Here is a 115,343-nt window from a genome sequence, read left to right as displayed (position 1 = left end):
CAATCGCGACAGCAGCAACCCAGCCTCCAAATGCGCTGGTGAAATTCCAGAATGATTGATCAGTCGCTATAGAATATTGACGATCAGCAACTTTCTGAAAACCAAGGTCCAGCATAATCTTCTCCATCTAATTTTGCCGCTAGCAAATTTTATGTTTACGTTGTATACAATGTTTACGGTATATACACGGAGATTCTTGGTTGGCTAGAAAATCTTATCATCACGGTGACTTGAGAAGCACGATACTGTCGGAAGCACGCAATATTCTCGAGACACAGGGCGAGGCTGCCATGACGATGCGCATGATTGCCGAGCGCATTGGCGTAACCGCTATGGCAGCTTACAAGCACTTTGCTAACAAGGACGCTATCTTGCAGGCATTAGCAGTCGAAGGCTTTAATCGACTGACCCAGGTAACCTCGACCGCTCGAAAGAAAGACGAGTTATCACCCGATGAACAGCTAACAGCCATTGGCGTGGCCTATATTATGCATGGCATCAGTCATCCCAAATTGTATCGCGTTATGTTTGGTCAATTAACCTTGGGGGTTCCTTACGCAGATACCAAATCGGCTGCAGACGAAGCCTATAATGTCCTGCGCGATTGTCTAAGGGACAACGCAAAATTTTTTGGTTTTGAAGAACAAAAAGTTGACGGACATGCCTTTTCCGTATGGTCGATGGCACATGGCATGACATCACTTTTTGTAGAGGGCCATGCTCGAACCCGGGATATCAAAACCAGGGCACAGCAGCGTGCGGTAGCAACCAGGGGAGCGGAGCTAGTTACCCGCGGGATATCGTTCAAGAATAACAGCGAGACCTCAGATGATCGCTAGGCCTCTTCCAATAAATAGGAAGTGGCTATTTGCTGGCATTCTTTTGGTAATTCTCGCTGGTGCACTTTGGTACTTTTTGGGTGCTAATAGAAATACCACCACGAGTCTCAAGCCCGCAATGCCGGTGGCGATTGACGTCGTAGAGGAAATGCCAGAATATCTGGTAACCAGAACATTTGCAGGGCGACTTCGTGCATCAAATGTTGCAGATTTAGGGTTTGAGCTTCCCGGCAGGATAAGCAGGGTCTATGTTGATGCTGGGGATGCGGTTAGACGCGGCGCGCCTCTCGCCCGGATTGATACCGACGAACTCGACAGTCAAAAGTCTGAACTTTTGGCGGTGTTGAACGAAGCTAACGCACAATTTATTCAAACATCGGGAAGATATCAGCGACTGGAGAGCCTTGCTCCCGACTTTGCCTCTGTTCAGCAACTGGATGATGCGCGCGCTGCCCGGGACTCTGCAAAAGCACGGGTCGATCAGGCAGCTGGAACGCTGAAAAGACTTCAAACAAATCAACGAAATTCACTATTGGTTGCTCCATTCTCTGGCGAAATTGTGAGCCGTAGCGCTGATAAGGGAGCCGTTGTCGGGGCAGGCCAAGCGGTTTTCCGCCTGAACGGCGGCGGAGCAATGGAAGCAGAAGTTGGCATACCGGCCAGTTTTCGAGACCAGATTATCGTGGGTTCGGAATACACCATCACCAATGGTCAGCAAGAAGGCATTGCAGTCGCAAACCGGATAATTGATGATATTAACCCGCTCACCAGCACTGTTACGGTCCGGTTTATTGTAGCCAATAGTTCCGGTTTCGTAGCATCTGAAACTGTACGAGTTACATTGAAAGAAACCATTCAAGGCAAAGGTCTGTGGGTCAGAAACTCCGCTTTAGTTGAGAGCCTGCGCGGCCTTTGGGCCGTTTATGTAGTTACGCCGGAATCACCGGCTGGTCGCAGTGATGGTAAAAATGTGACGGGCATCGTCAAACGCCAAGATGTCGAAGTTCTGCATAGTGAAGCGGATCGCAGTTTTGTGCGCGGAACTCTATCCAGCGGTAGCTGGGTTATCCACAACAGCCCCTTTCGTTTTGTTCCTGGGCAACGCGTTTCCGTTGAAAAATCGACTGTGCTTGCGCGCCAAACAGAGAGAGCTTTGGTCACCAACGAAATTGAAATCCAATGACGACGCTTTTCTATGATGTTCGTCGGTTGTTGGTGCTTCTTATTCTGCTTATCGTGGTCGGAGGTATGGGGGCGCTCAGTTCCATGCCGAATGAGGAAGACCCTCGCATCACGAATCGAGTAGCTACCGTGTTAACGCCATTTCCAGGTGCTAGCGCGGCTAGGGTCGAACAGCTGGTAACAGAGAAAATTGAAGCACGGTTAAAGCAACTTGATGAAGTTGATGAGCTACGATCTGTTTCAACCAACGGGCTTTCTTCCGTAACAGTTATTCTAAAAGATAGCATAACGGATCCAGATACGCCGTTTGGCCTTGTTCGAGACGCCCTAACGGATGTGACGCCGGAACTTCCAAAAGGAACGAGCGTTCCGATATTCGATGATACGCGCTCCGGTGCCTATACTGTGCTCGTTGCACTAACCTGGGAAGCTGAAAGCGACCTCAATCTAGTCGTGCTAAGGCGGTCCGCTCTTGAGTTACAGGATCGATTGAGGGCTTTCCCGGGGACCGAACTGGTCAGTTTATATGGCGCGTCGAAAGAAGAAATCAGCGTTTCTCTCGATCGGTCTGCTTCGGCAGCGTTAGGGCTCTCTAAGACACAAATTGCTACGGCGATACAAACAGCCGATGCAAAAGTTTCGGCAGGCCAGTTCAAGGGGGTTCAAAGTGAATATAATCTCGAAGTAAGAGGCGAAATCGACGGACTTAGCCGGTTGAGAGAGACGATTATTGGGCAATCGCCGCAGGGATCTTCCATTCGCCTTGGCGATGTCGCCACTCTGTCGCGCGGCATTGCTTCTCCCGCTACCGATTTGGCGTTTCACAATGGCAAACCGGCTATAGTTATTGCAACCCGAATGCAGGCGGACTTGCGGGTTGCCGACTGGACAAAGGAGGTCGGGGAGCTAGTACAAGAATTTGATCTAGCTGTTTCAGACGGTGTTAAAGTTAGTATTGCTTTTGATCAGGGCAGCTACGCCAGCGAACGGTTTCAGACGCTCGTGGGGAACTTACTAATCGGGGCAGCATTGGTCGTCCTCGTTTTGTTTGTCACTCTTGGCTGGCGCTCCGCGCTGATAGTTTCAGCCGCTATCCCATTGACTGGGCTAGCATCATTGATCATTCTCAACCTACTCGGGAAACCCATTAATCAGATTTCCATTACCGGTTTAATAGTGGCGCTGGGGCTGCTGGTTGATGCTGCAATCGTTATGACCGATTCCGTCCGGCGGCAATTAATGGATGGTACGTCACCAAGAGAGTCGGTGCGTTTATCTGTTAAGCGCTTGTGGGTTCCTCTCTTGAGTTCAACGCTGACCACTGTGTTGGCATTTCTGCCTTTGGTAATCCTTCCTGGTGGGGCTGGTGAATTTGTAGGTGGGATCGGAAGCAGTGTAATTGTAGCTTTGATCGCGTCATTGGCGCTCTCCATGACTGCTATTGCTGCTCTAGCGGGCATATTCATCCGTCCGCTATCAAATGACCAAATAGAAAAGAGCCGTTTTGGGTTTTTGCAGTCAGGTATTAAAGCGACGTGGCTTGGCCAGCAATTTGAAGCACTATTCCTAAAAAGCTTGGCAATGCCGAAAAGATCAATTGCACTGGCCAGTATATTACCGCTCGCAGGGTTTTTTGGCGTCACCACTTTGCCAACTTCTTTCTTTCCTGAAGCGGACCGCAATCAGTTTTACGTGGAACTAAGATTGCCAACGCAAAGTTCGATTGCCCTAACGACGCAGGCCGTAAAAGATGCTCAGCAATATCTGGAGAAGAATACGGAAGTTGTTCAGGTGTCTTGGTTTGTTGGACGGTCAGCTCCAAGTTTCTATTATAATCTAGCCAATAATCAGGATGGCAACGCAAACTATGCGCAAGCAATGATTACGACCAAATCCGTCGGCCGCGTAAAAACCACGATAAACGAAGTGGGTGAAGCATTGGCAAAAAAATTGCCCAATGTTCAAGTGATAAGTCGCCAGCTTCTGCAAGGACCACCTACATTCTCGCCAATTGAGCTTCGGATTTACGGCAATGATATGACAACATTGCAAGATCTGGGGGAGAAATCACGGTTGATATTCGCAGGCATTGATGAGGTGACAGCTACAAATCCGTCATTCGCTGGGGGTGAACCCAAACTTTGGTTGTCAGTGGACCCAGACCGTGCTGGTCAGTTTGGGCTTAGTATCGGGCAAGCGACAGATCAGATTAGGACCGAACTAGACGGTGTTGTTGGCGGTTCGATCGTTGAAGGGACCGAAGAGCTAGATATTCGAATCTGGACATCACAGCAAGATCGCAACCAGTTGGATGATTTGGCGTCACTAGAGTTTGTGACCGATGATTTCTCCGGAAGTTCCGTACCTGTACTTGCGCTTGGCGACATTGAGCTATTGCCTGCTCCAGCAACCTTGCGGCGTTTTCAAGGAAAACGTGTCAATATTATTTCGGGCTATGTAGCAGCTGGCGAAATCCCTTCGACAGCGATAGAAAAATTTAAGCTAGCTTGGGAGAAGGCAGGCTACGAAATGCCTCCAGGTTATAGCTTTCAGTTTGGCGGGGACGAAGAAGCAAGATCGGATAATTTTAATGCTCTTATCAGTATATTCGGTATCATTTCGATCATAATGCTCGCAACTGTAGTGCTCACGTTCAATTCATTTCGGTTGGCAGCTATCGTGTTTATCGTGGCTATCCTATCAATCGGACTTGGCATGCTTTCGCTTACCATCTTCAGGTTTCCATTTGGTTTTCAGCCGATAGTAGCGTTGATAGGATTGATCGGGGTGGCAATAAATGCCGCGATCATAATTTTGTCAGGCCTCAAAACAAACGCATTAGCAATGCGAGGTGACCATAACGCAATTACGAGGGAGGTAATGTCCACATCGCGGCATATTTGGTCGACCACCATCACAACTTTTGGAGGATTTTTGCCCCTAATCTTGTCAGAGGGAGGCTTTTGGCCGCCCTTCGCCACTGCCATCGCAGGCGGTGTATTGCTATCTACTATTGTTTCGTTTTTCCTGGTTCCGCAGATGTTTTTGATTTTAACAAGAACCAAGAGGAACCCTATTCATATTATTGGTAGAACTGAAATTTCGAGACCTTGATTCGTAGGGACGAGTTAGTTGAACTCCATTCAGATACTTCCGGTTGGCATAGTTTTATGGGGATATCTCGAAATGTTGAATCTTTTGACATCTCATCTTAGCGTCGCCTTTGCGCGCAAAGCAGCCATTTAGTAAAGTGACAGCGAACGACCGATATTGGGGCGTTAGATGAAGGTCCGCTTACCTCTGCAAAAGCGGGGCAATGCGTCTTGCCTAACTGAAGGCTATTCAGGGGGCGGATCAGTTCCAAACAATTTACAAATCGGGCAGTCGTCGGATGACTGCTGAAGATTAAATTATGGCCGTGTCGGTCGATGAGATTGCGAAGGCAAATGTTCGTTTTTTTGCCTGTATCCAATATCTATAGGTATTCACTACGTCTTGATTTGAATATCTGGGAGTGTTGGCATCTGTAGGAGATAGCATATGTCAAATAGGAAGAGAGTTGGAATGGTCTCGGCATGTCGAGCCGCAGGTGCAAGTAGATTGCGAATTGCCCGCAGCAATCCGCTAATGCAAGCCCCTGCCCTGCGGTTACCTTATCAGAACCTACTAATTAATTATTACAGGCGGTGAAAATCGAACTTACATTTCTTGCGGAACGGGATGTTGAAACTCGCACGTTTCCTAATATCTCTATGTCTACAAATCATAAAGCGACCACACTAGGCACTCTCAAATCTGACTTACACATAGTTGGGCGCGTCTAAATTAGATTGAAAACAACTCGCCTGGAAAAAATATTTTATTTTAAATATCAATGTCTTAAAAATGGTGCCCCTGGCCCGACTCGAACGGGCACTCCTTACGGAACTGCATTTTGAGTGGGACGAGACAACCGTAAATATTTGATAACAAATTATAAATTTCTCGTCAAACTAAAAATGTGTAAGGTTTTGTGTAAGTATACCGCCCAAAATAGCGCCACCGGCTAGCCAGAAAACCCTGGATTCTGGAATCAACGAACTGCCCCCCGCCCCTCCTCTGTTGTTTCGCTTAGAATGCAGAAAGCTACTTTCCGATGGCCGATTCGCGCACAATTATCGTCATTACCACCATCGAAAATTGCGTTTGAAAGCGGACGCGCAGTGCGTGCTATTTAGTCCCGTTTAATGCCAATAACTGCCAGATAACTTCGCGCGAACGCGGGTTTTTAACCGAGCATAGTCATCCGGCAAGGCATAAGCAGCAGGCACGACCAACAATGTCAAAAAGGTAGATGTCGCTAATCCGCCCATAATGATGAAGCCCATGGCATTGCGCCATTCAGCTCCATCGGATTGAGCAAAAGCAACGGGCATCATGCCAAAAATTGCTGCCAACGCCGTCATTAGCACCGGCCTGAGCCGTTCTGGCGCGGCTTTTTGCATCGCATCTGCCGCGTTCATTCCATTTCGTCGATAATCATTTGCAAGGTCCACCAGAAGAATACCGTTTTTCATCACAATGCCCATCAAAGCGATTAAGCCAATCTGTGCAAACATGCTCAATTCCTGATTGGAAAGCCAAAGCGCGATAAACGCCCCGGAAAAGGAAAGAGGAGCGGTAAGCATGATCAGGACCGGTTGACCGAAGCTGTCAAATTGGCTGGCAAGGACAATGTATAGCGCTACAAACGCAAGCGCGAATGCGAGCAATATAGCAGAAGTTGTGTCTGCCAATCTCCGCGCCATACCTTCCATTTTGGTCGACATTCCTTCAGGTGGGGGATGATTAGCCAAGATTTTGTCAACCTGAGCAACAGCGACACTTAATGCTACTCCGGGCGGTGTGTTTGCCATGATTGTAATTTGTCTGGCGCGGTCCACGCGATCAATCTGAGATGGACTGTCCGCAACCTCAATATCTGCAACTGCAGCCAAGTCGACTAAACTCCCGCTCCCTGATCGAACCGGGAGCCGGGCAACGTCATTCAAGGTTTGCCGTTTATCTTCATCGACTCGAACCCTTACATCATAGCGCCTACCTTCTGCTTCAAATGTTCCCGCATCTCTCCCGCCGATTAAAGTCTGCGATGCTGCAGCGACGTTCCGCGCCGTTACCCCTAAATCTGCTGCCCGATTTCGATCTAACCTAATCTGCAATTCCGGTCTGCCGCCTTCATAAGTAGAGGCAACATCCACCAATTCTGGAACAGCGCGCATTTTCCCCGCCAAGATGTCCGCATATTCATTAATGGTTGTAAGATCAGAACCTGAAATAATCAGCTCTATCTGAGCCGATCCCACACCGGCACCGGAAACCCAAGGGACTTCTACAGCGGATATATCCTTGGCTTCTGGTAGTGTCTTTGCAAGGACTTCGCGGGCTTGGTCCATGATCGCGCCCTGCTTGACAAATCGACCTTGTTTGGGGGTGAGATCGACATAAAAATCGAGCAGATTGGTTTTCTGATTTGTTCCTGCTCCAGCGGTAACAAACACATATTCTACATCTTCAATTTTGCGCAACGCCTGGTCGGCGCGCAACGAAGCCTCTTTAGCGGTTTCAATGCCAGTTCCCAAAGGTAATTCAATACTTGCGAGGAACTCTGACCTGTCCGTAAGTGGCATGAACGTGGCAGGAACCATCCCTGCAAAAAGACCGCCTATAAAAAGGCTTATAGCCGCTCCTAGAAAAACGAGATATCGTCTTCTGATCGACCAGCCTACAAGCTTTTCATAACGCTTCCGCATATTCTCGTGGAAGCTTTCAATTTGTCCTAACCAGCCTGTTTTTTCTTTTTCCGATTTGAGGAAGCGCGAGGCAAGCATCGGCGACAAGGTCAGCGCAACCAGTAATGACACGCTAACCGAAAATACAATCGCCAAACCATATTGAAGAAAGAAGCGTCCTACTAATCCGTCCATAAAGGCGATAGGCACAAAAACAGCCAATGTGGCAAATGTCCCGGCAAGCACAGCCAAGGCGACCCGCTTTGTTGCTTTTGGTGCTGCCTCCATTGGATCAGCGCCTTCATCGACATCACTTTGCACAGCTTCAACAACCACGATAGCATCATCAACCAGCAATCCAATCGCAACCGTTAACGCCAATAATGTCATGAAATTCAGTGTAAAATCGAAGGCAGCAAAGGCAGCGAACGTAGCAATGACCGATGTTGGGATAGCTAGCATAACGATAAAGGTTGCCCGCCAGCTAAGCAGAAAAAAGAATGTGACAATAACAACCAATATTACCGCGATCATCAAATCAAAGAGAACATCACCAATAGCAGATTCGATGAATCTTGCGGTTTCTCTCGTGACAACAATTTCAACGCCGCTCGGCAATCGATCTTTGATCTGCTCGATTTCCGCCTTAATTGCCTTGCTCATTTCTACGGTATTGCTTCCAGATTGCTTGCGAACCTCCAGCACAACTCCGGGGCGACCATTTAACTGAGCATAGCTGGTTTCATCCTCTACAGAATCTTCGACGCGGCCAATATCGCGGATGCGGGTGACCTGTCCGTTGGGTCTATATTCCACCGCGAGATCGCCAAATTCCGAGGCTGTATTGGCTTCCGCCAATGTTCTGGTTCCATATTGTTTGCTGCGGCCGTCAATCTCAAGACGACCGCCCGGCAATTCGGAATTTTCGCTTCTCAATGCGGTGATAACATTGTCCGTGCTGACATTGCTTGCTCGCATCTTTGCGGGATCAAGCCAGACCCGCATTTCTCTCTCGCGCCCACCTACAATTGAAATGGAGCCTACACCGCGAATGCGTTGCAGCCTTTCTTTGACTACCTCATCGGCAAAGACTGTGAGTTCTCGAACGGGCGCATCTCCTGCTATCAGCAGCGACAATATTGGTGCCGCATCGGGATCAAGCTTTTCGACAACCGGAGCGTCAGAATCTTCTGGCAGATTACTCAATATGCTGGCCACCCGATCCCGCACATCCTGAGCCTTAACGTCGGCATCTTCCGATAGCTCAAACTCCAGAACGACCTGACTGACGCCTTCCGCGCTGACTGAACGCATTTGCCGAATTCCAGAAACGCTATTTACCTCCTCCTCGATAATGTCGGTTATTTCAGTTTCGACCGTATCTGGCGAAGCTCCGGGCAAAGTCGTGGTCACCGACACATATGGAAATTCAATTTTGGGAAAAAGATCAACACCAAGCCTGCCAAAACTCAAAAGACCCAGAACGACTAGCGACGCAATTACCATTGTCGCGAAAACTGGACGCCGGATCGAGACATCGGAAATCCACATTGGCTTAGCTTGCAGGCTTTCGTTGCTTGCGTTCTACTTTTTGTCCGTCCCGCAAAGTCGATGGTGGGTTTTTGATAATTTTTTCACCGCTCTTGACACCTTGGGTTATCTTGACCCGTTCAAAATCTATGCTTTCAGTCTTTACATCCCGTCGACGTGCAATGCCTTTCTCAGACAGGAATATATATGCGGCAGCACTGTCGCCTTTCACTGCTGATCTAGGCAGAATGATTGCGTTTTCTGGAGGCGTTTCGATTAGTGCCCGCGCTCCAAGTCCGCTGCTGATCCGATAGTCAGGATTTCTTATTGGCAACCGCAATTCGACTGTCCGGGATTCTGGATTAACTCGATCATTTATGATGAAAACATAGCTTTCGAAGGGCTCATCAAAGCCATCAATGTAAACCTTTGCACTTTGATTGAGCTTAAGATCATCAACGCGGGCCTGCGGAGCACTGACGATTGCCGCAACTATTCCCAACTCCTGTAATTGCAATGCTGAGGATTGTTCGCCCATTGAAAAACGGTTGTTGAGATAGGACCCCTCGTCGACCATTCTAGCAGTCACAACGCCGTTATATGGAGCGCGTGCAATAGTGTCGCGAAGGGCTTGTTTAGCGGTGGCCAGTACGGATTGGGATTGAGATACCTGTGCTCTGGCGACGGCCAAGTCTGTTTCGACCTGTTCGACTTGCGCTTTCGACACGAAGCCCCTCGGGGCAAGCGCAATTACGCGGTCATATTGGCGCTCGGCCTGTATAGCCTGTGCTTCCGTCAAGCGCAGCGCTGCCGAAGCTTCCGCAACACGTCTTTTATAATCTGCTTGCCTGATTTGAAAAAGTGCCTGTCCCTTCTTCACCCTGTCACCGACCGTCACAAACATGGTCTCAAGCGGTCCTTCGACAAGAGCTCCAATTGCGCTGCTTTGCTTGGCCGCAATTGTGCCAAAAACCTCAACAGGATCGGTTAAAGGTTCGGCTTCCGCTGTTATAATTTCGACTTGGAGTATAGCATTTTGCTGGATGGCATCGTTGTTTACATCGCCGCTATCGTCATTCGAGCAGCCGGATACAAAGGCGAATATGGCTATAGAAAACAGCAATATGATATTTTTAATAGCCATTTACGCGCTCAAATATGCCCCGCGTCCGCTAGCTACTAAACGATCATCGTCGTCCAAAATGCGAGTATCAGCGGTACTTATCGTCTTGCCCAGCTTGATAACTTGACCAATTGCACGAAGCGGGCCTTTGGTAGCCGGGCGATGATAATCTACCCTCAGATCGGCGGTTGCCTTTGCCACACCACCGGCAGCAATAATCGTATAAAGCCCGGTTAGATCAATTAAGGATGCCAATATGCCGCCGTGCACAGCTCCAATCACGGGATTAGAAACGAGCTCATCCCGCCACGGCATTTCCAGTTCCAAATGATCGTTGCTTTGTTGAACAATTTTCAGACCTAACCAGCGATGAAAAGGCGCAATCTGCAATAAATCAGCAAGATTTTCCGGATCATGTTTCATGTTGCGTCACCGCGATTGTGGGTTGAATTCAAGAAAGAGATAATGGCCGAGCAAAACGCATCATTGCGGTCACCGACAACCATATGGCCAGCATCTGCAATGTCGGTAAAGACCGCCCGAGGAACCAAAGTTTGGAAATGTGCTACAGCCTCTTCGGAGACCATGTCGCTCGATCCTCCGCGTATAAGATGAACGGGTTGTTTTAACTTCCCAGCTGCCTCACTTAGTCTAGAAAATCCATCGTCCTGTGCATCGGAGGCATTGTCGCGTGTACGCGTCACATGGTGAATAAAGTTGGGGTCCCAATGCCAATAATACCGGCCATCGTCTCGCTTGCGTAAATATCGATCAAGCTTACCAGTGCCTTGCCGTTTCTCTCGTTGCGGCATGTACTCAGCGATGATTCTGGCAGCTTCATCCGGGGATGAAAATCCATCTTTCATATGGGCTTGCATAAACCCGACAACTCTTGAAACTCCAGCGGCTTCCATCTTCGGTGCGATGTCAACCAACGTTAGCGACGAGATACTGGAAGGTGCCAACAGCCCAGCAGCAATCATTCCTGCGATTCCACCCAGTGATGCTCCGACTAATGCCGGAGGACTATCAAGCTGTTTAGAAACGGCGACTAGATCACGAGCAAAATCGCGCATATCATAGGCGCCGTCGGATGCCCATTCGCTGGCACCATGGCCACGCATATCGATGGCTGTGGCACGATAACCCGCATTTCCCAGTTCATCTAGCACCTTCGTCCAAGCATGACGGGTTTGTCCGCCGCCATGTGCGAGCAACACCGGAAATCCAGTTTTTGGTCCAATAGTGCTTGCCGTGATCTTCAAGCCGTTATGGCCAGTGAAGATGCCCTCTTCATGATTCATTTCGGTCCCATAAGCTCCAATATAACAGATAGTAAAGAGCTTTATAAAAAATATTCTTTATGATAAGGGGATAAATATGACGGATGAAACAGCTACAATAAATTCCAAACTGCGCGACGGATTTATCAATGAGACCGACGAATTTGCTTTTTTGCTGGAGGAAGTGCCGCGAATTTTGCGCAAGGTATTCGATGAGGCGATTGCCCGTTTTGGTCTATCTCGCACGCAGTGGCGAACACTGGCTTATCTGATCAAAGCTGAGGGGATGACGCAAACCGAGTTAGCAAATTGCCTGGAATTGGAGCGAGCGACGGTCGGATTGACGATTGACCATCTCGAAAAACTGGAATTCGTCGAACGCCGACATGCTGCAGGCGACCGACGTGTCTGGCGGATATTCCTGCTTCCAAAAGCAATCGATATTATTCCGCAACTTCGGAAAGAAGCAAACGCCGTTTATGAGATTATGTTTAAGGGGGTTTCCAATGCAGATATTGGAACGATGCGATCTACGATGGAGAAAATGACCCATAATTTGAAAAAATGCTGACTATTTTTCCTAGAAGTTTACTGCTTCTGATTTTTCTCTCTCGTTGAATCAGTTGTAGTGAGCAGGCGAGCGGTGGGGACTGCTCGCCTGCATTTACACCCTACCAAACGCGAAAATTAACTAACAAAAAAGTCACACTTTGCAGAAAACCCGCACAATATCATGCGATTTAATTTTCAAATGCGAAGGTTCACGCTACTATAACGGCAAGAAAAAATATGTTTTATCAGGAGAGTATATTATGAAATTAGGTTTAAAACTGTCTGCTTGCGGCTTCGCGCTTGCAGCAGTTACCACTGCCCCCGTCTACGCACAGTCCCAACCCAATGAAGACGAGCAAACGCAAGAGAGCGGCTTTGACGATAACGTGATTGTAGTGACGGCACAGGGCCGGACGCAGGCTTTGGCTGATGTTCCTATTGCGGTTTCAGCCATTGGTGCAGAACAATTGCAACAGAGCGGGACAAGCGACATTCGTGAACTGTCCCAGCTTGCGCCATCATTGTTGGTATCCTCCACTGGCACCGAAGCCAATGGTTCCGCCCGTATTCGCGGTATTGGTACCGTTGGTGACAATCCTGGGTTAGAAAGCTCGGTAGCGGTTTTCATCGATGGAGTTTATCGCTCTCGTAGCGGTAATGCGCTTAGTGAGCTTGGCCCGATTGATCGAATTGAAGTCTTACGTGGTCCGCAGGGTACGCTTGGTGGTCGAAACTCTTCTGCAGGCCTGATAAGTATTTCCACTGCGGCGCCGGAATTCACTTTTTCGGGATATGGCGCGGCCACTTATGGTAATTACGATCAAATTCGTTTGGAAGGCGGTATTAACGCACCGCTGACTGATAATATTGCGGGGCGTATCGATGGCGTTTATTTGAAGCGCGATGGTTTCTATAATGATGTCGTCAACGATACCGACGTCAATAATAAGGATCGCTATCTTGTGCGCGCTCAGCTGTTATTTGAACCTAGCGATACGCTTAACGTCCGTCTGATCGGAGATTATTCGAAGAAGGACGAGTCCTGCTGCGCAGCCACTTTTGTGCAACCTGAATTCGCACAGCTCGCACGTGTGGGCCCAGCGCTCGACCCGTTCTCCCGTCCGCAACCAGGTGCACCGGCTTTAACTGACCCGGCCAACCCAATTATTCCTGTACTTTTGGGTCTGGGTCAAAACCCCAACGCACTGAATCAGAGCACGTTTAACAGGGATATCTATGTTACTCCGGGTCGCTCCTATGCCGGAGAGACAGAGGATTATGGCGCTTCGATCGAAGTCAATGCGGAACTCGGTTCGGTCAATCTGACCTCCATTACTGGATATCGTGAATATTCAAACTTTCAGGGTTCTGATACGGATTATACCCAAGTGGACATTCTTTATCGTGCACCGAATGAAAATGCCGGCGCTCGGGAGTTTAGAACATTTACACAAGAATTACGGCTACAGGGTTCTGCTTTCGACGACAAGTTGGACTGGCTGATTGGCGGCTTCTACGCTAACGAAAAGCTGGAGGTACGTGACAATCTGCGCTTTGGTTCGCAATATGGAGCTTTCGCTCCATGCCGTATCGTCAATGCGGTTAATCCTGCGCTTGCGTCACCAGGCAGCACGGGTTGCTTGAGTGCTGGCGGTAGGGCTGCATTGCAGGCAGCAAATGGCGGCGCAGGTGCATTTGGTGCCGCTACACCGTTGATTTTTGCTGGTCTGGATAATCTGGCACAGATTAATGATCGGGGCAGTATTGTTGATACTTATAATCAGACAAGTGAGAATTTCGCTTTTTTCACCCACAATATCTTCCATATCACTGATAAGCTCGATCTTACCTTGGGTCTGCGTTACACCAATGAAACCAAGGATTTCAGAGCTGCTTTCACTAATGACAATACGATTTGTCCAACCCAGCGCGCATTGCTTACGCCGTTGCTTGCAAATGCTGGTCTTGCCCCATTGGCAGGCGGACTGATCGGCCTTTCCTGTCAGGGCAATTCCACTTCGGAACTGGATGGCGTTACCTTGACTGATAGCCGAAGCGAGAATGAATTTACTGGCACGGCCATCCTGTCTTACAAACCAATCGATGACCTGCTTCTCTATGCTAGCTATTCGCGCGGTTACAAGGCCGGCGGCTTCAACCTTGATCGGTCTGCGTTGACCAGTTCGACACTGGTTAACCCGGCAGCGGTAGGCGACACCGCCAACCTGCAATTTGATCAGGAAACAGTGGACGCATTTGAAATCGGAGCAAAATACTCGACCCGGGAATTTTCGCTGAGCGTATCCGCCTTCCGCCAGCAATTTGACAGTTTTCAGCTCAATACATTCAACGGATCGGTTTTTCTGGTCCAAAATATCAACGCCTGTAGTGATGACTTGGGCGGTGCGGATCTTGACGCTGATGTCACGACGGGTGCTTGTAATCCCGACAATGTCAAATATGGCGTTGTGGCACAGGGTGTCGAACTGGAAGCGTCGCTCAATCCTATCAGTGATGTTAACATCACAATGGGCCTGACATATACGGATACCAGCTATGAAAATGATCTGGTGGGCCGTGATACTGGTGCTCCGCTCGATCCGGCGCTGCGTCTGCTTCCTGGCGACAATCTGTCCAACGCTCCTGAATTGACCGCTACGGCATCACTTTCATATACGCCAGAACTTGGCAACAGCGGACTTACCGGCTTGTTTTACCTGAACGCACGTACAACCAGTGATTATAACACCGGTTCGGATCTGCTATTTGGTAAAGAGCAGGACGGGTTCACGCTGGTGAACGCCCGTATTGGTGTCCGTGGTCCGGACGACATGTGGGCCATCGAAGGCTGGGCACAAAACCTGTTTGACGTTAATTACACGCAAGTTGCGTTCAACACGCCGTTTGTCGCATCGCAGCAGACCTACTCGGCCTTCCTTGCTGAGCCTAGGACCTATGGCATCACATTGCGCGGCCGCTTCTAAAGCACGTCACCAATCATAATGCGAATAAAGCGCGCGGTTCTATCAAATGGATCGCGCGCTTTTTTATTTATTGGTGCATCCAGAACAGCTTGCTACCAGCGCCTTTCTACATTGATTATGAGTTGGTGCCACTTTACCTATAAGGTGTTTTTATTGCACGTGTGGGCTCATTGAAAAAGAGCACGGGCCGTAGTTCTATGCCGTGGTAGAAAGGTAGATAACAAAGATTATATTAAATTATTCACATATTTAGGTTTTGATTATTATCAGTATTGCGCTGGTTAGTTGATCAGTTTGCTTGTCGAAACTGGCAATCATAGCATCATTAAATTGCTCCGGCCCCAGCATATTTTCATCCATCTCATATTCGTTTACTTCAATAAGAATATTTAAAAGCGTGGGCTGGCAACGGCCATTACCTTCACGGAAGGGATGGATAGCATTAATTTCCGCAATATGGTAGCTCGCACGGTCAGCGAAGGCTTCAAATATCTGCAATTGTCGATAGATGCTCTTCAGCGGCCAGCTCCGCCAAGATTTTTACCATCTAGCTGTCGATATATTCCGGGTACCAGCACCAATTACCGCCTTTAGCCGTTCTTATCTTGCGAGATTGCCCGGCCCATTCATACACATCCTGAAAAAATGATGATGGATGGTTTTAGGAGTCGATCGCTAGCAACGTCAATAACTGGTTTATACAAAAAAAGGAAGCGAGTGGCCCAAGCCACTCGCTCCAGCTGATCCTATGGGAGAAAAGGATCAGAAACAGTTAGATTTGGGATTGTGATGTGTTCAACATACCCGTGCATTCCCAACCATTTTTTCCAGCGCGATTCGTATGGTAGCCAGATCTGCCTTGGAAATGCCTTGTAACATTTTCTGGTAAACGACTTCGGCTTCTTTCCGAAGTTCCGCGATAATCTCGATCGCCTTTGGACGCAGAAATATCCGCCAGACACGTTGGCCTCCTTCTGCTGACCGACGTTCGACAATTTCCAGTTTTTCGAGATGATTAATCGTCAATACGATAGTAGCGCGTGCTTGTTCAAGGCAATTTGCCAGCTCAGTTTGGGCCATTCCCTCGGTCTTGATCAAATATGCCAATGTTCTACGCAGAACGCGCGGCACTTCCTCCAGCAAAAACCCAAATTCATCGGTATCATTTAAGAAGCCGTCTTGCGCGTTGGCACTCATTGTAACTGTTCCGGGTGGCATGATAGCAACCATATCGTAAATTTAATATAATATAAAGTTCTTTACCAAAAGCATAAAAGGCTCTACGAACGTTCGTAAAGGATACTCTGTCAAGAAAAATTAATTAAGGGAGAGGCGAGAGTGCGAAAGAAAGCATATTGGCTGACGGGTGCAGCGTTGATGGTGTCGCCGCAGGTTTCGAACGCTCAGAAAGCGGAAACCGAAGAGCGAGGCGCCAGTGGCAATGTCATAATCGTGACAGCACAGCGTCAGGCGCAAAGCTTGCAGGAAGTGCCAATCGCGGTCAGCGCTTTCGACGCCAAGGCGCTCGAAAGCCAGCAGATCGAAAACGCAGCCGATCTGCAGCTGACTTTGCCCAATGTATCCTTCGCCAAAGGCAACTTCACCGCGTCGACGTTTACCATCCGCGGTATCGGCGACCTTTGCGTGGGGGTTACCTGTGATTCGGCGACAGCCATCCACGTCAATGGATCGCCATTATTCGGAACCAGGCTGTTCGAAACCGAATTTTTCGATCTGGAACGGGTCGAGGTTCTGCGTGGTCCTCAAGGTACGCTATTCGGAAGAAACGCAACATCCGGCGTTGTAAACATAGTGACCGCCAAACCGGACCTTTCCGATTTTGGTGCATCTGCGGAATTTGAATACGGAAATTTCAATAGTATCGAGACCAGGGGAATGATCAATGTCCCGATTGGCGATACGATCGGTGCCAGAGTGTCGGGCATCTATATCAAACGGGATGGCTACACGACTAACCTTTTCGATGATTCCGACGTTGATGACCGCGATCTTTATGCGGTGCGCGGTTCGCTGCGTTTCGAGCCAGGGTCCGATACGACTATCGATCTCATGGGGTATTACTTCCACGAAAAGGATACCCGCCTGCGAAATCAGAAGCAGGCTTGCCAACGCGATCCATTGGGCGTCCTCGGCTGCCTGAACAATCGGCGGGATTTCGACATCACCAACGCCAATTCCACCCTTGGCGGTGTACTTGCGTCATCAGAATTTCTCGCGATCCAAGGTATTCCGGCTGAACTTGGTCTTGGTAGCCTGTATGGCCCGGACGCCTTTTCCGGTTTCGATAAACCAGACGATGTCAGAACGGTAAACACGGCTTATACACCATTGTATTTTGCTGATGAGCTACAGCTTCAGGCGCGTATCGAACAGCGCTTCGGTGCGATGAAGCTGACGGCAACTGGACTGTATCAGGATACCGAAGTGGATTCGCGGCAGGATTACTTTCTTGGAATCCAGAACCGAACCGATTTTGCTACGGCGCTCAATACGCTTGCATTTTTCGGTGCGAACGGATTACCTACGGGTCTGGCACCGCCTGCGCCTGCGTTCATCCCCGGTTCGTCTGCCTATTTTTCTCCAATCGTCGACGCTCTTATCCCCAATGGGCCACAGGGTGTGCTGTGCACCTCTGATAATGACGAGGGCAATAGGGGCGCTTTCGAGGGGAATTCGGTTTGCGGCGACACACCCCTGTCATTCGACAGATCCTCTGAGACGCGCGAATCCTGGAGCGGTGAGCTTCTCCTCGCAAGCGATTTCGACGGACCGTTCAACTTCCTGCTCGGTGGTATCTATGCGAAGTCGAAGACAACAGATAACAGCTATTATGTGAACTCCTTCGCGCTGGATTACGCCAGCGCGATACTGGGCTCCTTCGGGTCGTTATCGGGTGGCTTGCCACCTTCCTATCTGGCCACTTCCATGTACCGGAACAATTCCATCGAATCGAACCTGGAAAGCTTCGGAATTTTCGGTGAGGTCTATTTCGACATTTCCGACCGGCTGACTTTCACAGGGGGATTACGCTACAATGATGACAAGAAAGATGTGAGAGCGCGGACCACTTTTGCCAGCTTCCTCAACCCGTATTCTAACGATGGCGATCCATTCGACTCACCATTTGTGGGGACATACGATGCCGATCCGGGAGTGGATGGCAATCAGCTTACTCAGTTCCGGGGAGTGGGTTTTGATGAAATAACCGGCCGCGCAGTCTTGGACTTTGCAATTACTCCGGACAATACGGTTTATGCATCGTATTCGAGGGGGTACAAGTCAGGGGGAATAAACCCTCCTCTGACCCCGATCTTCAACGTGGCTGAGAGCTTCGGTTCGGAAACGGTCGATGCTTTCGAGATCGGATCGAAGAACGTCTTTGCGAATGGTAAACTGCAGCTGAACGCTACCGCATTTTATTACAAATACAGCGGGTTGCAGCTCAGCCGGATCGTCGCCCGGACATCTGTAAACGATACGGTCGATGCCAATATCTGGGGTGTGGAACTGGAATCCGTCATTCGCCCGGACCCGGACTGGCTGATAAACTTGACGTTTAGTTATCTGAACGCTGAAGTTGCCGGCGACCAGTTTTTTTCCAACCCACGCGACCCTGGCGGAGGTGATCCTGATGCTGTCATCATTAAAGACATTAGCAATGGCTCGAACTGTGCAGTTACCGGGCCTGTCCCCGGAGCCGCTGATGCGTTTGTCGCAGTGGTTAATGGAGGGCTTGGTCTTCGGGCGCCCGAGGAATTTCCCGCAGATGGAAATATTCCGTCGAGTGGAGCTTTCAGCATTTGCGATGTACTCACAGGTGCCGTTCCCGCAAACAGCGGGATCACGGTCCTAAGTCCCGGTGTAGAAATTAATATCAATGGCAATAAACTTCCGCAGGCACCTGAACTAAAGGCCTCAGTGGGCGTTCAATATACCGCTCAGTTTGATAGTGGTATGACACTCGTTCCACGACTCGATGTTGCTTTAACAGGGGTGCAATATGGCAATATATTCAACGGCCGGATCAACCGAATAGAACCATTTGTTCAAGCCAATGCGGTCTTGCAGCTCAACAGTTCGGACGAGCGATGGTTCGTTAGGGGATTTGTACAAAATATCTTCGATAGCAATTCGGTGACCGGACTTTATGTAACGGATGCATCCTCAGGCAATTTCACCAACATCTACACCCTTGACCCACGTAGATACGGGGTTGCAGTGGGCGCGAGCTTCTAGCTATTTTGTTGCAAAGTAAAGTGCGGTCTCGCAAAAGTTCAAAATCTTGTATCCTTTGCTTTATCAGCGCCTAAAGCACAAATTTCGGGCTCAGATTTGAGGAGTGTTTGTTTTACGTCCTAGTGAAGAAAAAACGAAGATGTGAAACAAACGTTCAAACCCCAAGTCAAGCGCCCAACGGGTAATAGAAAACGTTCGCCTCTAGATGCAGCGATACTTTCGAACAGACTAAAATACTTGGATTGTGACTAAAGGCGAGTGCGGTGATGAAAGCACCACTAATTTTTGATATAAGGAATTCATTGCCAAAAACCGGACTAACGGCGCCGCGAGGTTATATAACAGGCTTCTTCTGTCTCGCCGCATGGGGGCCATTGTTTGTTATATTGCACATGATTTTGATGTTAAAAGGAGCGTCTGATGTTGGCGGAACAGCCGGTGGGACCGGCCTTAGTCTGGCAAATTTCTTGGGTATGCTTGACGTGAATAATGATATCGGTGTTGTGGCCGGTTATCTTGTTGCCTCTATTTCCTTTCTTACTAGCGGTACTGCAAGAGGCTCGCTTGCGATTTCCGGGTAAGCCACTTCTTACCTCAATTCATCATAAAATGCCGCAGAAGAGGCCGCACGTGAAGTCAGCACCGGCGATGTGTCGCTGGGTAACAGCATTATCGAACATTAGACTGTTTTCTCAAAATATTTTGCACAAGGCTCGATCGCGCCGAATAGGGTATAATTACATCCCAGATTGATGCTCAACTATTTTGGCGATGTGTGAATTGCTGAAACAATATTACCAGGCTTTGTAGGCACAATATAAGGCTTGCGCTTGGTCGTGGATTTGATTGTAGGATTGTCAAATATCACAACCTGCCATTTTCGCGGCTGATCCGTCCAATCCTTGATATTGGATAATTTGCGAAACGCAGTATTTTTACTTTAAAAAAAAGACCGGAACAACTCCCCAGTTGCCCCGGTCCATATTGATCAACGGGAGAGCGCTGATCAGAACTTGAACGCAGCTTCGACAAACACTTGACGACCTCGATTTTGAGTTATGTTTCGGTCATCACCACCGGCAGGCAGAAATGGCCGATCACCGGCGGTATTGGCCCAGATCTCATCGGTTAGATTGACACCGATAAGCGACAATTTCCACTTTCCATCTGGAGCGCCGATCGACACAGCAGCATCAAAAGTCACATAGCTGTCCTGAACAAAATCGGTGAAATTGTTATTGCCAGCAAAATAGGAGGAGCTGTAGGCAGCATTTCCGTTCAGCCCAAACTCGATGGAATCTCCCACCGGGACGGTCCAATCAAATGCGACGTTACCCGACCATTTTGGTGCGCGCGCCGCGGCGCGACCATCCAGATCAACATCATCAGCATTACCGGGAATACCATCGGGATCCTGAGATATGAACGTGTCTGTGAATTTGGCATCCGTATACCCCAATGCACCTGAGAAATTCAGGCCTTCGACGGGAGTGCGCCACGACCAATCAACATCAAAACCTTGGGTCGTTAATTCGCCAGCATTGATGGTCAGAAAGCGAACGGCCGCGCCGTCGAAATTTTGGACCTGCAGATCATCAAAGACAAAGTAAAATGCGGCTGTATTGAGTCGGAACGCGCCGTTGGCAAATATCGCCTTCACTCCGATTTCGCCACCTTTGGCCGTTTCCGAGTTATAGACTATCGAGTCCAAAGCCGCCTGACGTTCCGCATCCGTCCCAAAACCAGGGCTAACAAATTGCAAAGATGCCGTTGGCAAAATGCTGTTGTCAACGCCCCCGGATTTAAAACCGGTTTTGTAAGAAGCATATAAATTAAGATCGGGAGTCGCCTGATATTTTAACGTGACCTCTGGCGAAATATTGCTGTCAGAAAATTTGATCGGACCGGTTTGGAATCCTTCCGGGACCACAAATCCAATGCCGCCAACAACACCATTTAGAAATGATAGGGCATTATGGAGAACGGGGAATGATGTTCTGTGGGTCTTTTGTTCATCCGTCCAGCGCACGCCGCCTGACAGCTCTAGCTGATCGGTAAGATCTAAACTCACACTCCCAAAAAATGACAGAGCTTCACTTTTTGTCGAACGATCTGCAACCCAATCATAGGTAATCCCGCGAGAATCCGGGAATATGAAAGAACCAATAAATGCGTTTTGGGATGTCTGCAAAGGCTGGTTTCTACTTTCCCAAAAGCCGCCGATCATGAAATTGAACATACCATCAAAGTCGCTGGTTAGACGAATTTCTTGTGTATATTGCTGCAGCGCGTCAGAAAATGGCGCCGGCAAACCGCCCGGGTCACCATTGGGTAAAATGCCGACATAATTAAAATGGTCGAGATGTTCATTTTCAAGGTCGAGATAACCGCTGACGGACGACAAGGTCAGGGTGTCACTGAGTTCAAGGTCCATCGCCAGACGAACAAAGATCGTATCTGTTTCGTTATAGGATTGCCCCCTGTAGCGATCCGCACCGGTTGTACCCGGAGCAATGACTTGTAAATCCGGATGGCCATCTGGATGGGGATATAGCCCATCCTGGATGTCGCACGTTGCATTTGAGGCAATTGAAACACCCGGTAGAGCCAAGAAAACATCATCTGCAACACCGTTGGCGCCGCAATCAATGTCGGAGTGCCCTAGCAGGCTATCACCTTCATTGTGGTTGTAATTGAGCTTCAGGTTTGCCGAAAATCTATCTGTCGGATCCCATTGCAAAGTAACCCGGCCAACAAAATTCTTCAGACCTTTACCTGAATCGGCAAAAACAGAAGGCGTCCCTGCCTCTAGCTCAACATATTTATCGATATCTTGATATTGTGCGGCAACCCGGATGCCCAAGGTGTCGGTGACGGGGCCGGAAATATAGCCACCTACGGTATAGCCTTCTTCTTCAAACTCATAAGACGCTTTACCGCCAACTTCCCAGTCCGCCGTCGGATTGGCAGACCGCACAGAGAAAACGCCGGCCGAAGCGCTTTTACCGAAGAATAAAGATTGCGGACCTTTAAGGACGTCAATTTGTTCAACATCAAAAAAAGATGCCTGCACCAGACGCATCGTGCTAATCGATACACCATCAAAATCAAACGCAACTGCAGAGTCGAATGCCGCAGAAATATTAGTTGTACCTACGCCGCGCAAACTGATCTGACCACCGGCGCCGGAACCGCCAACCTGGACGTTTAAGGCCGGAATGCGGCTTACGACATCCGCAACTTCATTGACCTGAAATTTATCAAGCGTTGCCCCGCCAATAGACGTCACCGTAACCGGCGTTTCCTGAAGCGTTTCATTTTGCTTACGCGCCGTTACGATGATTACGTTGGCATCGCCTTCTTCCACCTCGTCCTGAGCGAATGCTGGTGCGGAGAAGCCTCCCAAAGTCAACGTGACGGTTGTCCCCAACAACAGGCCCCTAATCGATTTTGTCGCGAAGGCACTTTGATTGTGTAGCGAATGGTAGTTCATATCTCTCTCCCCAATGATGCCGGCAAAAAATACACCGAGCACTTTTTCTTTTTGGATTGCGATTTTTCGCTATCCGAAAGACATAATTTTATGTTCAATAGGAATGTGTTCAACTATCCAAATCAACTGACCAATTGGTCAGAAATATAGAAAAAAATGGTGGCCTGTGATCACAAAGGCACAAACATCGCTTAGTTATGGCAGAATGAAATGTGGAGCATAGTTGTATCAACAGTTTAACCATCACTAATCGTGTATCCGCCGTTCGCGCCGAGATAGCCCAGTTGAGCTGCTATTACGGCGGTTTGGGTGCGGTTGCCGGTTCCTAATTTTGCTGCCGCATTTCTAATGTGAAATCGGATAGTCGAGCGGCAAAGCAAAAGCGTGGCCCCGATTTCGGTATCTGTTTTACCCACGGCTACAAGTATTAAACACTCTACTTCGCGATTTGAAAGAGTGCATTCAGGTGAAATCCGATCTGAATTAGATTTGACCGATACATAGTTAGAGATAAAGCGCCTCGTTAGAGTCCCCAAAAGTAAACCGTATTGCTCAAAATTTTCGGTTAGATTGTCCAATGTTGCATCGACAAGGGGAAATACATTTGCCGAAACCTGGCCAAATGGCAAGTGAACTGGCACTATGATCAAAGTGCGCATATTGCATTCTTCAGCAGAAAAACAAGCAGTGGCATCTATGCGGTCCAGATTCTTGTTTTTCTGATAACCATAAATTCCCTGTGCATTGCACCAGAAAGGTTCGTTGGTGCAGAGGCATGCACGCATAATTGGAGAGAATGACCCAAAACGCGGGTGATCCCACCACTGTCCAGAAGTCGCCCATTTAAAAACTTGGCCATTCAAAGAATTTCCGTTGGCGTCGGTCATCGGTTTTTGGGAGGCAATGTCATCATGAAGTGCAACGCGCATACCTCGTACAGTAGCAATCCTATTTAAATTTTCTGCTGCAGTACGAATATCCTCAACCCGACTAATTGTGACTTGTTCCAATAATTCGTCGAGACTTAAGGCTCCTTCTAATCTACTATTTTCTGGCATCTGACTGTTCATGTTCCGGCCCCTGATAAGTTAAACTCTGCGAATTCACATGCGCCATATTTCTTCAGATTATTGGCCATTTTCTCCATCACACTGTCTGTGAGCGCTGAATTTGCATTGGAAATACGGTTAAACATAATCTCATAAATGGCTTTGGGCTTCCCTCCGAAGTTGCGGAATAATATCCATTGCTTTTGGACGCAGAAGTATCTGCGAGACACGTCGGTCTCATTGATAAATCCGTCGCGCAATTTGGAACTCATTGTGGCTGCTTCATCCATCATGGTGATTTCCATACCATAAAAAATGCATACCATAAAGATATTTACTATCTATCGCTTTACAGCTAATGAAGCCGGCATAAATTATGATAAAAACATCATCACCGGTCACAACGGCTTGACGATCACAGCAAGCAACACTGGACCAAAAACCGGATTTTCAGTGTTGGTCGCATATCGCGGTGGGCAAACCCGCTAAGCTTGGACGAAGGTGCTCGATGAGTTCATATCCCATCCCGTAACTGGAGCGGTGCGCCGCGGCATGACGTGACCATCTTAGCTGCGCCCAACTTCGATTTACACATTGTTGGGCGCGTATATGTCAAATCGCCCTGCATATTTCATGAAGTTATTGTTTTTAAATGCAATCCGAAAATATTTTAGTCCCGTTTCTCCTTAAATACTCAGCCTTTCAAGTGGGACAATCCAGCCATAACCATATGATAATATGTTGTAAATTTCTAGCCAAGCCAATTTTGTGTAAGGTTCTGTATAAGTATTTCGCCCAAAAGTAGCGCCGTCAGCTGGGTAGTAAATCGTTGATTCTGGCATCGCCGACACTGCATAATCTGCCCTCATCCAGTGTTTCGCTTGGTATGCAAAAAACTGATTTTATATGGCTGCATTGCGTCCCAATATCCGACGTTCGAGCGGCTAAGCGCCGACCTCAGGGGCGGCCGAGCCCGGTGATCTCGACCATCAATTCCATGCATATCTACTATTGAGAATACAACTTGATCCAGACCTCCATCGTGCCGCCTAAGGTCGAGAGGATGTGTTGGCCGCGGGTCAAATTTTCGCGCTATGGGGAAGAGGCATGCTCGAGCTTTGGCTCTGCGCAAACTGCCGCAAGGTCCGCCAGTGGATCGGCGGTTTCGCCTTCGCCGTTGCATCCTACCAGATCGTGCAGCTCTCCCACACGCCGCATTCGACGAGGTCGTCCATCTTGTCCTGGCTTCACCACACGCGCCAGCCGGAAGGGTCGGGCATCACAGGGTCGAGCCCCCGTCGATGACGAGTTCAAGGCCTGTCACCCAGATAGACATATCGGAAGCGAGATAAACAACCCCATTCGCGATATCGATTGGCTGGCCCACCCGACCGAGCGGGTTCGCCGCATTCATCTGGGCTAGGGCCGCATCGGCATCGCCAGTCAGTGCGGCGAAATCGTTGAGCATCCGGGTTTGAACCCCGCCAGGGTGGACCGAATTGCAACGTATCTGATCGCCTGCGGCATGCAGCGCTACTGATTTGGTCAGAGCTCGCACGGCCGCCTTGGACGCCGAGTAGGCAGCCAGCGGCGCCGCAGGGCGCAGGCCCTGGATAGAGCTGAGGTTCACAATCGAACCACCATCACCCGATTGGCGCATCAGCGGCAGCGCGGTCCGGCATCCGAGAAAGACGCTCTCGACATTGATCGTCTGGACGCGTCGCCACAGATCGAGATCAGTCTGCTCGATATTCGCTGCCGGACTGATGCCTGCGTTATTGACAAGAACATCGAGGCGACCATGTTTGTCGCGCAGCGCCTGGATCGCCTTTTCCCACTGATCCTGACTGGTAACGTCGAGATCGCGATAGGTGGCACCTTCCATCGCGGCGGCGGCTTCCTTGCCAAGCTCGGGCTCGACATCGGTCAGGACCACGCGCGCACCATGCTGCGCCAGCCGGTTTGCGATTTCGCGCCCGATCCCCCGGGCCGCTCCGGTTACGAGCGCTACTTTGCCTTCAAGCGATAGGCCGTCTGTCATCATGCTGGCTTCCTGTTTGCTGTTGCTCCTGCCTCGCGCGCCGCCTGCTCGCCCGCCACGCGACCGAAGACGATCGCGTTGGCGATGGAATTGCCACCACCGATGTACCGGTCGCCCAGAACGCCGCCCGATACCTCGCCAGCGGAATACAGGCCGCTGATCGGCTGGTCGGCGCTGTCGAGAACATGCATGGCCTCATCCACACGCAGACCAGTGGACGTGAGACAAACAATGGCGGGACGGATTTCCGCAGCATAGAAAGGCGGTTGCAAGACAGGCTTCATCAAGCTGGCATCTTTGCGGAACTTGCTGTCCTCTCCCTTCTCGTAATCCGAATTATAGCGGGAGATCGTGGTCTCGAGCGTATTGCGTTCGACGCCTGCCATGTCAGCCAGTTCAGCGAGCGTATCGGCCTTCATAACCTTACCCTTCGCGATCTGTTCATCGATCTTGTCGGTTACCCAGTTGAGCGTGATAATGCCTGCCTTGTGCGCATCTGCATAGCGAGGTTCAGGCACAGCAGTGGCGCGCGCGGTTTCATCAAATACCGCAAAAACAGAACCGCCGAGCTGATCTTTCACCACGCCAGACATAACTGCATATTCGGTGGTTTCATCAATGAACCGGCGGCCTTCCCGGTTGACGTAAACCAGCCAACCGGGGACGAAAACTTCAAGATCGCGGTAGAAGCCAGGTGTCGTCAGCAGCAGACCGCGATTATGGCCAGCGATATCGGCACCGGCTTCCTGCCCCATCAGCAAGCCATCGCCGGTGCAGGTCTTTGCGGTTATCGCCCAAGTCCAGTCTCCGTGCTGGGCAGCTTCGGGATAGTGACGGTTCAGTAGCAACTTATTGTGGCCAAAACCGCCCGTAGCGATGATCACGTTACGCGCGGTCACGGTGTCGCCATCCAGCTTCACACCTCTCACGGCACCGTCTTCGTCCGTATGCAGCGCGGTGACACGACAGCCGCGCGACACGTCGATTTCGCGGCAGCTGACCTCGCGGTCCAGAACCTCTGTGATACCGGCGCCGTTGCCCGTCGCCTTGTGGCCGCGCGCGACGCTTTCGACACCTGAGGCGTAGAGTTCAGCCGGATCGAATTCCACGCCCAGACGGATCAGCCATTCGATCGCTGGTCCTGACAATTCGCATAGCCGCCGCACGATCGCTGGTTCTACCTTATATTGGTTAAGCGTCATGTAATATTCGTACATCGCATCGACGCTATCGTCTTCAATACCGGCTGCGCGCTGAACGCTGGTCGGCGCTCCATAGACAACGCCACCTGAAAGTGCCGTCGATCCGCCTAGCTGCTCCGCCGCTTCCAGTAGCGCTACGCGCGCGCCTGAATCATGCGCCGTGATGGCAGCCGCCATTCCAGCGCCCCCTCCGCCGATCACTATGACATCATAATCAAAGGTCATGCCGTCTTTCATCTCCGCTCTCATCGTTCCGAAAATTCGATCTCGAATTCATTCAGGCCCCTCAGGATCACACTCGGCGTGTGTGAAAGCTTTTCCGGTTCAACCAGGCGGATGTCCTTCAGCCGGGCTGTCATTTCGCGAACCGCAATCGCAATCTCCCGCCGAGCCAGTTGCGCACCGATGCAATGGTGGATTCCCGCCCCGAAAGCGAGATGGGAAGACGCATTTTTGCGGTCGACATTGAAATCTGCCGGGCATTCATATTTGCTTTCATCCCGGTTGGCCGATCCGTAACGCAGATTGACCAGACTGCCTTTAGGAATGGTGGTTCCCCCGACCTCAACATCCTCTGTCGTCATCCGGAACAGACCTTGAACCGGGGATTCGTATCGCAGGATTTCTTCTGCAAAATTTTTACATTTTTCTGGTTCACGAGCAAGTCGCTCGGCCAGGTCGGGATCTTGTGCAAGCCGCACGACCGAAGCCCCGATCGCACTCGTGGTGGTCTCGTTACCGGCTACGAGCAACTGGTTCAGGACTGACAGCAGTTCGGGTATATCCAGTGGCGTCCCGTCCACTTCCTTTGTCACCAGATCGGAAATGATATCGTCACGGGGGTTTTCCCGGTGATCGTCAAAGACCTTGACGAAATAGTGCTGCATCTCGACCGCGAGCTTGGCGCATTCGATCTTGCGCTCATCGGAAATCAGCATACCGAGCGGAGCGACGGCAGCGTCAGACCATTCCTTAAACTTGTCGCGGTCGCTGCGCGGCACGCCGAGCTGGTCAGCGATCACAAACATGGGGACGGGAATGGCGAAGTCGTTCATTACCTTAAGGCGCCCATCGGCGATAAAGCCGTCAATCAACTCGCTGACGACCTCAACCATATAATCTTCCATCTGGCGAACGCGACCGGCGGTAAAAGTGCGGTCAACCAGCTTGCGATAACGCGTGTGCGAAGGCGGATCATTGCTGACCAGCGTATCGGGCAGGTCGCCGAACCCTTCCTCATTATAAATCCGAATGACTTCACCTGGGACGGCACCAGGCCGGAAGCCCATCTTGCTAGAGAAAACCGTCGGGTCTCTAATGGCTGCCAGACAGTCGTCATAGCGACTGATTATCCAGAAACCGGCTGCCTCCACAAAATAGGCTGGCGCCTTTTCTCGTAACGTATCGTAGAGAGGGTAAGGGCATTCCATCACCTTAGGGTCTGCGAAGTTCAACTCGACTGAATCCGCGCTTTGGGTATCTGAAGTCATTTCAATCCTCTTTCCATCTGTTCAATTTCAATCTTTCTTGGCGCTAGTCCTTGCATCGCCTCACACTTGGCATCCCGCCGCGTTTCCTTCAGCGATGGCGCGCAAGAGAAAGCGCGGACTGTTCGCATCCCCGACAACTAATGTGTCGGAATCTGATTTCCGCAGGTCCGTGAAGGGTTCAACAGCTGCGCGGTTATGGCTCACCATTATGGCCCATTCCGCAGGCACGCGACATTCTCCGCCGCCGTGCAGGTCGTGCAGCACCGCTTCTGATCCATCGAAGGCATCGACGTGTGAACGCAGATGCAACCGGAACTTGCCGCGGTTCAGGCGTTGCAACGCCGGTTCGGGCTGAAGGGCAGAATCCAGCAGATGGGCAAAGGACTTGTGGCGCGTCACAAAAGTCACAGCCGCCCCTTTTTCGATCAACGCCTCGGCTACCGCGATCCCTTCATAATGCCCGACATCGTCTATCACGATCGCATGCGCCGGGCTGGTATTGCGGCGGCCGGTGAAAAAATCGATCGACGACATTGCATCAGAGTGGTCGATCCCCTTCATGGGACGGGCGGGAATGGCTAACTGAATCCCGTCCATTCGCGGATAGGAGCCGGTGGCGATGATCACGCGATCGGCATCGAACCCGGCAATATCGTCCGCGTCAACATAGGTGCTGAGCCGCACATCGACGCCCAGGCGATAGATTTCCGATTCCTGCCACAGCGTGTAATCCGCAATGGCCTGATGCCGCGGTGCAAGCGCTGCGATCCGGATTTGCCCGCCCAGTTCGGGCGCAGCTTCGGCAAGAATGACGCTATGACCACGCAACCCCGCGACCCTTGCCGCCTCCATACCCGCAGGGCCACCGCCAACCACCAAAACCGAACGTTTTTCATCCGGCTGCGGGAGCTTCTCGTCATTAACCTCGCCCTCGCGCCCGATATAGGGATTGACCGTGCAGCCCATTCGCCGCTCCGGCCCGAGAAGCATTCCCACACAACCTTGATTGCAGGCGATGCAGGGTCGGATTTCTGCCTCTCTGCCTTCGCGCGTTTTGCGCACGATCGCAGCATCGGCGATGTGCGCGCGGGTCATGCCGACAAGATCGGCCGTCCCCTCTGAAATGACCTGACTGACTTCTTCCAGCGTGCGAAAACGGCCCGTCACGATGCGCGGAACCTTGACCGCCGAAGTCACCGGGGCGCTGGTAGGCAATTCGTAACCCGCAGGCTCGAACATCCCTCCGATCATCTTGGGAAAAGCGAAATACCCCCCCATCGACACGTCGAGAAAATCGATGAGCTCTTTCTCTTCGAGATAACTCGCCGCCTTTGCGGTTTCTTCGGGTGTCATTCCCCCATCGACGATTTCCGGGCTGAGCCGGACGCCAACCGGATAATCAGCACCGACCCGTTCGCGGATAGCAGACAGCACTTCAACGGTGAAACGCATCCGGTTCTCGAAGCTGCCACCATATTCGTCATCTCGGTGGTTTAGCATCGCGGACATGAACTGTTGCGGCAGATAGCCGTGCGAAGCATGCAGCTCGACCCCGTCAATACCACCCTTCTTGCAACGCTCGGCCGCCGCAGCGAAGGCCGCGACCACCTCGTCAATTTGAGCTTTGTTCATGCCGATCGGCACCATTCCGAGAACCGGACTCGGCAAATCACAGGAGGACCATGGTGGCCCACCGTCCAGCGGGAGGCCATTGTGCCCGGCATGCCACAGTTGCTGGAACACCCGCATGCCATGCGGACGCACAGCCTCCATCAGCCGCGCATAACCTTCGATGATTGAATCGTCGAAATTGCAGATCGACGACGGGCAGGTCGGGTGAACGCCGGCGATTTCAAGAATCGTGAGCCCTACGCCGCCGCGGGCACGCTCGACATGGTAATCTATCAGGGTCGGCGAGAACCCGCCGTCGCCGAAGTGGGTTCCGTGAGCGGTACGAACTACCCTGTTGGGTATTTCTACGCTTGCTATCGAGATCGGCTCTAGCGCTTTCATTTTTTCAATTATCCTTCACTATTCTATTGTTCGCTCTACTCTCGGTATTTATTTCTAAGACAGCAGGTTACTTCATTAAGGGACCGCCCTAACCTCTGCCTCTGCAAAAAAAGATTGTCCGGCAGCATGACGGCCCGCCACGAAGCCGAAGACCATGCCCGGCGCGATTGTCCCGCCCGGCCCGCCATATGTCATACCCATAGCCGAAGCCATGACGTTACCTGCAGCATACAGACCAGGGATGGCCAAGCCGTCGACGTCGAGAACGCGGGCATTGCGATCAGTCTGCGGGCCGCCTTTGGTGCCAAGCGCGCCACTTTTGACTTCAACCGCGAAGAACGGACCGGCGGTTAGAGGGCCAAGCGTCGCTGCCGGGCTTTCACGGTGCTCGGGGTCTCCCCACCAGATATCATGCGCTGCCTCGCCGCGCCGGAAATCCGCGTCTTTGCCTTCTGCAACCATGGCGTTCCAGTGGTTTACAGTGGCTTCCAGTGCGCCTTCCGGCAACTCTAGCCGGTTCGCGAGGCCCGCCAGGCTGTCGGCGCGCATTACCCATTGCGGCGGGTCATCCCCAGGCCTGCCGCCCATCATTCCAAAACCATATTTCTCAACATAACCTTGGTCAAATATCAGCCAGCATGGCAGATTGGCATAATCGAAGGCGGAAACATCCTGTTCGTGAAACGCCGCCCCGAAAGCATTGTAATTGGCGGCTTCATTTACAAAGCGCCGCCCCTTTTTATTGATCATGATCGAGCGAGGCAGTGCGCGGGCGCCGCCCAATAAAACCACTCCGATTGAAACCTCTTCGCGGGGGGCCTCGTGCACCGGCATCCACCAGGCTTCACGCATATTGCCAAGCTTGGCCCCAATCCGCATCGCCATTTTCAGGCCGTCACCGGTATTGGTCGGGATCGAGACGGGATGGGTAAGCGGACCGCGGATAAAAGCGCGCTTCATCTCCTCGTCCCATTCGAACCCTCCGGTGGCAAGAATTACCGCGTCGGCATTAACCGTGAAAACCTCCTCACCACGTACGATCTCGACCCCGCACACCGCGCCGTCCTTCTGGATAAGCCGCATCGCACGACAACCGGTCTGCGGCTCGATCCCACGTTCAAGACAGGCTTTGAGCAACCGCCCGATCAGCGCCTGTCCGCTACCACGCTCATCTCGCTGGCCGCGTCGTTCAAGCTCATCGGGCAAGACCGGCTTTGGCACAGCCTGCCCGATTGTTGAATCAAAGATCGAATAACGCGGGTCGGGATAGTAGGGAGATTTTGTTACCCGGTCGCGCCATTCGCCGAGTTCATCGAAAGAATAGAGCGGGCAATCAAGCGAACGCCCGCCGCCCGGCATTCCGCCTGGATGTTCGGCGTGATAATCGGGAAACTCCGGGATTGGCCGGAATATAACCGGGCCATCGGCGTCCTCAAGATATTCGACCATCGCCGGTCCGGCATCGAGGAACGCCTCGGCCATCGCCTGGTCAATCAGGCCGTGCGAGAGCGACATGAGGTAAGTCAGCGCCTTTTCCCGGCTGTCCGCAACCCCGAGTTGCACTTCATGGCGGTTGTTGGGCACCCAAATCATACCGCCCGACCATGCGGTTGTGCCGCCGACCTGGTCGTGCTTTTCATATACCGTTACTTCGGCGCCGCTGTCATGCGCGGCAAGCGCGGCGGTTAACCCCGATCCGCCTGTCCCCAATATGACTACTTCCCGGTTCATGTCATTCCGCCCCCTCGTAAACGGCACGGCTGGAGGTTCGCGTCAGCATCTCATTGATGGCCCGCACCTGACGTTCGGGCGGCCAGGCCTCCGGGTCAAAGATAGCCTGCGTGCTAATCCCGATCAGTGATGACAGCAAGGCGCTGGCGATGGCCGGGTGATGCTGTTCGTCAAGATGCGCAAAACGCGGATCGGCAGCGAGGCAATCGGCAATTCGATCGATGAATTCGCGTACGCGCAGCCGCTGTTCGGCGGCGAATTCAGGATCGGCAATTGCCAGGCCCCAGAACGAAAACCACACTCGCCAGTTGCGTTCAGCCTTGGGATCGATTGGCAGCAACGGGTGGAGAAGTGCGGCAAGATCCGCAACGTTTTCCAGCTGCGAGGCATCGCTGCGCGCCTTTGAACTAAACGCCGCGTGGCGATAGGTCAGCAGCATAAGTGCACGCTTGTCAGAAAAATAGTGGGTCACCGCTTTAGTACTGAAACCCGCCGCTTTAGCGACAGCGCGTATCGTGGCAGCATCGGCACCGCCCGCCGCCACCAGATCGGCCGCAATCTCAGCCAGCGCAATCTTGCGCGCGTGATGATCTATCGCTGCGGGCAAGGCTCAGCCAGCAGTGCAGGAATTTCGGAGTCGTCGGCTTTCAGCAGATCATCAAGCCACCTGTGAAAATGCTGCAAGCCTCCTTCATTTCTGCCAAACCGCACTTCGCCGAGAAGTCCGGTTGCCATTGATTTTTGCTGCAGCGCCGATGTCGGCAAATCTTCATCGCCCACAACATGTGCAAGGAAAGCGCACAGCTCCTCCATCGCTGCGCGGGTCGCTTCATCAGGCGGCGTTTCGGCAAGAAAGGTCTGGGTCGTTGTCGAAGTACCAACATCAGGCCCTGGCAATACGATCGAAAGCAGCACGCCGCGCTGGTCGTTCAGGTAAAAGGTGTTGATTGAAACGCCAGGGAACAGGATCCATTCGCCGACCAGCAATGGATCAAGCGGTTCGTCGGCGGTCGGCAGACGCCCGAGCGTATAGAGGTCGTCCCTGGCTGCGTCGCCAGGACGACCGCAAGGGGCTATTACCCGCTGGTGCGGGCCGTGACTGAAATAGAAGGCGCGATTGCTTCGCTCTGGACCGAATGTGTCGCGGTGCAACACTGGGATATGATAAAATTCCAAATGCGCATCAAACGCCAGTTTCCAGTTGGGTCCGTTCATCGTGCGGCTAACGATGCGGGTCCATCCGGCAAGATCAAAGCCAGCAATTAGTTCGTCAATTCCTCCCAACATATCAGCTGGATCGTGCGGGCCTTCGGGATCAAGGATGACCCAGATCAACCCGGCACGTTCGGCCACCGGAAAACGCTTCATCGCCAGCGCCGCCTTGTCCACCGCGCCGAAATCAGCCGAACTGGCAATACCTACCAGGCCGCCGTCTTGCGCAAACGTCCAGCCGTGATACGGGCACGTAAAACGCGCCGCCGAGCCGCAGCCGGATGCTACCGCCGCACCCCGGTGGGTGCAGGCGTTAAGCAAGGCATGAACCGCACCATCACGGTTGCGCACCAAAAGAACGGGGATGCCCGCCACCTCCAGCGTCTTGAAATCACCAGGCTTTGGCAATTCACACGACGCTGCCAGCACAAGCGGCACACGGCTGAAAATCTGCTGCTTTTCCTGCGCGAAACGTTCTGGGCAAGTATATTGCCTGGAACCAACGGTCATCACCTCGGGCGCTAGCGGGAATGTGTCCTCGACCGTGTGATGCAGCAATTCGGTGGCGTGCCGTTCGAGCACGGTCCTAGCGCTCGGAGCCAAGGTCCGATTAAGGGCACCGTTCTGCTCCTGTTGTTGTTCCTGAACACTGCTCATGGCGACGTTCTCCCGACAGATGATTCGGTTGGAGAGTATAGCGAGATGCTGGCATATGCAACATGTGTTGCATACCCCTTTTTGATAGGAGGTCGGCAAACAGATACAAGGATTTCCCGTTGCACAAACTGCTTGTCGTAACGAATGCAAATGAAAGTCAGCACAGCAACCGGATTACTGGCGCTCAATGACATCAACCTCTTTGACCCTATTGGTTGTACCGGATGACTATGCTCGGTAAAAACCCGTGTCCGTACGAAGTTATCGCGAGAGTCTGGCGTCCGCGACGCGCCTAGACACCACCGGCAAGTTCTCCATTTCGGATGACAGCACTAACAATTGCGTTCAAAAAGCACGTTGGATTTTATAAGAGTGCGCATTTCTGTCGCGCGCTGGGAAAGGCCAGCAATCACACAAATATTACGAAATTCAGTTGCAGTATATCAGTACTGTTGTTCGGGCACATGGAGCACCAGCCCGTCGAGCATCGGCTTCATCGGGATTTGGCAGGCAAGGCGGCTGTACTCGGTGGTGCCTTCAGCAAACTGTAGCAAGTCAGCCTCCATCCCGTCTTCCATAAGCCGGCCGACCTTGTCGATCCATTCGGGGTCGACATGGACGTGGCAGGTTGCGCAGGCGCACATCCCTCCGCAATCGCCGTCGATACCCGGCACGTCGTTGAACAATGCTGCTTCGCGCGCAGTTTCGCCTTCGTCGATCTCGACTGCCCGGCGCTCACCATCGCTAGCGACGAACGTTACCTTTACCATTTTTATCTCCGCAATTTTTCGGTTCGTATAATCAACGGGCGTGCAAACGCACCGGTAGTTTGGTGATTCCGCGCACTAGATTTGAAAACAGGCGCTCGGGTTCGCCGGTCACTTCGACCTTTGAGAAACGCTTGTGAATCTCTTCCCAGATGATGCGCAGTTGCAGTTCGGCGAGCCGGTTGCCCATGCAGCGATGGATGCCATAGCCGAAAGACAGGTGATGGCGTGGATTCTTGCGATCAATAATGAACTCGTCCGGCCGATCGATGACACTGTCGTCACGGTTGCCGGACAAATACCACATCACAACCTTGTCACCCTCCTTGATCTGCTTGCCGCCGATCTCCCAATCCTGGCGCGCAGTGCGGCGCATATGAGTCAATGGTGTCTGCCACCGGATAATTTCCGGCACCATGCTGGCAATAAGCGAAGGATCATTGTTCAACTTTTGATATTCGTCCGGGTTCTGATTAAGTGCCAGTACTCCGCCGCTGATCGAATTGCGCGTGGTATCGTTGCCACCCACGATGAGCAGAAGCAAGTTCCCCAAAAATTCCATGAAGGGCATGTCCTGTGTCGCAGGTGAATGCGCCATCATGGAGATCAGGTCGTTTTTCGGCTCCTCATTGATGCGCTGGTCCCAAAGCCCTTTGAAATACATTGCACACTCAATCAGTTCCTCGCGCCGTGCTTCATAGGACTCAACTATACCAGTTTCGGGCGCCGCCGTCGTAATATCCGACCAGCGCGTCAGCTTGCGCCTTTCCTCCCACGGGAAATCGAATAGTGTCGCGAGCGTCATAGTGGTCAATTCAACCGACACCTTGTCGACCCAGTCGATCTCTTCCCCAACCGGCAGCTCGTCGAGTATTTCGCTTGCCCGCTCGCGAATGACGGGTTCCAGCAATTGCAGGTTAGACGGCGCGACCGAAGGGGTCACGGCCTTGCGCTGCTGATCGTGTTTGGGCTGGTCCATGGCAATGAACATTTCTAGTTCCAGCCCGCCTTCGACCGAATGCATGTCCTGAATGGCAATGCCGCCAAGCTTCGCCTCGGAAGAGAACACCTTGTGATTGGTATCGACCGCCATAATGTCATCGAACTTGGTAATCGACCAGTACGGGCCAACAAAGCTATCGCGACAATAATGTACCGGCTCTTCCTTGCGGAGCCGGTCAAAGAACAATCCAATGGTGTCGTTCTGGAACAGGCTTGGCCGGGCAACGTCGATCTCTTCAATCGGAATTGTGGCAATCTTTTCTGCAGTATCCATTTCCATGACTTGGGTATTCATATCCTGCCTTTCCTGTTCCGCGATCAGGCTTGTCTTGGATCGACGGCATAGGAGTCCATGTTGGCTTGGTCAAGAAAGCTAATACTCTTTTACAACTTTTGGTCCTCCATGTAGATAATAATCGTTGACGTAGGGCATAAACTGCCTTTAAACCTTATAAGGCTTTAAACATGTGAGGCGAGACGCAACGATGCAACCGCAAGTGGAAACAGTGAAGAAAGCCAAGCGCGCGCTGTCCCTCGCCCAGAACATTGTGCGCGACATTGAGGCTGGGGCGCATTCTCCTGGTGACCGCCTGCCGAAGGAGGGCGAGATGCTGGCGCGCTACGAGGTTGCCCGCGCGACCTTGCGCGAAGCCTTACGCTTTCTGGAACTCCAGGGCGTGATCCACCTGCAACTTGGGCGCGGAGGCGGGCCAGTAGTGGCGCGCCCACAGACTGGTGATTTCGCCAACAGCCTGTCGCTGATCCTGCACTTCATGGAAGCGGATCTGCGCGGATTACTGGAATTGCGCGAGGCGATTGCACCCGATGTCGCTGCCTATGCTGCTTTGCGCGCGACAACGGGCGATCTAAGTGCCCTTGCCGATTGCTTCAAAGAACTGGAGCGCAATGAAGCCAGCGATAATTTCGAGGAATTGAATCGTCGTTTTCACGACCTGCTTGGCTGGGCAAGCGGCAATCCGCTCTTCGGCTTGCTAACCTCTGCGATGCATTTGCTGACCCGCGAATTTTCGAATTCGCTGGGATATTCGGCGCAAGAACGAGCAGTTCAACTAAGATTTCTGCGCAAGGTTCTTGAATCGGTGCGTACCGGCGACGAGAGCGCTGCGCGGCAGGCAATGAGCCGTCTCGTCTCCGGCTCGGCAGCCTATCTTGCAGAACGCAGCCCGGAACTGGTGTCCCAACGAGTCAAATGGGGGTCAATCTAGCAGTTTCAACAAACTGAACCGTGCCAGACGGCACCAAAAGGAGCGAAAGAAAAATGGCACTGAACAGCCGAGTTTGCGAAATGCTGGGGATCGAATACCCCATCCTTCTGGCGGGTATGGGCGGCGCAAGCGTCCCGGCCCTCGCCGCAGCGGTATCGAATGCTGGCGGACTGGGTGTGCTGGGCGCGGCGGCGTGTTCACCCGAGCAGCTACGTGACTGGATTCGCCAGACCCGCGAATTGACCGACAAGCCTTTCGGCGTCGATACGCTGCTGCCCGCGTCGGTCAGGCGCGGCTCAGCCCCGCAAAGCGGTGGTTCACCCGAAAACCCGATGGACCTGCTGGGCGAATACCAGCAATTCACTCAAGACTTTATGGAGCGCGAGGAGCTTCCCCAGGTCGACGCTGCAGCTGCCATGCGTGCGGCGGGAGCACCCGAAATGGGCAAAGGCGCACCACAGCTATTCTCGAAGGAATTTTTCGAGGCGCAGATGGAAGTGGTGATCGAAGAAAAGGTGCCCGTCTATGCTGCGGGCCTGGGCAATCCCGAGCCGTGGATGGACCGCCTGCACGCCAATGGAACCAAGGTCATGGCCGTGATCGGCAAGGTCAAGCATGCTGAGCAGGTGGTCAATTCGGGCATCGACATGATTGTGGCGCAGGGTCACGATGGTGGTGGTCACAATTCGCCAATCGGCACCATCTCACTGATCCCGCAAGTCGTCGATGCGGTGGGTGATCGTGTTCCCGTGCTCGGGGCCGGTGGTATTTCGGATGGCCGCGGCGTTGCTGCTGCAATGATGCTGGGCGCGGAAGGCGCGTGGATCGGTACGGCGTTTCTCGCGACCGAGGAAGCGGGCATCGAACATTTCCAGAAAGAAGCGATTACCGAAAGCGGCGATGCCGACACGGTGGTCAGCCGCTCTCTTACCGGTAAGCCTGCGCGCATGATTCGCAACAGATGGGCCGATGCCTGGGTTGAGGCAGGGAAGGAACCACTGCCCATGCCCTATCAGTCGATGATTTCCGGCCCCGTGATGGCTTCTGGCATCAAGGCACAGCGCAAGGACGTCATTCCCGGTTTCGCGGGCCAGGGAATCGGGCTAATCGACGCGATCCGTCCCGCCTCCGAGGTCATGCAGGATCTTGTCACGGGAGCCGAGAAAGCGCTTTCAGCCGCAACATCATATTCATGAACCGGATCGGAGATATTGCTGTGAAGGAAGAATCGCCATCGCCGCAAAAGGACGGACTGAACCACGACCTCAACGGCAAGCCACCCTCAGTATATCTGGGCGGGCATGATCCATTTCGGGAACTGGAGCGCGGGTTCCAGACCCACCGGCAAAACGAGATGCTGGCATGAGCAGCGCTGCGTCTATGAGTTTCAGCGATAAATCCGCCATTACCGGCGTTGGCGAAACCGCTTTCGTCAAAGGGGCTGAAAGTACCGCAGTGGGAATGATGCTGGAGGCATCGCGCCGAGCAATCGCCGATGCCGGACTAAAGCCGTCAGACATTGATGGCATGGTGCCGCCTCCAATCTACACTTCATCGGAGGAAATGGCTGCCAATCTGGGTATCGACGTACTGCGTTATGCATCGACAGTGCATATGGGCGGAGCAAGCCCGACCACGGCACTGCAGAATGCGGCCATGGCTGTTGCAAGCGGCCTGTGTGACCATGTCCTCGTGACGCTGGGCTGGAACGGATATTCGGCGCTCAGGCCGAAGCCCGGTGCCCCGCCGACGCGGTCGATGAACATGACAACGCTGACCAACACCATCAAAGGCTATTACATACCTTATGGCGTGTTTTTGCCGGTGCAAATGTATGCTTGGCTCGCGACCCGTCATTCGAAGCTTTACGGGGTCGGGCCCGACGCAATGGCGGCCGTCGCGCTGGCCTGCCGCCGCCATGCGCAGATGAACCCGCAGGCCTTTACCTATGGCCGCGAGCTGGATGCGGAAACCTATCACTCGGCGCGGTTGATTTCCGAACCTTTCCGCCTTTACGATTGCTGCCTGGAAACCGACGGCGCCTGCGCGGTTGTCATCTCGCGAATGGACCGGGCGAAAGACATGCCGCATGTCCCGGTTAGCATCGCTGGTGCCGCCGAAGGTCACCCCTATCCTGCTGACGACATCCCCTCACGGCCCGATCCGTTCAAGATTGGCTTGAGCTATGCCGCCCCGCGTGCCTTCGACATGGCGGGTGTCAAACGCGAGGACATGGACTTCCTGCAGATATATGACTGCTTCACCTATGTCGTGCTGTTGCAGCTTGAGGCACTGGGCTATTGTGAGCCGGGCGGACAGAGCGAATTTGTTGCCGGCGGGCAGATCGAGCTGGGCGGGCGCTATCCGGTCAACACCCATGGCGGGCTGCTGAGCGAGGCGCATGTCTGGGGTTTGAATCATGTGATCGAGGCGGTGCGTCAGTTGCGCCACGATTGCGGCGAGCGGCAGGTCGAAGGCGCACAGACTGGGCTGGTCACCGGCTGGGGCGATCTTGGCGATGGCAGTATTGCGATCCTGAGGAGGTTTGCATGACCGACGAGAAAGATATTCCACCCAAAATGCGTGCCTCGGCACAGCAAGTGCCGCCCAAGCCGCTACCGCGCCCACAGGATCCGGTAGAACAGGAATTCTGGGACCGGTGCCAGGATGGCAATCTGTATTTCCAGCGCTGCAGCGAATGCGACACCTTCCGCCACTTGCCCCGCTATATGTGCGCGAAATGCGGCTCACCCGAATTTTCGTGGGAGCAAAGCAGTGGCATGGGCACGCTGTTTTCCTGGACAATCACGCATCAGGCCCTCCACCCGGCTTTTGCCGGAGACATTCCGTTCATCGCCGCTGTTGTCGAACTGGATGAAGGCGTTCGTATGGCGACACGGCTGGTCGATTGCGACCACGACAAGTTGGAACTGGACCTGCCGGTAGAACTCGATTTCGAAACGATAAGCACGGATTTCCGCTTGCCGGTATTCCGACAACGCAAAGGATAGGCTGGACATGGATCTTGAATACGGACCCGAATATGATGCTTTCCGAGAGGAAGTGCGACAATTTCTCAACAGCCACGGTGATCGTGCGCCAGCCGGACAGGGCCGCGCCGCGCGCCCATCTACCGAAGCGGTCGAATGGCAGAAACTGCTTATCGAGCATGGCTATACCGCGCGCACGATCCCCAGGGAATATGGCGGCTACGGGGCCGAACCCGACATTCTAAAATCACGGATCATCGCGGAGGAATTCTCGCGCGCGGGCATTCCCGGCGGTCTCGCCAACCAAGGCATCTCCATGCTGGTCCCGACCCTGCTGGAGCTGGGGACCGAGGAACAGAAACGCCAATGGGTTGAGCCAACGCTAAAAGGCGAGGTCGTATGGTGTCAGGGCTATTCAGAACCGGGCGCGGGTTCGGATCTCGCCAGCCTGAAAACCAGCGCGCGGGTTGATAAAGGCGACTTCGTGATCAACGGCCAGAAGATCTGGACCAGCACGGCCAAGGAGGCGGACATGATTTTCTGCCTGGTCAGGACCGAAGCTGACGCGCCCAAGCATGGCGGGATTTCCTACCTTATCTTCTCGATGGATACGCCAGGGATCGAGGTACGTCCGCTCAAGACCATGACCGGTCACGCCGAATTTAACGAGACATTCTTCACCGACGTGCGGGTGCCGATGGACCAGATCGTCGGCCAGCGCGGTCAGGGCTGGTTCGTTGCAAATGCGACACTGGGTCACGAACGCGGAATGCTGGGCGATCCTGATGCGCTGGAAAACCGCTTTCATGCACTGGTCAAGCTAATGCAGGAAGAGCGTGTCGGCCAAGGCCGGGCAATCGACAATGCTGTGCTGCGCGACCGGCTGGCTGCACTTCAAGCCGAAGTTGCAGCGATGAAATATAACGGAATGCGTATCCTTTCGGACAATTTGAAGGGCGATCCCGGCGGCATGGCCAAGTTGATCGTCAAGCTGCAAAGTTGCGAGCTGGCGCATCAGATATCGGCTCTGGCGATTGATGCGATGGGTGAAATCGGCATTCTTTATCACGGTAGCACCCGCGAGCGTGAAGGCGGCGCGTGGCAATGGAATTATATGTTCCAGCTGGGCCTTATCATCGGCGGCGGTACCGCGCAGATTCAGAAGAACATCATCGCCGAACGCGGGCTCGACATGCCGCGCGAACCCAAGCTGGCCAAGCCGGCATCGGCGGACCAGAAAAAAGGAGCCGCCTGATGGATTTCGGACTTTCGCAAGACCAGAAAATGCTGCGCGATGCTGTCGCGCGATGCCTTTCCGGCACTTGCCCGCTCGATCATGTGCGTGAGTGCGCCGAGGGCGAGGCTTCCTACAGCGATAAGGTGCAGTCGGCACTGAGCGAACTGGGTATCACGGGAATGATGGTGCCCGAACAACATGGCGGCCTCGGTATGACCTTGCTCGACGCAGCCGTGGTGGCCGAACAGCTTGCCTATGCGGTCGCTCCGGTACCGTTTCTCGCCAGCCATGTGCTTGCACCCATCGCGCTGGCGCAGGCGGGCAGCAATCAACAGCAGGCTGAGTGGCTGCCAATAATCGCCAGCGGCGAAGCACGGATCGCCGTCGCCATTGCCGAGACAATCGAAGCACGCGACGGCGCGGGCGTAACCAGCAACGGCGGAAAGCTCGAGGGGACGGCGTTATTTGCGCTCGACTTTGCTGGCGCTGATGCGTTTCTGGTGGCTGATGCGACCGGGCGGCTGCACCTCGTGCCCGCCGATGCCGAAGGGCTGAAGAAAGTCCCGTTGACCACAATCGACCGAACCCGCAGCGTCGGTGAATTGCGCTTTGGGCAAGTTGCGGCAGAACCGCTGGCCGACGATGGCGGAGCAACTGCTGCACGGCTGCGCGATGCGGGGCGGGTGATTCTGGCGGCCGACAGCATAGGGGCAGGTCAGGCCATGATCGAAAAAGCGGTCGATTATGCGGGACAGCGCGAACAGTTCGGGCGGATCATTGGCAGCTTTCAGGCGGTCAAACATATGTGCGCGGAAATGGCCGCCCGGCACGAACCCTGCCGTTCGCTGGTGTGGCACGCGGCCCATACGTTCGATGCCGCGCCGGACGAAGCCTCACTCGCCGCGTGCCAAGCAAAATCGCACACCGGCGAAGTACATCGTTTTGTCGCGCGCACGTCCACCGAAGTGCATGGCGGGATGGGCTTTACCGACCTGCTGGGGCTACATTACTGGTTCAAGCGGATCGGTTTTGACCGTCAGATTTTGGGTGGGCCCGAAGCGGTGAGAACAGAAGCGGCAACGCTTCAGGGGTGGACCCGAGCAGCATGATTTAGGTAACAGCGGGGACGCGCGCGAGACAAGCGACGCCCCGACACGAGAGGAGATGGAAACATGATCGACTGGAACCTTGGTGACATTCTTGATGCTATTGAACCGGCCATGCCAAAGGATGCGCCGGCGCTGATCCATGGCGACCGGATCATTACATGGCCAGAAATGTCGGCCCGCTCGAATAATCTCGCCCGCAATCTGCGCGAACGCGGAGCCGGCGACGGGACGAAGGTGGCGTTCTACATGCGCAACCGCCCGGAATATGGCGAGCTGATGGCGGCCTGCTTCAAGGGGCGGCTCACCCATGTGAACATCAATTATCGCTACGTGCCCGAAGAAGTGTTCTACATTTTCGATGATTCCGACAGCGAGGTGATCGTCTACAGCTCTGAATTCCGCGACTGCATCCTTGAACTGAAGGACCGGCTTGAGAAGGTTCACACTTTTGTCGAGATCGGCGATCCGTCAGAAATTGCCTCTTTTGCCGTTCCTTATGAAGAGCTCGCCACGCAAGGGGACGGCTCGCCATTGGACATAGAGCGTTCGCCGAGTGATCTGTTGTTCATCTATACCGGCGGCACAACCGGCATGCCCAAGGGCGTGATGTGGCAGCACGACGATATGCGCAAAGCACAGCTCGATGCGCAAAAAATACTTGGTCCGGTGCCGCAGTCGCACGAGGAAAGTATCGCACTGATCGAAAGCGAGGGGCCGGGCCGCCGAACTCTCCCCTCCTGCCCGCTAATGCACGGCACGGGCCTTATCACCGGCATAGGCACGCTCATGTCGGGCGGTGCCATCGTCACGCTCGCCGACCCGTCATTCGATGCCGAGGAATTGTGGGACACGGTCGAGAAGCATAAGGTCGAAAGCATCGCCATCGTAGGCGACGCATTTGCCAAGCCGATGCTTCGCGCCCTCGACGAACATCCCGGTCGCTGGAATACTAGCAGCCTTGTGACAATCGTTTCTTCCGGCGTGATGTGGAGCAAAGAGGTCAAGGAAGGCCTGTGTAAGCACATTCCGCAAGTTGTTCTGATGGACAGTTTCGGTGCCTCCGAAGGGCTTGGATATGGCCTCGCCGTCACCACCGCGGAAGGCGGAACCAACACCGCCAAATTCGGCATTGGCGAATTCTGCGACGTGTTCGACGAGAACGACCAGAAGGTCGAACCGGGCAGCGGCGTACCCGGTTTTATCGCCCGCAAGGGTGCGATCCCGCTTGGCTATTACAAGGATCCTGAAAAATCCGCCCAGACTTTCAAGACAATCGACGGTGTGCGTTACTCGATCCCCGGCGATTGGTGCCGCGTGGAATCCGATGGCAGCCTGACCCTGCTCGGCAGGGGCAGCGTGTGCATCAACACCGCCGGTGAAAAGGTTTATCCCGAGGAAGTCGAAGAAGTGCTGAAAACCCACCCCGCCATCGCCGATGCGCTGGTGGTCGGCGTGCCGGACGAGAAATGGGGTCAAGCGGTAACCGCTGTTGTCCATCTCGACAAGCGGGGTGAATTCGATGAGCAAGCTGTAAAGGATCACGTCCGCCAGCAGTTGGCGGGATATAAAACGCCCAAGGCGATCTATCCCACCGACACGCCTTTGCGAGCCTCGAACGGCAAAGCGGATTACGCGACGGCAAAGAAGATTGCGGAAGGCGGTCAGACGGCAGCGTGACCGACATGGCCACTCCAGACCACGACGCGATAATCGTCGGTGCCGGTTTCAGCGGTATCTACCTGCTGCACAAATTGCGTGAAGCAGGGTTCAATGTCCTGCTGGTCGATGCCGCAGCCCAGCCGGGCGGTATCTGGTACTGGAACCGCTATCCCGGTGCGCGTGTGGATTCTCAGGTCCCGCTTTACGAATTCTCCCTTCCGGAAGTGTGGCAAACATGGTCCTGGAGCGAGCGTTTTCCCGGCTGGGAGGAGCTGCGCGCCTATTTCAACCATGTCTGCGACACGCTCGATCTTTGGCCGCTGATGCGTATGAGCACGAATGTCGATAGCGCGCGGTTCGATGAAGACAATTCGATCTGGCACTTGCAACTGGGCGGCGGCGACACCGTGTCGACGCGGTTTCTCCTGCCCGCTCTCGGCTTCGCTTCAAAGCCATATATCCCCGATATTTCCGGCCTTGAAAACTACGCGGGCGAATGGTGCCACACGGCACGTTGGCCGCAACAGGGAATCGATCTGGAAGGCCGCAAGATCGCCGTGATCGGCACCGGGGCCAGCGGCGTGCAGGTGGCACAGGAGGCCGCGAAATCAGCAAAGAATCTTACGCTGTTGCAGAGAACGCCGATCTTGGCGCTGCCCATGCAGCAGGAGAGGCTGACAGATCTGGCGCAGAAGCGTGAACAGAAAGATTACCCCGACATTTTCAATCGGCGCAAGCAGACGAGCGCCGGATTCGATTGCCAGTCGCTCGAAGTCTCGGCGCTGGAGGTCGACAAAGACGAACGTGATGCACATTTCGAGTATCTCTGGCAACGCGGCGGACTAAGGTTCTGGTATCACAATTTCGCAGACTTGCTCACAAACCGCGAAGCAAATCGCCACGCCTATGATTTCTGGCGTGACAAGGTCCGTGCACGGATTGCCGACCCTGCCCTCGCCGAAAAACTTGCCCCAATAGAGCCGCCCCATCCTTTTGGGACGAAGAGGCCGTCACTCGAGCAGGACTTTTACGAGATTTTCGGGCAGGACAATGTTGCGCTCGTCGATCTGAAGGAAACACCGATTGCGCGGATCAAAACGAACGCAATCGAAACCGCCACCGGTGAAATCGAATGCGATCTCATCGTCTTTGCGACCGGCTTCGATGCCGGACGCGGCGGACTGATTGACATGAATATAACCGGGCGCGGCGGGCTCGGTTTGGCACAGGCCTGGGACGATGGCTTGCGCGCCTATCTGGGTATGGCCGTAGCGGGCTTCCCAAACATGCTGTTTTCGTACGGTCCCCTACGCCCATCAGGTTTTGCGAACGGCCCGACGAGCGCTGAGATACAAGGCGACTGGATTTGCGACTTCATGGTTTGGCTGAGAGATAGCGACATCAAGCTCTTCGATGCCGAAACGCAGGCCGAACAGGGCTGGACCGAAATGGTCGCCCAAGCTGGTGCGATGACACTCTTTCCTGAAGCGGACTCCTGGTACATGGGTGCAAACATCCCGGGCAAGAAACGTCAGCTTATCAATTTCCCAAGCGTGTCCGGCTATGCCGTCGTATGCGACGACGTCGCGCAGAATGGCTATCGCGGCTTCGCCACAGTAAAATCCACTAACAAGGAACCGTTCGCGCAATGAATGAAATGACCCCTGTTGACAACCTTCCGGCTGATATCGATTCCTTATGGGCTGGTGATGGTTCGCACCTGCCCGAATGGTTCATAGCAGCACTGAAAGTGCCGCGCGAAGAAGCTTATGTAGAGATTTCCGGTGCCAAGGTGCACTATCTCCGCTGGGGCAGCCCCGAAAAGCCAAAATTGCTAATAACACACGGCTTTCTTGCACACGCCCGGTGCTTCGCCTTCATCGCCCCCTTCTTTGCGCAGGATTATGACGTCGTAGCCTTTGATCTGGCGGGCATGGGTGACAGCGAAATGCGCGGAGCAGCCGATACGGCTGCCCGTGGGCGGGAATTCACCGAGATTGCCGAGGCGCTGGACTTGTTCGCTGATGGGCACAAGCCGACAATTATCGCGCACAGTTTCGGTTCGGGTGCCGCGTTGACAGCCGTGACCCAGTCGCCCGATGTGTTCGCGGGATTGGTCGTATGCGATCTTATGATCATGCGTCCCGAATTGCTTGAAAAATACTGGAGCAGGGATCGGGCCAGCCCGGGATCGGGGAACCCGGACAAGCCCAACAAGCACTATCCCAGCTATGCAGCAGCACGCGAGAGATATATCCTGTCGCCGCCTCAGCCGGTCGAGGAGCCATTTCTTCTCGACTATATTGCGTATCATTCGCTGAAAAACGAAGGAGACAGTTGGACGTGGAAATTCTCGCCCGAGGTCTTCCGGAGGAGCAACAAGCCCGATGAGTGGCTGAACATGGGTAAACGCCTGGTACAGGCGCCAGGCCGCAAAGCAATCGTGCACGGCGGCAACAGCCTGCTCTTCTCCAATGATTCAGCAGAATACATCCGCGAATTAGGTGGAGACAATATTCCGATAATAGCCGTACCGGAAGCCCGCCACCATCTGATGCTCGATCAACCCTTGGCGTTTGTTGCAGCACTCCGAAGCATTCTTGCCCTGTGGGCGACGAACGCATAGCCGAAAGTTAGAAGTTCAGATTGATAAAGCGGCCATTACAGAATGCAAATTTTTCGGCCCGGGGGCATTTGCAGAAGAGCTAATGTGCAGTGCTCGCCGCTGTCGCTGAATCCGGCTCCAAACTTGCTGGCGGCTTCATCAGAAACGCAAATGGAGCACAAATAACGGTGAGGATCGTCATCAGCCAGAAATCGTCAAGATAGGCGATCATCAGTGCCTGCCGGTTTACCTCGGCATCAATGATCATCATCGCCTGCCCGCCATAATCACCAAAACGCTCCAGCGTGGTTGGACTGATTGGAGAGAGCTGTGCTTCTGTTACTTGCCCGGCTAGATCAGCATGGCTTGTCTGCCAGTTGCGCCCTAATATACCCACGAATGTGGCAATACCGATTGACGATCCGATTGTTCGGGCAAGGTTCATCAAGCTGGCCGCGTCCGTGCGATTTTTCATCGATATGGTGGAAAAGGCAAGGACATTCATCGAAACAAATACAGCGCCCATTCCAATTCCCTGCAGAAATCCGCTGATAATTATCGGCCAGCGCTCCATTTCGAGACTCCATCCGGTCATCATCCAGGTAGAGCAAGCACCAATTAGCAATCCCAACGATACGACAAACCGGGCATCAATGCTACGCGACAGTCGGCCTGCCAATCCCATGCTAATCATGAATCCCAGACCGCGCGGTGCCAGCAGAAACCCGGCTTCAAACGGTGGATAACCGTAAATATTCTGGAGCATGGGCGGTAACAGCGCCATCGTTGCAAACATCACCACGCCTGTAATAACAACAAGAAACATGGCAGTGGCGAGATTCCTGTTGAGGTACAGGTGTTTTGAGAGAAACGGGTTTTTGGCGGTGGCAGTATGAACGACATAAATCCACAACGCAGCTATGGCCAAACCGCACTCGATTATGATTTCCCAGCTTTCAAACCAGTCCTGATGGTTCCCGCGATCAAGCAGCAACTGCAACGACGCGACAAATAGTGCAAACATGGAAAAGCCGAACAGGTCAAATCGGCGGCGCGTAATCGGTCGCGACGGGAGTAATACCCAAAGCATGGTTACAACAATGATACCGATTGGAAGATTGATCAGGAAAATCCACTCCCAGCTAAAATTTTCGGTGATGTAGCCGCCAATCACCGGTCCCATTATCGGTGCGATCATCACCCCCATGCCCCAGATTGCCATCGCCTGCGGGTGTTTCTTTGGTGGATTGATATCGAGCATCACGGTTTGCGAGAGTGGCATGATAAAGGCGCCAGACATCCCCTGAATGACGCGATAGATTACCATTTGTTCGAGGTTGGTTGCTGTCGCGCAAAGCACTGATGACAGTGTAAATCCAACTATTGAAATGAGAAAAAGGTTCCGCGATCCAATACGATCCGCAAGCCATCCTGTTAACGGGATGGCCATCGCGGCAGCAAGGATATAACTGGTTAGCGTCCAGGTAACGGTATCCAAAGTAGCGCCGAGACCCGCCTGCATATGCGGAAGGGCGACGTTGGCGATTGTCGAATCCAGTATCTGCATGATGTTTGCCAGCATCACGACCATTATCAATAACGGCCGGTTATCGGCCTTTAGTGCCGGTTTGTCAGGATCGACTGCGGCTTCCATCGCCACGAATTATTCGGCGGAACTTTGTAGATCGACAGTGACTTCAACCGACAGGCCAGCGATTAATTGCCGGGACGGCTTGTCCAGAATTTCGATCCTAACCGGAATGCGCTGTGTCACTTTCACCCAATTTCCATTGGCATTTTGCGCCGGTAGAACAGAAAATTCGGAACCCGTTCCCGCACCGATACTTTCCACACGGCCCTTCAAGGTCAGTTCCGGATAGGCGTCGAAACTTATCTCCGCCTCTTGTCCGACTTTCATTTTGGCTAGATCCGTTTCCTTGAAGTTCGCCTCGACCCAGCTGTTTTGATCATCGACGATGGAGACTGCGGGCAGGCCTGAAACCATCATCTGGCCCATCTGCAAACGGTCCGATTGGGCGATGCGCCCCGATATCGGAGCAACCACACGGGTACGGTCGAGATTAAGCTGTGCCTGTTTTTTCGAGACTTTGGCATTGGCGACGTCCGGGTTCTCACCGGGAGCCGCCGGCCCGTTTGAAAGACGGGCTTTTTTGGCGATTACGTTGGCCTCGGCGGACCGCAGCTTGGCCCTGGCCCTGTCCACTGCATTTTGCGCTTCTTCCATTTTTGCACGGGTATTGAAACCGCGTTCCATCAACGCAGCCTGACGGTTGTAATTGGACATTGCAAAATCAATGTCTTTCCGGGCCACTTCAATATCCACGCCGCTAACCTGATAATCTGTCCGGAGATTTTGCACTTGCACCTGTGCAGCCGCAATTTGTGCATTGGCCTGTGATACCGCCAATTCAAACGGAACAGGGTCAATGGCAAAGAGCAGATCACCCTGTTTCACCAAACTGTTTTCGCGGACACCAACCTCGATAATTTTGCCGCCAATTTCTGGCGAAATGGAAACAATATTCTGCTGAACATAGGCATTGTCAGTGGAAGCGTAACGGCCGCTGGTTATCCAGTAATATGCGCCGAATGCCGCGAGGCCGAGAGGAACCGAGAGCATAATAAGCATGGTCAGCGAACGCCGAAAGAGTGAGCGTTTTACTTTGACGGCCTCTGTCTGGACCGGCTTGTCTTCGAGCGTATCTATATCGGGGTTGGGATTATCAGCCATTGGCTATATGCCGCCGGTCTGTGGCTTCTTCGTCAATGCGCTGGAACCTGCTGCGAACCTGATCAAGCAGATGATGCAATTGTTCCTGCTCAGCTTCCGAAATGCCGTCCATCGCTTCCTGCAACAATTCTTCACCTATCGGACGCAATTTATTGGTTATGGCAATCGCTTTTGGTGTCAGAAATAATTGCCAAGCCCGCCGATCGGTTGGATCGGGGCGACGCTCTATCAGCTCACTTTCCTGCAAACGGTCAACCATCCGGCAGACGGTCATCGCATCCAGTTCTAGTAACTCCGCAAGCCCGCCCTGATTAATACCCTCATTGCGTTTGAGCCAGGTCAACACTCGCCATTGCGGGCGGGTCACGCCAATTTCCTCGGCGCGTTCATCAAATGTGCGGCGGATCAGGCGAGAGATATCGCCAATAACAAATCCAATATTGTCGCTCATGACGGCAAACTAATAACAATCGTTATTATATGCAATGATTATCTATTTTCATAGCGATCGTAAATCGCAACCCCCGTTGCTGCCGGACTGATTTTATGCAGCCCATAGCTGGCAAATGACCAGGTGTTGATGCACCACGTTCGACGTGATTTCTGTCCAAAAGCGCATCCCCTTGGATGACGTAAACCAACCCGCGTAGCCAAGATAGCGTCCGTGCACAGCACCGATCGTTTCGCATTTAACTTTCGCAAAACCGGCTTGAGACAGTAGCCATTGCTTACTGATCTCTGATATTGTATGTAAGCATACAAAGAGAGGACAAGTGATGAGCGTAGCAACCCCGATCAAATCCAAAGCTGACTGGCGGGCATCTCAATGGCGCAAGGATGATAGCTGGATTTACCACCTGTCAGAAAGTCAGATAGCCGAGCTTGATGCCGCGCTGACCCATGCCAAGGGCAAAGGTCTGACAGGCATTGCTATTAAGCGGGATGATTTTCCACTGCCGAGCTTGGGGCCTGTTCTAGACGAATTGGCCGAAGAGCTCGTGAACGGTCGCGGTTTCTTTCTCATACGCGGCTTTCCTGCACTGGACTATTCGAAGGAAGATGCCAGTTCGGTTTTTTGGGGCATGGGCAACTATATTGGAAGCCCGTGGCCGCAGAATGCACGCGGAGATGTGCTGGGCGACGTGCGTGATACTGGTCGCAGCATTCTCGATCCGACAGTGCGCGGGTATCAGACGAATATACGTCTACCATTCCATACGGACGGTTCGGACCTGGTCGGCCTGATGTGCTTGCGCACTTCAAAAACCGGGGGGCTGAGTTCGATTGTCAGTTCGGTTGCCTGCCATAACGAATTGGCTCGTTCGCGCCCGGAATTGTGTGAAAGACATTACAGCCCCTTCGCCTATGATTGGCGCGGTGAAGAAAAGCCGGGGTCGACGCCCTATTACGAAATGCCGACGTTCACCCGGCACGACGGCCGTCTGTTCAACCGCTATATCCGCGGTTTCATCGATAGCGCACAGCGGTTCGAAGAGTTACCTCGCCTTTCGGCAACCGACATTAAAGCGCTTGATGCGCTTGATGCTTTGACCGTCGATCCTGATTTCCGGCTAGATATGGAACTGCAACCCGGCGATGTGCAATTCGTCAACAACTACGTGATCTTTCATTCGCGCACTGCTTATGAGGATTACGAAGAAGAGGATCGCAAACGGCACCTGAAACGGCTTTGGCTCTCGACGGACAAATATGAATCCCGGCCGGACAGTTTTACCAATCGGGGCTACGATCAAAGCTGGTGGTCGCAGCAGGCGGAAAAACGGCGCTCAGAAGACGCTGCCTGATTCCCGTTATCCATTTTTCTTTCCGTACAAGGTCAGGAAACGCGAATCTGCAATTCTTCTATTCCCCTGAAAAACGGAAGTTGGCGCCAAATGATCTCGTCTTGCGCCAGTTCTATGGTATCATAACGATCGAGCAGTCTTTCCAAGACCCTTCGGGCTTCTATCCGCGCAAGCGGTGCGCCAATACATAAATGTTGACCGCCGCCGAAAGCCACATGGGCTTTCTTCGGTCTAGTGATGTCGAACTGATCGGGCTCTTCGAATATATCCGGATCGCGGTTGGCACTGTGCAGCGAGCAGAATACGGTCTGGGTACCTTTCATTGGGCAGCCTGCCACTTCGCTATCGTTCGGCAATGTCCGTGAGGTCGATGCAACCGGAGATTCAAAGCGCAATATCTCGTCCACGGCAGGTCCGGTCAGGCTGCGGTCGGAGCGCAGTTTCTGGAGCTGCAAAGGATGGGTAAGCAACAGCCACAGGCCGTTGCCGATCAGATCAGTGGTGGTGAGATTGCCACCGATTAGCAGACCTGCAAGATTGGTTAGCAATTCCGCATTGCTCATCTCACCACCGTTTTTCTGGTGCGCCGCCATGTCAGATATCAGGTCATCGCATGGCTCTCTGCGCCGCTTTTCAAGCAATTCCCCAAAATAATGCCGTAGAGCCTCATTACCGGCCTCCATTTGAGCGGTTTGTTCAGCCGTGCGGACAGGGTTAAGCGAAAGGATAGCGGCCTCCGACCAATTGCGGAATTCACCAAGCCGACTCTCATCGACGCCCAATATATGCGCGATTACCAATATCGGCACGGGAACCGCCACGTCTTTCATCAAGTCAAAAGTACCGTTGGCAGGGCAAGAGTCGATGACCGAGTCGATCAACTCCTCTATTTCGGTTTTCATGGACTGGATGCGTTTATACAGGGCCTTGGCAAGCGGCTTGCGAACGCGCGAATGGTCAGGATCGTCCATGAATAGGATGCTCTGCGGTCCTTCCCCATCATTCAACTGCGCAAAACGCCGACTTATCGAACCCTCTTCAGCAGCGTGCGGACTGCGGAGCATGGTCGTATCGTTTACGAGGCCGCGAACGTCGTCATACCGGCTAATCATCCAGACTTTGGTCGCATCATCACGCATGGCAGGCGCAGTCTCACGCAGGTTTTTCAACTTGCGGTGAGGATTCTCGCGCGCTTCGTCATTGAAGGCGGTCAGTTCGATAATGTTTCCTTTGGCGGGTTCTGACAAAACGCTCTCTCCTAATTCATATTCACCCGGGTTTTTGTCGGCTTGAGGCATTTTGTAGGAAAGCATACAAAATGCAATAGGGTTGTTAATTGTGCAAAAATGATAAAGGTCCTTGGCGACGACATTGTTGCATGACCGGAGGAAAGATGACGGCGGTAGGTAAAGAAGATATGGGAGCCGCTGCGGTTCAGCAGGCAGGTCAGATCGAATTCAGCTTTCTGTTGGGGGATGTGACCCGTAAATTGCGACGGGCCTATGACAAGGAAATGCAACAACTGGGCCTAACAAGGGCGCAGTGGCAAGTGCTTGTCCGCGTATTGATAATTGGTTCGCCTACCCAGACAGAACTGGCCGATTCCCTTGATATTGGCCGCGCTTCGGCTGGAAATTTGATCCGGCAGCTTGAAGAAAAAGGGTATATCAAGCGATATGATGACGAGGATGACCAGCGTGTGAGACGGGTCATCGCCAGCAAGCGTGCGATCGCTTCGTCCGAAAAAATGACGCAGATCGGGAGCGATGTCGCTAGCCGGGCTTTTGCTGGCATCGCAGAGGATGAGCTGGCTGTCGCGGCTCAGGTCTTGGGGTCTATCCGTCGCAATGTCGCCAATCTTTGAGGGCCGCTTATTCCTTACCCGTTTCGCCTGCGCAATTCTGCCAGATTGGCTTCATGGTCATCGCGGCTGATCGAATAGGCCGATATGCATCCCAGCATGGCGAGCCAAAGCCCGAATATCACCGGGATATAATACCAGCCAATCCCATTGATAGCAGCCTGTGACACATCTTCGGGCTGTGCGCCTTCGGGAAATGCGGCGAGCGAGAGAATGAGCGCCACCATCATCCCGCCTAAGCCCAAGGTGCATTTGCGCGAAAAACTGATCGCTGCAAAAAAGACGCCTTCCGACCGGCGGCCCGTCTTCAATTCGCTTTGTTCGACGATGTCGGCAATCATCGACGACATCAAAATCTGGGCAGCGATAATAAGGGCTATATCGACTGTCTGGAAAATGAGGATGAAATAGAAAAGAGCATCATCCCCGTTTTGCGGGAGCAGATCCATGAAGCGCAGAAAATAGGGCAAGGGAGTCATGATCATTGCGATGCCGCCAGTGATCAAGGCACCGCTTTTCTTCCCGATAATACGCGACATGACTTGCGACAGGATCAACGCGGCAACGCATGACACGAACAGGGCCAACTGTATGCGTGACACTTCCTCAGGCGAAAAGCCCCAGAAGAATCCCATCAAATAGTGATTGAGCCCAGCCGACACGCCTGTCGCTGCCGATCCGAACAGGACTGCGGCGAACAGAACCAGAAATGAGCGGTTCGCAAGGGTTTCGAAAATCTCGCCGAAGATTTTTCTCGCCGTCCTGTGCTCTGGCGGTGGCGGCGATTTCATATAAGGAATTCTATGATGTGTCGCGATGCTGGAAACCAACACGCCCAAAAGGATCAGCGATGAAGCGACAAAGCCATAGGTGCGGTATCCTTCCACATTGAAATAGCCGTTGCTAACCGTTTCGGTCGGGACGAGAAAAAACGCGAGCGCAATGACGGACATCGAAGCGCCGCCCAGCCATCCGAAGAAATACCGATAGGCCATAATGTCGGTACGTTTGTCGTAATTGTCGGACAGTTCCGGGACCATCGCGGTGCTAGGAACCTGGTAAAAGGTAATGAACGTTCTCGTCAGCACGGCCAGTATCAGGAGATAGGCAAACAGTCCCCCCTGACTGAGCCCTTCCGGCGGAGTCCACACGAAGTAATATGCTACGACCAGCGGAATGACCGAGGCATACATAAACGGATGCCGCCTGCCCCATCGGGAGCGGAAATTGTCGGAAAAATATCCGACCAGCGGATCGCTAAGAGCGTCGAGGATTAGAGCTAGAAAAATAGCCAGTCCGGCAAGGCCAGCATCCAGTCCCATCACCGCGCTGTAGAAGAACATCAAAAAATAGTTGTAGCCTTGGTCTTTCACGCCGTTGGCGACAGCGCCAAATCCGTAGGCCAGTTTGGTTCCCAGACCCAGCGGCGGAATGTCGCTGGGTGCCTGGCCGGATGTGGTTGCCACCGGAACTGATGCGGCAGGGTCGGCAGTCACCACCTCGCGGCCTGATTTCTCTGACTGATCGTCCATCAACGCCAAATCCTCCCACTATGTCTCCATCGCTAAAAGAGCAGATTGTATGGAAGCATACAAGTGAAAGCCGCAAAACCCTCCCCCAAACCACTTTCAATCGGCCCAATACTGGATGTGACCATCAACGCTCGGGTTGAGATTGCGTCAGACCTATTAATAACCTCTAAAACGAAGGCGGCTAGGCCCCACGACGGTCGCAAGCCCTGTGCCGATCAGCGCGATTGCCTGCCCCACGAGCAAGTGGCGGTAAGCAACATTGGATAGAATCGAGAACACGTCAGACCACGCGCTTGAGCTCGGTGTAGGCGCCATCTGTTCTCAGCGTCACGGTGACGGTCCCGCCAGAGCGGTTGCGCCAAAACCAGCCATGATTGCCGTCAAATGCGGCGACGAGCGTGCCGTTCTCGCCGGTGGATTCCCTGCCTTTGCCATAGCCGTGATAGGATATGCCCGGGGCATCGGCATGAATGTCATAATTGACGTGTCCGCCCTCAACTGACCAATCGAAGTCGGTCCGAGCGCCATCGGCCATGGTAACCTTGATCTCTGCCCCTTCGCCCGGGGCAAGCGTAATGGTAGTCACGTCGCTACGCGTATCGCCGTCGGTTGCTGGCGCGGGCTGCTCGGTCGACGCAGACGCTGGCGCGGCGGTTACTTCTTGGTTGGCAGAACTATCCATCGCCGCGTCGGCTGCGGCCTCTTCAGCGAGCTGCATCTTGATCTCACCCATCTGGGTCAATCCCAAGGTGCGGCCGATACCGGTCGGGTCAATCGCATACTCGCTCGGCAAAATGACCGTAACCAGAATGGCACCGGCGGAGACAGCCGCGATCGCGGTTGCGCGCAGCAATTGCCCCGTGGTGGGGAGATCGGCGGGGTCGGGGTGCTGTGAATTAAACATGGCAGATTTTCCTTTGTCCTAGTTGGCCGCGTAACCGGCAAGCTGGAAGCCGACGAGCATGAAGCCCGCGGCCATCAAAACGGTATTGGCGGCAAAAGCATGGCGCATGAAACTTTCCGTTTTGCGCCAGAAGCCCATCAGGATGAGAATTGCGGCGAGCGCCAGCAGCTGGCCCAGCTCCACCCCGATATTGAACGCGATGAGATTGACAATCAGGCCGTCCTCGGCGATCTCGAACTCGAGAATTTTGGTCGCTAAACCGAAGCCGTGAAAGAAACCAAAGATGAGTGTCGCAGCCTTGGTGTTCGGCTGAAAGCCGAACCATCGCTGGAAGGCGCCGAGGTTGTCGAGCGCCTTGTACACGACCGAAAGGCCGATGATCGCGTCGATAATGTAGGCGTTGGCGCTGATCCCGGTCAGAACACCGAACAGCAGCGTGGTCGAATGGCCGATGGCGAATAGCGTCACATAGATGCCGATGTCCTTCATCCGGTAAAGGAAGAAGATGACGCCGAACAGAAACAGGAGATGGTCGTAGCCGGTAACCATATGCTTGGCGCCGAGATAGACGAAAGGCCAGAAAAGCACCCCGCTGCTCTCCTGAATATAGCCCTTGTCGCCTTCCGCGACGTTGTGCGCCCACGCCTCGCCCGCCGCGCACAGCAGCAATAGTGTAATTGCCAGAGCAGCCAAAAAGTGCCGGGAGAGGCCGGGCGGTTTCAGTATCGCCAAATGCGGCATGAAAGAACTCCTTTCGTAGTGTCTAAATGATCGTCAGGCGGTAGGGACCCGCCCGGGCTTCGGCCGTCTCTATTTGATCGTCATCAGGCTGCTTTTTGCGGCGGTGAACCAGCAGATAAAGCGCCGGCAGCAGCAGCAGCGTGAGGATGGTCGAGGAAATGATCCCGCCGATCACCACGGTTGCGAGCGGGCGCTGGACTTCCGAACCCGCACCCACATTGATCGCCATCGGCACAAAGCCCAGCGATGCTACCAGCGCGGTCATCAGCACCGGACGCAGGCGAGTCAGCGCGCCGTGACGAATGGCCTCGAGCAGGTGCTCACCCCGTTGCCTCAGATCATTGATGAAAGTCAGCATGACCACGCCGTTGAGCACCGCCACGCCGGACAGCGCGATGAAACCCACCCCCGCGGATATCGAGAACGGAATGTCCCGTAGCATAAGCGCCGCAACCCCGCCGGTCAGGGCCAGCGGCACGCCGGTGAACACGATGCCTGCGTCCCGCCACGATTTGAACAATGTGTAGAGCAGACCGAAGATCAGCAGCAGCACCAATGGCACCACAATCGACAGCCGGGTGGCCGCCGATTGCAGCTGTTCGAAGGTACCGCCATATTCGACATAATAGCCACTGGGCAGCTCGACCTGATTGTCCACCCTGGCTTGGAGGTCGTCGATAAAGCTACCGAGATCGCGGTCGCGAACGTTGGCGGTGATCACTGCGCGCCGCTTGCCATTCTCCCGGCTGACCTGATTGGGTCCGGCAGCGAGCGAGATCTCCGCCAGCTCCTCCAGCGGCACCGTGCCGCCATTCACCAGCGGAACCGGCAGATTGCCCAACCCATCAAGATCGGTTCGCAAATCCTCGGGCAGGCGGACGACGACCGAGAAACGCCGGTCGCCGTCGAATATCTGCCCCGCCTGCTGGCCGCCAGTGGCGGTGGCGACGATGTCCTGCACCGTCGCCATGCTTACCCCGTAGCTTGCCAACATGCCGCGGTCCGGAACAATTGAAAGCACGGGCAGACCTGTGACCTGCTCAAGCTTCACGTCCGCCGCGCCCGGAACGCTGCCAACGATTTCTTCGAGTTCCTCTCCGCTGGCGATCAACTGATCGAGATCATCGCCGAACAGCTTGACCGCGACATCGGCCCGAACCCCGGCAATAAGCTCGTTCATCCGCATCTGGACTGGCTGGGTGAACTCGTAATTGTTGCCGGGGATCAGTTCGACCGCTGCATTGAGCTCCGCGACCAATTCTTCGCGCGACTTCCTCGGATCAGGCCAATCATCACGCGACTTCAGCATGATGAAATTGTCGGCGACGGACGGCGGCATCGGATCGGTTGCAACATCAGGAGTGCCGATCTTGGCGAACACCCGCTCGACTTCAGGAAACTGTCTGATACGTTTCTCCAACGCTTCCTGCATCTGAATCGATTGTGAAAGGCTTGTCCCAGGTATGCGCAGCGCGTGCATCGCGATATCGCCCTCATCAAGTTGCGGAATGAACTCAGAGCCCAGCCGCGTCGCTCCAAGCCCTGCCAGAGCAACCAGGATCACTGCAGCTGCGACGAAGGGCTTGGGCTTCGCCAAAACTTTATCGAGCGCAGGCGCATAACGGGTTGAAATCCAGCGCATGACGCGGTTTTCTTTCTCCTCTACCTTGCCCGTTACGAACAACGCGATAGCTGCCGGAACCAGTGTCAGCGAAAGGATCATCGCGGCTGTCAGGGCGAGCACCACGGTGATCGCCATCGGGTGAAAAGTCTTGCCCTCGATGCCTTCGAGCGCAAAGATCGGCAGATAGACCGCTGTAATGATGATGATACCGAAGATGCTCGGGCGGATCACTTCGGCACTGGCCGATGCGACGAGGCCGAAGCGTTCGTCGCGGTCGAGCAGCCGCCCGAGTTGCTGCTGTCGTTCACCGAGCCGCCTGAGACAGTTTTCGACGATGATCACCGCACCATCGACGATGAGGCCGAAATCGAGAGCGCCCAGACTCATGAGATTGGCCGAGGTCCGTGTGGCTAGCATCCCTGAAAGGGTCATCAGCATGGCGACCGGAATAACGGCTGCAGTAATGAGCGCCGCGCGGAAATTCCCTAATAGCAGGAATAGGACCACAACTACCAACAGTGCTCCCTCTGCGAGGTTCTTCTGGACGGTCTCGATTGTCCGTTCGACCAATTCAGTGCGATCGTAAAGCGGATGGGCAACAATTCCTTCTGGCAGCGTAGCGGTAATCTGTTCCAGCCTATCGGCGGTGGCCTGAGCCACTACACGCGGGTTTTCACCGGTCAGCATCAGAACCGTGCCTAGCACTATCTCTCGCCCGTTTTCGGTCGCCGCGCCTGACCGCAATTCAGAGCCAATCGAGATTTCCGCGACGTCGGACACCCGGATGGGAACGCCGCCGCGGGTCGCTATGATAATATTACCGAGATCGCCCTCGCCCGCAGCCTGACCCGGCACGCGGATCAGGATCTGTTCGCCCCCGCGCTCGACATAGCCTGCGCCGCGATTGGCGTTGTTGTCTTCCAAGGCCGTGACGACATCGGATAGCGATAATTTGATCGCAGCGAGCCGCATCGGGTCAGGCGTGACGTGATATTGCCGTTCGTAACCGCCCACCGTGTTGACCTCCGCAACACCAGGAATGGTGCGGAGCTGAGGGCGCACGGTCCAGTCGGACAGCGTCCGCAGATCAGTCGGCGTCCACTCGCTGCCGTCGGGCTTTCGCGCGCCAGGTTCGGGCTCAATCGCGAACATGAAGATCTCGCCGAGGCCCGTGGCGATCGGCCCCATCTGCGGTTCTATGCCACCGGGCAGTTGCGACTTCACCTGCTGGATTCGCTCGTTGATCAGCTGGCGGGCGAAGTAAATGTCGGTTCCGTCCTCGAATACGACAGTCACCTGGCTAAGACCATAGCGCGAGATCGAGCGCGTGTAGTCGAGGTTGGGAATACCCGCGATTGCGGTTTCAATTGGGAAGGTGATGCGCTGCTCGGATTCGAGCGGTGAATAGCCTTCAGCCTCGGTGTTGATCTGGACCTGGACATTGGTGATGTCCGGCACTGCATCAATGGGCAAACGCAGCGCGCTCCACGCGCCAAGCGCGCAAAGAATGCCTACGATTGCAAGTACAAGCCAGCGTTGGCGGATGGAAAGTCCAATTATACGTTCAAGCATGTCAGGTTCCTTTCCTTAGTGGTCGTGACTGGCGCCGGACTTTTCGACGTCCGCGCGTACAAGGAATGACCCCTCGGTAACATAGGGCGTGCCTGGCTCGATGCCCGAGAGCACTTCGGTAAATTCTTTACCTTTCCGGCCCAGTTCAAGCATCCGCACTTCGTATTTATCGCCGTACCTTGCGTAAACGACCTGAAAATCCCGGAATGGCTGGATGGCTTCAGTGCGAACGGCCAGCGGAACGCTCTCTTGATTTACGTTCAACCGTCCACGCATCGTCATGCCCGGTCTTATCCATCCGCCACGATTGGGAATGGACGCCCGGATAAGAGCGGTTCCCGCTTCTGCATTACCCTCTGACAGATACCGCCCGAGCGTCGCTGCGCCAACGATCCGCCCGTCCTGTGCCTCCACGTCGACACGCATTCCAGGCCTGACGATGCCCAGGTCACGCGGGAAGATGTTGAACACCACTGTCGTCGCGCCAGGATTGGTGATGACGTAAAGTGGTTCGCCCCCGGTCATATTGCCGGGATTGCCGCCGCGTTCTGCGACCACTCCGCTTACGGTCGAGTAAACGGGATATATCTGCAAGCTCTCGGAAGATTCGACTCGCGCCAGCAGATCACCCTTGCGCACGTAATCGCCTACTTGTTTGGTTACCGAAACCACCCGGCCAGGAAACTGGCCGCGGATTTCAGATATCGCTGAAGGATCGAGCTCGACCGTTCCGTAAAGCTCGCGCGCATCGCCGATCTTAGCTGGCCCAGCCGTGCCAATTTCGATTCCGCCCTGCTTGGCGGCTTCGGGAGTGATCGTCGTGCGTCCTTCGTAGCTTTCGTAAGTCCAGCGACTGCGTTTGCCATCGACGACCGCGACGACTTCGACATCGAAGCTGTGCGGCTCTTCGACTGCGCCTTGCCCTAAAAGATACTTGCCTTCGGGTGTGAAGGAGAATTTATTGATCACGCCGCCCAAGCGCTTCAAAGTGATGGAAAGTTTTACCGATTTGGGATCAACCGGCTCTCCATCGCGACTAGCATAGACACGAAATTGCGGGTCTTGTCCTTCCTCGAATATAGTCACTTCGACGGCAAAATCTCCGTCTGTCAGCAATCGTCCGCCATTAGGGCCTTTGGCCGCTTCTTCGTTTTCGCCATTTCCTTTTTCAGCGTGTTCGCCGCTGTCAGAAGCGCCGCAAGCCGAAAGACCTAATGGTAGTGCCAGCGCCATAGCGGCGGTAATAATCAGTTTCTTCATGGTATAGACTCCCCCGCAGCGGCAACGTCATAGCGTCCGGTCAGGCGGTCAATTTCAGTTTGAAGGTCACGGTAGCGGTTCATTGCGTCGAGCCAGCTCTCTTGGGCGGCAACAATGGCATTTGAGGCGTCTTCGATATCTGAAAACCGGAAACCACCCCGATTATAGCCCTCGCGCACCTGCTCCAGCGTCCTCACGGTCTTTGGATAAACGTCTGTGATGATACCGTTCGCCCGCGTGAGCGCTGCATCTGAATCAGCGCGCAGCGAAGCCAGACGTCGTAGCCTTGCAAGACGGTCGGCCTCCGCTAAAAATTCCGTCTGCCTCCGCTCGGCTTGTGCGCGTTCGATATTACCTTGATTCTTGTCAAAACGGCCAATTGGAATTGAGATACCTGCAACCGCAGCTACGTCGTCAGTATCGCGCAAATATCGCAGGCCGCCGCTGATTGTGTAATCCTGCGTCGCACGTGTTTGCTCGACTATTACCAAAGATCGGGAGCGATCAATTGCGGCCTCGGCAACAGCAGTGTCTGCATCCGCTAGACCTGCCGTAGCCAAACCCTGTTGATTTAACTCTGTCGCGACTTCAACTGCTTGCCCTTCCCCACCCCAATAAGCTGCAAGTGCATTTTGTGCGTTTCGCAGGCGGAACTCCGCTTCGCGAAGACCAAGTTCAGCCTCGGCAACACGCGCAGCCGAACGGGTTTCAACAAATAGCGGATCTTTATAACCGCGAACACGGCGCAACGCCTCCCGCCGAAGTTCGCGCTCAATGCCTAGCCGTTCCGATGCAATCCGAACAACCGTTGCGGCGATCTGTGCGTCGATATAAGCACGCTGCACGTTGGCCGCGATATCAAGCCGTGCCGCACGAGCCCGAGCTTTTGCGAGTTCTACTTCACTCTCGCCCAGACCAATCCGTGCAGTTCGCTTGTCCCCGCGCTCGATCTGCTGACTATAAGTGAACGTCACCTCAGCCTGCCGGAATATATCAACCGGTCCGGTACCGATAAAATTCTCGGCTTCGGCAGATACGACGGGATTTGGGCGTGCGCCAGCCTGCCGTTTACCGGCCTCGGCAGCCGAAATGGCGGCTTCATTTGCTTTAAGGATCGGCGCGGCTTCTATTGCTTTCTCGACCGCCTGCTCCAAAGAAACAGGCTCGGCCAAGGCTGCCGTTCCGGCGACCGCAAATGCGCCCGCCAATAAGGCTGCGCGCAAGGACATATACATAATAAGAAAACTCCTGAACCAAAATCAAGTCCGCTGGGCGCAGCTATTGCGCACCGCAAAATCGAAGGTTCAGGAAAATGGAGGTTTAGTTGGCGGTGCCTGCGACCAGGAGGGCTTGGCTACGGACGAACTCGGGCGGGCCCTGCCTTCTTTATTGGTCAATTGCGTTCTTAAAGTATCAAAATCGCTTCCAAGAGCAAAATTATGGTGATGATGCATAACCGCATGGCATGGCTGATCGCCTTCATCTTCATGCTGGTCTGAATGGGAGCTTTCATCATGCCCATGTTGTTCAAGCGTACCCTCACTATGTTCCGGGGCAGCGGCGTGGGCTACAGACGGCAGAATGACGGTTCCGAAAAACAACGCAAAAATAACCATCAGAGATGAAAGTCTGCCGAGCATATATAAGCAAATAGCTATCAAATTGTGGAACGGCAATATAAAATGGTCTTTGTCTTTGCTGAAGCCATTGGATGATAGCGAGCGCGGACAGATCGAATATGTCATTTTCATAGAAACCGGCGCACGCGAAGTCTATATTCACGGAATTCATCACCATACATTTGTTCAAGCCAGGGTTCCTCGAAAAGCGGCGCAAACAGGTATAGCGCAGCCCAAAACCCAAGGAGTATTGAAACCCAAACCGAATTGGCGACCACCGCCCAACCGATCAGTCCAAGCCAAGTTGCAACGTAAACCGGATTGCGGCTTTTGGAGAAATATCCGTCTGTTACCAACCCGCGCTTTTCGCCAAACGCATTGCGCCAACCCATTTGTAGGGTAATTCGAATCGCCAGACCAAAACCGGCGAAAAGTAGAATGACACCGATTGTGATGGTAAAAAAGCGCGCCGCTGAACCGGCTAACTCAAATTCCAGCACTGACAGAACAATAAGCGGATAAAGGAAGCACCTAAACAAAATTAGAAAACTTCGATGCTGCCAGCTTTTCCGCTCCGGAGGCGGCCAGAACTGAAAATTGCTTCGCAAGGTCGCGACAAGCGACAAGATCAGGATGACGCATACCGAGACGAGCGACACAGAAAAGAGGAGTGTTGACCAAGATTCGACCATCATTTGTGAATTCCAATCCAGCGCGGAACATCATTCTTGAAAATGATATATGCTCTTCCAAAATTATCGCTTAGATGTGCTTCTTCAGTCCTTACTTGCTCACGGCAAGCAAGAACAAATGAAAGTAGCGCAGCCCAGGTCCACCAGCTATTTGCCACCACGGCAATACCAAGCCCAACGAGCATCATTCCTACAAATATAGGGTTTCGGCTAAAGCGGAAAAGCCCATGCTGGATGAAAAGCGGCGCATCGCCTTCACGGACACCTACCCGCCATGCACGGCCCATATGGACTTGAGCAAAAATAACGATAGCTCCGCCAGCCATGGAGACTAGCGCGCCAATCAGCCCATAGGAACTTTCTGACCTTAGCGCTGCTTCGGCGGCGGCAAAGGCCAGGATGACGATGCTGATTGCGAAGGCAGCGCCGGCCAATCTCTGCCTGCCCTTAGCTGATCCAAATGCCCAAGCATTGTCTCCGCTCGAACGCGAAACAGAACGACCGCGCCACAAGGATGAAATGAAGGTCACGACCAATACAATAAGCGGAATAGCGTCAACCATCAGGCTTCTCCCACTGAAACGCTTCGTTCCGCGCATGATTTCAATTCATCGCGCGCTTGCCAAATTATCTGAATCCCGCTGGTAATTGCCAAGCCTGCCATGATTGCAGCCACACCGAGGTCAGGCCATGCACTACCTGTACCAGCCACTCCCAAAGCGGCAGCGATAACGGCGACATTGCTGATGGCGTCATTGCGCGAGCATAACCAGACAGAGCGCATATTCGCGTCCCCTGTCCGGTAGCGATAGAGCATCAACGCGACGCCAACATTGACCAGTAGCGCCAGTGCTCCGACAATGCCCATCGTCTCGGCTACCGGCGATGTTCCGTGAAAAAAAGCCGACAACGCCGCTCCCAACACGAATAAGCCAAACAGCAATATTGTTATTCCCTTGAACATCGCCGCACGCGATCGCCAAGCCAGCGCCATCCCGGCCACGCCAAGGCTGATCGCATAGTTGGCAGCGTCACCGAAAAAATCGAGCGCATCAGCTTGGAGCGCGCGCGAGTCCGCTTGAACGCCAGCACCCATTTCGATGAAAAACATCGCGGTATTGAGGATAAGGGCAATCCAAAGGATACGCCGCCAACGCTTATCATTAAGCGCACCTCCAGTCCCGGTGGCGTCGGCACAGCAATTGTCAGACATTGTTTTTCCTAGACTTATTTCGATTCGCAGCTAGTTATGCACCCTGTAGTAACTATAGGGTCAAGCGATGAAAATTGGAGCATTGGCAAAAGCAACGGGAACGAAGGTGGAAACCGTCCGCTATTATGAAAAAATTGGCCTCTTGCCGTTAGCGGCGAGGACCACTGCCAACTATCGCGACTATGGAAGCGAGCATCTGGCGAGACTATCATTTATTCGCCGTGCCCGTGATCTCGGGTTCACATTAAAAGCTCTGTCGGAATTGCTCACCCTGTCAGACGATAGGGAGCAATCCTGTGAAGCCGTTGATGATATTGCGAGCCGGCATCTTGCTAAAATTGACCAGAAAATCGACGACCTGACCACACTTCGCTCAGAGTTAGACCGCGTAATCAGCGCTTGCCAACATGGCAAGGTGGGAGACTGTAAGATAATTGAGACATTGGCACCAAGGCCATTGTCCTGAGCAGTTGAGTGTGGGGTTCATTCACGCCACTGAAGACAAATAACTTATAATTTTGGAAGGCGCTTAGTCACTGTCGATGACTGAATGATTGCGGTATCGACCGAGGAAAATGGCAAGAAACGGTCCATAACAGTTTCCAATTCATGTACATCATGAACGACGGCTTTTGCTACGAAGCAATCTTCACCTGTAACATGATCCGCTTCAACAATTTCAGGAGTATCGATCAGCATCTGCGCCACTCTCTTTGCCTCTCCCGGCAAAGCGCACACTCGTACATGTGCAGTGACACTCAGTCCAAATACCTTAGGATCTACATTGATAGTATAGCTGCTAATCGCGCCTGCATCTTCCAGCTTGTGAATGCGCTCGGTAACACTTGGACTGGACATTCCAATTTGCTCTGCGAGCTCCCGAACTGTCATTCGGCCATTGCCGACCAATGCGGCAATTATAGCTCGATCAGTTGCATCAATTGGCCGGGTTACATAGCGGCTTCGATTCATATTTCACCTCTAGCTGGATGACACCGGCGAGGCCTTGAGATTACGAAGGCAAATGTTCGATTTTGCCTTATTTATCCTAAGTTTGAGCTAGAAATCGGGCTTACAGCGAACACACCCAGCGACAAGCAGCTAGTCCGCAAGGTCAAAATTAAAGGTCAAAGCCCGTTATGGGTTTCGATTGGCAAGTCGAAACGGCTGTAACGCCTTCTTGAATCTATAGCTGAACAAATAAACGACCACCTATAATTCGAAGGAGAAAAGTAAAACAGGAGCGAAGCGCCATGAAATGCACCCCGCGATTAGGAGCAACAGATAGAATTCTGAAGCGAGCAGGGTAATGGGCTACTCTACTGCAACTATTGTTTCATTGGCACTTCAATGTGCTCCGTCGGTAGCGCCGGAAACGGTTATCGCGATTGTTCATACCGAAAGCCGCGGTCATGTTTTCGCCCTCAACGTCAACGGCGGACGGCAACCGCGCCGACAGTCGAGTGCAGCAGCGGCAGCAGCTACGGCCAAACGCTACGTCGCAGCAGGTTATTCAGTCGATCTGGGCCTTGGCCAGATCAATTCCCGCAACATGCGGTGGCTTGGCCTCACATGGGAAACGGTGTTCGACCCTTGCACCAACATTGCAGCGCTGGGCCACGTTCTTACTCAGAACTATAATTCAGTGAAAGTGGGGCGTGACCCGCAAAGCGCGCTTCGTATTGCCCTCTCAATGTATAACACAGGCAGCCAATCGCGCGGATTTCGCAATGGCTATGTCGCTAAGGTCATCGGCAATGCTGGCATAGCCGATAGGCAAGTATCCCGCGCCTCCACTGCATCGCAACCAATCGCGGAAACAAGCGGCGATCTGCGGACAATAATTGTCGCGGAAAATGCAGCGCAACGGACACCATCTCGCCCTGCACCGCCCCCGCGCTGGAATCTCTTTGAGCGGGCGGCTTACGAACGTGAAACCAAAGCTCTCGCAGAAAATGAAAGAGGCAGCATATGAGCACCATCCTAAATTTAGTACGCAGCACTAACGTGCGGCGCACATCTCGTGCGGTAAAATCTAACCAGCTTCAAAACAAGAGCCAGGGTGTTGTGTTCTGGAGCATAGCCCTCTTGTCTGCGTTGTTCATTTCGCTCGCGCTCCCCGAGCCAGCCTACGCACAAAACCTAGAGAGATTTGCTAGCAACGTGCGCGGGCTTTTATCATCAACGCTTCTTCGTACACTGGCGGTCATCGCCGTAATTGTAACCGGCTTACTGTGGTTTACAGGCCGCGCCTCGACCGCTGTGCTGGTAACGGTCATTATTGGCATCGCCATAGTCTTCTCTGCGGATTCCATCGTCGGTCTCATTGCGGGTTGATGGTAATGAACGGCGAAACCGAAATTCTGACAAAAAACACGCTGTTCCTTGCAGTAACGCGCCCAGCCCTCTGGGCAGGAATCCCGATAGAGGCAGCAGTATTGCTACTTATCGCCAGTGCCTCAGTGCTGATACAAAGCAACAGCCCCCTCTATGCCGCATTGATCGCGGCTTTTGGCTATTCGATCTCACGGCTGATCGTGCGGCACGATGTCAATGCGTTTCGCCTGCTGTTCCTTTGGGGCCGGACGAAAGCAGGCAACCGAAACCGCAGCTTCTGGGGCGGCAGCAGCTACTCACCACTGCCTCTAACGGGCCTGCGCCGGAAAGGCTTTGGTCGTCATGGGTAGATCGCTCACCTCCAACAATGCTGTGCCGCTAAAGATAGCGCAGCGCGAGGCAACACCTGAAAAGTTTCTGCCCTATGCTCGCCATATAGACGATCAAATGGTGGCGCTTGATTCTGGCGACATCGTGCTGACTTTCGAACTCACGGGCCGCGCCTTCGAGACATCGGATGTGCGTGATCTCAACGACTGGCATACTAAATTAAACGGATTGCTGCGTAACCTGCATGACGAACGCCTGTCAGTCTGGACGCATTTGATCAGGATGCGCGTGGATCAATATCCCGGTGGGGCATTCAAATCTGGTTTCGCTGCCGATCTGGACCGCGCCTATTTTGGCCGCATCAACCAGGAGCGGATGTTCATCAACCGGTTCTTTGTCAGCCTTGTCATTCGCCCTTCTGCAACGGGAAGCGACAAGATCATCCAGCTCTTCAAGCGGAAGGTTTCCAAGCAGGCGGACAAAGGTCCGCTGATAGACGAGGCACTAGTCGAACTGCTCGATGATAAAGCGCGCGATTTCGAAAAGCTCATGGCGCGCTGTCAGCCGCGCCGTTGCGGGATATATGAACATCGCGGATTGATGTTTTCCGAAACGATGGAAGTCGCGGACATGGTAATGACTGGACGTCATGTCCGTGTTCCCGTGGTGCGCGGGCATCTGGGCGGCGCGCTTTACCGCGCGCGCACAATTTTCGGCGCGGAAACTATCGAGGTTCGCGGTGCCGATACATCGGTCTTTGGCGGCATTTTCGGAATCCGCGAATACCCCGCGCAAACTACCCCGCGCCAGTTTGAGGCCTTGCTGTCGGTCGATTTCGGGTTCGTGCTAACACAATCGTTCACATTTCTTGGGCGAGCGGCGGCCACAGAGAAATTTCGGCTGCGCATGACGCAGATGGAAAATTCAGGCGACCGCGCAGTCAGCCAGGCCGATGCGCTGATTGATGCGAGCGACGATCTCATGTCAAACCGCTTTGTTCTCGGCGATCACCATTTCACGCTTGCCGTATACGGGACAAGCATGCGCGCCCTGCGCGATCATATGTCTGTGGCCCGCGCAGCCCTAGCCGATACCGGCATGGTGGCGGCGCGCGAGGGCGCTGCGCTTGAAGCCGCCTATTGGTCGCAGCTTGTCGGCAATTTCGCATGGCGCGCCAGGCCTGCGCCTATCACATCGCTCAATTTCGCAGCTTTCTCGCCGTTTCATACTTTCCCGGCTGGACAAGCGAACGGAAATCATTGGGACGAAGCCATAGCGCTTCTCAAGACCAGCGCGCGCAGCCCCTATTTCTTTAATTTTCACAAAGGTGATTTGGGCCACACGTTAATCATTGGTCCCTCTGGCGGCGGTAAAACCGTATTGCTCAACTTCCTTATGGCACAGGCCGAAAAAACCGGCGCACGGCAGATATTCATCGACAAGGACCGCGGCGCGCAAATCTTCGTGCAAGCAAGCGGCGGCACTTATCTCGCATTGCATAATGGCATCGCCACCGGCTTCTCTCCGCTCAAAGCGCTGACTGACTGCGCACCAGACAAGAGTTTCTTGTCGGTATTCATCCGCCAATTGGTCCGCGCAGATGGCAAGCCCATCTCGGTCGAGGAAGAACGAAGAATTGAGGACGGCATAAATGCTGTAATGAAGCTTCCTGTCAGCGAGCGGTCTCTAAGCGCGTTACGCTCGATGCTCGGTATGAAAGATGCCAGCGGCGTTGGCGCAAGACTGGAAAAATGGACGTCGGAAGGCTCGCTAGGCTGGGTGTTCGACAATCCCGATGACAGCATGACGCTTGATGCGCGGTTTATCGGTTTTGATATGACCGACTTCCTGGACAATGCCGATATCCGCACACCCGTCATGCTGTATCTCTTTCACCGGATCGACCAGCTATTAACTGGCGAGCGGATGATCATCTGCATCGACGAATTCTGGAAGGCATTGGGCGATGAAGCTTTCCGGCGCTTCGCGCAGGACGGGCTTAAAACCTATCGCAAACGCAATGCCTTGCTGATCTTCGCCACACAGTCACCAGCCGACGCGCTCAAAAGCGACATAAGCCACTCTATCCTCGAACAAGTCGCCACTAAGATCATGCTGCCAAATCCATTTGGTGCGCGTGGCGATTATGTCGACGGGTTCGCACTGTCAGAAGCCGAATTCAAACTCGTGCGCGAAGATCTCTCGCCTGAAAGCCACAAGTTTTTGGTCAAGCAGGGCCATGACAGCGTGGTGGTCGAACTTGACCTGAGCGGGCTTGATGATGCGCTGGCCGTCCTGTCTGGCCGCGCAGAAACTACGGCGCAAGTCGATGAAATCATTGCCGAGGCAGGAAGCGATCCTGCCGTCTGGCTACCACTGTTCCATAGCCGAAGGCGTCCCAGCTGAACCCAATCAAGACGCTGAAACAAGTAGAAAGGTAAAACGATGAAGAAATTGACACAGCTACTAAGCGCAGCGCTGCTTTTCGCAGCCCCCTTGCCCGCCTTTGCCCAAGGTATGCCCGTCCATGACAGCGCCAGCCTGATCCAGCAGATCAATACCGTTCGACAAGCCTTGCAAATGGTGGAGCAAGGCAAGGAGCAAATTGCCGAAGCGCAAAAGCTCTATCAGGACTTGAACAAGCTCACCGATATTCCGGCATTGGCACAGCAGCTGAAAACCGATGCGCTACGCGAACTCGATACATCAAACGGTTCCCTAGAAGGGTTCGGAAATGGCGATCTCAATGTTGTTGGCGCGGGCCGCGCAAAGGCCGATGAAGTCTATCGCGGACTTCTTGACCGGCTTGGCCTCGCAGGCTCGGAACAGTCGCGCGCTGCCTTTGATCTTAATGCCCGTAATATCGGTATCAATGCTGGTTTGGCGGAAAATGTCGGCTCCGCTGTTACTTCGCGGGCGGAAGGGCTCGACCAACTACGCACACGTTTGGCAACCGCATCCACGGCCAAGGAAGTCGCCGATCTAACCGCAAGATTGCAGTTGGAATCTGCCGCAATGCAAAATGACCAGCTTCGTTTGCAAGCGATTGCTTTGCAGCAAAAAGCACAGGAACGCACGCGCGCTGCCGAGGGCCAAGCTGCCTTGGCACAAAAGCTTGATGAAGCAAGCCGCTACTACCGGGGGCAATGACCATGCGGGCCGCACCCCTGACGATCCTGTTGTTGCTCGCGGGGTGCGGCGCGTCTGAGACTTCGGACGGGGCGGACAGCAATATGCCAGCCAGAAGTTGGAAATATTATGCCGCGCATCCCGCCGAAATTGAGCCAATGCAGAAAATTTGCCGTCAATGGGCAGGTTCAAATGCCCCTACTGACGCGCAGCCTGCTGTGATCACAACTAACTGCCGCGCAGCGGCATTTGCAAAATCCCAACTACAGCTGACCGAATAACAACAAGCCAAAAGGACCAAGTGCCGAAATGGATTTCAGCGATCATGTATTCACCACCATGTTTGAAGCGCTAAATAGCGCTTTGGGCGCGATCGTGGGTAAATATGCCGCAATAATCGGCGTCGTGTCGCCCGCTCTCCGCATCGGTATTGTGATCTATATTTCGCTGCTTGGTTACGCGATTATGCGCGGGGCTGTGCAATATCCGTTCCGTGAGTATGTCTATCGCGGCTGCCAACTCGCATTTCTCTATTTTGCGGTCACATCGCTTTACGGAACCCAGATCGGCATATTTGCTCTTGGCGGCTTACCGAGCCAGTTCGCCACCGCATTGGGCGGTGCGGACGTCGGCGGTCTCGGCGGCTTCTATGACAAGCTGGCAGGCACCGGCTTTGAAACCGCCAACACTATGCGCAAAATCGCGGCCAATTATCAGGAAACCCAAGGCACGCTCCCTGATATCGGATATGCTGTGTTTTCAGGATTTCTGGTGGTCATGGTCCTCGTCGCCACCTTGCTGTGCGCTGCCATCGGTTTCGTAATCAGCGCCTTCGGCCTTTTTGCCCTGGCCTTGCTGTCGGTGGTCGGGCCGCTCTTCGTCGCGGCTTTGCTGTTCGAGTCCACACGCGGTTATTTCTTCGCATGGCTCGGCGCGTGCATCAACTATCTGATGCTGATCGTCTTTGCGCTCGTGCTAACGCTGTTTCTTACCCAGACCGGCGAAGCAATCATCGCCACTATTTCGGAAAATGACGAAATCGGTATGGCCGCGATTAAAGCTCTGGCCTTCTACGCACTCGGCTTTTTCTTCTTCCTGCAAATTCCAATGCTCGCAGCATCCCTAGGCGGCGGCGGTCCCGCCCTCGCCAATCAGTTCGCATCGGCAATCGCAGCAGCTGGCGGGTTCGTCATCGGGCGCGGAGCTACCGGAGCGCAAGCAACAAGCCGCGCCATCGAACGTGGTTTCGCACGCGGCATCGCAAGAATGCGTACATCAGATTCGGTCAGTCGCGGAACAAATTGAGGAGCAAATTATGCGTAAACAAATCATGGCTCTGATTGCCGCCTTGGCAATCTCGATACCTGCCAGCCCTATTGTAGCTGCGCCAAAGTCGCCCAAGCTCTCAAAGTGCGACGGTAAGAAGCGCAGGCCAGCCAACCCATACGGCTCGATATTGCCGACCGTCGATCCCGAGACTGGCACGTCAACGCCTGCAGGGCAGCCGTCTGGTAGTGAACCGGACGAAGAGCCCAAACGTGAAGGTGTTGAAGTATTCCCGAGTAAATCATCCATGCTCCCAAAACCCGCAACAAGGCCCGGCGCCAAGACCCAACCCATAGTCCCACCTATCAGCAGCGCGCAGCCAAAGCGCGTGTATCAAAGTTGCTGAGCGATGGCTGGCGGCGTCACCGATAGAGATGATCTCAAAGCCTATTTTGCTGAAAGCGCAAGCTGGGACCGCGACCGCTTTGTTGCAGCGCGGCGTTCAAAACGGTTCGCCTGGATCGTAGCCGCAATAGCAAGCGGACTTGCGATTACCGGCGTTGCCGCTGTTGCAATGCTGACGCCGCTTAAGACCGTCGCGCCCTATGTCATCACCGTCGATAAGGCGACCGGCGCGAGCGAGATTACCTCGCAAATGACGGGCGATAACCAGATTACCTATAATGAAGCTGTCGCAAAGTATTTTCTCGCCGATTATGTCCGCAACCGCGAGGGCTGGATACCGCAAGCACGCAAAGAGTTCTTTGAGGGCGTCTTGGCAATGTCCTCACGCGAGGAACAGGCACGCTGGACGGCATTTTATAGCAAAGACAATACCAGCTCACCGCAGAACGTCTTCACCGATCTCGATACAATATTCATCGCGGTCAAATCGGTCACATTCGTTTCCGAAAATGTCGCGCAAATACGCTTCACCAAATCGCTCCAGCAAGGTTCGCGCGTCACTGACACGCAGGCCATAGCAACCGTGACTTACGATACCACGGACACGCCAACTACCGAACAGCAACGGTTCAAAAATCCGTTGGGGCTGGAAGTGCAAACCTACCGCGCTGATCTGGAGGTCACACCATGAAAAATCTAAGAAACTTCACCCTATTGGCGCTGCTAATTAGCGGATCCCCAGTAATGGCTGGTGAAACCCCGCAGCCAACGGCGCAAGACAACCGTATCCGCGAAGTAGTCTATGACGAAAATCAGGTTTTCCGTATTGTAGGCGTTTTCCGGTCGGCAACTCAGATCGTATTTTCTCCGGGCGAACGGGTCGAGCATGTCGCGCTCGGCGACACGATATCCTGGGAAGTTGCCCCGGCTGAAAATTCACTGTTCATCAAACCGCGCGAACGTGCTGGCCCAACCAATCTGATCGTCATCACGCGTTCAAATACCGGAAACCGAACCTATACATTTGAGCTGAGCACACGTCGCGGCGCGATTGGCGAACGAACCGCTGATACCTTCTTCAAGGTAGCCTTCCGCTATCCGCGCGAAGAGGCAGCAGCGGCGCAAGCTGCTGCAACGCAGGCAGCATATACTAAGGCAGTAGCGCTCCAATCAGGCGCAATCCGTTCAGCGCTTGATCTTGGTGTTCTCGAAGGCAGTCGCAATCTAAAATACAGTGTTCAGGGATCATCGGAAATCCAACCTTCCGAAATTACTGACAACGGGCAATTTACCGCTCTGCGTTTTCCAAACCAACGCGAAATTCCAGCTATATTCGCAATCAGTCCCGACGGTAGCGAAAGCATCGTTCCGTTTGATGTTCGCGATGAATTTGTGGTGGTGCACGGCGTGTTTGCGCAGCTTCGTTTGAGGCGCGGCAAGAAGGTGCTGTGCATTTTTAATGACGCACCCGATTTTTATGGACGCGATCCCAAGACCGGCACGGCCTCAAGCATTGTCGATCGAACAGATGATGGGGAGTCAAATTGATGACTGATATCACCCAACCAGAACAGACCTTAAACCGTCCCACGATTGATCAGACTCCTGGTCCCGACGAGATTGACCGCAGCCCTGCGGGCGAACGTGGCAGTAAAATGCCGTCGATCCCCGGCACGGCGATGGACCCGAAAAAGATGATCGGCTTTGCCGCCGCTGCTGGTGCCCTGATGTTCACTGTTCTGGCACTCGGAACAGGTCTGACGGGAAATTCAGAATTGCCGCCCGTAAAACCCAAACCGGCGCTCGAAGCGGCAGATTATGATCCGGCAACGGTCATTGCACCGACGCTTGCAGAAGCTGGAACAGATCCCAACGCGCCCATCCCACTCGGAGAGCCGGTTGTTCCAGCTATTGGCGAGCAGCCCTTACCCCAGCAAGGCCAAGCTCCAGCCACTGCGCAACAGCGGCAGCAATCGCCAGCTGAGGCGCTGCGCGAAGCTGCACGCCGGTCAACACTTATTGCCTATGGCGGTGAACGTGCTGGTGGAGCCAGTGCAGCGAACTATAACGCGGCTATTAGTAGTGCACGCACCGGAGAAACTTCGCCCCGGCAATCAACCACTCTTGATACGCTCCGGCACGCGTCAGTTATTGGACAAGCACAAGCACGCCCGCTTCCAGATCGCAATTTCCTGATTACAGCAGGAAGTTTCATCCCGTGCGTTCTGCAAACCGCGATGGATTCAAGTCAGCCGGGTTATGTGAGCTGCATTGTTCCGCGCAATGTCTATTCCGACAATGGCCGGGTCGTGCTTCTGGAAAAAGGCACCAAAATCTTTGGCGAATATCAGGGCGGCCTCAATCGGGGCCAATACCGACTGTTCGTTCTCTGGACACGCGCTGTTACGCCGCGCGGCATCGCGATTGATGTGGGCTCGCCGGCAACCGACGCACTTGGTCGCGGCGGCGTAGACGGTAAAGTCGAGAATTTTTTCTGGAAACGATTTGGCACCGCTTTGCTTTTCAGTCTTGTCGAGGATGCAGCGACTGTTGGAGCAGAAGCAGTTGGCAACAATGGTTCGAACACAACCCGTGTTCCATCTGATGCGGCCTCCACCGTCTTGCAGCAGAATGGCGATATCAAGCCGGTCCTGCGCAAAAATCAGGGTGAAGACGTTGGCATAACCGTCGCACAGGACTTCGATTTCTCGACCGTTTACGGCCTTGCGCTTAAATAATGTCCGCGCCGGGTAAAAACACCGCTGTTCTGGACAGCGTGACCCAGCCTTTAGCTAAATATCTGATTGATGAGAGCGTCACCGAACTGGTCATCAACCTTCCCGGTGAGGTCGGCATAGAGCGGGGCGGACGCTGGACATGGGAAAACGAGCCTTCTCTCGATTTCAAGACGCTTATGGCGCTGGCAACTGCTGCAGCCGCCTATACAGCGCAGGATATTACTCGCGAAAATCCGATAGTTTCAACCATCTTTCCAAGCGGTGAGCGGGTGCAAATCATTGTCCCGCCGGTTGTCCCTGATGAAACGGTCTCAATCACCATTCGCAAACCATCAAGCGTGTCCATGACACTGGATGATTTCGAGGCAGCGGGCTTGTTCAAAAACACTCGAATTGCTGAAAAGAAGATCAGCCAGCATGAGTTGGACTTGCTCGTACTGCTCCGCGCAGGTCATCATGTCGAGTTCTTCGATGCTGCGGTCAAAGCAAAGCTGAATATTCTTATCTCGGGGGCAACCGGCTCTGGCAAAACCACATTTTCCAAAGGATTGATCCAGCTGATCCCTTCTGAAGAACGGCTCCTAACCATTGAAGATACGCGCGAATTGATCGTTCCCCAGAAGAATGTCGTGCACATGCTCTATGCGAAGGACGGGCAAGGCACCGCCAATGTTACCGCCAAGCATTTGCTGGAAAGCGCGCTCAGGATGCGTCCTGACCGCATTTTGCTTCAGGAGCTGCGGGATGGAACAGCCTTCTTTTACCTGCGCAACGTCAATTCAGGTCATCCAGGATCGATCACCACCATTCATGCCGATTCCGCCGAACTGGCCTTCGAACAACTAACTTTGCTGGTCAAGGAAAGTGAAGGCGGCTCCGATCTTGCGCGCGATGATATTCGGGCGTTGCTAAAGATGCTGGTGGATTGCGTCGTGCAAATCAAAAAAACTGACGGTAAATTTCGGGTGACGGAGATCTATTATGACCCAGAAGGCAGGCACGCCGCCTGACGGCGGTGCATTAAGATTACTTATCGGAATCCCGTTCGGGCTGCTCATTGCGCTCGCCATAGCCAGTATGATTGGGTGGCTTATTCTAGGCTTGCCTGTCACCGCCTATGATCCGCTCAAAATTCCCCAGTTTGTCTGGTATTATCGCGGTGATCCGCAAGTTGTCAGGGCGATGGCAGGCGGTTTGATCGGCGGGGGTCTACTTCTGATTGGTCTGATTTATGCGCTCTGGGCGCACGGCGCGCCGCTGCACGGAGCTGCGCGTTTTGCCCGCGAGAGCGAGATCAAGCACAACGACTTTCGCGCAAGCAGCGGGATTGTTCTTGGCCGCAAGGGCGGTCGCTTCCTGACCTTTGGTGGCAGCGAGCATGTTATCGTCGAAGCCCCTACCCGTTCTGGTAAAGGCATAGGCATTGTCATTCCAAACTTGCTGACATGGCAAGGTTCGGTTGTCGTGCTGGATGTCAAACGCGAAAACTACGATGCGAGCGCGGGGTTTCGCGCGCGTTACGGTCAGGCCGTCCATCTATTCAATCCGACCGACCGCGAAGGCCGCACTGCCCGTTACAATCCGCTGGCTTATATAGACCGTGATAACCCAGATGATGTGATCATCGAATTGCAAAAGATTGCAACAATGCTGTTTGTTGCGCCGGATCACGGCGAAGCCTTTTGGGCCAACGGCGCAAGGACTGGATTCGCTGGAGTCGGGGCCTGGATCGCCGAAACGAGCGATGACCCACTGACAATGGGCGCAATCTATCGCCACCTGAACGAAGGCGATGCCCGTAGCTTTTTCAAAAAAGAACTGGCCAATCCGAGTCTGAAGCTGTCGGTCGGTTGTCGGACTGCCCTTGCTGATTTTGCCGGTGGCTCCGACAACAGCTTTGCCGATGTCAAAAAGACGATCACCAATGTTCTTGGCTTGTGGCTCAATCCCCTGGTCGATGCTGCGACGGCAGCAAGTGACTTTGATCTGAGAGACATTCGGAAGCACCCCATCTCAATCTATCTCGGCGTATCGCCCGATGAACTAGATCGGGTTGCTCCGCTCTACAATCTTCTGTTCCAGCAGCTCATCGACCTCAATGTCCGCGAGTTACCTGACGACACCACACCTATACCAATGCTGGTCATCCTAGATGAATTTGCCCGGCTTGGCCGCGCATCGGTGATTGCCAGCGCCTTTTCCTACGTCGCAGGTTACGGGATCAGGCTCCTCCCTGTCATCCAATCACGTTCGCAATTGCGCGGCGTTTACGGTGAGCATGTCGCCGACGAAATCGTCGCCAATTGCGGCGTCGAAGTGGCATTTACTCCCAAAGAATTGCGCGTCGCCAACGACCTGTCCGAGCGTATCGGCTATGTCGGGCAGGATAGCGTCACCAAATCGCTCACCATCAACGGCTTACTCGCTAACCGCTCGAAATCCATTTCAGAGCAACGCCGCGCGTTGATGTTGCCCCAAGAATTGATGCAATTTTCTGCGGACAGACTGATTTTGCTGCACGGCGGAATACCTCCAATCATTGGCGCGAAAATCGCGTATTACAAAAGCCGCTTCTTCAAGAAGCGGGCTATACCCCCGCCTGTCGTGCCGCCCATCGAGAGACGGGCACCTATTGCTGCCAGCCACGCACCTTTCAGAGAAATGACCAACGAAGAGGCAGAAGGTAATGCGGCCCATCCATTGAACCCAAACGACATTCGGACCGAAGATTGCCCAAGTCATTTCGCCGATCTGCTGACGATTGATCACGACGGCAAGGTGCAAGGTACTTTAGAGGAAGGCGATGAACATGGCTAACGAATTAGAGGGTGCCGCCCCACGTGCGCGGAGCCTTGATGGCACAGTAAAGCCCGAGAAGGCAAAGTCCGCACCGGCCAAGCCCAATCGCAAAACTGAAAAGCCGACTATCACCGACGATCTCACCGGTAAATTTCTGCGGGTCGGGAATAAACTCTACCGGACATCAGATGATCGGACTCCGATTGTCCGTCTCGAAGCCGACCGGCTCAAGACCCGTAATATCGACGCCCTACCCGACATTATCCGTATCGCAAAAGCTAATGGTTGGACTTCGGTAAAGATCAACGGCGGTGACAAGTTCAAAAAGGCGGCATTTCTCGCTGCTACCGCGCAGGGGTTAGCGGTCGATAACTATCGGCCATCGAAGGTCGTTCGGGCAGAAGCTGATCGCCTCAGCGCGAGGATTGCTGAACGGGAACAGCGCCGAGAAGCGAAGAAATCTGGTGCGGAGAAAGTGCAGCCCGGCAATGAACCCAGCAAACTCAAAGCCCTGTCCGAACGCTTCTTGAGCCAGACCAGCGCCGAGAATGCGCGCGACCCCAAACTCCGCCGCGCACAAAGCCTGGTCGCCCAAGCAATGTCCATTGCACGTGCGAAATATCCCGGTGATCCGGTCAAAGCGTCAAAAGAAGTCGAAGCAAGGCGGCAGGAAGTAGCGATCCGTATCGCCAACGGCGACAAAATTGCCGTCATTCAGGTACGCAACCAGCAAGACCAGCGCGTCCGTGAAATTACACAGGATCAAGCAACGCAGCGTGATGGACGGTCCCGTTAACACAGGAAATTCTACACAAGTACTGCAACTTGATATGGATCAACTTATAGAAATAATCGTAATCGAACGCGGGACGACTAGTGGCAAAAATTTGGTAGAAAGCGATAGTTGTACACTAACTCCTATTGCCTTGGGAACGACACTGGCAACTGCGTACGGTGTGTAGTCAAGTTTCCAGCTCGGTAAACCTGATCCAGCCTCCTTCCTCGACCCTTAAATAATTGATTTAAAATAACTTTCCTTCAAAAGTACAAAAAGAGTGTTTCTGGGATCAAGTGAGCAAAGGTATAAAAAGGCCGTTTGGCAACCAAATAGCATGCAAAAGTCGAAAACTGCGATGCTGGATTCGTCAGCTAGTTGTCTAGACAACACTCGGATAGGCGCTGGTTTACATCATGAAAGAATATGTGCTTTTGGATGGAGTTGCCCAGTGATTGCTCTTTAGAGCTATTTCGCACTTACTTATTTATCGGCCCTCCGTTTCGAGTTCCAAATTACAGTAGAGGAGCGAAAAAATACCTCTGCAGAAATCCAAGGTGACCCAATTAAAACACAAACATTGAGCACAAAATTGCCACTAAAGATCATATCCGGGCGTCCGTAATCGTCGGTCGTCAATAGTCTATTGGCTCTTGAACTGTTTGATGAGCGAGGCTGGCAGCGCAGCTGAAAAACGAGCCCGTTCCCCATCCCACTCTCCCTCTAGCCACTTAATAGACATACCGACGCAAAAGCCATCGCGGTCGAGCACCGGTCCTCCGCTGTTTCCCGGCGACACAAGGTTGGAGATTAGCAGCACGTCACTTCCACCGACAAACAGCTTCACTTTGCCATTTATTTCTCCGCGATGACCGATCACTCCCGCCTCGGCGCAAGGTACTTTCGGATAACCAAGCGTATAAACTTCGTCAAAGACTTCGACCTCTTCGCGAAACCGGAAGACGGGTTCGGATGCCCCAAATTGGCCTACCGGAATGACGGCCAAATCCTCTGTCGGATGGCAACGTGGCGGGCCAAATTCAACCACTGCTCCCGCAGCGGTCGTTATGTTTAGAATTTCGATACCGGCGTCTGGGTCAACATTGTGTTTACAAGTATAAAGCAACCCCGAATTGCTGTTTTCTTCAACCGCAAAAAAGCCTGTCCCTCGGGACCGGGAACCAGAAGAGTTATGAACATCTATCGCCACAACCGCATTTTTATAACGTTCAATCAGGGCAGCTGGTGGAGCGAATATATTTGACAGCGTTTTTGACCGAAGATGTTCAAGGATAAGCGGTAGAACGAGATTATGATCGACAAACGCACCGGGCATATATCCGGTAGCGCGAATGACTAACTCACGTTCGACAAGGCACTTCCAAATGTAATTTACGGGTCCCGACTTGTATGATTTACCCCCGCAAATCATCGCCTGCAGCAACTCCTCGGAGAACAAATTTCTATCCATAAGGTTGAGTTTAGAATCTGCATTGGCCGAGTTCATGAAGCTCAACCCACTTGCAACAGTTGCACGAAACAACGACGCGTTTTCGAAGAGCAAATTGAACCGCTCCTCTACGCATAAAAATTGTTGCTGATATGTCGGGTTTGAGTGGAGCTTAACACGCATATTCAGTTCACCGTCAATGGTCGGACTTGCACTCGAATACCGCACATTACCTACTTTAGATACGGTTGATTGATGGTAAAAACAAAACCATTAGATCTGTCAATATATGCCGCCGTTCGAAGCCCAAGAACATCCATGAGGCGATTGTAACCCGTTCGGTTTTAATACCCCAAATGAGTAGCTGACCTCTATGGGATTCTTCGATCCATAGCGAGGAACGCCCGAACTATCATCCTGCCGCGATCAGCTGTGCCTTCCCCGTTCGAACCAAATCACGATGGAGCGCGACTATCTCGGCAGCGAGCTCATGGAACGATTTGACCACGCGCCAAAATCGTTCAGGTTGCTCATACTCCCATTCCGGCGGTACCGTGTGGCGGTCCGGATTGTGTGTTGCGAACGTCTCAGCAGATAGTAGGGAAGTGTAGGCGTCGATTTTTTTCCATAACGCATTGCGGATGGTTTCTAGCTCAGGTGAAAGAAATTCACGTTCTGGCACATTCCATTCGTACAGAAATTCCCAAAGCGGTTCAAACTTCGCCTGAACGAAGGAAAAACCCGCCATGTTATTCTGGTCTAGGAACCCGATGACATTCTTCGAGCTGAGCAAAGTTGTCAATTGATCATAAAGCGCACGATCATGCACTCGCGCCTCGTCCACCTTGCCGCGGAATTGTGGATAATGTGCGTAGAAGACGTCATCATCCGTTGCCAAGTCCTGACAGACATCATCCCAAAAGAGGATGCTAATGCGAAATTTGTCAACTGCCCTGCGGTCTTTCGAGAGTAGACGAACAGCCTTTTGAAGAGGCGCGTCACGCTTCGCCGTCGTAGCGATGTATAGCTTATCTAGGGCGGGTTCGAACGCTTCAGCGTTTGCAATTTCCTCCTTAACGACTTTTATGGTGACGCCGCCAATAGTGTTTTTGCATTGCACGCCTATGTGACACTCGTCATCATCGTGCCCGAAAACATCGACGCCATCCTGCTTCTGACCATTACGCCCGTGGCGTTCAAAATCTGTATTGTTCCAACGCAGCTTGGCGGCGGCAAGCATGATATCCTCAAACTCGTCCCAAGATTTTGGCGGTGGGACAACAGAAGAAGCTATCGTAGGCATGCGGTTCCTTTTGGAATTAAGCGTCGAGCTAACTATGTTACTACCTCGGCAAAATGGAAAATAGCAGCGGAAATGTCAGAATGCCGAGATGTATTTTGTTAATGGGCCATCTAAACTCGAGTAGGACAGCAGTGGAGCGGATAAATATCTGGACTGTGCAGGTTAAAAATTTCAATCAATTTGCGCCATTCTAGTTAAGTTCCCGAAATCAGTTTGAGTAGGGTAGCCCGTCCCTGCTACCCAAATTCCACCCTCCACTTTTGAATAGAAGGTAGAGCACGTTTGTGTGTGTAGCTGCAAACAGCCATTAAGTTGGACGGAACGTGATCCTAGTATACCTCATGTCCGCGTTTAGAATGCAATTCACGACCGAAATTGAAATCATCCCAGTTGGTGAAATACAGCTGACGCTTATGTTTATGCTTTAACCTCTTAAGCGAAATAATCTCATTTCTCAACGGTGCATCAGTAACACCGAGTTCAATCAGAATGGACTCCTTTTTCCCATGTTCGAAATATGGACAGGCAATAATATCCATTAGCAATATTGTGGTTTGAGCACACTCCAGCGCCCGGTGCGATTTAGCTTTTAGTCGCTCTGCAACCTCCTCCTCAATGTAACCTCGAAGATCAGCGTATCTGACCTTATTTTTCATGTAAAAGAGTAAAACCGTGATCGCAAAATGATTGAGATTCACCGTGCCGTAGAATTTTCCATCCTTTTTCAAGATACCAAAGTAGCTCGCCAGCGTTGCTTCATCAATCCAATATTCTTTTCCTAGCTCCCCTAGGATTGTTAACAAATATAGGGTCTCAATCTGAATATGATCCCGCAGCTTGTTTTTGCGGAGGACAAACACTGATTGATCAAAGATATACTTATAAATCTGATGCTTTGTGTCAGCAGTTAACTTCGCGCCTCGGTAAAACTCAACGATCATCTGCACTATCAGGCACAGTTTTATTGTAAAATTTACTCTCGGTGACGCTGAGTATACGAAGAAAGAAAATTCCAAAACTCCAAAAATCATCTCATTGAATCTGAGATGAGATTTTGCTGATCTATCCGATTGTGCAAATCGAGTGATTATCTGTTTCGTTTTTCGCTCGATGATCGCAAGACTATAATTTAGAATATCCTTGTAACCTATATCAGCCTCAACGATTGCAGTTTTAAAGCCAGTGATCATCGACTTGGTATTTATGTGTCCTATAAACTCATCTTCATTGTCATCATCGCTACCCAAACTACAGCTGAGTGATTTTTCCAGCAATTCAGAAATCACGCGCTTAGCGCGCGAAATTTCAGTTATTATCGGCTTGTCATATTCCTTTCTTTTTTCGGCGTTGGTTGTAAATTTGAACCCTTTGAGTTCTACCACCAATATTTCGGATATTTTTTGCGCAACCTCCTCATCATTGAAAAAAATAAAGTAGTCATCGACGTATCGAAAGATTTCATATTCAACCCGAAGGCCGTATCCTTTTTCAAGCAACTCCTCTTCCACAATCCTATCGATTTTTTGCAAAATTATCTCAGCAAAGATTCTCGAAAATTCTGGCCCGATTATTATCCCATTGGTCTCCCGATGATTGGTAAACTGCATCAATTGATCGAACTTTCCTGCGAATGTTGACCGCGATTGATCCAGATAATCTTTCGCCTGCTCCTTTCCGAATACTGCCCAATTGATCGAATGCGTGTAAACACTATCGAAACACTTGGAGATGTCCAATTTTAGCAGTTTATTATACTTCTTTTCCGCGCGTAGGTATCGGTAAGATTCGTAGAATTTGTGGATAAAGCTATAGTCTTTGTACCGGAAAACAGTTCTTAAGTTTTCGTATTCCCTATCGACTATTTCGAGAGCACCTGGATCAGTTGCAAGGTTTTCAAAGTGGGTTCTATCTTTGTGATAAAAATGCTTTGCTAGCGTAACCGGATGACGAATAGAAAAGTTGCTCACATTGCAATAGTAGCAAATCAATTCTTTATAGGCTGCGTAGAAATTAACTAAACCAAGTTGGGCCGCAGGGTGCGGTACTGACAACACTCTCGCTTCATCAACCTTATGTGAAATTCGGAACTCGTATGGGATAGTTCCCTTGGGAGCCATATTCTTATTTTTTGCTGATTGTAATTCGATCTCAATTTGAGTGAGATTCCGTCCGTTTTTCTGAATGTTAGTTTTTAACCCGGTACATGCGCTATTCACGCCGAGTATCCGTCGAATTACCCAATCTGCCGCATCCGATTGAGAATTCCATTTTATGTTGCCATTTTTATGTTTCAGATCGTAGCTCTCAACTAAATCGAGAAAATGTCGATTTGAAAATGTGAGCGGAACCTCAAAAGGTAGTACATCTGAAAGCAGTGCACGATTGCGATCATATCTTATGGTCTGCTTTTTACGCGGCATGCTGCCACACACTGACTATTTGGGATAACTGTCTAGCAGTGAAACGGTGATAAACTACTTTCTCAAAACCGTTCTTGAAGCTGTGTTTTGCTAGCATCGTTGCGACAGCTTGGCCTACATAGTTCGCTTTTTTAGTATCCAAATAACTATCTAGTGCATCCAATCCATCGGACGAATTCAAAAATTTATTGGAGAAATAGATACCGATATAGGCGTTTCGTTTCGCATTGTGCAGGCGTGCGTTGCCAGTCAGAAAACGGACGCGCTTTGCTAGTAAAACTCTGGCTTTTTTCTCATTAATTTTCGCATGCTTGTCGTAAAGATCAAATGCAATTTTGAGTCTTTGCTTAGATTTCTCCATTTTATTGGTACTAAGATCGAGAGTTACGCGACCGTCTTGGACTCCAAATTTGTAACCCAAATACTCAAAAGCAAACTGTTTCCCCTTCTCAAATTTCACTTCATTTGTTTTAGTCGGGTGCAATTGCAATCCAAGGTTTTTGGCCATTTTGTCTATTGCAGATAAATATTTCTCCCCGGAAGGCTTGTCGGGATGCGGGACATATATGGCGATAATATCGTCAACATATCGAGAATAGTAGATCAAGTCGGGAGATGATTTGACAAAAGAGTCAAATTCACGAACGTACAATTCAGACAAATATGCACTAAGGCCTACGCCACGCGGCAGGCCGTATTTGCTACCGGTCAATTTTTCATACTCATATAAAATTTTTTTGATGACTTTTTTTGAGGTCATTGAAAGTAGCTGGTCTTTTTCAATTTTCCTCATTAAATCTGAAGTCGGAATGCTCTCGTAGAACGATTTGAAGTCAGTCTTTATCAGAGATTTTGGCATGCTATCACTGAGCACGTCTCTTAGCTGACAAATAATTTCATTCCGATCACTCTGCTTGACCTTATACAATCTATTCAAATTTCTCTGAACTTGTTTGACTGCAAAAAAAGTTGCGGCAGAGTCATCAACGGAAAAAGCTGACTTCCCCGCGATAGTGAGTTTCTTAAGCGAGAATTTGTGTGCACCGGCCGCTAGCGTTTCGTGGACCTCCTCGAGGTTCGTTTCTAACAACTCTTCTTTTTGTTTTTTCAGTTCCTTCTGTTTTTCGTGAAGGGCATTCTTCGCCGCGAGATAGGCGTCTTTGGCTAAGCCACTTTTCTTTTTCCGGAGAGATTTGATTTTTTTGATGCAAACACTAATTTCGGACATCTTCTGAAATACGTTGGGAAAAAATCGCTCTGCTGGATTGTTCCCCTTACGCTCTTCTATGTCGTATATTCTCCGAATATTTTTCATAGAGAAGGTTTGGTCAAGCATGTGGTAAGAATCAAAACCTCTCGATGCAACTGTTGCAAACTATCATATGAACTTCGATAGACAATAGCTATGCTAAACAGAAATATTACAACCTAGAAAGGTCCGGGATCATCAATAATGTATGCGTTCTATGATCTTGAAACTACTGGCACGTCGGCTGCATATGATCAGCCACTTCAATTTGCAGCTGTTAGGACAGATGATAATTTCCAAATCATAGAAAAATTTGAGGCTAGATGTCGTCTAGCTTCTCACATCCTACCTTCTCCTTGGGCTTTAGCAATTACAGGAATTAAGTTTCCAACGCTCATCGATGAAACATTGCCAGAATTGTTCGATTTTTCACAAATAATCGCACGGCTTATCGAGAAGTGGACTCCATCGACTTGGATCGGGTACAATAATCTTGCATTTGATGAAGAGATGCTCAGGCAGATGTTTTATCAAAACCTGCATCCAAATAATTACCTTACGCAAATCAATGGTAACGACAGACTAGACGTCATGAAAGCTGTGTTTGCTGCCCATTCTGTTTCGCCAGATACAATGAGTTGGCCAACGACAAAATCAGGAAGAGTTTCTTTTAGGCTTGATCAATTGGCCCCAAAAAATGGCCTTAATAGCCATAACTCGCATGATGCCTTGGGAGATGTCTACGCCACAATCCATATAGCCAAAAAAATGGCAACAAACGCATCAGAGCTCTGGGCTAACCTCGCCAAATGCCGCAACAAAAATTACGTCAACAAACAGCTCGAATATGGCGCGCCGTTGCGTCTAATTGTCAGAGATGGCCCCACTGCGCCGAAAGCTATAATTGGTACCCTTTGCGGACGTAACGCTTCAAACCCAAATCAGATCGCATTCCTCGATTTAGAGACACCAAATATAAAAGAGATTCTGAGCTACTCTGACGACGAACTTGAGGGAGCGATTTTCAAATCTCCGCGAAAAATTCGAATATTATCAGTGAATTCAGCGCCACCGATATTACCCGTAGCAAGCTGTTCACAAGCGCTACATCATGCTGCAAAATTGGTCACAGAGAACCGGCAATTCTCAAAGCGCATTGGTCAAGTGATGTCGCGTCGATATGATCAATCTGAGCCTTCTCAATACGTAGAGACGCGAATTTATGAAGGTTTTTATAACCAGAACGATATTGAACTACTTTTTGAGTTTCAACGATCCAATTGGGAAAAGCGGGCAACTCTATCTAGTAGATTTCAAGACGAGCGGCTGATCCAGCTAGGCAGCAGGCTGATTGGAAAATTCTATCCAGAAGGTTTAGGACAGGACCAAACAGCAAAAACAAAAATAGACGAATTGGAAAGTCGAAAATTTGCTGAGGATCCAAGCATTCCTTGGATGACTTATACTAAAGCTATTATGCAACTAGACAGTATCAAGAATACTGGAACACTGTCAGCAAGTGAATATGATGTGCTCGAGAATCTCTATTTAGAACAGTGTTTTTGAATGCGAAAAATTATAGCTGATTGAACATTGAGGCATAAGAATAGTAGTCGCTATCAAACTTTCCAAATTTCAACATCTAGCTCACGGAAGCGATCACATTTCCAATCCTCTCAATCGACCTAAGCAGTGTTACATCATCAAGATGTGCGTAACGTTGCGTGGAGTTGATCGCTGAATGACCCAGCAGCTTCCCAATCATCGGCAGTGTTTCTGATTCCCTCGCAGCATAGCTGGCATAATTATGCCGCAAATCATGAAGTCGCGCATCCTTAAGACCAATTTCCTCTCTCAATTTTGCCCAAAAACAGCCAACAGTATTGCCGGGCCGTTTCTGTTCCATAGGAAATACCCGCACATTGCCCTTCTGTCGCGGGATACTCGCAATGAGTGCCTGCGCATCTTTCCCAAGCCAAACGATACGCGGTCCAGTCTTGCTGTCTTCTAATTTCAGTCGGCGACCATGAACCTCGGACCATTTGAGATTGACGATCTCTCCTCGCCTGCAACCTGTCAGCGCAAGTAGCTTAATGATCGTCGCAATGATTGGCTCGTCTTTGCTCACCTCAATTAACGCCTTCCCCAATCTCGCGGCTTCCTCTGGAGTCAAAAAGCGCGCGATCTTGCGTCCCCGATTACGTTTGACTGCATTAAATGGATTGCTGTTCTCAGGAAGATATCCCCACTGCTCGGCCTTGTTGAACATGGCGCGCAGGATTTCACTGGCGCGGTTTGCCGCTCCCGGTCCCGCTGCGCGGGTAAGCTGTGCATGCCATCTTATGGCATCGGCAGGTTCAATCTCATCAAGGAACTTACCTTCAAAAGCCTTGTTCAGATGCTTGCCACGATAGAAGCTTTGCGTTTTGCGTGTCGATGGTTTCCAGTTTGGCGATGAAGTTTCCCAATAATATTCCAGAAACTGCTCATAGCTTGGAATGTTACGCGAGCGCTTTTTCTCATCCGCCGGGTTCATGCCAAGCTCAATGCGGAGGATTAAACGCCGCGCAACGTCCTTTGCTACCGCCTCGCTAATGACCGCAGCATGGGCAATGGTGACTGTACGCTGGCGTCCACCAATACGCATTTGCAGGATATAGACCCTCCGGCCTGAAACATGTTTGCGCACTCCAAAGCCAGGGACGACTTTGTCAAAGACTGTGTTGCGCTCCGGCTTGCCAAATTTGTCAAATCGGTTTTCAACGCGGGCAAGCTCTTCGCCAATAACGCGCCTCAGATCATAGCTGGTCATGAGACAACCCCATTTGAGACGCGAGGCCCGAACAAACCCGCTCGGCAGATTCACAGATCACATCATCTGCCAGATGCGCATAGCGGGCCGTGGATTCTGGAAGGGCATGACCTAGTAGCTTGCCGATGATGGCAAGCGGGACGCCGTCTGCGATAGCAGTCGAGGCAAAGCTATGGCGTAGATCATGCAGCCTCACGTCTGGAAGCGCAGCTCGTTTCCTGATTTTATACCAATACTGACTTAGCTTGATCGGGCCGTTCGACCGGATCGCCTGAAAGACAAAATCATCCGGCTTGCCCTGTTCCAGCGCTCTAAGCACATCAATGGCTTGGCTGTTTAGGTAGATGGTCTTGGGGCCAGTTTTGCTATCAGGCAATACAAGGCGCGGTATCTGGATATAGCGCCAGCGCAGGGTTTCGATTTCAGAGGCTCTGGCCCCGGTATAAAGAAGCATCAGGATTGCCGGAACAACATCGGGATTGGGAATATCAAATTCTGCTAGCACTCTCCCCAATCGCTTATATTCAATGGGTGACAAATAACGTTCGGGAAGGTCGCGCTTGTAGCGGGAAATACCGCGACACGGATTAGTTGCCTTGCGCCTATAACCCAATTGCTCGGCATAGCGCATCATCACAGACATGAGAGGTATGATCCGGTTGAATACGCCGGTGCGCTTGGACAATGCATCGCGCCACCTGTTGATATCGGTTCGCACAATCTGGTCGATCTGCATTTTTCCAAATACCGGCACTAGCTCCCGCGCAATATATCCCTGACAGGCCTTTTGCGTTGTTGGTTTCCAGTGCTGTGCATAGTCGCGCCAAAACTCGTGAACATATTCATCAAATCTAGGAATATATTTTTGCTTGGGTTTTGTCGGCAATCCAACGAGCGCTGCCTCCGCAATCAATTTCCGTGCTTCGGCTCTTGCGATATGGGCAGTAAGCTCCCTTGCCTCGCCCAACGTCTTCATCCGCTGCTGACCGCGATACCGGTATTTAACGACCCAAGTGACTTTGCCGTTTGCGCGCTTCCGCAATCCAAATCCGGGAAGTTCTATATCCCAAGTCACTCCAACCTTGAGTGAGGCGCGGCGGGCGACATTTCCGTCCAGCTTTAGGCGAACTGTCTTCTTGGGACGGGCGACCCTCTGTAATTTTGACCCAGCTAACTGCTGGTCATTTGAAGAATCATGTTTGCGAGTTTTCTGCCATTTTCTTTCCATACTGCAACTATAGTTGCGTACGGTGTGCACTGATTTTGTCCGCAGCTCGGCAGTCCTTTTCCATTCATTTTGTTCATCCCTTTATCACAGTTTTGCAGGTGTTTGCAGATGGTTTCTTAGCTTATCGGGCGTCTGAAATCTAGGGATGCGTTTTGAAAAAATCTAATCTTTTCTGTTCTCTGGTGACCAAATAGCCTTCATCGACCCCAAACTTGCCAATGACGTTGGCATGATCTTTTTGAGGGATCGGAACTTCAATTTTTCGCGGATGTGACTCGCCAAAGATGTGGTCCGTTTGAACGCTGAAAATTGCTTTCTGGTAACAAATAGCCATCATACTAATCCCATTTGCCGATCTATTTTGATCGACAGATTGACATTCGAAAATGCACCGTTTCTGATCCAAAAACGACCTTTGAAACCACATCAAGAAAGGAAAAAAAGAGGCCCGGTAGCGCATGCTACCGAGCCTCGGAATGTGATGATGATACTGTCTGTTAGTCGGCAGGTTTGGCTTTCGCCTTGGAAAGAAAATCAACCTGTTCGGCAATGATTTCACAGCCGTAACGGGTAACGTTCTTATCGTCCGTCCACTTGGTATAATGGATACGTCCTGTTACCATTATCATGGCACCTTTTGTGACGTGCTCGGCAACACATTTTCCGATACCGTTGAAGCAGGTAATGCGATGCCATTCAGTTTCCTGTTGACGTTCGCCTTCGCTGTCTTTGAAGCTGCGCGTTGTTGCCAAAGAGATGTTTGTAATGGTTGCGTCTGATTTGGTTTCGCGAACCTCTGGATCGTTTCCTACGAAGCCTACGAGTGTGACTGTGTTTTTCATTTGATAATACCTTTCGAAGCTATCTATTCTGTCCAAGGGACCATCCCTTTGACTAAGCCCCGAAAGGTCCGGCTGGGGTCTGAACTGCACTGAACGAAGTGAAGGAAACCCCGCTCGAAGGGGTGGTGCGGGCAGCAACGCGAAGCGGTGCAACACGGCCCTGAAGATGCGCGGGTTGCCGTCCAGGCACCATCCGGACAGGGGCGCTTTTTAGTCATGGAAGGGGATGTGGGCTTGGACAGTTGTCAGCTAACGATTGGTTTCCTGAAGCACATCGCAATTATGGTTGTTTGGATGGTCATTCGGAATTCTGGAATCGATGCTGAGAGTACAATCGAATTGTCTCAGCGGAATTTTGAAATTGTCCAGTCAAACAGCAATTATTGGATGGTTTGTTGACAGGCAGCTTTTGGATGGCCGGCGGACGACGCGGATATTCAAAAGGATTGTTCGGAAAGGCAGGTATGCGCCTCAGTTTCAAACATTTAATGTAGCTCAGCACGCCCCATAACCGGCCATCTAGTCAAATGACTCGAACACATCATCGAACCGGGTGGCCCATGCTTTGTGAACCTGCACGCGGCTCAAGAGGACTTTGCGATCAGCAGCGAAGAAGATCATCTCTGGCGAAAGATACCCTTTACGCAGCAGAGTTCCCATGCTCTCGATTAACTGACGATCAATGTCTTCGCGCTCGTCTAACGGTACAATTTCACTGAGCACATGAGCCACCAATCCGAGTGTGAACGACATGCCTCTTGGGATAACACTTCCAATGAGTTCGCGCGCACGTGGGCAGCGAATTTCAGTCGGGCTCCCACCGATTGGTTTTCCACCCAAAACCAGCTCGATCGACTGAACTGTTTCTCCCGTCACCCAGGCGACAAGGGCGTCGCAAATCTTGTCGAGGTCTTCATTTCGAACATTGCTAGTCTTGGGCCTCCCGCAGGCGGCTAGAATGTTGCCGTTAATATCTATTAGGAGCGACGCACGCGCGACTTCGTCGTCTTTGAACCAGTCCAATGACCACTCCAGCCAGCCGACTAGATCGACAGGTAACGAATTCAAACCTGCCAGCAAGCGCGCCTTCAAACCCAAAAGCAAAGTCGCTGACAATCCGCTCTGAGTGGCTAATGCAGCTATAGTCGTGTCAAGCCCATCGACTTTCTGGCTCGCAATCGCAGCTCTCAATTGCGCGACCTTTACGTCAAATTCCGCAAGCTCTTTGCGTCGTTGAGCAGCAAATGCGCCTAGTGATCTGCCGAGATCGAAGATGTGAGAGCTCGTGTAAGACTCTACACTTTCCAGCGCAGCCATTCGGTTCACGGTGTAGGCGACATCCGGATCAGTTGCTTGCCCCGCCATGAGACGGTCAAGGACAACTTCGAGAGGGTCATTGACCCTCACACAGTGATCATCTTCAGGAATGAGAGTTTCCAGTTTAGAGACCACGGTGTGGTCAAATGGCTGCCCTGGCTTATACTGAATAATCGGCTCGGGAATGAGCAACACTAGTCCATTGGCTAGATGGCCTGCACGCCCCGCTCTGGCGGCAGCGTTCAAAATTTCATGAGCTTCCAACGCTTCGCGCCCCTCACCGCCCGCCCTCTTGTCACCAGCCAAGATCGCAAGTTGGGCGGGCAAATTTAGTCCCTGCGCCAAGGTTGGAGTGGCAACGATTACCTGCGCGCCGTTTGGCCGCTTAAACATCTTCTCGGCAAGGTCGCGTTCCAGTCTCAGCATAGCAGAGTTATGCGGAACGGCAGCGGATGGTCCGGAAAGTAATGAATGAGCTAGATCACCCAGTTCTTCCGCCAGCGCATCCCACCGGGCTTGCTCTGCGTCGGTTGGTGCAAGTTGCGTTGCCAACTGTTCGGAAATATCTTTGGCGACCTTAACAGCATCGTTCTTCGTATTGACGAAAACTATGGTCTTTAGCCCACGGCCTGCGGCAGCTGCCGCAAGGTCAACCGCAACTTGGTTTGAGTTAGGGGTCACCCGAAGTGAGCCATAGTTGATGTTACCGGCGAGCGTAACTTTGTCTTCGAGAATCTGCGTTGTGATGATCCATGCCCGTGAACGATCCTGCGAGAGCCAGTTATGCTGCAAGCCCCAGATGGCATATGGTGTTGCGACAAGTTCTCTAGCGGCAGGTTTCCTAAGCGAAGCCGCTTCTTTATTTAGTCGTTTGTTTTCTGATTGTTGCTTTTCGTTTGCTCTCAGTCTGGACTCTCTCACCTCGTCCTGATTGTACATAACAACGCCGGGTGCTTGCCGACTCGGCTTCCAAACTAGATCGACAGGGATACTTGGTCGTCCAGTAAGACTGCCAAGCCATTGCGAAAGCTCCTCTCCGTTCTTCAACATAGCCGATAAGAAGAGAATGTCTGCCTCGGGTGCGACATGATTGAAGCCAAGGACGCAAAGCATAGCGTCGAGGGCTCTACGTATTTTCCCGCTTTCCGGACTCAGAAGGTGACATTCATCAAAAACGAGTAGCCCCACATCTTGAAATGCTTCTGGCGCAAACGAGAGCATAGCTAGACATCGCTCGGGTGTCATGACCTCGATACCCTGAAAAGTCGCATCCTCTTGCATCAAAAGATCGAAATCGTTCGACACGGTCGAGCCGAGGATATCTGCTGGGAACATTTCCTGAAGGTCTTCGGTCAGTTGCTCGACCAGCGCATGCGTTGGCGCAAGAAAGGCTACTTTCTTCCCCCGAGCCAATGCTCCGGCAATCTTCAGAGCGGAAACGGTGGTCTTTCCTGCTCCGGTTGGTAAAACGACGACAGCAGAGACCCCTGTTTCGTAAAACTTCTGCGTAATTGCCTTGCGATGGTTTGGCCAAACGTAAGGGAATTTTTGGGCTCGGAAGCGAAGCCACTTGACCCAAGTGGCCTGATCGGAGCCTTGCGGAGACGGGGTATTGAAAAGACTAGCGACCAAGAGTGAGTCGCTGGCTCCTAGCAAGAGTGAGGCCAGGTGATGCGGACCAGGAAATGAAACCAGCATATCGGAGGCACCAACTGATTCATCGAATGCTTGGGTTGCCGCTGAAAGATCATAGACTTTCTGAAAGGCTTGTTGCGCTGCCTCAAACCTACCACCTGTCTGCACGGGAGTCTCGGCTCGCAACATCTGCGCAGCTAGCATCTCGATCCCAGCGCAAAGCGTTTCCAAAAGAGCGGCAAGCGCCCGTTCTTCAAGGTCGCTATGCGCCAAGGGTCGCCGCCATCTCTGTGCACGCTCCAGAATTGAATTTAGTTTTCCCGTTGCGAGGTCGAAGAGATGCTCGGACAGTATCGTAGCCTCGTAGGTCTGCTGCTCGCGATCACGACGTATGAAAGTGGCCGCTTCATTAGCATCGGCATATTGTTCCGCAGTGAGGAAAAGCACAACTGCCGCGAGGCTGGGATCGAGGCGATCCCTGTCGATATTGGCAGGAAAATTGGCCTCATCGGACACGAGATTAACTAGCCTTCGCGCGATAATCTGCTGGGCAGTAGCAGCTACGAATGCCGCAGCTGCCTTGGCGTCGGAGCTAGGTTGGATCGAAACAGCCAGTTCATAGGTGTCAGCGATACGCTCCAAAGTCCAAGCATCGTCCTCAACTGACCTCTCGTCAGTCACACCCCTTAACCGAATGGATACAAGCTCCGCGTAGTGACGTGTCAAAATTGCCGGCAGGTTAGCAGGATCGAGCCCAGGCATCGCCGGCGCAGATCTGAGAATTCTCGCTGTTTCAGCATCAAACATCGCCGACTTCTCCTTCGAAGCTGTCGATGTAAGAGACTGCCACCTGCGCTAATCGTTCGAACCAGTTTCGCAATTCTGGTGGGACGACCAAACATGCACCAAGCCGTTGACCTTGAGTGATGTCCTTGATTTTCGCGTAGTTCGCGAAAATATCTTTTCGAGCATCTTGGCTATCGGATGCGTCTGTGACTGCCATCGCAGCACGGTATCTACGCCTCGCTCGATCCGTCACTGCCGCCGCAAGCTGTGCTGAATTACCCTCACTGATACCAGCCATACGGAGCAGAACTGTCGCTGCTGAAACGATTTCAGCACTGCGCTTGTTATCATGCCGATCCTGGAACGCAGGTATAACCTTGTACTGAAAGGTGCTTATCGGATCGTCACTGCATTTATCTTCAAAAACCGTGGTCATCTGAACGTCTGATTTGTCAGCGGACAATTCGAGCATCAGGCCGTCAAGCCCTTGGGAAGTTGCGCTAATGTGGGGGTCTTTCATGAAGCATCCTGCCCCATAGACTTGTCGGGCAGCGATCCATGAAATTGCTTCGAAGATGAAGCCGTCTCTTTGAACTCTTGGATATCCGATCCGAGGAGTCTGTTTTTGCTCTTGAACGGTCAGGCGGATTTTGGCTTCAGTTCCCAATTCCGGAGTAGTGAACGCCGGAGCCGCCGCCGACAATTCCTGTAAGATGTGCGCTGCTTGTGCCGCCTGCCCCATCGCAATAATGGCAATTATGCGCGACAGTTCGACTTCATCATTGGCTACCCACCTCTCTCCGGTGCAGTCGGCGTCTATAGGACATAACGATGTAGTGAGTGGAAACTGAGCTAAAACCATGTCAATCCACCTACTTTAATTTGAAGAACACCAAAAGATGTCAGCTTCTTACACTAGTCGCGTAGAGTATTCGACTTAATGTGTATTTAAAATGGGCGTATTGGAAAGCGAGCCCAGCTAAACGCCCGCTTCAATAGATACTCTAGCCAAAACCGGACACTTCCTGCCATCGTTGAATGACCGACAATGGGGTGGGAAGCTGCCATTCGATTGATCCGATTGCGAAGGCTGCTTTTGGGCCGATTGCGGACTGGCGGCTTCCAATGTTCGGTTCTGCGAAAGCAGACATCATCGGTTTGTTTGCTTTAAAGGCCTCCAACGATCTAATTGCGATCTTCAAAGTTATAGCAGTTTACCTCACAACATCGAGCCAACATCAGAACCAACTGACGGATAGGCGCTGACCATTTTTTTCAGGTCGCTCGTGGTCAAATCAAGGCGCATCGCAAGACTAAAAAAATTGATGATTTCGGCATATTCCGGCCCCAGTAAATGCGCGCCCAATATTTTATCGGTTTCATCATCGATAATCACCTTGGTCGCGGCGCAAGTCTCTCCTACGCGAAGATTGGAATACCAACCGCTTGTGTCGTTTGTGGCAATACGCAGCTTGTAACCCGCAGCTTTTGCTTCTTCTTCCAGCATTCCCACCCGCGCCAATTCGGGTATCGTAAACACGACCGTTGGCACGCCTTCATAGTCTGGTTTGGCATGATTGCCTTTCAGCATATTTGACGCAGCCACCTTGCCTTCAAACACGGCCACCGGCGTGAGCGGCGCACCTTTGGTGTCCGCTGCATCCCCCGCTGCATAGATTGACGGATTGGAGATACTTTGCAGAAATTCGTTCACTTTGACTCCGTGGGCATTGGATTCGACGCCTGCCTTGCCCAGATCAAGACCATCGATCGCAGGAACGCGCCCCGCGCCATGCACGATCAAATCAGCTGAATATTTTTGGGTTTTACCGTCGACGTCGAGAGTCACCGAATAGCCGCTATCTTCTTGGGCGATGGAGATGAGATTGGTCTTCTGAACGACCTCAATTCCTACCTCTTTGCTTCGCTCGAGCAATTTGTCGACAAGGTCGGGATCAAAGCCCTTGAGCGGACGCTCGCCACGATCAATAATGTGCACGTCGCTGCCCGCGCGCGCCGCGATATGAGCGAACTCAAAAGAGATGAAGCCGCCACCAACAAACAGGATTTTTTTCGGAAGGCTCTCTAATTCCAGAAATTCCGTGCTATCGATGAGATACTGCGCCCCGGGCACGTCAATTTTCCGTGGCTTTGCACCGGTTGCAATCAGTATCTTCTTCGCTTGCAGCCGTGTTTTACCGTCAACCGCGATTATGTTCTTACCGATAAATTTTGCGCTGCCGTGCAGTGTTGTCACACCATTTTTATCAAGGCCGGATTCAATTTTCGGTGGCATTTTATCAGTGAATGTCCGCTTGAACGCCATCAGGTCCGACCAGTTGATGGCCAAGTTGCCGGGTTCAATGCCCTTGCCGTTCATCAAGGACGCAGCGTCGATTATTTCTGCGCCGCGCCTCAGCATCTTCTTGGGGTCACATCCCCTAAGCGCGCATGTGCCGCCATAGGGGAGTTCATCCACAACTGCGACGGACCAGCCCGACGAGGCGCATTTGTTGGCCGCGTTGACTGCCGCCATACCGACGCCGATGACGATGAGATCGAAAGACTGGGTCATGATTGGTTCCTTGATAAGTGATATTAGGACTAACGGGTGGAGCGGCTGCGGGTTCCGCGACGATTGATGGAGATGCCCTCAGGGAAGATGAGGTCAAGAGGGTAAACGCTGAAATTTGGCATCTAAGTCTCGGAGGACTTTGTTTCGATTCGCCATCGCACTTCTGCGATATATGCTTGACGTGAAAACAGATCGCGCTCGTTTCATCGCCTCACACTCCTTTGTAAGGCATGACCCTAACAGCACGCCGCGTCTGGCCTATCAAACAGACCCTTGAAATCGGTTTTTCCGCTCAAGCGATCAAGATAGAAGTCTGGATCTTTTGCAAAAACCTCTGCGCAATGGGGGCAGCGACAGAAACGAATTTCCTGCCCGTTGTGGAGCACAGGAACCGTGTAAGCGGTCGGCTTTTCAGCGAGACACGCAGGACAGACATGGATATCCCTAACCTCTTCGACAAAGCGCTTTGGATGTTTCTGGAAAATATCGGCGCAACCCTGGCAACAGAAGAAATACACGATCTCATTATAGATGGCCTGTGCCGCATGGTCGTCGGTAATTCCAAGCCGCACCAAAGAGCAGCCGCAGGTGGGACAAATTTTAACGTTCATTACGCTTGGCTTCCTATCGCGTTTCATATTTCTTATGCCGTAGCCTTGGGAACAGGGCATCGCCTTAACGGAGGTGATACGATGTCGAAAATTGAGGACCCAATCATGAATGCCAACCCAACATAGAATACGGCATTGCTCCAGCCTGCCGACCAGAATAGGTAGAATTTTGCCAATACCAAAACTGGCCCAATCAGGCTCAATATCCCGCGCCAAATGATGCGGTGGCGATTGAACAAATAAAGATTGGCAATCAGGGCAATGACGACAAAAATTGGCAATAGCCGGGTGATAATTAGACCTTCATAATGGTCCAACCATCCCAGGCCCAGCGAAGCCCCAAGGGCGGCAATGGCCGGAAAACAGTTTGCGCAACCCATTGCTGCGACAATGGCACCGATTGCGCCCGCGCCACTCCCGGTATTAGAAGCAACATTGGCCGCGCTTTCTGTCTCAATATCAGTTTTCATATGCTAGTCCTTTATCCACGTCCTGCCAGAACTATCCCGCGCAGCAGGAGAGCTTGGTAATATCTTTGTCGAATGTCTGGGCAGCTAACTTTAATCCTTCGACGGTGGTAAGATAGGGGAATATTGTTTCCCCAAGCGCTTTTGCCGTCATCCCGAATTTCAGGGCCATTACCAGCGTCTGGATGCTGTCCGAACCCTCGGGAGCCATAATCTGACCACCCAGCAATTTGTCGGTTTTTCTGTCGGCCACTAGCTTAATTAGGCCTCTCGTATCGCGAGCCGCCAATGCCCGCGGCACCTGATCCAACGGGACTACAGATGTCTTAACGTCAAATCCCGCTTCCCGTGCTTCGGCTTCACTCAAACCCACCCCTGCAATCTGTGGATCGGTAAAGACAACCCACGGCATGGCCGAATTATCATATGATTCCGACCCCATAGCTACCGCATTCAAGGCAGCAAGCTTGGCACCATAAGCGGCCATATAAACAAATTGATCGCGGTTGGTCACATCACCTGCCGCATATATATCTGGGTTGGACGTTTGCATGTTGTCACCAACAACAATCGCACCGCGCTTATCAAGCGCAACGCTGACGTCTTCGAGACTCAACCCTTCTGTATTCGGTGTCCGGCCTGTCATCACAGCTAGAGCGTCGGCGGTGAGTTCACGCCGTTCGCCTTCATGCTCGATACAAATCGTGACGCCAGACGCATCTTGCCGACAAGCATCGTAGGTGCTTCCGCAATATATGGTGATATCTTCGGCGCGGAAAGATTCAGTCAGTGCATCCGAGATTTCTGGCTCGGCACCCGGCAACAGACGTGAACGGCAAATGATCGTGACATCGACGCCCATCCTCGCCATCATCAAGGCCAGTTCTGATCCGATATAGCCGCCGCCAATGAAAATCAGGCTCTTGGGCAATATTTGCAAATCGAGTAATTCGGTGCTGTCGAGGGTTGAAACCTCGTCAATCCCTTTGATGGGAGGGAGAGAAGGACGACCACCCGTCGCGACAATGATCTTTGGTGCCTGTATCAAGCGTTCGCCAATTCGAACTCCGCCCTCGACGATGCGAGCTGGCCCTTCATCGAAATAATCGATGTTCTCATATTCGGGTAACAGATCGGCATATTTCTTTTGCCGCAATCCATCAACGAGATCATCTTTCGACGTTACGAGCTGTGCCCAGTTTTCTACTCGGGCATCCCCCGCGATTCCGGGAAAGCGACTTGCTGATTTGGCACCATGAATAGCCTCTGCGGCGCGTATCATCGCTTTGGATGGAACGCACCCGACATTGACGCAGGTGCCGCCAATCGCGCCGTGACCTATTAAGGCAACCTTTGCTCCGCTTCCCGCTGCTGTAATCGCAGCCGAAAAGCCCGCTGACCCGGCACCCACGACAGCAAGGTCGTAGCGTCCGCCATTATCTGACGCGCAATAGTCGTTCATATTAATTCATTTCTTTGGTTAGGATCTAAACAATCTTACTGTGCGGCGGCGATTTTCGCTGGGTAACCCGCATTTGTCGATGCAGAGGCAATGGCCGATTCATTGGTGCGCTTTGGATCAAACGTCACTTTTGCGGTTTTTGATTGAAAATCAACATCGACAGAAGACACGCCGCTAACCTTGCCCATGGCCTTCTTGACCGTGATCGGACAGGTCGCACAGGTCATCTTTTCTATATTGAATGTTTCGGTTTTCAGTGCACTCTGGGATGCCGCCTCTGCAACGGCCTGTGTGCCAGAAGTTGGAAACAATGCCATTGCTCCTAGTCCGCCTGCTCCAAGAGCTACAACGACTGAAAATATAATATAAGCGCGTTTCATAAATTATCTCCTAGTAGAAAAATGGTGCCCACCAATCGATTGTGATGGATAGAGCGATGAGTAATGTTCCCACCCAAAGGGCGGTTTTTGTGATGATTGATGATTGTGGTCGGGCACAATAGGACCCGTCTTTGCAGGCAGGTTTTGCGCGGAAATATACATGCCAGAAACCGGCCGCCAAAAATCCGAGGGTTACGGCCACAAAATACCACTTATAGGGTTCGAGCGCGGTAAGATTGCCAATCCATGCGCCGCTTACGCCAAGTGTAACAAGGACGAGCGGTGCAATACAGCAGGACGATGCCAATATGGCCCCGGCGATGCCGCCAACAGCCCACCAGCTACGTTTGTCCGGCGGTTGATCGGGCATTTCTATCTGAACAGTCTCTGGCAAAATGTTATCTTTCATTGCAATTGATCTTCGATGGAAACAACTATACTCTCTGTAGTAACTACAGGAACAAGGACTTTTTATGCAACCATCTGTCAAGCGCGGAAAACTGGCCAAAATCGCCGGCTGCAACATCGAAACGATACGATATTACGAAAATATCGAGCTGTTACGCGCCGTTGATCGCACTAGCAGTGGTCACAGAGTCTATTCGCTCGACGATCAGGCTAGGCTACGCTTCATTTTGCGAGCGCGGGAACTCGGTTTCTCAATCGCTGAACTGAGAGGGCTGCTCAGTTTGGTCGATTCCCACGAATATACGTGCGGCGAAGTGCTGGCCGTAACCAACGATCATATTGCCAGCATTCAACGAAAAATATCCGACTTGAAACGGTTGGAGCAAACACTGTCGGACATGGCGCAGAAATGTGATGGCGGAGAAGTGCCGGACTGCGCCATCGTCGACACAATGTTTCAATGAGGATGGCTCAGCCTGAGGCCCACTTTTTGGACAAAGCAGACATTCCAAACGGCTTATCATGACGACCACTCGCCACCCAGATGTGGTCATTATGGCGAGACTGCATCGAGTTCAGGCAATGACAGGCTCCGGAAACGAGCGTCGGCCTTGGGAATGACGACAATTGGGGCGCGAAGCGGACATAAGATCAGATTGTTGTAATCAACCGCTTCTGAGTCGGAAACGGAAGGGCAGCTTTTTCATGTGCAACGCTCCAAAACTGCAACTCTAATTTCTGGCGTTGTAAACCACATTATCTACCAAATCTCCAATCCGGTCCGCCGCCTCCAGCACGCTCCCATCATCCAGATGTGCATATCTCGCCGTCGATTGCACACTCGCATGACCAAGCAGCTTGCTAATCATCGGCAATGTCTCTGACATAGCCGCCGCGTGGCTGGCGAAACTGTGGCGCAGATCGTGCAAGCGCACATGATTGAGGTTGCTATGCTCGCGTACCCTTCGCCAAACATAGGAGACACTTGCGGTCAAATCGGACATGCCCTCAAAAGCAAACACCCGTTTCTGACCCGGTTTTCTCGGAAGGTTTGCGATCAACTCACGAACCTCATCACCGATCCAGACCGTGCGCGGCCCGGTTTTGCTGTCAGTGAGTTGCAAGCGATTACCCCTCACCTCGCCCCAAGTGAGTTTGAGAATTTCGCTTCTGCGGCATCCGGTTAGTGCTAATACTTTCAACGCGGTCACCTGAACCGGGAATTCAGATTTCAGCTCTTTAAACGCCCTGCCCAGTCTCCCCAGTTCGTCATTGGACAGAAAGCATTCGAGTTTCTTGCGTCTGTTCGGCCTGATACCGCGACAGGGATTAGAACCTTCTTTCATATATCCCCATTGTTCGGCTTTATGGAACGCCGCATTCAATATCGACATCGCCCGATTTGCTGCACCCGGACCTCCGGTATCACTGACCCAGGTAAACCATTTCAACACATCCGCCTTGTCGATTTCGTCGATGAACTTTCTCTTGAAGGCAGAACCCAGATAATTCTTGCGATAACTGTCATGGGTTTTAAGCGTGAGCGGCTTCCAGCCCGGACTGGCTTTATGCCAATATTCTTCGAGGAAAATATCATAGCGCGGTGCAGAACGAATACGCGCTCGTTCTTCTGCTGGATTGTCGCCGGTCTGCGCGCGCAACAAGATGCGCTTGGCAACGTCTATTGCTTCGGCCTTGGTCAGCACGCTGGCATTACCCAGCGTCACCAGACGCTGCTTTCCCGCCATTGTCGTTTGAAGGACATAAACCTTTTTACCTGATCCATGATGCCGGATTCCAAATCCGGGCAAAGTCAATGACCAGACGGTGCGGCGCGGTCGCCCTAGCTTGGTGTCGCCCCTGAATTTGACTATACCTACAGCGGCAAGTTCTTCAGAAACAATACGAGTGAGACTATGAGCGGTCATCGGCTGCCTCCCATTGCAGAGGCAATTGACAAACAGACCCGCGAAGCTGAATCCTGAATGGTCTCATCCGCCAGATGCGCATATCGCGCAGTCGTTTCCGGCAAAGCGTGTCCAAGCAGTTTGCCGATTACTAGTAGCGAGATGCCGTCCCTGATCGCCAGTGAAGCAAAGCTGTGGCGCAGATCATGCAATCTGACATCAGGGATAGCTGCATGATGCCGAATTACCGGCCACGAGTTTACGATGGATATCGGTTTGTCAGGGATAGTGGGACTTGGGAATAGCAGGCCGGATTGCTTCTTGCCCGGTATTGCATCCAGCATCGCCCGTGCCTGTGTATTGAGATAGATGGTTTTTGGGCCGGTCTTGCTATCGGGCAGCATCAATCTAGGCGGTTTTACATATTCCCATCGGAGCGTCTGGATTTCTGCAAAGCGCGCACCGGTATATATCAGCAACCAGATAATGGTCACTGATCCGGGAAAGCGATCTTTGAGTGCGTTCAGGCTGGTTGCAAGGCGGCGATATTCAGTCGGCGTCAGATACCGTTCTTTCAGTTGCGTCTTGTAACGCGGCGTTCCCCGGCAAGGATTGGAATCAATACGGCGATAGCCCAATTGCTCGGCATATTTCATCATTACCGATAGGACGGGAATGGCGCGATTGAAGATTTGCGGTCGAGCCGACAAGCCATCGCGAAAACGGGCAATGTCGGTTTTCTGGATTGTATCAACCGCCATCTCTCCAAAATACGGGAGAAGATAGAGTTTGAGCGCGCTTTGATTGCGAGTCTCGGTGGTAGGCTTCCAGTGCCGGGCATAATCCGCCCAGAACTCTTCGGCATAGTCAGAAAACAGCGGCGCGGATTTCATACGCGTCTTTGCTTTTGTCGGAAGCCCATCCAACTGGGCTTCCGACAAGATACGCCGCGCCTCACGCCTCGCTTGCCTGACGGACATTTTCGAAACGCTACCCAAGGTAACCGTACGCCTCACCTTGCGCTGGCGGAAACTGACTACCCAGGTCTTTCGACCACTCGCGCGAAAGCGCAGACCAAATCCGGGATATTCGGTATCCCAGATAACCCGCTCACTGCCATCACTCATCCTTCGCGCCGTGTGGCCGGTTAGTTTTGCTCGCTCGGTACGCGAGCGCCTTTTAATGATTCGAGGTGTTGTTTCTGGAGGTAGTTTGGCCGCAATCTTGGCGACCATATGGTCTTTTTCGGGGTGGCGAACGCATTCGCCATCTTCCGGTATTTTATCAACTAAATCAACTTCTTGCTTTCTTCCATGCAATGCAATTGCGTACGGTGTGCACCATGTCGGCTTAGAATACATAAATTCAACTCTACGAATGTCGGAAATTGGGCCTCGAGTGATTGAAGGCCGCGCGGAGTAACTTTCCTCCTATTAAGCAATATAGCTTGATTAAACCAACTTAGGAACGAAACCTTCCCGGCGACAATTCGACGCTCACCGACTTTTTCCTTTGTCTGGTGGAAGATGACGGGATGCGTTAATTTCTCTAACCGGAGAAGTGCGGTTCAATAATCCAGAATGATGCGCTGCAAATACTTCCGGGGTGGCATTCATCCCTTGGTGCTTGTTGAGGAACCCGCGCGCATCGCTAGCAAGATCACGATCTTCAGTTGATCCCGTCCCGTCCAGCGCAGAGACTGCTTGCCGGTAGGCCTTACGAATCTCCTCCCACCGTTCAGTGCCAAGAGCGATAAACGCTGGCAGCGCAGCCTGCCCTCGCGCGACAGCAATAGCCTGTTCATTGGTGCGCCGGTCTGCATCGGTCATCTGACCGCTTGAACCATCCCGCAGCCGCGCCCGCAATTTGACCAGCGCCATGCTTGACCCTGCTATCCCCTGCCCGCGCGCGCGCCTTGGCGTTGCTTCCGCAACAACACCGCGTGCGCGCAGTTCTCGAGCAAACTGCTCTCGCAAGCGATTAAGTTGGACCGGGCGGGGATTGAAGCGGGTTCGATCAAGGCCCTCGGCCTGCACCGTCAGATGAACATGTGGACGCGGCGTATCGGTATGAAGTGCCAAAACATAATCATGATTGTCACTGAGTTCGCTGTGGGCGAGCGCTCGAACTGCTCCCAACACCTTGTCCGGGTCGGTGCCTGCTGGCATCGAGAACACCAATGATACGGACGACACTGTTGGCCGCGACCGCCATTGTAGCGTGTCGCTCCATTCTGCTGCGCGCTCGGCAATATCCTCTTTTGAGGTAAGAATCTCTCCATCGCAACTTTCTATGTCCACGCCCCCTTTGCGCCCGATGTAATCAAGATGGGCTTTGACATGGCCGCCGCCGCGCTGGCGGCCTGTGACCTTCACCAATACTTCCGGCGCGCCGCGCACGATCCGCGACAGCTTTGCCCGCGCCGTTTTTCCATTGGCAGCTCCATAGCTTCCATAAAGCGGGATATGGAGTGACCCGTTTGGGTCATGGATATAGCGCACCCGGTATGCAGGCCTCGTCGCTTCCCATAAGGCCGATTCCAGACCCATTAGTCAGCAACCTTCCAGTAGCCCACATCGCCATGCATGGCATCACCTACGGCCGCTATCTGTTCGGAAATTTCGATCCGCATATCAGCGATCCGTCGCAGATCATTTTCGATTTTCTTGTCGCCATCATCCATCATTCGCAGATTGGCAGCCTTCATCGCCTGATTGAGATTGCGGCCAATTCGGAGCAGTTGCATCCTTATCGGAGCAAGCTCGTTAAGCAGGCCATCATCGACCCGAGATTTCAAAGCAAGGTGACGGCGCACTAGCGCCTTGATCCAACCAGACCGATTTGTTGAACGCTGCGACGCGCGGTATTCGATCACGGCAATTTCAGCATCCGTAAAGCGCAACGAGACGCGATTGCATGATGTGGACTCGGACGGTTCGATCAGCGGGCGGTCGACATTCTCTTTCAGCATCTGTTCGATCATCTGCCGCATGATTGCGCTTCGACCGCCCCGCCCTACCGCGAAACTATCGAGAGCAGCGAGCGCGCCTGTATCGAGCCTTATACTGAGCATCGCTGTGACCGGACGGGTATTTGTCGCCATTAAAATTGCCTCGTGAAACACGGGCATTGTAATACAACACGCGCCGCTAGGCATATCCTGCAATTAAGACAAATACCCTAAAACCCCCTAAGAAAAGCGCATCCAAAGCAGCAATCTTCATCGAAGATGAAGGCAGCTTTGGATGCGCTTGGGGGTGAGATTATTAAGTGCGCCTGGCAGGCGAGGCTTTTCAGGCAGACCAAAGATCGCCGCACGATTTCGTGCTGGCGTCTGGCGGTCGCGCTTCTTGATTTGGCGATCTCGGCGAACGAGCGACAGCAGCCGGTGTAAGTCTCAAGAAAAGGAACATGGGTAGCTATGGGTAGTTGACCGCCACATGATCAACCTCACTCTTGCCGCAAAGTAACATCTGACTAACTCCGGAAAATCAAGGCTATATCGCGTCAGGTTAGATCGCATCTTGAAAATCTGTCACAGGCTAACTACTATATAGGTAGTCGTCACCTACGTTGGCGCGGCCGCTGCCTTGGCGAAGGATTTCTGATCCAACGATTTTGAATACTCTTGCGACCACTTCCTTATCGGGCCGCTTGAGATGAGCAGCGCATCTCTAATTGGCCTAAGATGAGGTTGATTGCATGTTTTCAACAATAGATGGCGCAAAGAAACGCGCCAACAAACTCCACAAAATTTTTCAACGTTGCGGTTTTGAATTTCCGTTACACAAATCACAGTACGCCGTTGCGCGCGCTGGTGGCTTTCGGGACTGGCACGACTTGACGCGATCTTTGAAAAGGCAGGAAAGGGATTGCGATTCCACTGACTTTCGTCGCAAGTTGATTGAGGCTTTACCAGTGCCTTGCCATGCCCCTACACTTGCATGGCTCAATCGCGAACCCGAAGACAGGGCTTCGGACCCAGATATCCCTCCCGGCTGGCATCGTTATGTTTTTCCCTACCAGTTCGCAACGGCTGTCCGGCATCGCCATTCCCCGGCAATAAAACGTGGCTCAGGTCCGGGTCAAAACCTCCGCGAGAATATGGGTTCAGGAGTTCTCATTAATATTCATGGCGGTCGCAACCCTTACCCAAGGCTTGAGCCCGACACCTTGGCCTTCATCTTTCACGGCTCACCAGAGATGATATTTGGCATCGATTCGCAGCATTCCCGTTTTGCGCAAGAATTGCAGACACTTCAGGATGCCGGCGTCATAGAGCTGCGTCGCAACCAGGTTGTTATACTTTCACCTGATCGCGATGAAATTCACAGCCGCGTACTCGACAGCCAAATTGACAAGGCAAGACACTGGATGAGTGAGCCGGGAAATATGAAAGAGAAAGCAGACGCGCTCCGAAACGCACTCGCCGTTATCGGGATTGAAGACGCGCTTCGGCGTTCGGAAACGCTGCTCCAATATGGTAGCGATTCCTATGTCCACCGCTCCGGCCCGATCCAAGATATTCTATCAGATATTGCCGGAGCCGGTGAGGTGCTCGCGTTCGCGCGCTTCTACGAGTTCGCTGCTACCATTTGGTCACATGATGCGCGCAGGTTACGCGACCTAGTTCCAGCCAAAATTCTGAACCAATATTTTGCGGGTTATCTCGGCTTTGCCGGTTCGCCCCCATTGTTCAAATTTACAAATGACAATCCTAAATGGGCGGAAAGCCTCAAGTCGACCTTGTCAGATCCAGTCAAGTTTGAGCAAACTGTGCAACGTATGACAGAGGCTATAGAATTGGCTGCCTGAAGATATGGTATGAACTGCTCACTGCCAACTCATGTGCAGGCATTAGGCTTGACTGTCACCAAGATTCTGAAAGGCCAATCGAATAGGTTGGTTCGGAGCAAAGAATGCGCTTCAGCAAACACGGAAAAGCTCCGTCCAGCAGAACCGGACGGAGCTTGCGCGTTTGCAGATCAGTTGCCGTTCGAGCTGCGGGCGCGTGACCAGATCAGGTTGTGGGTTTTGCCATCTTCATCGGCGAACAGGCTGGCGAAGATCGGTGCGTTGAAGCTGGGATCGTCGAGTTTGATCGAAAGATACTCGCGATCTTCTTTGCTGGTCTTTGCCCAAGCTGCCCCGATTTCTGCCTTTGCCACGAAGACCCGGTGTGTCGGTGCGTTATCGTTGTCGCTTGGCTCTTCGGCGACGATGGTGACGTTTTTCTTCTGCAACATCACGGTGACGATTTCGCCGCGATAGTCGTTGCCTGTCTTTTTGAATGTTCCGATATTTGCCATGATACTTCTCCTTGGTTTGGTCGAACCCGCGCTCATTCGCGGCCTCGATGGCTGATTTCAGGCAGGGGCTTGAACCGATGCACCCGCAGGGCCGAAACGAAGTGGAGGACAGTGCAGACCGGGGTTTCTTGTTTCGCGAGGAATGCGCGTCAGCGCAGGGGAAGAAACTTTGGGCTGCACCGTTGCAGCTTGGGGCAAGAGGCGCAGCCGTCCCATGCCAATCAAAGCCATTTAAGAGGACGTGAATGAGTGCAGCCCGCCAATAGTGCCAATGAGATTTGGCGAATATAGTGACGCGTTCAATGACTGGCTCATAGACTGCGGCCGATATGACGGGGTCTGTTTGCTGAACGGAATGATCTCCGATGCTGATGCTAAGGATTACAGGAAGCACGCTGTCCCAAGTTCGGTGATGAACAAAGCCAATCGGGCGACCTGTCAAAAACCGCCACGACCGCCATAGGAGTTTTGGGCAATCGGCGGTTCGCAGCGCACTGGTTTTGCCAGCCGGTTCGTTGGTGGCGAATGCTATCCCAACAGTAAATTACTGCGCTGCTCAGCCGCATGGCGGCTGCACTCACGCCGCTGCCCCGTCCGGTTCTGCCGGACGGGGCTTTTGCGGTAATCTCGGAGCGGGCGACCAAAGCCGCCCGCTTACACTTCAAGCCGCAATCCGCTCCTCCTCGTCTTTTTCTGGCGCGGTTTCGGCAGCATCCAACGGCTCTGGCTCGGACGATTCATCATCCTCCATCATCCATTTCGCGCGCTCGGCAGCGGAAACCGTGCCGACACCGCCGCGCTCGGTATAGGCGGATGGCGGGAACGCCATCCAGCGCGGAAGCCAGTTTTCCTGTTTCTCGCGGCCATTTTCGCCAGTGAGGTGGTCACTGATAATGCCCTTCACCGTCTTGGTCTTTTCGCTGGCATTGGCAGCAGCAATGCTCGCTCCGCCAACATCCGTCAAAAGCGCGGTCAGGACTTCACGGTCGCGGACTAGATCAAAGAACGCTGCATCCGCCGTCCAATAATCCGCCATCTCCACATCAAGATGGACACCGAGGATTTCGACAAGATCGCTGCCAGCGGCCAGCGTCTCGGCCATGACAACGCCCAATATCTCCATGACCACGCTATCGGGCACATCAAGCAAACGGAGAAGCAAGCCGCTCATACCGTTTCGCGTTTCATGGCCGAGCGTAACCGTAGGTTCGTCAGCGTCAAAGCCAAGCACCGCCAGAACCGCACGGCGGCTCTCGTCAAAACGCGCCTCCGCCACGCTGGTTTCGATGCTCTCGGTAACCGCTTCCTTGCGGCTGCGCTGCTCCTGCACCTTCACATTCCACAAAGGTGAACCGCAAATCGCGTGAGCGACCATAACGCGCAGCGCAACATAGGGACTGGCCGCAAGTTCGCAGCGGACGGCAGCATGGCGGTGGAGATTGATATATTCGGTCATTGGTCCCGTGATTTCGGGACGGACGGGCTTTTCGGTGGCGCCGCTTGTTTGTCCAGTTTCCCGCGCCCGTGCTTCCTTGGCGGTCAGATAGCCTTCATGGAACGTCACCTCGCCCTTGGCGCTCACATCGATGTAAACACGCCCACCTTTGCGTTTGGTGGTCTTTTCATGGTCCCATGTCTGGAAATAGCTGTCTTGCGGAATGATCTGCACATCGCTCCAGCCATTCTCCAGATATTCCGCCTTCTTGGCTTCAATCGCGGCGGTTTGCGCTTCCCAGAACTGGTCCGCATCGGCAAAATAACCATCCTCGGCAAACAGGTCGCTGATGGTCTGGCCCTTGAAGTCCGCCATATCGAAGATCGCGGCGGACACCGAAATAGACGCGCCGCCAAACAGCCATGCTTTAAGCTGACCTCCACGCGGCGCATAGGCTTCTTCATCCTTGAACAGAGCCAGCCATGCTTTTTGCTGCGCCTTGCTGGCCAAGGTCAGATGGCGCACCGTGGCGGCATCGATTTCTTCGCGGCCATAGGCTTTGCGGATCGGCGGCAAGAGATTACCGAGCGCAAGAATGCGCCCCACTGTCTTTTCATCCATCCCGAACGTGTCGGCAATCTCTGCCGCTTTGCGGCCCTTCTTGACCAGCTGGGTAAATTGTTCCCACTGCGTCACTTCATCGGGATTTTCACGCACAAGATTCTCGATAAGCGAAGCCTCCAAGGCAGCGGCATCATCGCCTTCTTCGAGTATCGCGCAGGGGAGCGGTCCATCGCTGCCGCCTTCTTCGGCAACCGTGGTGGCCGCATGATAGCGTCGTCGTCCCGCGACAATCTCGAACGTATCGGCACTGCCATTGGGGCGCACCAGCAAGGGAACAAGAACACCCCTCACCCGCACTGAGGGCAATATATCACTTATGTCGGGCGGCTTCTTGGCGTTTCGCATATTGGCAGGTGATACCGACAGCTTGGTAAGGTCTATATTTTCAAGTTGCATTGTCTTTCTCCTTAATAGTCATTTGAGTGGATGATTGGCCCTGCTCCCGTTGCATACGGGGGTGGCGGTGGAAGCAGGGCCGGTGTTCTCGCGTAGCGGGATTGCTGCGCGAGGGTCTGCCGCGCCTTGACCGGAGGGGTGGGCAAGACGTCGGAATGGGGGGCAAAGTTCGCAAAAAAGCCATTTCAGAACATTTCGATCTGGTTGCGGCTATTGGTGTCGAACAAGCCGTGATCTGCGGGACGCTGGGCCTTCTTGGGTTCCATCGGCGCATTGGCGCGTATCGCCAGCCTTTGCGCTGGCGTGATGGGCACAACACCCGACACTAAAGTCTGGACGCCAATCGGCGTTTGCTCGGCGTCAAGCGGCGGGATGCTATTATCTGGCGCTGCCCTGCTCATGCCACGCCCTCCGAGCGCAGCGGCACCTGATCGGTAAACGCCAACAGATAATCCGCAGCCTTGCTGGCCTGACTGGCCGCTTTGAAAATGGCGCGATTATCCTGCCGCAAGACGGCAAGCCAAGAACCAAGATAATCGGCATGGCGGACGGTGGGCGCGATACCGAGCGCTGCGCAGAGAAAAGCCGATGAAAGTTCGGCGCACAGTTCCTCCCGCGCATAAAGCGCGGTCCCGAAACTGCCCGACTGGTCGCGGCTTAGGCGGGTCTTGTGGCCCGTCCAGTGACCCAGTTCGTGCAAGGCTGTGCGGTAATAATCAATCTGGTGAGTGAAAGCGGGTTGCGGGGGAACCTGCACATAATCCGCGCCGACATTATAAAAGGCCTTGGTTCCGCCTGTCCGAAAATCTGCTCTAGTTGCAGCGATCAGAGCCTCGGCCTGATCGTGCAATTCGCGCTCGGGCAAGGGCGCGGGTTCGGCGGTCAATCGCTCCGGCAAGCCATCGCACTGTGCGGCATTGAACACGGTAAAGCGTTTGAGGAACGGAATGGAGCGGGGCTTATCGCCCCCGCCTTGCTCCTGCCCATCATCATCGGGCGTAAAGCGGTCGGCGTAAAAAATCGTCCGGCCCTTCTCGCCTTTGCGGACGCATCCTCCAGCGGCCAAGGCTTGCCGGAATGTCAGCCAATCCTGCGAGGGATAGCCGCCGTCGATCACGGCTCCCCAGAGAATGAGGATATTGATACCCGAATAATGCCGCCCCGAAATCGCATTGCGCGGCAAGCCAGTTACGGCGTTGCCAGCATCCCAAGGCTTAACCCAAGGAAACACGCCTTCCTCAAGCTTCGCGACAATCTTCGCCGTTATCTCGTCATAAAGCGACACTTTCGGCGCAGCCCTGCCGCTCCGGCGCGGCTTACCCGCCGTGCGCGAAGCGCGCTTTGCCTTCGCTGTTCTGCCCTTGCCGCTATCACTGACTGTAGAATTCTCATGCAACATAACCGCCTCCATCACCCCAAAACTGCCGCACCCGGCCCCGGAGAGGCGGGGTGGGCGGCAAGAGCGACCAGAAAGGCCCGCATCAAGCGGTCAGGCGCACCCGAAGGGATGCAACAAAGAGGAATACCCGGTCCTGAAAGGCCGGGTTGCGCTTGAGCGCGGCGGGCCTAGCCGGGAGCGCCGTCCACACCGTCTCTCTGGAGCCGGAAAACAACGCCGGCGCTTCCGCGCCGTCCGTATAAATCGCTCATCATCGCGATAATCCGCCGCGCAGCGGCCCAACAAAGGCGGCACCCTTGCACGGCGCGACGCCGCCCGGTGGTGTGCGCGCGCATCTGTGCGCCAGCGGCCAGCGGGCAAGGAGAGAGGCAAGAGTGCCAGCGGGTCAGAACATAAAAACGCACCCTAAAGGAGCGCAGCGGGAAAGAGTGTGTCCTTAAAAAATCCCGCTCATTATCCGGGGCGTTGCGGGGTGTCCCCGCAGAAGGGGTAGCGGGAGACAGCGCAGCGGCTCCAGGTCAGGGGAAGGCCTTCCCCCGCCTGTAATTCGTCAACTAATGTTCTTGAAATGTCTTACCTCTGCCAGCTAACAAGCTACAATATTCTAATGAGCAATCTGTCAAACCAACCCGATCAATTCGAAACTATCCGTATCTCGCACCAAGCCCGCAAAATTCTGAAGATATTGGATCAGGAGAGAACCACAAATAGCCAGATTCTGTGCAGTTGGCTTGGCAAAATAGGCCTCGGAATCTCCCATCACAGCCTGGATGATCTGCTTGATCGTCTCGAAAAGGAAGAATTGGTACGAACCGAGAAAATAGACAATTTCTGCGTTGTCCACCTCCGCCAACTCGGCGGAGAAATTGCGTCTGGTATTGAATCACTGGAATGGATCGCTAGACCAGAACTGCCCGATTGATCAGATCATGACAGATCACCAACGCACTATCCCGATCGCCCAATGGGCCGCTCGTTCTGATATGGCTGACTGAGGCCAGATTGTCCGAAATCATGCTACATATTTCGGACATAAAATGACCTGTGCCTCTATTTTCAGGTCGCCTTGTCGATATATCTGTCGAGCAGGCAAACTTGCCCTGTGCGACCACTGGCTACGCGCATTAACATGATACAAAACCTCCAATTTTAGAGCCTGAACTGCGAGGTTTTATATCAAGACAGACATATCCAAAAACCGGATCGCACAACACGAGCCACCACATTGATGATCACCTGCGCATCCGAATTTTCGGGGTTTAAGCTGCTCTTTTTCGGAATTTCCGCGGTTTAGTGAGCGCGTTATCCGAATTTTTGATCGTTAATCAAACATATGGGCGCACCAAGGCCACCTGCGGTCATATTGAAGATGCCTGGGCAAATGGCATGTCTAAGCTTTAATTGCATTTTCACCATTTTCGCTATGTTCACCATACGGTGAAGCATGGCGAAACAATGAAAATCGAGAAAAGAGCGAAGAATGAGCGAGTGGCACTGCTCTCGGCAATAACGCTTATCAAGTTAACAATCGCTGCCAGGGCCAAAGGTCTCTGGTGTTTTCCCCCAATGCGCTTGCAATAGATCGCGAACAAGGTCCTCGAAATCTTTTCGACCTCTTTTTTCTAAATCCTTCAGCGTGACTAGTCACAAAACCTTTGATAGAAGCCTGTCGAGTGTAAGGATTTGTGACATGAAAGCGACCGCCCACCCTACCCAGCGCGAGATAATGCGCGACCTATTCGCGCACCAACCGATCCTGCGCGCGCGAGAGCTGCGCAAAGCGGGTGTCGATGGGAAAACCATAGCCCGGGCGGTCGAGGATGGAGAGATCAACCGCATCTCGCGCGGGCTCTACCAGACCTCTGACGCCGACATCGATGCCGACCAAGCTCTCGCTGAAATTGCAAAACGAATTCCGAAAGGCGTGATCGCCATGGTCTCAGCGCTCGCCTTCCACGAACTGACGGATCAAATGCCGCGCAAAGTGTGGATCGCAATCGGCAGCACCGACTGGTCTCCTGCGCCTTCCTACCCCCCAACCCGCACTGTAAAATTTAGCGATACCTATCACCAGCAGGGTATCGAGCATCACGAGGTCTCAGGCGTGTCTGTCCCAATATATTCTGTGCCGAAAACGCTTGCAGATATGTTCCGAAACCCAAAGCTCGTAGATCGATCAGTCGCCATTGAAGGACTGAAAGCTGCGCTCGAACAACGCAAGGCGACACCAAGTGAAATTTCCCAGGCTGCAATCGACGGCGGAGCCTGGAGCACGATGAGGCCTTATCTCGAGGCGCTGACATCGAATGGCTAAAAGGCCCACCAATCTCGCGAAATCAGTCAAGGACCGGCTGCTCAACATCGCGCGCGCGGAGGACCGGGTGTTCGACATCGTGCTCGTTCGCTTCGCGCTTGAGCGCCTGCTTTATCGCCTATCACAGTCCGCACATCGCGAGCGGTTCGTTCTCAAAGGCGGAATGCTCGTAACCGTCTGGCTGGAAAGCGAAAGTCGTGAAACGCGCGATGCTGACTTCCTAGGTTATGCAGATGCAAGCCCGGAGCAGTTGGTCGCGGACTTTCGGGAAATCATGAGCATCGCGGCCAAAGACGGCATCGAATTCGATCTCGATGCGCTTACGGCAAACCCGATCAGAGAAGAGATGGAATATGGCGGGACCAGGCTCAAGACTTTCGCTTATCTCGAGCGAACCAAGATACCGGTGACCATCGACATCGGATTTGGTGACGCTCTTGCTGCCCCGTCCCAACAGCTGACCTATCCTACATTGCTCGATCTTCCGCCTCCCGACATTCGCGCATATCCGCCCGCTACAGTGATAGCCGAAAAATTTCAGGCGATGGTCCAGCTTGGCATCGCGAACGGTCGCATGAAGGACTATTATGACCTTTGGGCTATGCCGCGAGCCCTCGACATCTCAAACGACGAGCTCGACGCCGCCATAATCGCGACGTTCGAGCGCCGAGGGACCGAGATTCCAATCGATCGTCCGCCCGGGTTGTCGGAACAAATGTTTCAAGACGGTACCAAGCAAGGCCAATGGGCGGCATATGCAGAGTCAATCGACTTGGAGACCGTCAGCCTTGAGGAAGTGATCGAAACCATTTGGTCAATGGTCGGGCGCGCCTGCAAGAGGATTTCAAAAGCAAAATAGCTAGTATTGTTAGTCAGCTTTTAAGGCTGATTGCAGACTGTCTGGTTGTGGGACCAAAATGTCGAAAAGCGGACTTTCTGCTTCCGACCCCGAAGCAAACTCGAAGGCAACATTAGATTAATGACCCAGATGATGTCTTGCTGACTGCGAAACGTTTAAAACACTGTTTCCGTTTTGATCTTCATTGAACCTCTCAGAATAGCGATCAGTTAAGACAGAGGGATAATCCGCTCTATTGCATTGAAGGAAAATAGGCTTAGATCAAATGATGCAGAGTATTCCCGAGAACGCGGCTGACGAACTTATCGTGCTTCTCGATTTTCAGAGCAACTGGTCGATTGATGCTGAAACCAGCCTTGCCTTTGCCTCGGCCGTTCTTGAAGTCATCCGCGCTGAGGTTGGACTCCAAGCAAAAGTCGAATTGCTAAGCGCAGGGACGGGTTCAAAGTGGTTCAGTTTTAGGTTCATTGATTTAGCAGCTCTCGTGGGAGTTGCGTTGGCGGTTGAGACCTCTGTGCTGACCGAAGGAACCTTGCTAAATCGGACTCTTGCCCAAGCCGACGAAATGGCGCGGATCGCTGCCTTTGTGATCAAGTCCGGCAAGGATGAACCGAAAACCATCCCGCGCAGCGACATTGCTATCTTAGCCCGCCGCGACAAAAATTCTGGAATAGTTTTAGACGAAGGAAACGACGATAACACAGATCCTATCAGAGATGCCATTTTTGAAGAGCCGCTGCGCTGGCTTGGCCGGTTCGAAAATGTTGAGGACGGGCTTAAGTTTGTTGTCGGGGAGAAGGTCAAATACGTCTGCCGCTTCAAAGGAGAGATGAATTCCGGCGAGATCCCAATGCAAACCTCAGTCGGTCTGATTGCTCAACGAATTTTTTCCGACACGCACGGTAGGGGACAAATCGTAATCCTTCTTGTCTCGAAGATGGTCAACGACTGGGAACAACAGTGGGTCTACGATACCACTGCTGGTGATGCATTGACCGTCCGCGCTGGCGGATATCTTCGTTTGCTATCGGGCGGTGAAGCAACGTTCAGCACATTTGGAGGTCCGAATTTTTACACCAGCTCGGAACCTGTTGAAGCAGGCCCCTACAGCGCGGGTCAACGCCTTATAGCTGACGTGCGTCTGGTGGCCCACCGCGACGGTCGGACTGGAGCCCACTTTCACGATATCGACGACGAAGAGCAATTCATTGAAAGAGAACGTAGCACTTTCGAGGCGGCTCGCAGAGCCCTGGCTGACCCACTCGACGAACTCGAAGGCTGAAAAGGAAATCCTCCAATTTTTTGCTGAAGCTCCAAGGCTGTATTCAGTTTTCGATTTCTACTCGAATAGCTTCCGAAATTAAAATGGACCAAACGCCGCTAATGCCCGATCCCGCAATAGCTAGATTGAAGATGAATTCATGAGACTGATTTGAAATTTCGAGACTTGTGCTGGCACAACGACCACCAGACGATTAACAAGATCATGTGCAATCATCTGACTACATACGGCGCCATTTAGTTCTCGAAGATCGGATCGTTCCCGAAGCCGAGATTCTAGCCACGGATCGTCATATTATCCTCCTTGCAGAACCGGGTGCGGGGAAAACGGAACTGCTTGATAGTTTTTCTCGCGATCTTGGAATTAAGCGCCAACGGGCCAGCGTTCTCCGATCACGAGACATTCCGACGAATGTCGCAACTCTTATTGTCGACAGCTTCGATGAGGTGGCGAAGTTGGATTTATCTGCCTTCGACGATCTGATTGGCAGAATTGCAAGCGCTAAACCGAAACGCGTC

General features: G+C 52.7%; 100 protein-coding genes and 1 pseudogene (2 of these 101 only partly in view). 41 read left to right on the top strand and 60 right to left on the bottom strand.

What is annotated here, in order from left to right:
- Nucleotides 1–127, bottom strand: partial view of a hypothetical protein gene (locus tag ACO6S1_RS15415; RefSeq protein ID WP_422343456.1) — the 5' end (the start) only. The gene continues 665 nt to the left of window position 1, outside the view; only the first 127 of its 792 coding nucleotides appear in the window; the start codon lies at nucleotides 125–127; the stop codon falls past the left edge of the window.
- 73 nt (nucleotides 128–200) lie between these two features.
- On the opposite strand from ACO6S1_RS15415, the gene ACO6S1_RS15410 reads away from it, so the two are divergent.
- The 3 genes from ACO6S1_RS15410 (at nucleotide 201) to ACO6S1_RS15400 (ending at nucleotide 5,135) form a co-directional block, all read left to right on the top strand.
- Nucleotides 201–839 carry a TetR/AcrR family transcriptional regulator gene (locus tag ACO6S1_RS15410; RefSeq protein WP_422343455.1) on the top strand — a complete coding sequence of 213 codons (639 nt, stop codon included), beginning with the start codon at nucleotides 201–203 and terminating at the stop codon, nucleotides 837–839.
- 124 nt (nucleotides 840–963) lie between these two features.
- Nucleotides 964–2,022 carry an efflux RND transporter periplasmic adaptor subunit gene (locus tag ACO6S1_RS15405; protein WP_422343454.1) on the top strand — a complete coding sequence of 353 codons (1,059 nt, stop codon included), beginning with the start codon at nucleotides 964–966 and terminating at the stop codon, nucleotides 2,020–2,022.
- Nucleotides 2,019–5,135 carry an efflux RND transporter permease subunit gene (locus ACO6S1_RS15400; RefSeq protein ID WP_422343453.1) on the top strand — a complete coding sequence of 1,039 codons (3,117 nt, stop codon included), beginning with the start codon at nucleotides 2,019–2,021 and terminating at the stop codon, nucleotides 5,133–5,135. Before ACO6S1_RS15405 ends, ACO6S1_RS15400 begins: the two co-directional genes overlap by 4 nt.
- 1,109 nt (nucleotides 5,136–6,244) lie before the next feature.
- On the opposite strand, the gene ACO6S1_RS15395 is transcribed toward ACO6S1_RS15400, so the two are convergent.
- The 4 genes from ACO6S1_RS15395 to ACO6S1_RS15380 are packed head-to-tail and all read right to left on the bottom strand — an operon-like array spanning nucleotide 6,245 to nucleotide 11,746.
- On the bottom strand, nucleotides 6,245–9,340 hold the full coding sequence (locus ACO6S1_RS15395) for an efflux RND transporter permease subunit (protein WP_422343452.1): 3,096 nt from the start codon (nucleotides 9,338–9,340) through the stop codon (nucleotides 6,245–6,247).
- A 4-nt stretch (nucleotides 9,341–9,344) separates the two neighbouring features.
- Nucleotides 9,345–10,463 (bottom strand): efflux RND transporter periplasmic adaptor subunit, encoded by a 1,119-nt coding sequence (locus ACO6S1_RS15390; RefSeq protein ID WP_422343451.1) that lies wholly within the window; start codon nucleotides 10,461–10,463, stop codon nucleotides 9,345–9,347.
- Nucleotides 10,464–10,865 (bottom strand): PaaI family thioesterase, encoded by a 402-nt coding sequence (locus ACO6S1_RS15385; protein ID WP_066749439.1) that lies wholly within the window; start codon nucleotides 10,863–10,865, stop codon nucleotides 10,464–10,466. It abuts the gene before it with no gap.
- Nucleotides 10,862–11,746 (bottom strand): alpha/beta fold hydrolase, encoded by an 885-nt coding sequence (locus ACO6S1_RS15380; RefSeq protein WP_066749441.1) that lies wholly within the window; start codon nucleotides 11,744–11,746, stop codon nucleotides 10,862–10,864. Before ACO6S1_RS15380 ends, ACO6S1_RS15385 begins: the two co-directional genes overlap by 4 nt.
- Before the next feature lie 76 nt (nucleotides 11,747–11,822).
- Between ACO6S1_RS15380 and ACO6S1_RS15375 the strand changes: the two genes are divergently transcribed.
- Together ACO6S1_RS15375 and ACO6S1_RS15370 are read left to right on the top strand one after the other, a co-directional pair.
- Nucleotides 11,823–12,296 carry a MarR family winged helix-turn-helix transcriptional regulator gene (locus ACO6S1_RS15375; RefSeq protein ID WP_422343450.1) on the top strand — a complete coding sequence of 158 codons (474 nt, stop codon included), beginning with the start codon at nucleotides 11,823–11,825 and terminating at the stop codon, nucleotides 12,294–12,296.
- A gap of 241 nt (nucleotides 12,297–12,537) precedes the next feature.
- On the top strand, nucleotides 12,538–15,261 hold the full coding sequence (locus ACO6S1_RS15370; RefSeq protein ID WP_066740704.1) for a TonB-dependent receptor: 2,724 nt from the start codon (nucleotides 12,538–12,540) through the stop codon (nucleotides 15,259–15,261).
- A gap of 249 nt (nucleotides 15,262–15,510) precedes the next feature.
- On the opposite strand, the gene ACO6S1_RS15365 is transcribed toward ACO6S1_RS15370, so the two are convergent.
- Both ACO6S1_RS15365 and ACO6S1_RS15360 read right to left on the bottom strand, forming a co-directional pair.
- On the bottom strand, nucleotides 15,511–15,759 hold the full coding sequence (locus ACO6S1_RS15365) for a Fic family protein (RefSeq protein WP_066740702.1): 249 nt from the start codon (nucleotides 15,757–15,759) through the stop codon (nucleotides 15,511–15,513).
- A 297-nt stretch (nucleotides 15,760–16,056) separates the two neighbouring features.
- On the bottom strand, nucleotides 16,057–16,458 hold the full coding sequence (locus ACO6S1_RS15360) for a MarR family winged helix-turn-helix transcriptional regulator (protein ID WP_422343449.1): 402 nt from the start codon (nucleotides 16,456–16,458) through the stop codon (nucleotides 16,057–16,059).
- Between the two features lie 180 nt (nucleotides 16,459–16,638).
- Here ACO6S1_RS15360 and ACO6S1_RS15355 point away from each other — a divergent pair, with 180 nt between their 5' ends.
- Nucleotides 16,639–19,518 carry a TonB-dependent receptor gene (locus ACO6S1_RS15355; RefSeq protein WP_422346208.1) on the top strand — a complete coding sequence of 960 codons (2,880 nt, stop codon included), beginning with the start codon at nucleotides 16,639–16,641 and terminating at the stop codon, nucleotides 19,516–19,518.
- Nucleotides 19,519–19,820: 302 nt separating this feature from the next.
- Nucleotides 19,821–20,198: pseudogene (locus ACO6S1_RS15350) on the top strand (conjugal transfer protein TraG N-terminal domain-containing protein); the annotation flags it as partial.
- Between the two features lie 326 nt (nucleotides 20,199–20,524).
- Here ACO6S1_RS15350 and ACO6S1_RS15345 read toward each other — a convergent pair.
- From ACO6S1_RS15345 to ACO6S1_RS15290, 12 genes are all read right to left on the bottom strand, one after another.
- Complete coding sequence (locus ACO6S1_RS15345) at nucleotides 20,525–23,011, bottom strand: TonB-dependent receptor (RefSeq protein ID WP_422343448.1); 2,487 nt, start codon at nucleotides 23,009–23,011, stop codon at nucleotides 20,525–20,527.
- Nucleotides 23,012–23,247: 236 nt separating this feature from the next.
- A complete protein-coding gene (locus ACO6S1_RS15340; RefSeq protein ID WP_082896516.1) occupies nucleotides 23,248–24,081 on the bottom strand; it encodes a helix-turn-helix domain-containing protein in 834 nt (277 codons plus the stop codon).
- Nucleotides 24,078–24,353 carry a hypothetical protein gene (locus ACO6S1_RS15335; protein WP_422343447.1) on the bottom strand — a complete coding sequence of 92 codons (276 nt, stop codon included), beginning with the start codon at nucleotides 24,351–24,353 and terminating at the stop codon, nucleotides 24,078–24,080. Before ACO6S1_RS15335 ends, ACO6S1_RS15340 begins: the two co-directional genes overlap by 4 nt.
- Before the next feature lie 986 nt (nucleotides 24,354–25,339).
- Nucleotides 25,340–26,104 (bottom strand): glucose 1-dehydrogenase, encoded by a 765-nt coding sequence (locus ACO6S1_RS15330; RefSeq protein WP_082896515.1) that lies wholly within the window; start codon nucleotides 26,102–26,104, stop codon nucleotides 25,340–25,342.
- A complete protein-coding gene (locus tag ACO6S1_RS15325) occupies nucleotides 26,101–27,528 on the bottom strand; it encodes an FAD-dependent oxidoreductase (protein WP_066740777.1) in 1,428 nt (475 codons plus the stop codon). Before ACO6S1_RS15325 ends, ACO6S1_RS15330 begins: the two co-directional genes overlap by 4 nt.
- 20 nt (nucleotides 27,529–27,548) lie before the next feature.
- Nucleotides 27,549–28,793, bottom strand: a complete 1,245-nt coding sequence (locus ACO6S1_RS15320) for a cytochrome P450 (protein WP_066740692.1) — start codon at nucleotides 28,791–28,793, stop codon at nucleotides 27,549–27,551.
- A 60-nt stretch (nucleotides 28,794–28,853) separates the two neighbouring features.
- Nucleotides 28,854–30,806 carry an FAD-dependent oxidoreductase gene (locus ACO6S1_RS15315; protein WP_066740687.1) on the bottom strand — a complete coding sequence of 651 codons (1,953 nt, stop codon included), beginning with the start codon at nucleotides 30,804–30,806 and terminating at the stop codon, nucleotides 28,854–28,856.
- A gap of 75 nt (nucleotides 30,807–30,881) precedes the next feature.
- Nucleotides 30,882–32,537, bottom strand: a complete 1,656-nt coding sequence (locus tag ACO6S1_RS15310; RefSeq protein WP_066740685.1) for an FAD-dependent oxidoreductase — start codon at nucleotides 32,535–32,537, stop codon at nucleotides 30,882–30,884.
- Between the two features lies 1 nt (nucleotide 32,538).
- Nucleotides 32,539–33,144 carry a TetR/AcrR family transcriptional regulator gene (locus ACO6S1_RS15305; RefSeq protein WP_066740681.1) on the bottom strand — a complete coding sequence of 202 codons (606 nt, stop codon included), beginning with the start codon at nucleotides 33,142–33,144 and terminating at the stop codon, nucleotides 32,539–32,541.
- On the bottom strand, nucleotides 33,129–34,406 hold the full coding sequence (locus tag ACO6S1_RS15300) for an aromatic ring-hydroxylating oxygenase subunit alpha (protein WP_422343446.1): 1,278 nt from the start codon (nucleotides 34,404–34,406) through the stop codon (nucleotides 33,129–33,131). The genes ACO6S1_RS15305 and ACO6S1_RS15300 overlap by 16 nt, the downstream gene beginning before the upstream one ends.
- Before the next feature lie 443 nt (nucleotides 34,407–34,849).
- Nucleotides 34,850–35,176: a 2Fe-2S iron-sulfur cluster-binding protein gene (locus ACO6S1_RS15295; protein ID WP_066740678.1), complete on the bottom strand. Its 327-nt coding sequence runs from the start codon at nucleotides 35,174–35,176 to the stop codon at nucleotides 34,850–34,852.
- 31 nt (nucleotides 35,177–35,207) lie between these two features.
- On the bottom strand, nucleotides 35,208–36,470 hold the full coding sequence (locus tag ACO6S1_RS15290) for a cytochrome P450 (protein ID WP_066740677.1): 1,263 nt from the start codon (nucleotides 36,468–36,470) through the stop codon (nucleotides 35,208–35,210).
- A gap of 190 nt (nucleotides 36,471–36,660) precedes the next feature.
- Here ACO6S1_RS15290 and ACO6S1_RS15285 point away from each other — a divergent pair, with 190 nt between their 5' ends.
- The 10 genes from ACO6S1_RS15285 (at nucleotide 36,661) to ACO6S1_RS15240 (ending at nucleotide 47,022) form a co-directional block, all read left to right on the top strand.
- Nucleotides 36,661–37,401: a FadR/GntR family transcriptional regulator gene (locus ACO6S1_RS15285; RefSeq protein ID WP_066740676.1), complete on the top strand. Its 741-nt coding sequence runs from the start codon at nucleotides 36,661–36,663 to the stop codon at nucleotides 37,399–37,401.
- A 20-nt stretch (nucleotides 37,402–37,421) separates the two neighbouring features.
- Nucleotides 37,422–38,597 carry an NAD(P)H-dependent flavin oxidoreductase gene (locus ACO6S1_RS15280; protein WP_422343445.1) on the top strand — a complete coding sequence of 392 codons (1,176 nt, stop codon included), beginning with the start codon at nucleotides 37,422–37,424 and terminating at the stop codon, nucleotides 38,595–38,597.
- On the top strand, nucleotides 38,594–38,767 hold the full coding sequence (locus ACO6S1_RS15275) for a hypothetical protein (protein WP_161486506.1): 174 nt from the start codon (nucleotides 38,594–38,596) through the stop codon (nucleotides 38,765–38,767). Before ACO6S1_RS15280 ends, ACO6S1_RS15275 begins: the two co-directional genes overlap by 4 nt.
- Nucleotides 38,764–39,954 carry a thiolase C-terminal domain-containing protein gene (locus tag ACO6S1_RS15270; RefSeq protein WP_422343444.1) on the top strand — a complete coding sequence of 397 codons (1,191 nt, stop codon included), beginning with the start codon at nucleotides 38,764–38,766 and terminating at the stop codon, nucleotides 39,952–39,954. The genes ACO6S1_RS15275 and ACO6S1_RS15270 overlap by 4 nt, the downstream gene beginning before the upstream one ends.
- A complete protein-coding gene (locus ACO6S1_RS15265) occupies nucleotides 39,951–40,412 on the top strand; it encodes a Zn-ribbon domain-containing OB-fold protein (RefSeq protein WP_066740673.1) in 462 nt (153 codons plus the stop codon). Before ACO6S1_RS15270 ends, ACO6S1_RS15265 begins: the two co-directional genes overlap by 4 nt.
- Nucleotides 40,413–40,419: 7 nt before the next feature.
- Nucleotides 40,420–41,646 (top strand): acyl-CoA dehydrogenase family protein, encoded by a 1,227-nt coding sequence (locus ACO6S1_RS15260; protein ID WP_066740671.1) that lies wholly within the window; start codon nucleotides 40,420–40,422, stop codon nucleotides 41,644–41,646.
- Nucleotides 41,646–42,737, top strand: coding sequence for an acyl-CoA dehydrogenase family protein (locus ACO6S1_RS15255; protein ID WP_066740670.1), 1,092 nt, complete (start codon nucleotides 41,646–41,648; stop codon nucleotides 42,735–42,737). Before ACO6S1_RS15260 ends, ACO6S1_RS15255 begins: the two co-directional genes overlap by 1 nt.
- A 63-nt stretch (nucleotides 42,738–42,800) precedes the next feature.
- Complete coding sequence (locus ACO6S1_RS15250) at nucleotides 42,801–44,414, top strand: acyl-CoA synthetase (protein ID WP_066740668.1); 1,614 nt, start codon at nucleotides 42,801–42,803, stop codon at nucleotides 44,412–44,414.
- A gap of 5 nt (nucleotides 44,415–44,419) precedes the next feature.
- Complete coding sequence (locus tag ACO6S1_RS15245) at nucleotides 44,420–46,048, top strand: flavin-containing monooxygenase (protein WP_422346207.1); 1,629 nt, start codon at nucleotides 44,420–44,422, stop codon at nucleotides 46,046–46,048.
- The gene (locus ACO6S1_RS15240) at nucleotides 46,045–47,022 is read left to right on the top strand and encodes an alpha/beta fold hydrolase (RefSeq protein WP_066740666.1); all 978 of its coding nucleotides are present in this window, start codon (nucleotides 46,045–46,047) and stop codon (nucleotides 47,020–47,022) included. Before ACO6S1_RS15245 ends, ACO6S1_RS15240 begins: the two co-directional genes overlap by 4 nt.
- Nucleotides 47,023–47,101: 79 nt before the next feature.
- On the opposite strand, the gene ACO6S1_RS15235 is transcribed toward ACO6S1_RS15240, so the two are convergent.
- Genes ACO6S1_RS15235 through ACO6S1_RS15225 form a run of 3 tightly spaced genes read right to left on the bottom strand, consistent with a single transcriptional unit; the run spans nucleotide 47,102 to nucleotide 50,204 of the window.
- A complete protein-coding gene (locus ACO6S1_RS15235) occupies nucleotides 47,102–48,655 on the bottom strand; it encodes a DHA2 family efflux MFS transporter permease subunit (RefSeq protein ID WP_066740664.1) in 1,554 nt (517 codons plus the stop codon).
- 9 nt (nucleotides 48,656–48,664) lie between these two features.
- Nucleotides 48,665–49,753 carry an HlyD family secretion protein gene (locus tag ACO6S1_RS15230; RefSeq protein ID WP_066740663.1) on the bottom strand — a complete coding sequence of 363 codons (1,089 nt, stop codon included), beginning with the start codon at nucleotides 49,751–49,753 and terminating at the stop codon, nucleotides 48,665–48,667.
- Complete coding sequence (locus ACO6S1_RS15225; protein WP_422343443.1) at nucleotides 49,746–50,204, bottom strand: MarR family winged helix-turn-helix transcriptional regulator; 459 nt, start codon at nucleotides 50,202–50,204, stop codon at nucleotides 49,746–49,748. The genes ACO6S1_RS15230 and ACO6S1_RS15225 overlap by 8 nt, the downstream gene beginning before the upstream one ends.
- Before the next feature lie 325 nt (nucleotides 50,205–50,529).
- Here ACO6S1_RS15225 and ACO6S1_RS15220 point away from each other — a divergent pair, with 325 nt between their 5' ends.
- Complete coding sequence (locus ACO6S1_RS15220; RefSeq protein WP_066740660.1) at nucleotides 50,530–51,558, top strand: TauD/TfdA family dioxygenase; 1,029 nt, start codon at nucleotides 50,530–50,532, stop codon at nucleotides 51,556–51,558.
- A 32-nt stretch (nucleotides 51,559–51,590) separates the two neighbouring features.
- On the opposite strand, the gene ACO6S1_RS15215 is transcribed toward ACO6S1_RS15220, so the two are convergent.
- Entirely contained in the window at nucleotides 51,591–52,805 is a 1,215-nt protein-coding gene (locus ACO6S1_RS15215; RefSeq protein ID WP_161486505.1) for a cytochrome P450, read from the bottom strand.
- Nucleotides 52,806–52,951: 146 nt separating this feature from the next.
- Here ACO6S1_RS15215 and ACO6S1_RS15210 point away from each other — a divergent pair, with 146 nt between their 5' ends.
- Entirely contained in the window at nucleotides 52,952–53,422 is a 471-nt protein-coding gene (locus ACO6S1_RS15210) for a MarR family transcriptional regulator (RefSeq protein ID WP_161486504.1), read from the top strand.
- A 14-nt stretch (nucleotides 53,423–53,436) separates the two neighbouring features.
- Here the strand turns inward: ACO6S1_RS15210 and ACO6S1_RS15205 are convergent, their stop codons facing one another.
- From ACO6S1_RS15205 to ACO6S1_RS15160, 10 genes are all read right to left on the bottom strand, one after another.
- Nucleotides 53,437–54,951 carry an MFS transporter gene (locus tag ACO6S1_RS15205; protein ID WP_082896513.1) on the bottom strand — a complete coding sequence of 505 codons (1,515 nt, stop codon included), beginning with the start codon at nucleotides 54,949–54,951 and terminating at the stop codon, nucleotides 53,437–53,439.
- Nucleotides 54,952–55,231: 280 nt separating this feature from the next.
- Nucleotides 55,232–55,855, bottom strand: coding sequence for a transmembrane anchor protein (locus ACO6S1_RS15200; RefSeq protein ID WP_422343442.1), 624 nt, complete (start codon nucleotides 55,853–55,855; stop codon nucleotides 55,232–55,234).
- Nucleotides 55,856–55,873: 18 nt separating this feature from the next.
- A complete protein-coding gene (locus tag ACO6S1_RS15195; protein ID WP_066740651.1) occupies nucleotides 55,874–56,596 on the bottom strand; it encodes a HupE/UreJ family protein in 723 nt (240 codons plus the stop codon).
- A gap of 22 nt (nucleotides 56,597–56,618) precedes the next feature.
- Nucleotides 56,619–59,792 (bottom strand): efflux RND transporter permease subunit, encoded by a 3,174-nt coding sequence (locus ACO6S1_RS15190; protein WP_066740649.1) that lies wholly within the window; start codon nucleotides 59,790–59,792, stop codon nucleotides 56,619–56,621.
- Between the two features lie 15 nt (nucleotides 59,793–59,807).
- Nucleotides 59,808–61,052 carry an efflux RND transporter periplasmic adaptor subunit gene (locus ACO6S1_RS15185; protein WP_422343441.1) on the bottom strand — a complete coding sequence of 415 codons (1,245 nt, stop codon included), beginning with the start codon at nucleotides 61,050–61,052 and terminating at the stop codon, nucleotides 59,808–59,810.
- Nucleotides 61,049–62,287 (bottom strand): TolC family protein, encoded by a 1,239-nt coding sequence (locus tag ACO6S1_RS15180; protein WP_066740646.1) that lies wholly within the window; start codon nucleotides 62,285–62,287, stop codon nucleotides 61,049–61,051. The genes ACO6S1_RS15185 and ACO6S1_RS15180 overlap by 4 nt, the downstream gene beginning before the upstream one ends.
- A gap of 69 nt (nucleotides 62,288–62,356) precedes the next feature.
- Nucleotides 62,357–62,803: a hypothetical protein gene (locus ACO6S1_RS15175; RefSeq protein WP_138104255.1), complete on the bottom strand. Its 447-nt coding sequence runs from the start codon at nucleotides 62,801–62,803 to the stop codon at nucleotides 62,357–62,359.
- The gene (locus ACO6S1_RS15170) at nucleotides 62,800–63,366 is read right to left on the bottom strand and encodes a methyltransferase family protein (RefSeq protein WP_422343440.1); all 567 of its coding nucleotides are present in this window, start codon (nucleotides 63,364–63,366) and stop codon (nucleotides 62,800–62,802) included. The genes ACO6S1_RS15175 and ACO6S1_RS15170 overlap by 4 nt, the downstream gene beginning before the upstream one ends.
- The gene (locus ACO6S1_RS15165; RefSeq protein ID WP_066740641.1) at nucleotides 63,363–63,926 is read right to left on the bottom strand and encodes a methyltransferase family protein; all 564 of its coding nucleotides are present in this window, start codon (nucleotides 63,924–63,926) and stop codon (nucleotides 63,363–63,365) included. Before ACO6S1_RS15165 ends, ACO6S1_RS15170 begins: the two co-directional genes overlap by 4 nt.
- Nucleotides 63,926–64,576, bottom strand: a complete 651-nt coding sequence (locus tag ACO6S1_RS15160; RefSeq protein ID WP_066740639.1) for a cation transporter — start codon at nucleotides 64,574–64,576, stop codon at nucleotides 63,926–63,928. The genes ACO6S1_RS15165 and ACO6S1_RS15160 overlap by 1 nt, the downstream gene beginning before the upstream one ends.
- Before the next feature lie 67 nt (nucleotides 64,577–64,643).
- Here ACO6S1_RS15160 and ACO6S1_RS15155 point away from each other — a divergent pair, with 67 nt between their 5' ends.
- On the top strand, nucleotides 64,644–65,042 hold the full coding sequence (locus ACO6S1_RS15155; protein WP_066740637.1) for a MerR family transcriptional regulator: 399 nt from the start codon (nucleotides 64,644–64,646) through the stop codon (nucleotides 65,040–65,042).
- 44 nt (nucleotides 65,043–65,086) lie between these two features.
- Here ACO6S1_RS15155 and ACO6S1_RS15150 read toward each other — a convergent pair whose 3' ends face one another.
- Entirely contained in the window at nucleotides 65,087–65,548 is a 462-nt protein-coding gene (locus tag ACO6S1_RS15150; protein WP_066740635.1) for an Lrp/AsnC family transcriptional regulator, read from the bottom strand.
- A gap of 337 nt (nucleotides 65,549–65,885) precedes the next feature.
- Between ACO6S1_RS15150 and ACO6S1_RS15145 the strand changes: the two genes are divergently transcribed.
- The 14 genes from ACO6S1_RS15145 to ACO6S1_RS15080 are packed head-to-tail and all read left to right on the top strand — an operon-like array spanning nucleotide 65,886 to nucleotide 78,376.
- The gene (locus ACO6S1_RS15145) at nucleotides 65,886–66,551 is read left to right on the top strand and encodes a lytic transglycosylase domain-containing protein (protein ID WP_066740632.1); all 666 of its coding nucleotides are present in this window, start codon (nucleotides 65,886–65,888) and stop codon (nucleotides 66,549–66,551) included.
- A complete protein-coding gene (locus tag ACO6S1_RS15140; protein WP_138104253.1) occupies nucleotides 66,548–66,913 on the top strand; it encodes a TrbC/VirB2 family protein in 366 nt (121 codons plus the stop codon). The genes ACO6S1_RS15145 and ACO6S1_RS15140 overlap by 4 nt, the downstream gene beginning before the upstream one ends.
- 5 nt (nucleotides 66,914–66,918) lie before the next feature.
- Nucleotides 66,919–67,263 (top strand): type IV secretion system protein VirB3, encoded by a 345-nt coding sequence (locus tag ACO6S1_RS15135; RefSeq protein ID WP_066740772.1) that lies wholly within the window; start codon nucleotides 66,919–66,921, stop codon nucleotides 67,261–67,263.
- Nucleotides 67,256–69,649 carry a VirB4 family type IV secretion/conjugal transfer ATPase gene (locus ACO6S1_RS15130; protein WP_066740630.1) on the top strand — a complete coding sequence of 798 codons (2,394 nt, stop codon included), beginning with the start codon at nucleotides 67,256–67,258 and terminating at the stop codon, nucleotides 69,647–69,649. Before ACO6S1_RS15135 ends, ACO6S1_RS15130 begins: the two co-directional genes overlap by 8 nt.
- 39 nt (nucleotides 69,650–69,688) lie before the next feature.
- The gene (locus ACO6S1_RS15125) at nucleotides 69,689–70,393 is read left to right on the top strand and encodes a type IV secretion system protein (RefSeq protein ID WP_422343439.1); all 705 of its coding nucleotides are present in this window, start codon (nucleotides 69,689–69,691) and stop codon (nucleotides 70,391–70,393) included.
- A gap of 2 nt (nucleotides 70,394–70,395) precedes the next feature.
- Nucleotides 70,396–70,653 carry a hypothetical protein gene (locus tag ACO6S1_RS15120; protein ID WP_161486503.1) on the top strand — a complete coding sequence of 86 codons (258 nt, stop codon included), beginning with the start codon at nucleotides 70,396–70,398 and terminating at the stop codon, nucleotides 70,651–70,653.
- A 28-nt stretch (nucleotides 70,654–70,681) separates the two neighbouring features.
- Complete coding sequence (locus ACO6S1_RS15115) at nucleotides 70,682–71,677, top strand: type IV secretion system protein (protein ID WP_422343438.1); 996 nt, start codon at nucleotides 70,682–70,684, stop codon at nucleotides 71,675–71,677.
- 10 nt (nucleotides 71,678–71,687) lie between these two features.
- Nucleotides 71,688–72,044: a hypothetical protein gene (locus tag ACO6S1_RS15110; RefSeq protein ID WP_066740624.1), complete on the top strand. Its 357-nt coding sequence runs from the start codon at nucleotides 71,688–71,690 to the stop codon at nucleotides 72,042–72,044.
- Nucleotides 72,045–72,047: 3 nt separating this feature from the next.
- The gene (locus tag ACO6S1_RS15105; protein ID WP_066740622.1) at nucleotides 72,048–72,734 is read left to right on the top strand and encodes a virB8 family protein; all 687 of its coding nucleotides are present in this window, start codon (nucleotides 72,048–72,050) and stop codon (nucleotides 72,732–72,734) included.
- On the top strand, nucleotides 72,731–73,591 hold the full coding sequence (virB9, locus tag ACO6S1_RS15100) for a P-type conjugative transfer protein VirB9 (protein ID WP_066740620.1): 861 nt from the start codon (nucleotides 72,731–72,733) through the stop codon (nucleotides 73,589–73,591). Before ACO6S1_RS15105 ends, virB9 begins: the two co-directional genes overlap by 4 nt.
- Nucleotides 73,591–74,781: a type IV secretion system protein VirB10 gene (gene virB10, locus ACO6S1_RS15095; protein WP_066740618.1), complete on the top strand. Its 1,191-nt coding sequence runs from the start codon at nucleotides 73,591–73,593 to the stop codon at nucleotides 74,779–74,781. The genes virB9 and virB10 overlap by 1 nt, the downstream gene beginning before the upstream one ends.
- The gene (gene virB11, locus ACO6S1_RS15090) at nucleotides 74,781–75,791 is read left to right on the top strand and encodes a P-type DNA transfer ATPase VirB11 (RefSeq protein ID WP_066740616.1); all 1,011 of its coding nucleotides are present in this window, start codon (nucleotides 74,781–74,783) and stop codon (nucleotides 75,789–75,791) included. Before virB10 ends, virB11 begins: the two co-directional genes overlap by 1 nt.
- Nucleotides 75,763–77,598 (top strand): type IV secretory system conjugative DNA transfer family protein, encoded by a 1,836-nt coding sequence (locus tag ACO6S1_RS15085; RefSeq protein WP_422343437.1) that lies wholly within the window; start codon nucleotides 75,763–75,765, stop codon nucleotides 77,596–77,598. The genes virB11 and ACO6S1_RS15085 overlap by 29 nt, the downstream gene beginning before the upstream one ends.
- Nucleotides 77,591–78,376 carry an LPD7 domain-containing protein gene (locus tag ACO6S1_RS15080; RefSeq protein ID WP_082896511.1) on the top strand — a complete coding sequence of 262 codons (786 nt, stop codon included), beginning with the start codon at nucleotides 77,591–77,593 and terminating at the stop codon, nucleotides 78,374–78,376. Before ACO6S1_RS15085 ends, ACO6S1_RS15080 begins: the two co-directional genes overlap by 8 nt.
- 622 nt (nucleotides 78,377–78,998) lie before the next feature.
- Here ACO6S1_RS15080 and ACO6S1_RS15075 read toward each other — a convergent pair.
- The 4 genes from ACO6S1_RS15075 to drt3a all read right to left on the bottom strand — a co-directional run bounded on the left by ACO6S1_RS15075 (nucleotide 78,999) and on the right by drt3a (nucleotide 84,864).
- Nucleotides 78,999–79,919, bottom strand: a complete 921-nt coding sequence (locus tag ACO6S1_RS15075; RefSeq protein WP_422343436.1) for a S1 family peptidase — start codon at nucleotides 79,917–79,919, stop codon at nucleotides 78,999–79,001.
- A 298-nt stretch (nucleotides 79,920–80,217) separates the two neighbouring features.
- A complete protein-coding gene (locus ACO6S1_RS15070; protein ID WP_422343435.1) occupies nucleotides 80,218–81,108 on the bottom strand; it encodes a hypothetical protein in 891 nt (296 codons plus the stop codon).
- Nucleotides 81,109–81,437: 329 nt separating this feature from the next.
- The gene (gene drt3b, locus ACO6S1_RS15065) at nucleotides 81,438–83,528 is read right to left on the bottom strand and encodes an antiviral reverse transcriptase Drt3b (RefSeq protein ID WP_422343434.1); all 2,091 of its coding nucleotides are present in this window, start codon (nucleotides 83,526–83,528) and stop codon (nucleotides 81,438–81,440) included.
- Nucleotides 83,518–84,864 (bottom strand): antiviral reverse transcriptase Drt3a, encoded by a 1,347-nt coding sequence (drt3a, locus tag ACO6S1_RS15060; protein WP_422343433.1) that lies wholly within the window; start codon nucleotides 84,862–84,864, stop codon nucleotides 83,518–83,520. Before drt3a ends, drt3b begins: the two co-directional genes overlap by 11 nt.
- 117 nt (nucleotides 84,865–84,981) lie before the next feature.
- Between drt3a and ACO6S1_RS15055 the strand changes: the two genes are divergently transcribed.
- Nucleotides 84,982–86,343 carry an exonuclease domain-containing protein gene (locus ACO6S1_RS15055; protein ID WP_422343432.1) on the top strand — a complete coding sequence of 454 codons (1,362 nt, stop codon included), beginning with the start codon at nucleotides 84,982–84,984 and terminating at the stop codon, nucleotides 86,341–86,343.
- Nucleotides 86,344–86,419: 76 nt separating this feature from the next.
- Here the strand turns inward: ACO6S1_RS15055 and ACO6S1_RS15050 are convergent, their stop codons facing one another.
- The 11 genes from ACO6S1_RS15050 to ACO6S1_RS15000 all read right to left on the bottom strand — a co-directional run bounded on the left by ACO6S1_RS15050 (nucleotide 86,420) and on the right by ACO6S1_RS15000 (nucleotide 99,301).
- Nucleotides 86,420–87,589 carry a tyrosine-type recombinase/integrase gene (locus tag ACO6S1_RS15050; protein WP_422343431.1) on the bottom strand — a complete coding sequence of 390 codons (1,170 nt, stop codon included), beginning with the start codon at nucleotides 87,587–87,589 and terminating at the stop codon, nucleotides 86,420–86,422.
- Entirely contained in the window at nucleotides 87,576–88,631 is a 1,056-nt protein-coding gene (locus ACO6S1_RS15045; protein ID WP_422343430.1) for a tyrosine-type recombinase/integrase, read from the bottom strand. Before ACO6S1_RS15045 ends, ACO6S1_RS15050 begins: the two co-directional genes overlap by 14 nt.
- 683 nt (nucleotides 88,632–89,314) lie before the next feature.
- Complete coding sequence (locus tag ACO6S1_RS15040; RefSeq protein WP_422343429.1) at nucleotides 89,315–89,659, bottom strand: single-stranded DNA-binding protein; 345 nt, start codon at nucleotides 89,657–89,659, stop codon at nucleotides 89,315–89,317.
- 519 nt (nucleotides 89,660–90,178) lie between these two features.
- Complete coding sequence (locus ACO6S1_RS15035) at nucleotides 90,179–93,418, bottom strand: DEAD/DEAH box helicase (protein ID WP_422343428.1); 3,240 nt, start codon at nucleotides 93,416–93,418, stop codon at nucleotides 90,179–90,181.
- Entirely contained in the window at nucleotides 93,411–94,259 is an 849-nt protein-coding gene (locus ACO6S1_RS15030; protein WP_422343427.1) for a hypothetical protein, read from the bottom strand. Before ACO6S1_RS15030 ends, ACO6S1_RS15035 begins: the two co-directional genes overlap by 8 nt.
- 357 nt (nucleotides 94,260–94,616) lie before the next feature.
- The gene (locus ACO6S1_RS15025; protein ID WP_422343426.1) at nucleotides 94,617–95,972 is read right to left on the bottom strand and encodes a dihydrolipoyl dehydrogenase family protein; all 1,356 of its coding nucleotides are present in this window, start codon (nucleotides 95,970–95,972) and stop codon (nucleotides 94,617–94,619) included.
- Nucleotides 95,973–96,208: 236 nt separating this feature from the next.
- A complete protein-coding gene (locus ACO6S1_RS15020; RefSeq protein WP_422343425.1) occupies nucleotides 96,209–96,583 on the bottom strand; it encodes a hypothetical protein in 375 nt (124 codons plus the stop codon).
- 32 nt (nucleotides 96,584–96,615) lie between these two features.
- A complete protein-coding gene (locus ACO6S1_RS15015; protein WP_422346168.1) occupies nucleotides 96,616–96,963 on the bottom strand; it encodes a MerC family mercury resistance protein in 348 nt (115 codons plus the stop codon).
- Between the two features lie 121 nt (nucleotides 96,964–97,084).
- Nucleotides 97,085–98,512 carry a mercury(II) reductase gene (gene merA / locus ACO6S1_RS15010; RefSeq protein WP_422343424.1) on the bottom strand — a complete coding sequence of 476 codons (1,428 nt, stop codon included), beginning with the start codon at nucleotides 98,510–98,512 and terminating at the stop codon, nucleotides 97,085–97,087.
- Between the two features lie 35 nt (nucleotides 98,513–98,547).
- Nucleotides 98,548–98,892, bottom strand: coding sequence for a heavy-metal-associated domain-containing protein (locus tag ACO6S1_RS15005; protein WP_422343423.1), 345 nt, complete (start codon nucleotides 98,890–98,892; stop codon nucleotides 98,548–98,550).
- A gap of 10 nt (nucleotides 98,893–98,902) precedes the next feature.
- The gene (locus ACO6S1_RS15000) at nucleotides 98,903–99,301 is read right to left on the bottom strand and encodes a mercuric transporter MerT family protein (protein ID WP_422343422.1); all 399 of its coding nucleotides are present in this window, start codon (nucleotides 99,299–99,301) and stop codon (nucleotides 98,903–98,905) included.
- 64 nt (nucleotides 99,302–99,365) lie between these two features.
- Between ACO6S1_RS15000 and ACO6S1_RS14995 the strand changes: the two genes are divergently transcribed.
- Complete coding sequence (locus tag ACO6S1_RS14995) at nucleotides 99,366–99,764, top strand: MerR family transcriptional regulator (RefSeq protein ID WP_422343421.1); 399 nt, start codon at nucleotides 99,366–99,368, stop codon at nucleotides 99,762–99,764.
- 267 nt (nucleotides 99,765–100,031) lie between these two features.
- Here ACO6S1_RS14995 and ACO6S1_RS14990 read toward each other — a convergent pair whose 3' ends face one another.
- The 4 genes from ACO6S1_RS14990 to ACO6S1_RS14975 all read right to left on the bottom strand — a co-directional run bounded on the left by ACO6S1_RS14990 (nucleotide 100,032) and on the right by ACO6S1_RS14975 (nucleotide 104,310).
- Nucleotides 100,032–101,228: a tyrosine-type recombinase/integrase gene (locus ACO6S1_RS14990; RefSeq protein WP_422343420.1), complete on the bottom strand. Its 1,197-nt coding sequence runs from the start codon at nucleotides 101,226–101,228 to the stop codon at nucleotides 100,032–100,034.
- Nucleotides 101,225–102,334, bottom strand: a complete 1,110-nt coding sequence (locus ACO6S1_RS14985) for a tyrosine-type recombinase/integrase (protein ID WP_422343419.1) — start codon at nucleotides 102,332–102,334, stop codon at nucleotides 101,225–101,227. Before ACO6S1_RS14985 ends, ACO6S1_RS14990 begins: the two co-directional genes overlap by 4 nt.
- A 369-nt stretch (nucleotides 102,335–102,703) precedes the next feature.
- A complete protein-coding gene (locus tag ACO6S1_RS14980) occupies nucleotides 102,704–103,756 on the bottom strand; it encodes a relaxase/mobilization nuclease domain-containing protein (protein WP_066740590.1) in 1,053 nt (350 codons plus the stop codon).
- Nucleotides 103,756–104,310 (bottom strand): hypothetical protein, encoded by a 555-nt coding sequence (locus ACO6S1_RS14975; protein WP_422343418.1) that lies wholly within the window; start codon nucleotides 104,308–104,310, stop codon nucleotides 103,756–103,758. Before ACO6S1_RS14975 ends, ACO6S1_RS14980 begins: the two co-directional genes overlap by 1 nt.
- 1,070 nt (nucleotides 104,311–105,380) lie before the next feature.
- On the opposite strand from ACO6S1_RS14975, the gene ACO6S1_RS14970 reads away from it, so the two are divergent.
- On the top strand, nucleotides 105,381–106,022 hold the full coding sequence (locus ACO6S1_RS14970; protein WP_422343417.1) for a hypothetical protein: 642 nt from the start codon (nucleotides 105,381–105,383) through the stop codon (nucleotides 106,020–106,022).
- 170 nt (nucleotides 106,023–106,192) lie between these two features.
- On the opposite strand, the gene ACO6S1_RS14965 is transcribed toward ACO6S1_RS14970, so the two are convergent.
- From ACO6S1_RS14965 to ACO6S1_RS14935, 7 genes are all read right to left on the bottom strand, one after another.
- The gene (locus ACO6S1_RS14965; RefSeq protein ID WP_066740585.1) at nucleotides 106,193–106,516 is read right to left on the bottom strand and encodes a DUF736 domain-containing protein; all 324 of its coding nucleotides are present in this window, start codon (nucleotides 106,514–106,516) and stop codon (nucleotides 106,193–106,195) included.
- A gap of 661 nt (nucleotides 106,517–107,177) precedes the next feature.
- Entirely contained in the window at nucleotides 107,178–108,971 is a 1,794-nt protein-coding gene (locus tag ACO6S1_RS14960) for a ParB/RepB/Spo0J family partition protein (RefSeq protein WP_422343416.1), read from the bottom strand.
- 185 nt (nucleotides 108,972–109,156) lie between these two features.
- A complete protein-coding gene (locus ACO6S1_RS14955; RefSeq protein ID WP_066740581.1) occupies nucleotides 109,157–109,372 on the bottom strand; it encodes a hypothetical protein in 216 nt (71 codons plus the stop codon).
- Complete coding sequence (locus ACO6S1_RS14950; RefSeq protein WP_066740579.1) at nucleotides 109,369–110,370, bottom strand: ArdC family protein; 1,002 nt, start codon at nucleotides 110,368–110,370, stop codon at nucleotides 109,369–109,371. The genes ACO6S1_RS14955 and ACO6S1_RS14950 overlap by 4 nt, the downstream gene beginning before the upstream one ends.
- Before the next feature lie 167 nt (nucleotides 110,371–110,537).
- Nucleotides 110,538–110,705, bottom strand: coding sequence for a hypothetical protein (locus ACO6S1_RS14945; RefSeq protein WP_422343415.1), 168 nt, complete (start codon nucleotides 110,703–110,705; stop codon nucleotides 110,538–110,540).
- Between the two features lie 284 nt (nucleotides 110,706–110,989).
- Complete coding sequence (locus ACO6S1_RS14940; protein ID WP_066740577.1) at nucleotides 110,990–111,214, bottom strand: hypothetical protein; 225 nt, start codon at nucleotides 111,212–111,214, stop codon at nucleotides 110,990–110,992.
- A gap of 55 nt (nucleotides 111,215–111,269) precedes the next feature.
- Nucleotides 111,270–111,404 (bottom strand): hypothetical protein, encoded by a 135-nt coding sequence (locus ACO6S1_RS14935; protein WP_422343414.1) that lies wholly within the window; start codon nucleotides 111,402–111,404, stop codon nucleotides 111,270–111,272.
- Nucleotides 111,405–112,060: 656 nt separating this feature from the next.
- Between ACO6S1_RS14935 and ACO6S1_RS14930 the strand changes: the two genes are divergently transcribed.
- From ACO6S1_RS14930 to ACO6S1_RS14915, 4 genes are all read left to right on the top strand, one after another.
- Nucleotides 112,061–112,684: a type IV toxin-antitoxin system AbiEi family antitoxin domain-containing protein gene (locus ACO6S1_RS14930; RefSeq protein ID WP_066740575.1), complete on the top strand. Its 624-nt coding sequence runs from the start codon at nucleotides 112,061–112,063 to the stop codon at nucleotides 112,682–112,684.
- Nucleotides 112,677–113,543 carry a nucleotidyl transferase AbiEii/AbiGii toxin family protein gene (locus ACO6S1_RS14925; protein ID WP_066740571.1) on the top strand — a complete coding sequence of 289 codons (867 nt, stop codon included), beginning with the start codon at nucleotides 112,677–112,679 and terminating at the stop codon, nucleotides 113,541–113,543. The genes ACO6S1_RS14930 and ACO6S1_RS14925 overlap by 8 nt, the downstream gene beginning before the upstream one ends.
- Before the next feature lie 265 nt (nucleotides 113,544–113,808).
- The gene (locus ACO6S1_RS14920) at nucleotides 113,809–114,825 is read left to right on the top strand and encodes a hypothetical protein (protein WP_066740569.1); all 1,017 of its coding nucleotides are present in this window, start codon (nucleotides 113,809–113,811) and stop codon (nucleotides 114,823–114,825) included.
- 206 nt (nucleotides 114,826–115,031) lie between these two features.
- Nucleotides 115,032–115,343: the 5' end (the start) of a hypothetical protein gene (locus tag ACO6S1_RS14915; protein ID WP_066740566.1), read on the top strand. 591 nt of this gene lie beyond the right edge of the window; only the first 312 of its 903 coding nucleotides appear in the window; its start codon is at nucleotides 115,032–115,034; its stop codon lies beyond the right edge, outside the window.

The organism is Parasphingorhabdus sp., from assembly GCF_965233695.1.
Taxonomy (GTDB): domain Bacteria; phylum Pseudomonadota; class Alphaproteobacteria; order Sphingomonadales; family Sphingomonadaceae; genus Parasphingorhabdus.
Note: the sequence above shows the minus strand (reverse complement) of the source record. Positions and strands in the feature narration are given on the sequence as shown.

What these genes read in the sequence shown, in the direction of transcription:
- ACO6S1_RS15400 (WP_422343453.1), top strand. Translation starts at nt 2,019, where the DNA reads ATGACGACGCTTTTCTATGATGTTCGTCGGTTGTTGGTGCTTCTTATT.
- ACO6S1_RS15395 (WP_422343452.1), bottom strand. Translation starts at nt 9,340, where the DNA reads ATGTGGATTTCCGATGTCTCGATCCGGCGTCCAGTTTTCGCGACAATG.
- ACO6S1_RS15390 (WP_422343451.1), bottom strand. Translation starts at nt 10,463, where the DNA reads ATGGCTATTAAAAATATCATATTGCTGTTTTCTATAGCCATATTCGCC.
- ACO6S1_RS15385 (WP_066749439.1), bottom strand. Translation starts at nt 10,865, where the DNA reads ATGAAACATGATCCGGAAAATCTTGCTGATTTATTGCAGATTGCGCCT.
- ACO6S1_RS15380 (WP_066749441.1), bottom strand. Translation starts at nt 11,746, where the DNA reads ATGAATCATGAAGAGGGCATCTTCACTGGCCATAACGGCTTGAAGATC.
- ACO6S1_RS15375 (WP_422343450.1), top strand. Translation starts at nt 11,823, where the DNA reads ATGACGGATGAAACAGCTACAATAAATTCCAAACTGCGCGACGGATTT.
- ACO6S1_RS15370 (WP_066740704.1), top strand. Translation starts at nt 12,538, where the DNA reads ATGAAATTAGGTTTAAAACTGTCTGCTTGCGGCTTCGCGCTTGCAGCA.
- ACO6S1_RS15360 (WP_422343449.1), bottom strand. Translation starts at nt 16,458, where the DNA reads ATGAGTGCCAACGCGCAAGACGGCTTCTTAAATGATACCGATGAATTT.
- ACO6S1_RS15355 (WP_422346208.1), top strand. Translation starts at nt 16,639, where the DNA reads ATGGTGTCGCCGCAGGTTTCGAACGCTCAGAAAGCGGAAACCGAAGAG.
- ACO6S1_RS15345 (WP_422343448.1), bottom strand. Translation starts at nt 23,011, where the DNA reads ATGAACTACCATTCGCTACACAATCAAAGTGCCTTCGCGACAAAATCG.
- ACO6S1_RS15340 (WP_082896516.1), bottom strand. Translation starts at nt 24,081, where the DNA reads ATGAACAGTCAGATGCCAGAAAATAGTAGATTAGAAGGAGCCTTAAGT.
- ACO6S1_RS15335 (WP_422343447.1), bottom strand. Translation starts at nt 24,353, where the DNA reads ATGATGGATGAAGCAGCCACAATGAGTTCCAAATTGCGCGACGGATTT.
- ACO6S1_RS15330 (WP_082896515.1), bottom strand. Translation starts at nt 26,104, where the DNA reads ATGATGACAGACGGCCTATCGCTTGAAGGCAAAGTAGCGCTCGTAACC.
- ACO6S1_RS15325 (WP_066740777.1), bottom strand. Translation starts at nt 27,528, where the DNA reads ATGACCTTTGATTATGATGTCATAGTGATCGGCGGAGGGGGCGCTGGA.
- ACO6S1_RS15320 (WP_066740692.1), bottom strand. Translation starts at nt 28,793, where the DNA reads ATGACTTCAGATACCCAAAGCGCGGATTCAGTCGAGTTGAACTTCGCA.
- ACO6S1_RS15315 (WP_066740687.1), bottom strand. Translation starts at nt 30,806, where the DNA reads ATGAAAGCGCTAGAGCCGATCTCGATAGCAAGCGTAGAAATACCCAAC.
- ACO6S1_RS15310 (WP_066740685.1), bottom strand. Translation starts at nt 32,537, where the DNA reads ATGAACCGGGAAGTAGTCATATTGGGGACAGGCGGATCGGGGTTAACC.
- ACO6S1_RS15300 (WP_422343446.1), bottom strand. Translation starts at nt 34,406, where the DNA reads ATGAGCAGTGTTCAGGAACAACAACAGGAGCAGAACGGTGCCCTTAAT.
- ACO6S1_RS15295 (WP_066740678.1), bottom strand. Translation starts at nt 35,176, where the DNA reads ATGGTAAAGGTAACGTTCGTCGCTAGCGATGGTGAGCGCCGGGCAGTC.
- ACO6S1_RS15290 (WP_066740677.1), bottom strand. Translation starts at nt 36,470, where the DNA reads ATGAATACCCAAGTCATGGAAATGGATACTGCAGAAAAGATTGCCACA.
- ACO6S1_RS15285 (WP_066740676.1), top strand. Translation starts at nt 36,661, where the DNA reads ATGCAACCGCAAGTGGAAACAGTGAAGAAAGCCAAGCGCGCGCTGTCC.
- ACO6S1_RS15275 (WP_161486506.1), top strand. Translation starts at nt 38,594, where the DNA reads ATGAACCGGATCGGAGATATTGCTGTGAAGGAAGAATCGCCATCGCCG.
- ACO6S1_RS15270 (WP_422343444.1), top strand. Translation starts at nt 38,764, where the DNA reads ATGAGCAGCGCTGCGTCTATGAGTTTCAGCGATAAATCCGCCATTACC.
- ACO6S1_RS15265 (WP_066740673.1), top strand. Translation starts at nt 39,951, where the DNA reads ATGACCGACGAGAAAGATATTCCACCCAAAATGCGTGCCTCGGCACAG.
- ACO6S1_RS15260 (WP_066740671.1), top strand. Translation starts at nt 40,420, where the DNA reads ATGGATCTTGAATACGGACCCGAATATGATGCTTTCCGAGAGGAAGTG.
- ACO6S1_RS15255 (WP_066740670.1), top strand. Translation starts at nt 41,646, where the DNA reads ATGGATTTCGGACTTTCGCAAGACCAGAAAATGCTGCGCGATGCTGTC.
- ACO6S1_RS15250 (WP_066740668.1), top strand. Translation starts at nt 42,801, where the DNA reads ATGATCGACTGGAACCTTGGTGACATTCTTGATGCTATTGAACCGGCC.
- ACO6S1_RS15245 (WP_422346207.1), top strand. Translation starts at nt 44,420, where the DNA reads ATGGCCACTCCAGACCACGACGCGATAATCGTCGGTGCCGGTTTCAGC.
- ACO6S1_RS15240 (WP_066740666.1), top strand. Translation starts at nt 46,045, where the DNA reads ATGAATGAAATGACCCCTGTTGACAACCTTCCGGCTGATATCGATTCC.
- ACO6S1_RS15235 (WP_066740664.1), bottom strand. Translation starts at nt 48,655, where the DNA reads ATGGAAGCCGCAGTCGATCCTGACAAACCGGCACTAAAGGCCGATAAC.
- ACO6S1_RS15230 (WP_066740663.1), bottom strand. Translation starts at nt 49,753, where the DNA reads ATGGCTGATAATCCCAACCCCGATATAGATACGCTCGAAGACAAGCCG.
- ACO6S1_RS15225 (WP_422343443.1), bottom strand. Translation starts at nt 50,204, where the DNA reads ATGAGCGACAATATTGGATTTGTTATTGGCGATATCTCTCGCCTGATC.
- ACO6S1_RS15220 (WP_066740660.1), top strand. Translation starts at nt 50,530, where the DNA reads ATGAGCGTAGCAACCCCGATCAAATCCAAAGCTGACTGGCGGGCATCT.
- ACO6S1_RS15210 (WP_161486504.1), top strand. Translation starts at nt 52,952, where the DNA reads ATGACGGCGGTAGGTAAAGAAGATATGGGAGCCGCTGCGGTTCAGCAG.
- ACO6S1_RS15205 (WP_082896513.1), bottom strand. Translation starts at nt 54,951, where the DNA reads ATGGACGATCAGTCAGAGAAATCAGGCCGCGAGGTGGTGACTGCCGAC.
- ACO6S1_RS15200 (WP_422343442.1), bottom strand. Translation starts at nt 55,855, where the DNA reads ATGTTTAATTCACAGCACCCCGACCCCGCCGATCTCCCCACCACGGGG.
- ACO6S1_RS15195 (WP_066740651.1), bottom strand. Translation starts at nt 56,596, where the DNA reads ATGCCGCATTTGGCGATACTGAAACCGCCCGGCCTCTCCCGGCACTTT.
- ACO6S1_RS15190 (WP_066740649.1), bottom strand. Translation starts at nt 59,792, where the DNA reads ATGCTTGAACGTATAATTGGACTTTCCATCCGCCAACGCTGGCTTGTA.
- ACO6S1_RS15185 (WP_422343441.1), bottom strand. Translation starts at nt 61,052, where the DNA reads ATGAAGAAACTGATTATTACCGCCGCTATGGCGCTGGCACTACCATTA.
- ACO6S1_RS15180 (WP_066740646.1), bottom strand. Translation starts at nt 62,287, where the DNA reads ATGTATATGTCCTTGCGCGCAGCCTTATTGGCGGGCGCATTTGCGGTC.
- ACO6S1_RS15175 (WP_138104255.1), bottom strand. Translation starts at nt 62,803, where the DNA reads ATGAAAATGACATATTCGATCTGTCCGCGCTCGCTATCATCCAATGGC.
- ACO6S1_RS15170 (WP_422343440.1), bottom strand. Translation starts at nt 63,366, where the DNA reads ATGATGGTCGAATCTTGGTCAACACTCCTCTTTTCTGTGTCGCTCGTC.
- ACO6S1_RS15165 (WP_066740641.1), bottom strand. Translation starts at nt 63,926, where the DNA reads ATGGTTGACGCTATTCCGCTTATTGTATTGGTCGTGACCTTCATTTCA.
- ACO6S1_RS15160 (WP_066740639.1), bottom strand. Translation starts at nt 64,576, where the DNA reads ATGTCTGACAATTGCTGTGCCGACGCCACCGGGACTGGAGGTGCGCTT.
- ACO6S1_RS15155 (WP_066740637.1), top strand. Translation starts at nt 64,644, where the DNA reads ATGAAAATTGGAGCATTGGCAAAAGCAACGGGAACGAAGGTGGAAACC.
- ACO6S1_RS15150 (WP_066740635.1), bottom strand. Translation starts at nt 65,548, where the DNA reads ATGAATCGAAGCCGCTATGTAACCCGGCCAATTGATGCAACTGATCGA.
- ACO6S1_RS15145 (WP_066740632.1), top strand. Translation starts at nt 65,886, where the DNA reads ATGGGCTACTCTACTGCAACTATTGTTTCATTGGCACTTCAATGTGCT.
- ACO6S1_RS15140 (WP_138104253.1), top strand. Translation starts at nt 66,548, where the DNA reads ATGAGCACCATCCTAAATTTAGTACGCAGCACTAACGTGCGGCGCACA.
- ACO6S1_RS15135 (WP_066740772.1), top strand. Translation starts at nt 66,919, where the DNA reads ATGAACGGCGAAACCGAAATTCTGACAAAAAACACGCTGTTCCTTGCA.
- ACO6S1_RS15130 (WP_066740630.1), top strand. Translation starts at nt 67,256, where the DNA reads ATGGGTAGATCGCTCACCTCCAACAATGCTGTGCCGCTAAAGATAGCG.
- ACO6S1_RS15125 (WP_422343439.1), top strand. Translation starts at nt 69,689, where the DNA reads ATGAAGAAATTGACACAGCTACTAAGCGCAGCGCTGCTTTTCGCAGCC.
- ACO6S1_RS15120 (WP_161486503.1), top strand. Translation starts at nt 70,396, where the DNA reads ATGCGGGCCGCACCCCTGACGATCCTGTTGTTGCTCGCGGGGTGCGGC.
- ACO6S1_RS15115 (WP_422343438.1), top strand. Translation starts at nt 70,682, where the DNA reads ATGGATTTCAGCGATCATGTATTCACCACCATGTTTGAAGCGCTAAAT.
- ACO6S1_RS15110 (WP_066740624.1), top strand. Translation starts at nt 71,688, where the DNA reads ATGCGTAAACAAATCATGGCTCTGATTGCCGCCTTGGCAATCTCGATA.
- ACO6S1_RS15105 (WP_066740622.1), top strand. Translation starts at nt 72,048, where the DNA reads ATGGCTGGCGGCGTCACCGATAGAGATGATCTCAAAGCCTATTTTGCT.
- virB9 (WP_066740620.1), top strand. Translation starts at nt 72,731, where the DNA reads ATGAAAAATCTAAGAAACTTCACCCTATTGGCGCTGCTAATTAGCGGA.
- virB10 (WP_066740618.1), top strand. Translation starts at nt 73,591, where the DNA reads ATGACTGATATCACCCAACCAGAACAGACCTTAAACCGTCCCACGATT.
- virB11 (WP_066740616.1), top strand. Translation starts at nt 74,781, where the DNA reads ATGTCCGCGCCGGGTAAAAACACCGCTGTTCTGGACAGCGTGACCCAG.
- ACO6S1_RS15085 (WP_422343437.1), top strand. Translation starts at nt 75,763, where the DNA reads ATGACCCAGAAGGCAGGCACGCCGCCTGACGGCGGTGCATTAAGATTA.
- ACO6S1_RS15080 (WP_082896511.1), top strand. Translation starts at nt 77,591, where the DNA reads ATGGCTAACGAATTAGAGGGTGCCGCCCCACGTGCGCGGAGCCTTGAT.
- ACO6S1_RS15070 (WP_422343435.1), bottom strand. Translation starts at nt 81,108, where the DNA reads ATGCCTACGATAGCTTCTTCTGTTGTCCCACCGCCAAAATCTTGGGAC.
- drt3b (WP_422343434.1), bottom strand. Translation starts at nt 83,528, where the DNA reads ATGCCGCGTAAAAAGCAGACCATAAGATATGATCGCAATCGTGCACTG.
- drt3a (WP_422343433.1), bottom strand. Translation starts at nt 84,864, where the DNA reads ATGCTTGACCAAACCTTCTCTATGAAAAATATTCGGAGAATATACGAC.
- ACO6S1_RS15055 (WP_422343432.1), top strand. Translation starts at nt 84,982, where the DNA reads ATGTATGCGTTCTATGATCTTGAAACTACTGGCACGTCGGCTGCATAT.
- ACO6S1_RS15050 (WP_422343431.1), bottom strand. Translation starts at nt 87,589, where the DNA reads ATGACCAGCTATGATCTGAGGCGCGTTATTGGCGAAGAGCTTGCCCGC.
- ACO6S1_RS15040 (WP_422343429.1), bottom strand. Translation starts at nt 89,659, where the DNA reads ATGAAAAACACAGTCACACTCGTAGGCTTCGTAGGAAACGATCCAGAG.
- ACO6S1_RS15035 (WP_422343428.1), bottom strand. Translation starts at nt 93,418, where the DNA reads ATGTTTGATGCTGAAACAGCGAGAATTCTCAGATCTGCGCCGGCGATG.
- ACO6S1_RS15030 (WP_422343427.1), bottom strand. Translation starts at nt 94,259, where the DNA reads ATGGTTTTAGCTCAGTTTCCACTCACTACATCGTTATGTCCTATAGAC.
- ACO6S1_RS15025 (WP_422343426.1), bottom strand. Translation starts at nt 95,972, where the DNA reads ATGACCCAGTCTTTCGATCTCATCGTCATCGGCGTCGGTATGGCGGCA.
- ACO6S1_RS15020 (WP_422343425.1), bottom strand. Translation starts at nt 96,583, where the DNA reads ATGAACGTTAAAATTTGTCCCACCTGCGGCTGCTCTTTGGTGCGGCTT.
- ACO6S1_RS15015 (WP_422346168.1), bottom strand. Translation starts at nt 96,963, where the DNA reads ATGGGTTGCGCAAACTGTTTTCCGGCCATTGCCGCCCTTGGGGCTTCG.
- merA (WP_422343424.1), bottom strand. Translation starts at nt 98,512, where the DNA reads ATGAACGACTATTGCGCGTCAGATAATGGCGGACGCTACGACCTTGCT.
- ACO6S1_RS15005 (WP_422343423.1), bottom strand. Translation starts at nt 98,892, where the DNA reads ATGAAACGCGCTTATATTATATTTTCAGTCGTTGTAGCTCTTGGAGCA.
- ACO6S1_RS15000 (WP_422343422.1), bottom strand. Translation starts at nt 99,301, where the DNA reads ATGAAAGATAACATTTTGCCAGAGACTGTTCAGATAGAAATGCCCGAT.
- ACO6S1_RS14995 (WP_422343421.1), top strand. Translation starts at nt 99,366, where the DNA reads ATGCAACCATCTGTCAAGCGCGGAAAACTGGCCAAAATCGCCGGCTGC.
- ACO6S1_RS14990 (WP_422343420.1), bottom strand. Translation starts at nt 101,228, where the DNA reads ATGACCGCTCATAGTCTCACTCGTATTGTTTCTGAAGAACTTGCCGCT.
- ACO6S1_RS14985 (WP_422343419.1), bottom strand. Translation starts at nt 102,334, where the DNA reads ATGAGTGATGGCAGTGAGCGGGTTATCTGGGATACCGAATATCCCGGA.
- ACO6S1_RS14980 (WP_066740590.1), bottom strand. Translation starts at nt 103,756, where the DNA reads ATGGGTCTGGAATCGGCCTTATGGGAAGCGACGAGGCCTGCATACCGG.
- ACO6S1_RS14975 (WP_422343418.1), bottom strand. Translation starts at nt 104,310, where the DNA reads ATGGCGACAAATACCCGTCCGGTCACAGCGATGCTCAGTATAAGGCTC.
- ACO6S1_RS14965 (WP_066740585.1), bottom strand. Translation starts at nt 106,516, where the DNA reads ATGGCAAATATCGGAACATTCAAAAAGACAGGCAACGACTATCGCGGC.
- ACO6S1_RS14960 (WP_422343416.1), bottom strand. Translation starts at nt 108,971, where the DNA reads ATGCAACTTGAAAATATAGACCTTACCAAGCTGTCGGTATCACCTGCC.
- ACO6S1_RS14955 (WP_066740581.1), bottom strand. Translation starts at nt 109,372, where the DNA reads ATGAGCAGGGCAGCGCCAGATAATAGCATCCCGCCGCTTGACGCCGAG.
- ACO6S1_RS14950 (WP_066740579.1), bottom strand. Translation starts at nt 110,370, where the DNA reads ATGTTGCATGAGAATTCTACAGTCAGTGATAGCGGCAAGGGCAGAACA.
- ACO6S1_RS14945 (WP_422343415.1), bottom strand. Translation starts at nt 110,705, where the DNA reads ATGCGCGCGCACACCACCGGGCGGCGTCGCGCCGTGCAAGGGTGCCGC.
- ACO6S1_RS14935 (WP_422343414.1), bottom strand. Translation starts at nt 111,404, where the DNA reads ATGTCCGAAATATGTAGCATGATTTCGGACAATCTGGCCTCAGTCAGC.
- ACO6S1_RS14930 (WP_066740575.1), top strand. Translation starts at nt 112,061, where the DNA reads ATGAAAGCGACCGCCCACCCTACCCAGCGCGAGATAATGCGCGACCTA.
- ACO6S1_RS14925 (WP_066740571.1), top strand. Translation starts at nt 112,677, where the DNA reads ATGGCTAAAAGGCCCACCAATCTCGCGAAATCAGTCAAGGACCGGCTG.
- ACO6S1_RS14920 (WP_066740569.1), top strand. Translation starts at nt 113,809, where the DNA reads ATGATGCAGAGTATTCCCGAGAACGCGGCTGACGAACTTATCGTGCTT.